General features: G+C 48.7%; 82 protein-coding genes and 4 pseudogenes. 40 read left to right on the top strand and 46 right to left on the bottom strand.

Annotation, left to right across the window (positions count from 1 at the left end):
* Positions 1 to 116: 116 nt before the first annotated feature.
* The 6 genes from C2M34_RS10000 to C2M34_RS09975 form a co-directional block, all read right to left on the bottom strand.
* Entirely contained in the window at positions 117 to 3,608 is a 3,492-nt protein-coding gene (locus C2M34_RS10000; RefSeq protein WP_105258683.1) for a S8 family serine peptidase, read from the bottom strand.
* An 865-nt stretch (positions 3,609 to 4,473) separates the two neighbouring features.
* Entirely contained in the window at positions 4,474 to 6,288 is a 1,815-nt protein-coding gene (locus tag C2M34_RS09995; RefSeq protein WP_105201357.1) for a S8 family serine peptidase, read from the bottom strand.
* 1,081 nt (positions 6,289 to 7,369) lie between these two features.
* Complete coding sequence (locus C2M34_RS09990) at positions 7,370 to 9,622, bottom strand: tetratricopeptide repeat protein (protein ID WP_105201356.1); 2,253 nt, start codon at positions 9,620 to 9,622, stop codon at positions 7,370 to 7,372.
* A gap of 4 nt (positions 9,623 to 9,626) precedes the next feature.
* Positions 9,627 to 10,391 (bottom strand): response regulator transcription factor, encoded by a 765-nt coding sequence (locus tag C2M34_RS09985; RefSeq protein WP_105201355.1) that lies wholly within the window; start codon positions 10,389 to 10,391, stop codon positions 9,627 to 9,629.
* A gap of 140 nt (positions 10,392 to 10,531) precedes the next feature.
* Positions 10,532 to 10,849, bottom strand: a complete 318-nt coding sequence (locus C2M34_RS09980; protein ID WP_105258682.1) for a hypothetical protein — start codon at positions 10,847 to 10,849, stop codon at positions 10,532 to 10,534.
* Between the two features lie 117 nt (positions 10,850 to 10,966).
* On the bottom strand, positions 10,967 to 11,800 hold the full coding sequence (locus C2M34_RS09975) for a mechanosensitive ion channel family protein (protein WP_105258681.1): 834 nt from the start codon (positions 11,798 to 11,800) through the stop codon (positions 10,967 to 10,969).
* A gap of 176 nt (positions 11,801 to 11,976) precedes the next feature.
* Here C2M34_RS09975 and C2M34_RS09970 point away from each other — a divergent pair, with 176 nt between their 5' ends.
* From C2M34_RS09970 to C2M34_RS09960, 3 genes are all read left to right on the top strand, one after another.
* On the top strand, positions 11,977 to 12,351 hold the full coding sequence (locus tag C2M34_RS09970; RefSeq protein ID WP_105258680.1) for a hypothetical protein: 375 nt from the start codon (positions 11,977 to 11,979) through the stop codon (positions 12,349 to 12,351).
* 39 nt (positions 12,352 to 12,390) lie between these two features.
* Positions 12,391 to 13,110, top strand: a complete 720-nt coding sequence (locus C2M34_RS09965; protein WP_105258679.1) for a methyltransferase family protein — start codon at positions 12,391 to 12,393, stop codon at positions 13,108 to 13,110.
* Between the two features lie 131 nt (positions 13,111 to 13,241).
* Positions 13,242 to 14,360 carry a GGDEF domain-containing protein gene (locus tag C2M34_RS09960; RefSeq protein WP_105201350.1) on the top strand — a complete coding sequence of 373 codons (1,119 nt, stop codon included), beginning with the start codon at positions 13,242 to 13,244 and terminating at the stop codon, positions 14,358 to 14,360.
* Positions 14,361 to 14,362: 2 nt separating this feature from the next.
* Here the strand turns inward: C2M34_RS09960 and C2M34_RS09955 are convergent, their stop codons facing one another.
* The 6 genes from C2M34_RS09955 to C2M34_RS09930 form a co-directional block, all read right to left on the bottom strand.
* Entirely contained in the window at positions 14,363 to 15,511 is a 1,149-nt protein-coding gene (locus tag C2M34_RS09955; protein ID WP_105258678.1) for a catalase family protein, read from the bottom strand.
* A gap of 9 nt (positions 15,512 to 15,520) precedes the next feature.
* Positions 15,521 to 17,749 carry a di-heme-cytochrome C peroxidase gene (locus tag C2M34_RS09950; protein ID WP_105258677.1) on the bottom strand — a complete coding sequence of 743 codons (2,229 nt, stop codon included), beginning with the start codon at positions 17,747 to 17,749 and terminating at the stop codon, positions 15,521 to 15,523.
* A 58-nt stretch (positions 17,750 to 17,807) separates the two neighbouring features.
* The gene (locus C2M34_RS09945) at positions 17,808 to 18,851 is read right to left on the bottom strand and encodes an SMP-30/gluconolactonase/LRE family protein (protein WP_105258676.1); all 1,044 of its coding nucleotides are present in this window, start codon (positions 18,849 to 18,851) and stop codon (positions 17,808 to 17,810) included.
* Positions 18,851 to 19,819: a hypothetical protein gene (locus tag C2M34_RS09940; RefSeq protein WP_105258675.1), complete on the bottom strand. Its 969-nt coding sequence runs from the start codon at positions 19,817 to 19,819 to the stop codon at positions 18,851 to 18,853. The genes C2M34_RS09945 and C2M34_RS09940 overlap by 1 nt, the downstream gene beginning before the upstream one ends.
* An 11-nt stretch (positions 19,820 to 19,830) precedes the next feature.
* On the bottom strand, positions 19,831 to 20,865 hold the full coding sequence (locus C2M34_RS09935) for a patatin-like phospholipase family protein (RefSeq protein WP_105258674.1): 1,035 nt from the start codon (positions 20,863 to 20,865) through the stop codon (positions 19,831 to 19,833).
* A 232-nt stretch (positions 20,866 to 21,097) separates the two neighbouring features.
* Positions 21,098 to 21,391, bottom strand: a complete 294-nt coding sequence (locus tag C2M34_RS09930) for a hypothetical protein (protein ID WP_105188907.1) — start codon at positions 21,389 to 21,391, stop codon at positions 21,098 to 21,100.
* A 239-nt stretch (positions 21,392 to 21,630) separates the two neighbouring features.
* Between C2M34_RS09930 and C2M34_RS09925 the strand changes: the two genes are divergently transcribed.
* Positions 21,631 to 21,993, top strand: coding sequence for a hypothetical protein (locus C2M34_RS09925; RefSeq protein WP_105258673.1), 363 nt, complete (start codon positions 21,631 to 21,633; stop codon positions 21,991 to 21,993).
* Positions 21,994 to 22,154: 161 nt separating this feature from the next.
* Here the strand turns inward: C2M34_RS09925 and C2M34_RS09920 are convergent, their stop codons facing one another.
* Positions 22,155 to 23,108, bottom strand: a complete 954-nt coding sequence (locus C2M34_RS09920) for a hypothetical protein (protein ID WP_105258672.1) — start codon at positions 23,106 to 23,108, stop codon at positions 22,155 to 22,157.
* Between the two features lie 1,025 nt (positions 23,109 to 24,133).
* Entirely contained in the window at positions 24,134 to 24,709 is a 576-nt protein-coding gene (locus C2M34_RS09910) for a YSC84-related protein (protein ID WP_105201342.1), read from the bottom strand.
* Between the two features lie 86 nt (positions 24,710 to 24,795).
* On the opposite strand from C2M34_RS09910, the gene C2M34_RS09905 reads away from it, so the two are divergent.
* Both C2M34_RS09905 and C2M34_RS09900 read left to right on the top strand, forming a co-directional pair.
* Positions 24,796 to 26,007, top strand: a complete 1,212-nt coding sequence (locus tag C2M34_RS09905) for a tyrosine-type recombinase/integrase (RefSeq protein ID WP_105258670.1) — start codon at positions 24,796 to 24,798, stop codon at positions 26,005 to 26,007.
* A 20-nt stretch (positions 26,008 to 26,027) separates the two neighbouring features.
* A complete protein-coding gene (locus C2M34_RS09900; protein WP_105258669.1) occupies positions 26,028 to 27,230 on the top strand; it encodes a cation:proton antiporter in 1,203 nt (400 codons plus the stop codon).
* Here the strand turns inward: C2M34_RS09900 and ydiJ are convergent.
* Positions 27,227 to 30,269 (bottom strand): annotated as a pseudogene (gene ydiJ / locus C2M34_RS09895) (D-2-hydroxyglutarate dehydrogenase YdiJ). The gene C2M34_RS09900 and the pseudogene ydiJ sit on opposite strands and share 4 nt — an antisense overlap.
* 357 nt (positions 30,270 to 30,626) lie before the next feature.
* On the opposite strand from ydiJ, the gene C2M34_RS09890 reads away from it, so the two are divergent.
* Entirely contained in the window at positions 30,627 to 30,839 is a 213-nt protein-coding gene (locus C2M34_RS09890; RefSeq protein ID WP_105201339.1) for a PGPGW domain-containing protein, read from the top strand.
* A gap of 48 nt (positions 30,840 to 30,887) precedes the next feature.
* On the opposite strand, the gene ppsA is transcribed toward C2M34_RS09890, so the two are convergent.
* The gene (gene ppsA, locus C2M34_RS09885; protein WP_105201680.1) at positions 30,888 to 33,266 is read right to left on the bottom strand and encodes a phosphoenolpyruvate synthase; all 2,379 of its coding nucleotides are present in this window, start codon (positions 33,264 to 33,266) and stop codon (positions 30,888 to 30,890) included.
* Between the two features lie 147 nt (positions 33,267 to 33,413).
* On the opposite strand from ppsA, the gene ppsR reads away from it, so the two are divergent.
* Positions 33,414 to 34,223, top strand: a complete 810-nt coding sequence (gene ppsR / locus C2M34_RS09880) for a posphoenolpyruvate synthetase regulatory kinase/phosphorylase PpsR (protein ID WP_105201338.1) — start codon at positions 33,414 to 33,416, stop codon at positions 34,221 to 34,223.
* A gap of 50 nt (positions 34,224 to 34,273) precedes the next feature.
* On the opposite strand, the gene C2M34_RS09875 is transcribed toward ppsR, so the two are convergent.
* Positions 34,274 to 35,623 (bottom strand): class II 3-deoxy-7-phosphoheptulonate synthase, encoded by a 1,350-nt coding sequence (locus C2M34_RS09875; protein ID WP_105201337.1) that lies wholly within the window; start codon positions 35,621 to 35,623, stop codon positions 34,274 to 34,276.
* Positions 35,624 to 35,804: 181 nt separating this feature from the next.
* A complete protein-coding gene (locus C2M34_RS09870; protein WP_105258668.1) occupies positions 35,805 to 36,266 on the bottom strand; it encodes a low molecular weight protein-tyrosine-phosphatase in 462 nt (153 codons plus the stop codon).
* A 196-nt stretch (positions 36,267 to 36,462) separates the two neighbouring features.
* On the opposite strand from C2M34_RS09870, the gene C2M34_RS09865 reads away from it, so the two are divergent.
* The gene (locus tag C2M34_RS09865; protein ID WP_105201335.1) at positions 36,463 to 37,335 is read left to right on the top strand and encodes a DNA replication terminus site-binding protein; all 873 of its coding nucleotides are present in this window, start codon (positions 36,463 to 36,465) and stop codon (positions 37,333 to 37,335) included.
* Positions 37,336 to 37,414: 79 nt separating this feature from the next.
* Here the strand turns inward: C2M34_RS09865 and C2M34_RS09860 are convergent, their stop codons facing one another.
* Positions 37,415 to 38,629 carry a replication protein A gene (locus tag C2M34_RS09860; protein WP_105201334.1) on the bottom strand — a complete coding sequence of 405 codons (1,215 nt, stop codon included), beginning with the start codon at positions 38,627 to 38,629 and terminating at the stop codon, positions 37,415 to 37,417.
* Positions 38,630 to 39,415: 786 nt separating this feature from the next.
* On the opposite strand from C2M34_RS09860, the gene C2M34_RS09855 reads away from it, so the two are divergent.
* The 6 genes from C2M34_RS09855 to C2M34_RS09830 all read left to right on the top strand — a co-directional run bounded on the left by C2M34_RS09855 (position 39,416) and on the right by C2M34_RS09830 (position 49,049).
* Positions 39,416 to 40,654 carry an AAA family ATPase gene (locus tag C2M34_RS09855; protein ID WP_105201333.1) on the top strand — a complete coding sequence of 413 codons (1,239 nt, stop codon included), beginning with the start codon at positions 39,416 to 39,418 and terminating at the stop codon, positions 40,652 to 40,654.
* Between the two features lie 9 nt (positions 40,655 to 40,663).
* Positions 40,664 to 41,629 carry a transcriptional regulator gene (locus C2M34_RS09850; RefSeq protein WP_105258667.1) on the top strand — a complete coding sequence of 322 codons (966 nt, stop codon included), beginning with the start codon at positions 40,664 to 40,666 and terminating at the stop codon, positions 41,627 to 41,629.
* A 142-nt stretch (positions 41,630 to 41,771) separates the two neighbouring features.
* Positions 41,772 to 44,813, top strand: a complete 3,042-nt coding sequence (locus C2M34_RS09845) for a DEAD/DEAH box helicase (RefSeq protein WP_105258666.1) — start codon at positions 41,772 to 41,774, stop codon at positions 44,811 to 44,813.
* A gap of 348 nt (positions 44,814 to 45,161) precedes the next feature.
* Positions 45,162 to 46,454, top strand: a complete 1,293-nt coding sequence (locus C2M34_RS09840; protein ID WP_442792787.1) for a DNA recombination protein RmuC — start codon at positions 45,162 to 45,164, stop codon at positions 46,452 to 46,454.
* Between the two features lie 261 nt (positions 46,455 to 46,715).
* On the top strand, positions 46,716 to 48,401 hold the full coding sequence (locus tag C2M34_RS09835) for a substrate-binding domain-containing protein (protein ID WP_105258664.1): 1,686 nt from the start codon (positions 46,716 to 46,718) through the stop codon (positions 48,399 to 48,401).
* 51 nt (positions 48,402 to 48,452) lie between these two features.
* Positions 48,453 to 49,049: a hypothetical protein gene (locus C2M34_RS09830; protein ID WP_105201328.1), complete on the top strand. Its 597-nt coding sequence runs from the start codon at positions 48,453 to 48,455 to the stop codon at positions 49,047 to 49,049.
* Between the two features lie 304 nt (positions 49,050 to 49,353).
* On the opposite strand, the gene C2M34_RS09825 is transcribed toward C2M34_RS09830, so the two are convergent.
* Positions 49,354 to 50,958 (bottom strand): isocitrate lyase, encoded by a 1,605-nt coding sequence (locus C2M34_RS09825; RefSeq protein WP_105213943.1) that lies wholly within the window; start codon positions 50,956 to 50,958, stop codon positions 49,354 to 49,356.
* A gap of 212 nt (positions 50,959 to 51,170) precedes the next feature.
* Here C2M34_RS09825 and C2M34_RS09820 point away from each other — a divergent pair.
* Positions 51,171 to 53,344, top strand: a pseudogene (locus C2M34_RS09820) (malate synthase G).
* 72 nt (positions 53,345 to 53,416) lie between these two features.
* Here C2M34_RS09820 and C2M34_RS09815 read toward each other — a convergent pair.
* Both C2M34_RS09815 and C2M34_RS09810 read right to left on the bottom strand, forming a co-directional pair.
* Positions 53,417 to 54,142: a YebC/PmpR family DNA-binding transcriptional regulator gene (locus C2M34_RS09815; protein ID WP_105201325.1), complete on the bottom strand. Its 726-nt coding sequence runs from the start codon at positions 54,140 to 54,142 to the stop codon at positions 53,417 to 53,419.
* Between the two features lie 123 nt (positions 54,143 to 54,265).
* Positions 54,266 to 54,862 (bottom strand): HAD family hydrolase, encoded by a 597-nt coding sequence (locus C2M34_RS09810; RefSeq protein WP_105258663.1) that lies wholly within the window; start codon positions 54,860 to 54,862, stop codon positions 54,266 to 54,268.
* A gap of 399 nt (positions 54,863 to 55,261) precedes the next feature.
* On the opposite strand from C2M34_RS09810, the gene C2M34_RS09805 reads away from it, so the two are divergent.
* The 4 genes from C2M34_RS09805 to C2M34_RS09790 all read left to right on the top strand — a co-directional run bounded on the left by C2M34_RS09805 (position 55,262) and on the right by C2M34_RS09790 (position 61,245).
* A complete protein-coding gene (locus C2M34_RS09805) occupies positions 55,262 to 55,501 on the top strand; it encodes a hypothetical protein (RefSeq protein ID WP_105201323.1) in 240 nt (79 codons plus the stop codon).
* 172 nt (positions 55,502 to 55,673) lie between these two features.
* Positions 55,674 to 56,891: an exonuclease SbcCD subunit D C-terminal domain-containing protein gene (locus C2M34_RS09800; RefSeq protein WP_105258662.1), complete on the top strand. Its 1,218-nt coding sequence runs from the start codon at positions 55,674 to 55,676 to the stop codon at positions 56,889 to 56,891.
* The gene (locus C2M34_RS09795) at positions 56,881 to 60,543 is read left to right on the top strand and encodes an AAA family ATPase (protein WP_105258661.1); all 3,663 of its coding nucleotides are present in this window, start codon (positions 56,881 to 56,883) and stop codon (positions 60,541 to 60,543) included. Before C2M34_RS09800 ends, C2M34_RS09795 begins: the two co-directional genes overlap by 11 nt.
* Positions 60,544 to 60,579: 36 nt before the next feature.
* Positions 60,580 to 61,245: a class I SAM-dependent methyltransferase gene (locus C2M34_RS09790; RefSeq protein ID WP_105201319.1), complete on the top strand. Its 666-nt coding sequence runs from the start codon at positions 60,580 to 60,582 to the stop codon at positions 61,243 to 61,245.
* A gap of 6 nt (positions 61,246 to 61,251) precedes the next feature.
* Here the strand turns inward: C2M34_RS09790 and C2M34_RS09785 are convergent, their stop codons facing one another.
* Positions 61,252 to 61,782, bottom strand: a complete 531-nt coding sequence (locus tag C2M34_RS09785; protein WP_105258660.1) for a DUF6942 family protein — start codon at positions 61,780 to 61,782, stop codon at positions 61,252 to 61,254.
* Positions 61,783 to 61,881: 99 nt separating this feature from the next.
* Here C2M34_RS09785 and C2M34_RS09780 point away from each other — a divergent pair, with 99 nt between their 5' ends.
* Together C2M34_RS09780 and C2M34_RS09775 are read left to right on the top strand one after the other, a co-directional pair.
* On the top strand, positions 61,882 to 62,406 hold the full coding sequence (locus tag C2M34_RS09780) for a lipocalin family protein (protein ID WP_105258659.1): 525 nt from the start codon (positions 61,882 to 61,884) through the stop codon (positions 62,404 to 62,406).
* A gap of 443 nt (positions 62,407 to 62,849) precedes the next feature.
* Entirely contained in the window at positions 62,850 to 63,419 is a 570-nt protein-coding gene (locus tag C2M34_RS09775) for a uracil-DNA glycosylase family protein (RefSeq protein WP_105201316.1), read from the top strand.
* A 39-nt stretch (positions 63,420 to 63,458) separates the two neighbouring features.
* On the opposite strand, the gene C2M34_RS09770 is transcribed toward C2M34_RS09775, so the two are convergent.
* The gene (locus C2M34_RS09770) at positions 63,459 to 64,010 is read right to left on the bottom strand and encodes a TetR/AcrR family transcriptional regulator (protein WP_105258658.1); all 552 of its coding nucleotides are present in this window, start codon (positions 64,008 to 64,010) and stop codon (positions 63,459 to 63,461) included.
* A gap of 131 nt (positions 64,011 to 64,141) precedes the next feature.
* Here C2M34_RS09770 and C2M34_RS09765 point away from each other — a divergent pair, with 131 nt between their 5' ends.
* A complete protein-coding gene (locus C2M34_RS09765; RefSeq protein ID WP_105258657.1) occupies positions 64,142 to 64,594 on the top strand; it encodes an HPP family protein in 453 nt (150 codons plus the stop codon).
* A 46-nt stretch (positions 64,595 to 64,640) separates the two neighbouring features.
* Here the strand turns inward: C2M34_RS09765 and C2M34_RS09760 are convergent, their stop codons facing one another.
* Complete coding sequence (locus tag C2M34_RS09760; protein WP_105258656.1) at positions 64,641 to 65,495, bottom strand: DMT family transporter; 855 nt, start codon at positions 65,493 to 65,495, stop codon at positions 64,641 to 64,643.
* Positions 65,496 to 65,630: 135 nt separating this feature from the next.
* Positions 65,631 to 66,209, bottom strand: a complete 579-nt coding sequence (locus tag C2M34_RS09755) for a short-chain dehydrogenase (RefSeq protein WP_105258655.1) — start codon at positions 66,207 to 66,209, stop codon at positions 65,631 to 65,633.
* A gap of 185 nt (positions 66,210 to 66,394) precedes the next feature.
* Here C2M34_RS09755 and arfB point away from each other — a divergent pair, with 185 nt between their 5' ends.
* Positions 66,395 to 66,808 carry an alternative ribosome rescue aminoacyl-tRNA hydrolase ArfB gene (gene arfB / locus C2M34_RS09750; protein ID WP_105258654.1) on the top strand — a complete coding sequence of 138 codons (414 nt, stop codon included), beginning with the start codon at positions 66,395 to 66,397 and terminating at the stop codon, positions 66,806 to 66,808.
* A 14-nt stretch (positions 66,809 to 66,822) separates the two neighbouring features.
* Here arfB and C2M34_RS09745 read toward each other — a convergent pair whose 3' ends face one another.
* The 6 genes from C2M34_RS09745 to C2M34_RS09720 form a co-directional block, all read right to left on the bottom strand.
* Positions 66,823 to 67,326, bottom strand: coding sequence for a hypothetical protein (locus C2M34_RS09745; RefSeq protein ID WP_158681420.1), 504 nt, complete (start codon positions 67,324 to 67,326; stop codon positions 66,823 to 66,825).
* The gene (locus C2M34_RS09740) at positions 67,298 to 68,323 is read right to left on the bottom strand and encodes a DUF2955 domain-containing protein (protein ID WP_105258652.1); all 1,026 of its coding nucleotides are present in this window, start codon (positions 68,321 to 68,323) and stop codon (positions 67,298 to 67,300) included. The genes C2M34_RS09745 and C2M34_RS09740 overlap by 29 nt, the downstream gene beginning before the upstream one ends.
* A 16-nt stretch (positions 68,324 to 68,339) precedes the next feature.
* The gene (locus C2M34_RS09735) at positions 68,340 to 69,419 is read right to left on the bottom strand and encodes an HlyD family secretion protein (protein WP_234398792.1); all 1,080 of its coding nucleotides are present in this window, start codon (positions 69,417 to 69,419) and stop codon (positions 68,340 to 68,342) included.
* Positions 69,416 to 69,883, bottom strand: coding sequence for a MarR family winged helix-turn-helix transcriptional regulator (locus C2M34_RS09730; protein ID WP_105201308.1), 468 nt, complete (start codon positions 69,881 to 69,883; stop codon positions 69,416 to 69,418). Before C2M34_RS09730 ends, C2M34_RS09735 begins: the two co-directional genes overlap by 4 nt.
* Before the next feature lie 173 nt (positions 69,884 to 70,056).
* Positions 70,057 to 70,896: a DUF4198 domain-containing protein gene (locus C2M34_RS09725; RefSeq protein WP_234398791.1), complete on the bottom strand. Its 840-nt coding sequence runs from the start codon at positions 70,894 to 70,896 to the stop codon at positions 70,057 to 70,059.
* Complete coding sequence (locus C2M34_RS09720; RefSeq protein WP_234398790.1) at positions 70,893 to 71,960, bottom strand: PepSY-associated TM helix domain-containing protein; 1,068 nt, start codon at positions 71,958 to 71,960, stop codon at positions 70,893 to 70,895. Before C2M34_RS09720 ends, C2M34_RS09725 begins: the two co-directional genes overlap by 4 nt.
* Before the next feature lie 136 nt (positions 71,961 to 72,096).
* On the opposite strand from C2M34_RS09720, the gene C2M34_RS09715 reads away from it, so the two are divergent.
* A complete protein-coding gene (locus tag C2M34_RS09715) occupies positions 72,097 to 73,023 on the top strand; it encodes a LysR family transcriptional regulator (protein WP_105258651.1) in 927 nt (308 codons plus the stop codon).
* A gap of 18 nt (positions 73,024 to 73,041) precedes the next feature.
* On the opposite strand, the gene C2M34_RS09710 is transcribed toward C2M34_RS09715, so the two are convergent.
* Positions 73,042 to 73,965, bottom strand: a complete 924-nt coding sequence (locus C2M34_RS09710; RefSeq protein WP_105258650.1) for an NAD-dependent epimerase/dehydratase family protein — start codon at positions 73,963 to 73,965, stop codon at positions 73,042 to 73,044.
* Positions 73,966 to 74,519: 554 nt separating this feature from the next.
* On the opposite strand from C2M34_RS09710, the gene C2M34_RS09705 reads away from it, so the two are divergent.
* From C2M34_RS09705 to C2M34_RS09690, 4 genes and pseudogenes are all read left to right on the top strand, one after another.
* Positions 74,520 to 75,374 (top strand): hypothetical protein, encoded by an 855-nt coding sequence (locus C2M34_RS09705; protein ID WP_158681419.1) that lies wholly within the window; start codon positions 74,520 to 74,522, stop codon positions 75,372 to 75,374.
* A 55-nt stretch (positions 75,375 to 75,429) separates the two neighbouring features.
* Positions 75,430 to 75,864 (top strand): hypothetical protein, encoded by a 435-nt coding sequence (locus C2M34_RS09700; protein WP_105258648.1) that lies wholly within the window; start codon positions 75,430 to 75,432, stop codon positions 75,862 to 75,864.
* A gap of 54 nt (positions 75,865 to 75,918) precedes the next feature.
* Positions 75,919 to 76,305, top strand: a pseudogene (locus C2M34_RS09695) (MerR family DNA-binding protein); the annotation flags it as partial.
* 122 nt (positions 76,306 to 76,427) lie between these two features.
* The gene (locus C2M34_RS09690; RefSeq protein ID WP_105258646.1) at positions 76,428 to 77,456 is read left to right on the top strand and encodes an energy transducer TonB; all 1,029 of its coding nucleotides are present in this window, start codon (positions 76,428 to 76,430) and stop codon (positions 77,454 to 77,456) included.
* Between the two features lie 200 nt (positions 77,457 to 77,656).
* Here the strand turns inward: C2M34_RS09690 and C2M34_RS09685 are convergent, their stop codons facing one another.
* Positions 77,657 to 78,064, bottom strand: a complete 408-nt coding sequence (locus tag C2M34_RS09685; RefSeq protein ID WP_105258645.1) for a hypothetical protein — start codon at positions 78,062 to 78,064, stop codon at positions 77,657 to 77,659.
* A gap of 356 nt (positions 78,065 to 78,420) precedes the next feature.
* Between C2M34_RS09685 and C2M34_RS09680 the strand changes: the two genes are divergently transcribed.
* Together C2M34_RS09680 and C2M34_RS09675 are read left to right on the top strand one after the other, a co-directional pair.
* Positions 78,421 to 79,539 (top strand): serine hydrolase domain-containing protein, encoded by a 1,119-nt coding sequence (locus C2M34_RS09680; RefSeq protein WP_105258644.1) that lies wholly within the window; start codon positions 78,421 to 78,423, stop codon positions 79,537 to 79,539.
* 241 nt (positions 79,540 to 79,780) lie between these two features.
* Positions 79,781 to 81,235, top strand: a complete 1,455-nt coding sequence (locus C2M34_RS09675; RefSeq protein ID WP_105258864.1) for a DEAD/DEAH box helicase — start codon at positions 79,781 to 79,783, stop codon at positions 81,233 to 81,235.
* Positions 81,236 to 81,365: 130 nt separating this feature from the next.
* On the opposite strand, the gene C2M34_RS09670 is transcribed toward C2M34_RS09675, so the two are convergent.
* The 5 genes and pseudogenes from C2M34_RS09670 to C2M34_RS09650 form a co-directional block, all read right to left on the bottom strand.
* Positions 81,366 to 83,408, bottom strand: a complete 2,043-nt coding sequence (locus C2M34_RS09670; RefSeq protein ID WP_105258643.1) for a S9 family peptidase — start codon at positions 83,406 to 83,408, stop codon at positions 81,366 to 81,368.
* Positions 83,409 to 83,604: 196 nt separating this feature from the next.
* Positions 83,605 to 85,670, bottom strand: a pseudogene (locus C2M34_RS09665) (TonB-dependent receptor).
* A 135-nt stretch (positions 85,671 to 85,805) separates the two neighbouring features.
* Positions 85,806 to 86,261, bottom strand: coding sequence for an activity regulator of membrane protease YbbK (locus tag C2M34_RS09660; RefSeq protein ID WP_105213866.1), 456 nt, complete (start codon positions 86,259 to 86,261; stop codon positions 85,806 to 85,808).
* Between the two features lie 16 nt (positions 86,262 to 86,277).
* The gene (locus C2M34_RS09655; RefSeq protein WP_105201296.1) at positions 86,278 to 87,234 is read right to left on the bottom strand and encodes an SPFH domain-containing protein; all 957 of its coding nucleotides are present in this window, start codon (positions 87,232 to 87,234) and stop codon (positions 86,278 to 86,280) included.
* Between the two features lie 201 nt (positions 87,235 to 87,435).
* Positions 87,436 to 88,695 carry a glycerophosphodiester phosphodiesterase family protein gene (locus tag C2M34_RS09650; RefSeq protein ID WP_105258642.1) on the bottom strand — a complete coding sequence of 420 codons (1,260 nt, stop codon included), beginning with the start codon at positions 88,693 to 88,695 and terminating at the stop codon, positions 87,436 to 87,438.
* Between the two features lie 218 nt (positions 88,696 to 88,913).
* Between C2M34_RS09650 and C2M34_RS09645 the strand changes: the two genes are divergently transcribed.
* Positions 88,914 to 89,900, top strand: a complete 987-nt coding sequence (locus C2M34_RS09645) for an LLM class flavin-dependent oxidoreductase (RefSeq protein WP_234398788.1) — start codon at positions 88,914 to 88,916, stop codon at positions 89,898 to 89,900.
* Between the two features lie 90 nt (positions 89,901 to 89,990).
* Here the strand turns inward: C2M34_RS09645 and C2M34_RS09640 are convergent, their stop codons facing one another.
* From C2M34_RS09640 to C2M34_RS09620, 5 genes are all read right to left on the bottom strand, one after another.
* Positions 89,991 to 90,188 (bottom strand): helix-turn-helix transcriptional regulator, encoded by a 198-nt coding sequence (locus tag C2M34_RS09640; protein WP_105201294.1) that lies wholly within the window; start codon positions 90,186 to 90,188, stop codon positions 89,991 to 89,993.
* Complete coding sequence (locus tag C2M34_RS09635) at positions 90,185 to 90,598, bottom strand: hypothetical protein (protein ID WP_105201293.1); 414 nt, start codon at positions 90,596 to 90,598, stop codon at positions 90,185 to 90,187. The genes C2M34_RS09640 and C2M34_RS09635 overlap by 4 nt, the downstream gene beginning before the upstream one ends.
* A gap of 183 nt (positions 90,599 to 90,781) precedes the next feature.
* Positions 90,782 to 91,411 (bottom strand): glutathione S-transferase family protein, encoded by a 630-nt coding sequence (locus tag C2M34_RS09630; protein ID WP_105258641.1) that lies wholly within the window; start codon positions 91,409 to 91,411, stop codon positions 90,782 to 90,784.
* Positions 91,412 to 91,434: 23 nt separating this feature from the next.
* Entirely contained in the window at positions 91,435 to 92,469 is a 1,035-nt protein-coding gene (locus C2M34_RS09625) for an NADP-dependent oxidoreductase (RefSeq protein ID WP_105258640.1), read from the bottom strand.
* 97 nt (positions 92,470 to 92,566) lie between these two features.
* Positions 92,567 to 93,154, bottom strand: a complete 588-nt coding sequence (locus C2M34_RS09620) for a TetR/AcrR family transcriptional regulator (protein WP_105254704.1) — start codon at positions 93,152 to 93,154, stop codon at positions 92,567 to 92,569.
* 176 nt (positions 93,155 to 93,330) lie between these two features.
* On the opposite strand from C2M34_RS09620, the gene C2M34_RS09615 reads away from it, so the two are divergent.
* Positions 93,331 to 95,397 carry a bifunctional 2',3'-cyclic-nucleotide 2'-phosphodiesterase/3'-nucleotidase gene (locus tag C2M34_RS09615; protein ID WP_105258639.1) on the top strand — a complete coding sequence of 689 codons (2,067 nt, stop codon included), beginning with the start codon at positions 93,331 to 93,333 and terminating at the stop codon, positions 95,395 to 95,397.
* Positions 95,398 to 96,060: 663 nt separating this feature from the next.
* Positions 96,061 to 96,327, top strand: coding sequence for a hypothetical protein (locus tag C2M34_RS09610; RefSeq protein ID WP_105254340.1), 267 nt, complete (start codon positions 96,061 to 96,063; stop codon positions 96,325 to 96,327).
* A 200-nt stretch (positions 96,328 to 96,527) separates the two neighbouring features.
* On the opposite strand, the gene C2M34_RS09605 is transcribed toward C2M34_RS09610, so the two are convergent.
* Positions 96,528 to 98,480: a spermidine synthase gene (locus C2M34_RS09605; RefSeq protein ID WP_158681418.1), complete on the bottom strand. Its 1,953-nt coding sequence runs from the start codon at positions 98,478 to 98,480 to the stop codon at positions 96,528 to 96,530.
* 291 nt (positions 98,481 to 98,771) lie between these two features.
* Between C2M34_RS09605 and C2M34_RS09600 the strand changes: the two genes are divergently transcribed.
* Complete coding sequence (locus tag C2M34_RS09600) at positions 98,772 to 100,211, top strand: coniferyl aldehyde dehydrogenase (protein WP_105258637.1); 1,440 nt, start codon at positions 98,772 to 98,774, stop codon at positions 100,209 to 100,211.
* A 1,063-nt stretch (positions 100,212 to 101,274) separates the two neighbouring features.
* Here C2M34_RS09600 and C2M34_RS09585 read toward each other — a convergent pair.
* On the bottom strand, positions 101,275 to 101,466 hold the full coding sequence (locus C2M34_RS09585) for a DUF3185 family protein (RefSeq protein WP_105188797.1): 192 nt from the start codon (positions 101,464 to 101,466) through the stop codon (positions 101,275 to 101,277).
* A gap of 271 nt (positions 101,467 to 101,737) precedes the next feature.
* Between C2M34_RS09585 and C2M34_RS09580 the strand changes: the two genes are divergently transcribed.
* The 5 genes from C2M34_RS09580 to C2M34_RS09560 all read left to right on the top strand — a co-directional run bounded on the left by C2M34_RS09580 (position 101,738) and on the right by C2M34_RS09560 (position 108,995).
* Positions 101,738 to 103,318, top strand: a complete 1,581-nt coding sequence (locus tag C2M34_RS09580; protein ID WP_105214546.1) for an ABC-F family ATPase — start codon at positions 101,738 to 101,740, stop codon at positions 103,316 to 103,318.
* 142 nt (positions 103,319 to 103,460) lie between these two features.
* Complete coding sequence (locus C2M34_RS09575; RefSeq protein WP_105201281.1) at positions 103,461 to 103,733, top strand: DUF4242 domain-containing protein; 273 nt, start codon at positions 103,461 to 103,463, stop codon at positions 103,731 to 103,733.
* A gap of 160 nt (positions 103,734 to 103,893) precedes the next feature.
* Positions 103,894 to 106,110, top strand: a complete 2,217-nt coding sequence (gene katG, locus C2M34_RS09570) for a catalase/peroxidase HPI (protein ID WP_105258634.1) — start codon at positions 103,894 to 103,896, stop codon at positions 106,108 to 106,110.
* Positions 106,111 to 106,244: 134 nt separating this feature from the next.
* The gene (locus C2M34_RS09565; RefSeq protein ID WP_105201279.1) at positions 106,245 to 106,589 is read left to right on the top strand and encodes a hypothetical protein; all 345 of its coding nucleotides are present in this window, start codon (positions 106,245 to 106,247) and stop codon (positions 106,587 to 106,589) included.
* Positions 106,590 to 106,808: 219 nt separating this feature from the next.
* Entirely contained in the window at positions 106,809 to 108,995 is a 2,187-nt protein-coding gene (locus tag C2M34_RS09560; protein ID WP_105201278.1) for an OsmC domain/YcaO domain-containing protein, read from the top strand.
* Positions 108,996 to 109,124 lie beyond the last annotated feature (129 nt).

Here is a 109,124-nt window from a genome sequence, read left to right as displayed (position 1 = left end):
CGGGTTTTCGAACATTAATACAATCCCTATTTTCTCTTGTTGATTTACGCTCTAGAGATAAACGTAAATTAAGAAGAAAAAGGAAGGCTCGAGAGAGCCTTCCCAGGGGTTACAACTTACTTGCGTTTACCTTTAGTCTTAGGAGTAGCCGCAATGGTTTCCTCTAAAGAACAGTTGGCAGTGCCAGTTTCACATACTTGGTAAGTGAAGCTAGTCGCAGTAGAGTTAAAGCGGTCTGTGTAGCTTGTTTTGCTCACACCTGAGTCAATTAGAGCTCCGTCACGGTATACATCAAACTCAGTTGCAGTTTGTGCAGTCCAAGATAGGCTTGCTACTACACGGCCGTTAGAGGCTTCAGCAGTACCTTGTACAAAGATAGTTGGCTCTGGTACAGGCTCAGTCACAGTTACTTCTTTAGTGATTGAGTGCTCGGCACCGTCATCATCGCTTACAGTCAGGGTTACAGTGTAAGTACCCGCAGCTGTGTAGCTGTGTGAAGGGTTAGCTAGAGTTGAGCTAGCGCCGTCACCGAAGTCCCAAGAGTGAGTTGTTACCGCACCGTCAGTGTCACCAGATAGGTCAGTGAACTGAACGTTAAGGTCAGTAGCGGCGAAGCTGAAGTCAGCTACAGGCGCTTCGTTTGCAGGTGCATCTACAACAGTCAGAGTTACTTGCTTCGAGTCGAATGCTTCATCATTATCCCACGCTACCGCAGTTACTGTGTGGTCGCCTGCAACTAGTGAGTTAGTGCTGAATAGACCGCCAGTACCAATCTTACCGTTGAAGTTTGAGTACCAATCGATACGTGAACTGATGTCACCTTCTTCTGCGTCGATAGCTGTTGCTTCGAAGGTTACGCTGTCGCCTAGGTTGAAGCTAGTGCCACCAGTAGGTGCAGTGATAGTCACTACAGGTGCAGTGTTTTCAGCCGGTGGTGGTAGTATCGCGTCACCGTTAGATGCTGAGATGCTCCAGCTGTTAAGTACGCCGTTCATGGTGTAGCTTGACGTATCTTCAGCGTATAGGCGCCATTTACCCTTGCTTGACTCACCTGCGAATTCTACTGGAGTAAAGGTATGGATAAGGTCTTTATTCCAGAAGTCACGCCAAGTTACTAGTTTCACTAGAGTACCAGCAGGAGACTGTAACCAAACGTTCAAGTATTGAACTGAATCGTAAGAGATGTTTACAGACACTTCTAGGGCATCGATAGCAACACCGGTAGGTAGGTCGATTTCAGTGAATACACGGCCGCCCCACTCAGGAAGTGCAATGGCTGTGTTGTTAGAACCACTTACCGTAGTGTTAGCAGCTGCTACAGAGAACTCGATGCTCTGGTTAGTCGTTTGACCCGCTGAGTCGGTAACAGAAGCCGTTACTACGTGGTCGCCAGCAGATAGGTCAGACTTAGTGAAGCTTGCACCGTTGCCGATAACACCATCAACACTTGACGTCCATACAACAGTTGAAGTTAGGTCGCCATCTTCAGTGTCGCTTGCATTTGCAGAGAAACTTACAGTTTCGCCAACAAGGAAGGCACTGTTGTTTTCAGGAGTTGCGATAGACACGTTAGGAGCGAAGTCAGTAGCACCTAGAGGTGCGCCGCTTAGCTTCAACGTCCAGTTGTTTAGAATACCGGCGTTGTTGTTGTTGTGGTCTTCTACTTGTAGCGTCCAGTTACCTAGAGCGTTATCAAGCTCGTGGTCGTAGTTTACAAAGTCCATCTCAAGACGGTTACCCGCTTGGCCTTCGAAGCTGCGAAGTACAGACTCTTTACCGTTAGGTGCTACTAGCTTGATCACTAGGTCAGCGATGTTGTCGTGAGTGATGTCAACGTGACCTGCAACCTCAGTGATGATCATTTCGTGAGGTACATTGATTACGCTCTCAGCTGGTGCTTCTGGTGCATCATCGGCAATCAATACCGCTTCGTTATTGCTGAAGCTGGTAGAGGTGCTGCCTTCAGGCCATACACGCAGAGTTAGAGGTAATGTCTTAGTGATATCACCGTCTACCGCTGTAACCGTCATTTGGTATGTACCAGGAGCAGTTGCAGTTGTGGTGTTGATAGTCATAGTTGTGGCTGTGTCAGCAGCAACTGGGTTTTGACTAAATAGCACTTGTGCATCTAAAGCTGGAACAGTAGACAGGCTTAGAGTTGCATCGCCTGTGAAACCACCGGCAGCGGTAAGGTCGATAACGAAGTCTTGGCTTTCGCTTTGGTTAACCGTTGCAGACGAAGGCGTGGCATTCATAAAGAATGAAGGACCTGTACCGCCTGAATCAGCCAAGGCATTGAACACGTTCATGCGCTTGCCGTTGATGGTTTTGCCTTGCAATGAGGCTAAGTCATCACCCGTGCCCATTAGGACTTGTTTAAGCTGCGCAGTAGTTAGGTCTGGGTTACCAGATAATAGAAGCGCTGCAGCACCGGCTACGTGAGGTGTGGCCATTGAGGTACCGCTTAGTGTGTCATAGCCACCACCAGGAACGGTTGAAACAATGAAGTGACCAGGAGCGGCGATGTGTACTAGTTCGTCACCGAAGTTTGAGAAACCAGAAAGGTTGTCTTGGCTGTCGGTAGAAGCAACGGCCATTACGTTTGGTACGTCATAACCTGCAGGGTAGAAACCGCCTGGATCGATATCAGATGAATCGTTACCTGCTGCCGCTACGAATAGCATATCGGCGTTGTTAGCTGCTGTGATTGCATCTTTAAGAGTTTGCGTGAAACCACCGCCACCCCAGCTGTTGTTAAGAACGCGAACGTTGTTACCAGCATTTTTAAGACCGATCATATAGTCGATACATTGTACGCCATCGGCTAGGGTACCGCCGCCTGAGCCTAGGAAGCTACAACCTACCATGCTAGTACGCCAGTTTACACCAACAACACCTAGGTTGTTGTCACCTTGAGCACCGATAGTACCGGCTACGTGAGTACCGTGAAGACCAGTGTCTTGAGGGTTACCATTGTCTAGGATGGCAGAGATACCGTGGATGTCGTCGATATAACCGTTACCGTCGTCATCGATACCGTTTCCAGGGATCTCGTTCGGGTTGCGCCAGATGTTGTTTACAAGGTCAGGGTGTTGGAAATCGAAACCTGTGTCGATAACACCCACGATTACTGATGCATCACCGATGGTGTAATCCCATGCCGCTTCGGCAGAGATTTTTTGCATGCCGTAAAGGTTTGCATAGCTAGGGTCGTTAGGAGTCGCTTGATGCTTAACGATGAAGTTAGGCTCTGCATACTCTACAAGTGGGTGGTTTTTAAGGCCAGCCAATACCGCATCAACTTTACGGCCTTGGCCAAGATCTAGTACCGCAAGGCGACCGTTAGCAATGTTGCGTAGGCGGTCATCAACACCGTCATTGTTTTTATCTTTGAAAGATACGCCAAGGTTGCGAGCAAGCTCTTTACGCTCTTTCTTTGCTACTTTTTGTTTGAACTTAACGATAACAGTTTGTTGATCGTATTCTGGTGCTGCTTTGTGTGGCGCTTGCGCTACTGCTAAAGCAACAGGACTGATACCAGCTAATAGTGTAGTACCTACTAGTGTTTTGATTAGTTTGGAAGATGACTTCTTGGGCGTTTTCATCATCTGATCTCCTGTTGTATGTAAATTTAACTTATGGTTGGTTCACTTGTACGTACCCACTTCATTCTCCCTGTAAGTCGCACGCTCGCACTTCTTGTATGCGAATGTATATAGTTATATACCTTCATTTGTATATGATCAATAAAAATGACGCAAAAAATTCACATTTATTTATAAAAAACGTATAGAAAGTATGCAGTAGATTGATTTAAAAGGGGTTTTTATTACAGGAAAATGACAAAATATTTTTTCTTCATCGGAAGAATTTCGTGTTTTTGTCTATTGATGTGTAAATTGCAATAGAATTGTTAGCAGGACAAATGTCCTATAAAGCCAGTATTTATGCACTATTGCGCGTTATTTATGCAGAGATGTGCAGGGCCATTCCCAGGCCGGAGAAAAACCCAGAGAGCATGTAAATGTATATGAGTTTGTATCACAACCTGCTGATTTCAAACCGTGGCGAGAACATGTATACACTGTATACAAACGAACTCCGAGTGCTGGCCGATAGGCGCTCAGCCTTGCTGGAAAGCGGAGCAGGGGACTGGTGTCAAAAGAGCAGAGTCTTGCACTAAAGCTGCTTGTGGGGCTTTAACTAGGGGTTTTATAAGCCTAGAGAGGTTGACCTTAGATGCCTGTGTTAATACCAGGGGCAAGGGGGCTCAAGGTTGCAGGTGTTCCTCGTTGGCAAGCTGTTGGCAGCGCCTGATGCATTGGCCAGGTTAAAGCCTATCGCTTATATGGGGGCTTGGTACGCGCAGTGGCGTTAAAGAATTTGGGTCGGGTATATAAAGAAAAAAAGCAGAGGCCCAATGGGGATGGGCGCACTGCTTTGGTTAAGGTCCAACTAGAAATTAGTTTCTGCTTAGAAAGAGATCACTTGCTCAGCAGTACAGTCTGTGGTGTTTTGATCACAGGCTTTATAGGTGTAGGTACCGCTAGCCTTACGTGAGAAGGCATCGTTGTACTGAGTACCATTGGCAACAGTGGCGATTTTGGCACCATCACGGTAGATATCTGCACTACCAGACGACGCACCTAGGGCTACAAGCTCTACCTGGTTTTTGCCTTTGGCAAAGGTATGTGTGGCGCTCAGTGATAGCTCACCCGGAGTTGGGGTGTTGCCACAACCGTTTTGCGTTAGGTAATCGTGCGCGGCCTTGGCCTTAACGATACCGTAACCGAAGTATACGTCGTGACCCGCTGCACCTTGGTCTTCGGCAGTCATCTTCAATGCGTCACGGATTTGCTCACCCGTACATTCGGTGTGGTTTGACCATACCAGGGCTGCAACACCGGCTACCGCAGGTGAAGCCATAGAGGTACCGCTCATGTAACCATAATCTGATGCGGTCACGCTGACGTTGATTGATGCAGCGTTAACTAGGGCATCGCGGTCAGCCAAGTCTGCGCCTACAGCAGGAATTGAGGTGCTGTTGAAATCACCTAGGGTGCCATAAAGTACGCCATCAACGTTGTTGACGATAACCGCACCGACGCCGCCTGAGGCTTCACAGTTAGCAACTTTATCGTGGAAGCTGATATTACCGCGGTCGATAACACAAACACGACCGTTAGCGCCGCTGTCAACAGACTCTGCTGTGCCCATGAAATAAGCTGCAGCCGTAACATCACCGCCGTTTTCCATGCCCGCCGTGCTATAGAAAGTACCATCGGCATTTAGCGCTGCAATGCCCGCCATGCCCGCAGGGTAGGTAGAAAGCGTTTGAACGCCACCGGCTGTTGCTTCAACGCAGATGGTTTCATCGAAGTTGGCGCGCTTGCCGCGGCCGGTTGTACAGCTTGGAAACTGAGAAAAAGATGCAATCTTGTTGTCAGCGTCGTTGGCACCAACCATCATTACTGCAGGGTAGGCTGCAGGATAAGAAGCAGCTGAGTTACCATCGTTACCGGCTGCCGCTACGATCAGACCACCATTGGCACTGAATTCAGCAAAGGCATTACCTTCAATGCTGTTGCTGCCGCCGCCACCTAGGCTCATGTTGATGATGTTGGCACCGGCCTGGCTACATAGGTTAGTTGCATGGGCAAGATCTGAAGAGTAAGCCCAGCCGCGCTCGGTGAATACCTTAACAATGTGCATTTCAACGCCTGGGGCCATGCCCACTACGCCGTATTCATTATCGCTGGCGCCAATGGTACCGGCTACGTGCGTGCCGTGTGGACCACCGTTTACATTCCAATCGCCTGTGCCTGGGTCATAATCACCCGTGATGCCAGCCCAGTTGAAATCAGGGTTTGATTTATCAAGACCAGAGTCGATAACACATACTTTCATGCCTGCGCCGGCGATGAAAGGTACTTGGTTAGCCTGTGACTGATACACAGCATACGGTGTAAGCTGACCGGTCATAGGGTTGCCTGCATCGTCGTTGTATAGAGCGAATGGCTTACGGATTTGGTCTTTTTCAATTAGTTTTACATGTGGGTTATTAAGAACACCCTTAACCTGAGAAAGGTCCATGCCAGGGAAGCTAGCGGCAAAGAAACCTTCGCCATCTACTTTAATTTCTGCGCCAGACTGAATGGCTAGTGCTTTGATAACGCCTTTACTGTTGTTATCAACCTGGATTACAAAACGAGAATCGTCTGCTTGAGCGCTTGCTGCTGCGCTAAGTGTTAATGCCGCTAAGGCGCTCGCTATTTTTGTTACCTTCATAACTTTGCTCCAATGTGTGTAGGGGTTGGCGTTACCTTGGTGTTGTCCGTACACCGCGAAAACGCGTATGACCTACTAGTTGGTGTTCAATGCTATTTATCTTTGCGGCTTCTGGTGCTCAGGCATAAATATTTGAACTTGCTAAAAAATATAACGTGATCCCTTAACTCTGAGAGGAGTGAGGAATCAATTTCAATGACTCAACATATACATTTATATACATATGGACACTAAAGATCAAATAAATTTAACCTTTTGTACACAGTAATGACAAAAAACTTTCAAAAAAATCCTAAATAAGTATGGTAAGTATCGGAAAAATAGAAGAATTATTCGATAAGTTGCAGTTATCAAATTAACTGATAATTTCTAGGCAATTTGCGTATAGGTCGGTCACTTTATTCCAAAAGTGGGTCTTTATGTTGTTTTTTTGTTGGGATAGAAGCGACCTAATGTGGGTCGGTGTTGTGGGCGATGCTTTTTTTGTCGCCGACAAAGGAAGAATGTTGCTTAATCGTCGCTCTGAAAGCCCGACCTACAACCTTGGCGGCAAAGGCCGGGCTACAGCGTGAATTATGTGCATATTTGTCGGCCTGAAGGCCGACCTACCACGAGATGGTGCCTATATGTAGCTCGGTGCTTTGCGCCGACAAAGGAAGAATGATGCTTAATCGTCGCTCTGAAAGCCCGACCTACAACCTTGGCGGCTAAAGGCTGAGCTACAGCGTGAATTATGTGCATATTTGTCGGCCTGAAGGCCGACCTGCAACGAGATGGTGCCTATTTGTAGGTCGGTGCTTTGCGCTGACAAAGGAAGAACTATGCTTAATCGTCGCTCTGAAAATCCGACCTACAACCTTGGCGGCAAGGGCCGATCTACAGCGTGAGTCATGTGCATATTTGTCGGCCTGAAGGCCGACCTACCACGAGATGGTGCCATTTGTAGGTCGGTGCTTTGCGCCGACAAAGGAAGAATGTTGCTTAAGCGTCGCTCTGAAAGCCCGACCTACAACCTTGGCGGCAAATGCCGAGCTACAGCGTGAATCATGTGCATATTTGTCGGCCTGAAGGCCGACCTACATTAGGCGTTATTGATGGTGGGTGGTTTTTTCGGACAGCGAATGGTGAGTTTGGCGCCGCCTAGGCTCGATGAACCTACGATCAACTTACCACCATGGGCTTCGCTTATCTTTTTCGCCAACGCCAGACCCAGGCCCACACCGCCGGAATCGCGACAACGACTTAAGTCGAGGCGCACAAAGGGTTCGATTACCCGTTGGCGCTCGGCTACAGGAATACCGGGACCGTCGTCTTCAATACAGATCTCATAATGGTGCGCTAGGTTATTTAAAGTGACATGCACCTGTGTTTCGGCAAAACGGGCGGCGTTGCGAATAATATTGGAAACAGCGCGGTTCAATTGATGACTGTCGGCTTGCACCACACAAGGCTGGGGGCCCTTCTCGGTGAGCTCGAAATGAATATCGGCGTAGAGGTCGACATGGGACTCGAGTTGTCGCGACAGTAGATTGCCGAGCTTAATTTCACTGGTGTGTAGCGCCCGAGATTTATTCTCTAATTGGATAAAATCCAACGCTTCTTTGACCAGCTTTTCGAGCTCGGTAAGGCCATTATTTATCTTGGTGGTTAAGAGCTTGCCGTTGTCGCCATTAAGTGAGTCCTCAAGCATATCGAAGGCCAGTTGCACCCGTGCCAAGGGCGCCCTAAATTCATGGGCAACCGCTTGAATCAGCTCGCGTTGCGATTTGATGTTTTCATTTAATGAGCGGTTTATCTTATTTTGATGCATCCGCTTTACGAAAAGCAGGATAAAGGCAAAGCTGGCGCACAGGGAGGCGATCCACACATTACGTGTGTATCTTTGCTGTTCAATCTCGCTGCGTTTTAGGCTTTGATCCGCCTGCAAGAGTTTGATCTGCTGTTCTCTTTTTTCTGCTTCAAAGTGGCTTAATAAGAAGGCAACGCGCTGATCGCTCTCTGAGTTAAACATTTCATCGTTGACCTGCTTGAACAGCTCCAGGTAGTGAAGCGCTTCGGCCAGTTCATTCTTGTCCTTATAGATCTGATAGAGATACTGATAGGCATCGCGCACCATGCGCTTATCTTCAACATCCGTTGCCACCTCTATGGAGCGATTAGTTAAATGTATGGCTTGGGTTATCTCGCCTTTGAGTCTGGCCGTTTTGGCGCTGACCAACAAGGCATTGGCCTGCAGGGGGATAATTTTTAAATCAATGATTTTTTGCAATGCTGGCTCGGCGTATTCCTGAGCCAAGCCCGCATCACCCAACTCTATATAGGCGCTGGCAATATCAATTTTTATACGTGCCATCATGGCAACATCATCCAATTCCTGGGCAAGTTCCAAGGCGGATTGATATTGATGCAGTGCCGCATCAAATTGGTGTTTACGTTGGTGCACGGCTCCCAGGTTGGTCAGCATTTCGGCAATGCCAAGCTTGTCCTGCAGGGTTTCGTAATAACCCAGTGCCCGCTGCAGGTAAGACAAGGCCATATCATAGTCTTCAAGATAGAAGTAGGTTAGGCCTATGTTGCCAAGCACCTGCGCCAGGCCGGGAACATCGTTAATACGCTCGCGTATGGTCAGGGACTTTAGTTGGTAATCCAGGGCTAAACTGTAGTTGCCGCTGGTGCCGTGTATATTGGCCAGGTTATTGAGAGATACGGCGATGCTTTTCTCTTCGCCAATTTGCTGTTGCAGTTCAAAGGCGCTTTGAAAATACTCCAGCGCTTTTTTTGGCTCGCCCAAGGTCTGGTGAATAATGGCAATATAATTGGTGGTGTTGGCGATGCCGCGGGTGTCTTTTTGCTCCTCGGCTATCTCAAGTGCCTGCTCAAAGTTTTTCAGTGCGGACTGGTAATTGGCGGTACGCCAATAGATGATCCCCTGCATGGTAACAGATACATACAGGCCGCGTTTATAGTCGGCTTCTTTAGACAAAGCCTGGCTTTGATCGGTACGGGCCTGTGCCTGCTCGTATTGGCCCAGGGTGATATGGGCCCAGGCCATGTTATTAAGTACCGTGATCTGACGCTTAGCATTAGGATACTTGGCAAAGATGGCCAAGGCCTGCTCGGCATAGTCTAAACTGCGCGGCGGATTGTTATCACGATAGGCTTCAACCAGCTCGGTTAAAATCAGACTTTTGTCTGCGCCCTTGGCCTGCGGCAGTTGTGCCTCAAGCTGTGCCACCGAGTTTTGTTCTGTACCGTCATTACCCTGCACCGAGGTACTGAGCCAAAGCCCGGTACCTAGGAGTAAAAATAAGAGTAATACCAGTTTAAAGCGCATCGTGTTATCTATCCCCTACAAACAGATAGCCTTTACCGTGGATAGTTCTAATTCTAGTCGAAGGATGGTTATCATCGCCAAGCTTTTTACGAATACGTGATACGCGCAAGTCTATGGTTCTATTGGAGCTTTCATAGCCAAGCTTGGCAAAATGCTCGGATATAAACTCCCTGTCGCAGATCACCCCAGGATTGCTGGCAAGCAGCGCCAGTAATTCAAATTCCGCTGTGGTCAAATCTACGGCCTTGCCGTTTTGCTCGGCGCTTTGATACTTCTTATCTATTACCAGATCATCGAACTTTATTAAGGCCTCATCTTCAACCGGCTCTTGTTCCTGTACTTCTGTACTAGGTAAAGGCGCCACTTCATGAGGGTTGCGGCGCAACAGAGCACGTACCCGGGCTAGCAGAACCCGCGAGCGCACCGGCTTGGCTAAGTAATCGTCGGCACCGGTTTCGAGGCCGGCTACTTCATCAATGTCATTGTCCAAGGCGGTAAGCATAAGGATAGGGCCGTCGTAGGTGCCCTCTAACCCCGGGTACCCATAGCGAGCCTGGCGACATACAGACAGTCCGTCCATATCCGGCAGCATGACATCAAGCACCACCAGAGTAGGCTGCTCGGTGATTATGGTTTGCAGCGCTTTCAAGCCGTTGTGCTCAATTTTGGTTTTATAGCCGTTGGTTTCAAGAAACCCTGACACTAGTTGCGCTAACTCGATGTCGTCATCGACGACTAAAATCCAGTTATTATCTTTCCCATTCATCATATTGCCCAGATAGTAACATTTTATTCATAACTCGGTCATCATACATGAGATTGTATTGAGTTGTATATCAATGTTTTGCACTCGGGTAAGGGAGTAAAAGTGGCTCCCGGCGGCATTTCTTACAGGTGATGGCCCGGTTGCTAATTGAAATTACGACATACCTGCCGCGCGACTTCTTCATTGTGCTGGCTAGGCTCTTGCTTATAGATAAGGTAATACTTTTCGCAGTGACTGCCCTTGGTGGCGATAAAGTCGGGACTGAGTAGATCCGGGGTCTCATTTAACCGCGCCTGCGAGGGCGTGAGTGGGGGACTAATCTCGGCGCTGGCTACGGGTTCAGCATCCGCGGGTTCATCTGCAAGCATTATTCCTATCAGTGCGATAGCAATAAGAATCAGCATGGCTTCGGCGAGCGGAACTTTATTGCGGATATTTGCCGACATTAAACCAAAGAACATATTTACGCCCTGTTTTTAAACACTTTTTATTTGCTATGAGTATAGCCTATTGGCGCGGGCTAGGGTGGCAGGGTCTAAGCGTGCAGGCACGCCGGAGCGTGCCCTAGATTAAGAAGGTTAAGAATGGGCTTCTTGCTTAAGTGTAACCACACGCTGAGGAAAGGGGATCTCTATATGCGCCTGTTGTAAGGCCTGAAATACTGCCTTGTTGATTTCAAGCCGGGTGGCGACCTTGGCCTTGGTGGGCGCCCAATAGCGATATAAGATCACCACACTGCTGTCGGCAAATTCGTTAATCCCTACCTGAGGTTTGGGTGTTTGCGCGATACCCGTTTGCGACTCTAATACTGCAGAAATCAAGGCTTCCGCCTGCTCATAATCGGCATCGTAGGCAATGCCGATGGTACCTTCTTCTAGAGAGTAATCGAATGAATTATGGATGATTTCACCGACAATATGCTTGTTGGGAATGGTGATCTCCACTTCGTCTTCATCGCGCAAATGCGTCATTCCCAGCTCAATGGCGCTGACCTGACCTGTGACGCCCTTAACCGTAATGGTGTCGCCGACCACAAAGGGGCGGGTGGCAATGATGGCCAGACCCGCGCCATAGTTTGACAACATGCCTTGCAATGCCAGACCAGCACCTAGGGAAGCAGCACCTATGGCGGCGACGAAAGGCGTGACGCTTATTCCCACCTTACCTAGGGCGATGACCACAAAGGTGACAATAAGTAAGACGCGTACCAGGTTACTGGTAAAGGTCGTCAGGGTAATGTCTATGTTACGGCCCTGCATTAGGGTGAATATCCAGCGGCTAATGCGTTGTGCCAACCAGAGGCCGAAAACCAGTAGTATCAGAGCCAATACCAGCTGAGCACTGTAAGTTACTAGGAAATCAATCGCCATCTGGTAGTAGCGCTCTACCTGGGCTATTTCTTGTTCGATCATCTAAGGTTTTTTCTCGAATAATGTGTTTGCTAAATAGTAACGACTTAGCACCTGTAATTCGAGTGACAATTAGTATTTGAATCTATAATTAGCAAAGGTTCGCCAAATAATTGCGTCTGGGTTTTAACGCTTACACACAGAGCCCGACGCCACAGTGATAATTACACGTTGGAATTATGAAATACTGGAAACTCATTATTGCCTTATTATTTTCGTCTGGCTTGTTTGCCGCAAACGAGAATCCGGACGTTGCCTTGCAACAAATGAGGGCAGATGCCCTAGCGCGCATTGATGTGATCGCCTGCCTTGATAAGGGCGGGGTGATAAAAACTGTGTGTATGAATGCCATCCCCGCTTGTATATACAAGTATCCCGATGCCGGAAAACAATGTCGCAGTGGTTCTGAATGCGAGGGAGATTGTCTTGTTGTCGGCGATTTTGTGGCCGAAGGCAGTGAAGTCATTGGCCAGTGCAAGGTCGATAATGATCCCTGCGGCTGCTACCAAAGAATTTTCGATGGCGTCGCCGAATACGCCATGTGCACGGATTAACCAGCAAGTCTCGCTGTTAACCCTTATTTTGGTACTGAAATGCCAGCCAATTCACACTTAAAAACCGCCCCGCAAAGCATGACCACACGTCAATGGCTTGACCTTATCCTGCTGTATCTTTCATTTCCGGTGATCTTATTTATTTGTAGCTCGGATATTTATTGGTGGCAGGCCTGGGTTTATTCGGCACAGGTGTTTGTCTTTGGTGTTGGCGGGCATATGTTGGCAGAGCGACATAATCCTGGGCTGATAGCCGAGCGGCATAATATTGAAAGCATTAAAAAAGCCAAACCCTGGGATAAGGTACTGGCTCCTTTAATGGCCATCAGCATAGGTTTTCCCATGATCATAGTGGCCGCGCTGGACCATAGGTATTCATGGTCTGATGCTTTTCCCCTGTGGCTTAATTGTCTGGGTTTTATCTTGGTCGCCCTTGGCTATTGGTTGGCTACCTGGGCATTGGTGGAAAACCGCTTTTTCGCCAGTGTGGTGCGCATTCAAACGGAGCGGGGCCATGTGGTGTGTGATACCGGCCCGTATCGATTAATTCGCCATCCCGGGTATGCGGGAAGTATTCTGGCCTTGTTTGGCATAGTGCTGGCGCTGGACTCTTTCTGGACTCTGATCCCAACCGCTTTCGCTATCCTTATTACCCTGATAAGAACTCGATTAGAAGATAAAACCTTGCAAAACGAGTTAGTGGGTTACAGGGATTATACCAAGCGGGTGCGCTATCGCTTGATTCCAGGCGTATTCTGATTTAATCAATAAAGTTACCATAAGGTTAAAAATTCACATTGATTAAGTAACATATAAACAAAGGCTGTGGCAGAATAAGGTCACAATAATAAAGTGTGCGGCCACAGCGCCGTCGGTAAAAATCGCTCCCTATGATAAGAAAACTTGTTCACCTGGGTTTTATAAATATAGGCACGGATCGCCTTGAACACGTTGAAGCAACAAAGGTGCAAACCACTAACCTGGTCAGTGTGGTGACCTGTGTGGTTGCCTTGTTGTACGCTCTGTATTTTCTTCTTTCTTTAAACCAGACCTCAGTCGCGGCTATTAACTTGGTCTTTGTTGCCTGTTATGGCGTGGGTTTGTTGTTCTCCCATAAACGCTTCTACCGAGGGGCCAAGGTATGGTTTTTTACCGTACTGATGGCACACGTTTACCTCTTTAGTGTGCATACCTTTGGCGTCGGTGCTGGATTTCATTTTTATTATCTCATTATCACCCCTGGGGTTTTTCTGCTCTTTAACGAAAATGATCGAGTTGAAAAATTTGTCTTTAGTTTAGCCGGCGGCATCCTCTTTTATTTATGCTCCGAGGCAGGGGGCACCACACCCATTATCTCGCTCGATGGCCAATCTGAACGCCAGTTATTTTATTCGGTTATTTACGTGACCATGATAGAAACCTATTTCATCATGGCTTTACTCAGCCACAACATAGATCTCTACCAAAAAGAGCTAAAGGCCCTCGCTGCCACCGATGCGCTGACGGGGATCAACAACCGTCGCATGTTTATGTCGATAGGCGAAGAGCTGTTTGAAAATGCCAAGCGTTATCAGCACCCCATGTCATTACTGCTGCTGGATATCGATTACTTCAAAAAGATCAATGACGTGCACGGTCACCTGGTCGGCGACGAGGCATTAAAGCAAGTGGCCGCAACTCTCAAGGCCAACCTAAGGGCCAGCGATTCACTGGCGCGTTATGGCGGCGAAGAGTTTGTGGTGGTGCTGCCCGAAACCGATATTGCCAGTGCCCTGGCGGTGGCTGAAAACCTGCGCCACGCCATTAGCACGATTCAAATCGAGCTTCCCGGCGAGGCGGCGCTGACCTTTACCGTGAGTATCGGCGCCGCGGAAAAAACACCCGACACACCTTGTCTGATGGGCTTGCTTACCTGTGCCGATAACGCCCTGTATCGCGCCAAAGAAACGGGACGCAATAAGGTCATAAACCATAGCCAGGACGAAGAAGCCGCTCTAGCGTTTAGCTAGCATTACTCGGCTTCGCACTCACTGCCGTCGAGCTTCAGGCACCAGCCCTTTGGCTCGAACATCTCTTGGCCGTTTTTATCATGGCGATAACGGGAGACGCCGTTGTACACAGCTTTGCGTAAGCGGTTGATCCCGCCCACAGGCTCCAGCGCCTTTACGGCATGCCAAGGGGTAAAGGACAGGTTTTCACAAAACTGATTTTGCTCCTGGGTATCAAAGTGCTGCTCGGGTATCTCAACCCGGGCGACCTTGATAAAAGGCGAGTCCTCGCTTTGCCATTTTACCCTTGTGTCTTCCACCGGCATGTATTTATCCCTATTTTGCAGTTGCACCATAAAGTCGAAGCAGGCACCGGTTTGACCTAGGTTCTCACTCAGCTCCTGGCGTAAAAAGTTGGGCTTATCTCGGTTAACGGCGATGGCGGTGTTGCTCGAACAGGCCTTGGCGCTGTATTTCATAAACTGCTTTTGGCCTAGACGATAGGCCGAGAGACTGTGATATTGCTCGGTTAGCAGGCTGTCCGGCGCCGTCTTGAGGGTTTTAGCGCCGAGGTAGAGCGACCTCAGGTGCCACTTAAAGATGTTCCAGTTAAAGTCATTGAAAAAGTAACCAAACTTGCTGCCTTGTGCCTGGTATTGCATAAACTTGGCATATTCGGCGACGTCCTTAATAAAAAACACATCGCTGTTGATCATCACAAAGTCCTGGGTTTGCGCATCCTGCTCCAGCGACAGCAGCTTTTTACCGTCAACGCCCATGACTTTAATGGCCATGCCCCTGGCATCTTTGATGCCATCCGCTTGGGGTCGGGTATCGCCGCTGGAAAAACGAACCCAGGCCTGATATTGATCCGGCTTGGCAAATATCCCGTGCTTTAAGCGCGAGTCACTGAGCGCCGGTACGCTAAAAGTAGCCTTAACACAGCCATGGGCCTTGGCATGGACATCCCTGCGGTATGGGGCAGGCGCCGTGGCTGCCTGGCTGCGATCCACCATTTGCACCGCCGATGAAATAATATCGGCGATATGGGTTTGTTCATCGGCTGGAATAATAATCCCCAGGCTACTTTGCTTTTTGTCCTGGTTGATGACAAATAACACCGCGACCAACGCAATGACGCCGGTTAGGCAAAAGACTATCAGTTTTTTCATCTTGTTCCTCTACAGGCCTTCGCATTGAGTCGATGGGCTCAATCCCGAAGCGTGCGCATTCACGTTAGCGTGCGCGGGCTCAGGCGAGTCTTTATGTATTTTTAAATACTCGATAATGGCCAGGCGCTGCGCCGGCGCTAATGCCGGGCCGATGACACCATATTGGGGCGGATTACCCGGTTGGTAGGGAATGTAGCCATCCCTGAATTCATGGCCGATATTTTTATTGCCGTCTTTTTGGGTATCAAACAAGAAGGCATGACCCGGTTCTTTTTCGGTCACATAACCCAGATGCACGGGATCGTACTCCCTTTGCCCAACCCAAAACTGGCTGTCGCGCTCGGAGACTGGCGAGAGCAGCTGGTAGATATTGGGCACAGAACCATTATGTAAAAACGGCGGTGTGGCCCAAATGCCTTCTAACGGTCTTGCCTTGTAGATCATTTTTTGTTGCGGTAAATCCAAGGCGCCAAAGCCGTCCATACAGGCTTGCTTTTCTGGCGAGAAGTTTTTGTCTTGATAGTACTTCTCTCTTAAATAGATGCCGGTAATGTTGAGGGCTTCACCCAGACTGAGCGTCTCTACACTGAGCTTGGCTAACGCATCGTCCAAGGAGCGCAGTTGCTGCTGAATTAGGGCGGTTTTGATGTCTTGCTGAACATCATTATCGCCTTGCTCAGCAATGAGCTGGTCCAAATCCGCTAACTTGGCATATTTGTTTTGCCAGTTGTTAAAGCGCTGCTCTATATCCTGGTATTGCTGCGGATGGTCGCTTATCCAGTTGGTAGTTAAGGTTAACGCCTCGGCGTTTGGCTGAGGTTGTTGCAAAAACTGCTCTAGGCGCGGCGAGTTAAGAAGCACCTTGGCCAGTCGTTGTAACTGCCTGATATTCATAGCGCGGACTTTTTGCACTATTTCGCTGTTACTCAAGCCTGTTTTACTGAGATCAAAGCGGTAGTTTAGAAAGTTGTAGGCGGCATTGGGGTCTGTGCCGACCTCATTGACGGCCAGCTCGCTCATTATCCACAGTGGTTGGTCTTTGCCTTTTAACGGCGTTTCGATTTGTTTCACCAAGTCGCTGGCAGGGTGTGGACCATGACAGCCGGCGCAATGGCGCTGAAAAAGATGTTGTCCCTCGGCCGCTTTGACTCTATCGACCGGGCCAAAAATATCTTCCGGCCACTGCGGTGGCGTGAGTTTTTGCAAGGTGGTTTCTATGGTGAAGATTTGCTCGGGCAACACCGAGGAATCGAAGCGCTGCTCAGGAGGTAATGGATTACCATAGCTGTCGATCAATGCAATGTGCGCGCCGACCCCAAGCGCTTCACCCATATTGCGCGCCATGGGCTGTTTTACCGAGGCGCCATATTGCACCCAGTTAAATTTCCAGATATTCCAAAGCGGCGGGTAGTTAACCGGGCCGGTGGCCTTATGATAATTCTCTGCCGACAGATTATCGCCAAAAACGGTATTGCCGATACGGGCCAGGGCATCGGTGCGGCCAAAGCCCTCGGTCACCGGATACAGGCCTTTACTGGTATCGTTAAAGCCCTGGGTTAAAAAGCGCATTAACACCTTGCCGAATTTTTTCCTGAGGACGGCCTTGTTGTGGTCGTTATATTGCTCGCCCAGTACCTGGGTAGCAAAGCGATCAAATTTAAGTGGGTTGAGATAGGTACTGGTCATAGATGCCACCAGGGTTGGCACAAAGTGACCCAGTTTCATGGTGGTAAAGGCATGCATGGCCTGGCCGCCATCGATGCGCAGTGCATAATGTTTGCCGTCTTTTTTGTAGTTGAGCTGACCGTTATGACAGGCAGCGCAGCTTAAATCCAGCAGTTCGCTGGCCGATGCCTGGTCGAAGTGCTTGGTAAAGCCCAAGGGGTATTGATAGGGGTTTTCAGGACTTGGGGTGTCATCGACGATAAAGCCGTAGGCCTTTAAATGTCCTGGCTCGGCAAATCGCGTCTCCCCCCAGGGCATTTCCAGGTGCGCCAGCCAGTCATATTCCATGCCCTTTAAGCCGGTGCCCTGTGGTGTGTAATAGTAGGTTTGACGCTCGGGCGAATGTGCCTCGAGCCCCCAGCCCTGATCCAGATAGCGGGTTTCTTCTGTCGGCACATAGTCCGGGATTTGCGAGGCGGGATAATGCACCAAGGCAAATACACCAAGGCCAGCCAGTACGATTACACCCGTCACATAGACCAGGATACGTTTTGTTATTTTTATGAATGTCATTGTATTAACCAAGGTTAAGAGGAAGAGGGGAGAGCCTCTCCACCGAGTTATTCCCGAACTAGCCGTTAAACGCCAATGTTAAGCCGGCATTTTTCATTTGTGCTTTTACCAGCATGCCGCTGGCACCCAAGGTGATATAAGCGGTTTTATTGTCTTCGCCACCAAAGCAGATATTCGAGGGCAAGGGCGCATACAAACCCTCGCCCAGATTGATCTCGATATATTCCAGTACCTCTCCTTCAGGAGATACGACGGTAATACCGCCATTGCTAAAGGGGTTATTGCCTTGCGGTAACATGGTGGCCAGATACAGGTTACCCAGCTCATCGACCGCCATGGAGTCATAAATAGCCTGGCCTTCAAAGCCTGTGAGCAGGTAAGTGCCATCGAGCGAGTTGGGGTTTGGGGCAATTTCACCGGGGGCCGACAGCTCCCAGTAGAGCAGTCGTCGTGTATAGGTCTCCACCGTGTACAGGCGCTTGCCATCGGGCGACAGGCCGATGCCGTTTGGTGCATTGAGCGGGAAGACCATTTGCTTGATGCTGGTGCCGTCGGCTGCGGCATAGTAAATGCCCGTGATATCGCGGGCACGGCCATCGTCTTTGCCCCAATCGGTAAACCACAGGCCGCCTTTGCTATCAAAAACCAGATCGTCCGGCCCACGCAGCGTAAACTCAGGGGTAAGGGGCTGATCCTGCCACTGCATCTTGGCCATATCTAACCGCCGGCCGGTATTGCAACTTGTATAAAGAGTTTCAACGTTCGCCGTAGCCAGGTTGACCTTATCTATGCTGCCACCTTTATATTCGGGTGACTTTCCTGTGCCGATAAACAAGGTTTGTTTCGGCAGAGGGACCGGCAGCCATTCAAAACCACCACTGTTACACACATAGACCTGGCCATCCGGGCCGATGGCGGCACCGTTTGGGCCACCGGCTATTTTAGCAACTAGGGTTTTATCGCCCTGGGGCGAAACCCGGGTTAGTTGCTGGTTTTTGATTTCAACCAGCAGCACGCTACCGTCTTGCATATAGACAGGACCTTCCGGATAGCCGAGTTGATCACAAACGATTTCAAAGTTGGAACATAAAAGACTCGACATTATTGCTCTCCGCTGGTGGCCGTGGTCGCTAAATCAACCGACTTAAGCATTTGATGGGTAAGTTCGAAGCCCAACTCCCGGTAGGCTTCAAACTGCATTTCATCAAAAAATTGATTACTGGTGCTCTGATGTGGGAAATCAGGGTTTATGCGTTTATAACTTTTCAGCTCTTCATTCACATGTTGGATCATGCTGGCCTTCACATAGATAAAGCGGCCATAGCTGCCATCGTCGTAGGAAATTTTGCCTTCGGTCCAGGCAATATTAGATGTGGCCGCTTTTTGATTAATGGCACTGACATCGATGGCTAGCTTGGCACCAAAATCAACCCGAGCCAGCTTAATGAGTCTGGCCAGATCCTGGAATTGGTAGTTGGGATCGGCACCGGCATCGCAACACACTATCAGCTTGCATTTACGGCGTATTAATTCGTAGCAGGCCAGGTTTTCAAAGTGGCCGCCATCGGAGAGATGAATGTAGGACTGGTGTTCATTCAAACCCTGGCCGAACATATCCTTGAACATATACATGTACCACCAGGGTTTATTGAAAAAGTTTGCCGGTTTGGTGGGTTTATTCGGGTTTTTCAGCCAGCAGCCCAAACGCAGATTCAGCAGTGACATGATAAAGTTCAGCTGCTTAGAACGGGTCATGGGCGTATTGGTGGCGATGGCTGCGCCGGAAATAGCACAGGCGCTGGCCAGGTCTAACTTACCGCCCATGTAATCCTTGGTCGCCCTATATCCCGTGCTGTCGGAGCCCGAATATAAGGGCGTTAGGGTGAAGCAGTCGCCGCCGCGGTTCTTATATTTAGCATTGGTTGATCCCAGCAATTCAATGTTGCAATTAATGATGGGAAAGGGCGCGTCTGTGGCTTTAAGCTCGCCCAACAATAGCTGCTTATCATAGCTGAGCGTTTGTTCGCACTGCTCGTCATTAGTATCGCGTTTAGATAAATGACAGGGCATAAAGGCGTCTCTTAATCTGTCTCTGTAGTAGCCGTGCATAGACAAGCATTGATATTACAGCCCAATACCAGGAACACAGATAAAATCAGCAAGGGATAAAATAGGGTGGGGAGCAATTCCCACTGCACTGCAAAGTGATAACTGATCATCACAAAACCAAAGCAGGTAAGCAGTAGGCCTAAGTCTATCAATATGCTGGTCAGCGAATATTTAATATCGGCACTGCCGTTTCTGTGCGCCGCATACCGGGTGATCAGCATACCCAGTAAAGAAATACTAAAGCTGGTGTGCACCAGCCACTCGGCAAAACGCTCAAAAAACTTATGGAAAATAGGTATATAACCAAAGGCTAACATGGCCAAACCCAAGGGAAAGAGGTTACTTAAGTAATATCTGAGCGTTTCTGTGCGGTGGTTCGCCCGCGCAGACTCGAAGCCCGTGCTGATGGCGGTCAATAACATCAACCCAAAGCTGGCAATGAGTGTTATAAAGCCGGCGCCCCGTAACAAGGAAAAGCCATTAAAGGGAGCGTGGATGGCTATGGCCCAGAGATCCGTAGAAAATTCATAACTTAATAGAAAGAGCAGCAGCAGGAGCACGGGCACCATAATCAACATATTGATCAGGGTCCCGGTTAAGATGGCCGTTAATAGCGAACTTTTATCGACGCCAAACCCGGGCGTTAAAAAGCTACTGTGCGCTCTGAGCCAACCAAGAATGTCGCTTGCGCGCTTATCATGGCGATTGGTGCTAAAGGGGAACTGACCGGGAAAACGGGATTTAAACCAGGTATAGGAGGTGGCAATGTAACTGCCGCCGCTAACAGAAGACAGGTAATCAAACTGCGTGAGTTGGTCGTTTTTCGCCAATGCCTGCAACACCCCGAGGTTGAAGGTCGCCGAGCGGATACCGCCGCCGGAAAACGCCAGTGCCTTGGTATCTTTGTCGCCGTCACAGCCTAGGTTGCAGGCGGCTCGTCGATCGCTCAGCCATTGCTGTTCCTGATTTTCAATATCCGGATTAAATGTTTCTTGGAAGGAACTCATTGTTAAGTTGTTGTTATTATTTTGGTTGTATTATCTATGTTTCCACAATTAACTCAAACGATACCTGTGTTTATTGTTATTAGTAGCGGGGAAAGGGCTGGAGTAGGGAAGGCCTGCCTTGCAATTTAGCCACCAGAACTCAGAAGGCTGGTGGCTATTTACTTATGATTCGGCCGTATGTGAGCGGTTAAGGACTCTTCTATCGCTTGAGCTGCAGAACAATGTAACCTAGCTAGTCCATACAAGCGTCGATGGAAAGACCCAGTTCATCGGCGACGAATTGGCCTAGTGCCTCCATGGTGTCATCATCGATAATTCCGGCTTCATATAATAACCGCGCTAAATTACGTAAGCCCATTCTCGGTGTGGGTTGCTCACTGCTGTGCTCGCCCATAGCCCCGGTTTGTGCAAAGACCTTGGTTGCCTGTCCCCAGCATGCCTGTTGCGGATTTTTTGCCTCCGCAGCGACAGCAAACGACGACGCTAAAAGTACTGCTGATACCATGGTGTAAGAAATTATCTTCATTGAATTGATCCTTATGATGGGGGAAGTATCTGTACGTACTGCGCGTGTACGAATAAAAGAATAGACCATCACAGGAAGTCTGTTGAACCTGTAGAGTAGGCCGGGTGCTTGTGAGGTAAGTGTTTTTCCATTACTTTATGATTTAGTGAGATTTTTATTTAATAGCGCGTTTATATGGCTCTTACCGTACTGAAAGTTTCATATAAAAAACGGATAAATACGTTGGGCAAATTATATCAATGAAGATATTTAGTGATATTTTACTTTTCATATTAGCTGCGGCTGTGCTTTATGGTATGTACCTCAGCAGCGACTATGCTCGAAGTAATGATATTGAAGAATATGATGTAATTGCCGGCACCCTTCACGATAAAGGCGAAAGAAAATATGACAGATCGGAGAAGGCGTTCTACGTGAAAATCCGCAACGCAAATGGTGACTATACCTTGGTCCTTCCAAAATCGCGCGCAGATTGTGATTTCCTTAGGAAAGTTCGTTTTTCCGAAAATACAGAAGCCCGCGTTCTTCGCACATTTAAAGGGATACATTTAATCGAGCTTAAGATAGATGGGCGTTATGTGCTAAGGCAATCAAGCAATTAGCATTATTTTAAAGTTGCTTGAAATGCCGACGACGTACTTTACTCTTCTGATTACTTAAGCCCTCTATAGCTTTCCCGATGGAAATGGTTGAACATCGTCATTTACTATCTATATAGAGCGTTGCGATAAAATTATGCTCTCAAAATGATAAAAACGTTGTGTTAACTGCACTTATCAAATTTGTCTAGGCTCTGGTAAGATAAAGAGGCACATAGCATTTGGTGAACTTCATTCACCCACTTTCTGTAATCCTCAATTTTTGGGTGGCCTTTGTAAAATGGCGAAAAGCTATAGGAAAAATATGTTACGGCTTGCATGTTTGATGGCTCACTCTGGCGTTGATTTAAAGGGATCCTCAAATCATCTATTAATTTAAATTTTTTTCCTGCATGGGATATCCTGCCTAAATATTTATTGTAGTCTACTTCAAATTCTATTTTTATTTCAACAAAAGGGTTGGTTACTTTTATTGATTCTTCGTCTATTGATATTTTTGTTTTAGGTGGAAGTATAAGCCCTTTCTTTATTGTGTTTTTACTTAGCGTCAAATTGGGGCTTTTAAAATCTAATAGCTTATCTATCTCACTATTGGGAATAAACGTATCATTCGAGTTATCAGCGTTGTTACGAAAATTAATTACATTAGTGAAGTGGAAATCTGTTTTTTTCTTTTCCCAATCCGAGTTCCTTTGCAGCCAGTCAGACATGATAACTATGATCAAATAATATTTTATTTTTTGTTGTCTCAACTCTAACTCTTCAATTGTGAGGGACTTATTTATTTTTTTGTCAAGATTAACTTTCTTAAATATTTCATTGCTATTTTCTAATGCGAAGAAGTTGCTATTATCGAAACTTTCTTCTTTTTTATATAATCTAAAATAGTCTTCTCCAATTAATATGTGTGAGTTTATCTTTGAGGTGAATCTTTCCTCTTTAAGGTTGAAAAAAGAGTTTAAAGTGAACATGAAAAATGCGGCAGAAAGAGCAACAAAAGAAAATGTTAACTCCTTGATAAATATGTTTTTTGTAAATATAGAATAACCAAGCCAAATCAAAGAAATAATAATTAGAAAAAAGGGTATAGCTAAATGACTTGTAAAAAATGTTTTCATTTTATGTCCTTTAAGGGCTTTTATCCACTACCACAAAACCTAGTTAAATAGCGGAACTCCTATGGGCTCCGACCCAGGATTTAGACTGTCTGTTAGTTCATGGTGGTCTTTAATGATCACCAATATGCGGGTAATCCTCGTTGAAGAGAGATCCACATGTCAATGATTTCCAATGCTTTATTTCATTTTCGTTTTTAACGGCGGCAGGGCGTTTAAAGCAGATTAACAGATGAGTACAAATAGTGAATACGAAGCGCGCAAAAAATTTGGTTTTTCAGTAAGTAACAGTCTAAAGAGCATAAGTGGTTGCTTAGGAATGTTAGCTAACGGTTTGGCGTAACTAAAGTTACATCACTTTTTTAAGAGGTTAGATTTGTCTAAAGGCTTTTCATAATCGCAATAACGGAAGGCATTCCGAATACGTTGTTCGATTGACTCATTGGGTGAGCGGGTAAATACAATTCTTAATCGACCTGAATCTTTCAACAAATGAAATTCAATTTTATAGTTACGCGGTAAGCCTTTTCTAAAAGCGTTCGAGTTAAAAAGTTCTAACAGCTGATTCTTGTTTAGCTCGGTAATAGGGCCATAACATTTTAGCTCTGACTTGAAACCATCCTTAATGAACTTTACAGTCAGCAAACTTGTTAAACGATAATATAGAAATTTCACAGTTGATCCTTCAAATTTCCGCTATTTCTCATAACACCTTCTATCTTACTTCATTTTCAAAATAAAAGATGTCTAGTTGTTTGAGGGAAGATCAGATGATACTCGCAATGAGTAGCGAAGAACAATCAGCCAAGCAGGATTCTTCTTTAGAAGCCAAAAATATCCTGAACAGTACCTCCTTAATTAAATATCCCATAAATTAGATTATGTTAAATGCTATGTGATTCTATAGAATGCGGGTAAAGTATCTGAACGGGAAGCGCTAAGGCGCTGAATGGAAAAGGATAACACAAAAAAAAGCGGCCTATTTAATCTAAAATAGACCACTTTCCAACCATAAGACTTTAAAAATGTTAGTTTAGCTCATTATCTACCCAGAATTTAGTCCCTTTTAACACTGCTTGCAAGGCTAAACCTGTTTCGGTGAGAGAATAAACTGTCACATCATCAACAATGGCTTCGGCGGTAACCGCACCACCATTGTCTTTATGTTTGGCCGCGGCATCGGCATTACCGCCAAACGCCCAACCATGATCAATAAATCGGTTTAATGCCGCTTCGGTGTGAAACACCATCACCACATTAAAATCTTTAACACCCAGGCCTAAGCCTAAACCCGCCTCGCCCATGTTCATATAGGTCCATTTTCCGGTGCGGTTATTTTTTACCACACCATAGCCGCCGCCGAAACTGGCAAACAGAACATTGACGTTGGCATTATCGAATACCGCATAACCGGCACTGGTGGCAATTTGGTTTTGCACATCGGGTTTGCGCACATACAAGGTTTTCAATGTTTCGCTGCGCATACTTTGTACCATCTCTCTTTTTGCTTGCGGACTGGCATTGCTGGAGGTGGCACAGCCGTTTAAGGTAAGCACGGCAACCGCTAATAGCATGATGTGAACAAATGAAGCTCTAATTTTCATGGAGTACCCCTTCTTTAATGTCCAATACTAGACAGTATCGGACTTTGTGATAAGCTAAGACCATAAATTTTTTAGTTATTTATCTTATGCTTACCCCTTTAGTTGATACGTTCAAGCAATTGCGCTATCAAATCGCCCATCTTGAAGATGGCACCTTGAACAGCGAATATCCCGAACTAGCTTTATTTATAGACCAACAAAGCTTAAACCTTGCTGAAATTTCGAAAGATTTATCATTTATTTACCAATATTTGTATGTTTATGGCCGTAAATCCGATGCCACCTTTACCCGTTTTCGCAATGAAATAGAACGTTTTGCCCTTTGGTCCTGGCTGATCAAGGGGGCCTCTGTGCTGGCGCTAAAGCGAGAAGATATTGAGCACTACATAGATTTTGTTGTTGAACCCAGTGATGACTGGTGCTCGGACTCGGTGCAGTGGCGCTTTAAACAAAAACTGGGTCAGCGTATCGCAAATCCCAAATGGCGCCCTTTTATGGCCAAAGAAACCAAGCCGAGCCAGCAAACTCTCAATTCAACCTTCACGGCGTTGAATGTGTTTTATAAATTTGCGATTTTAGAGGAACGCTCCTTCACAAATTTTGTTCCCGTGGTTAAAAAGAACTGCCCTTACCTGGTTGTTCAATCCCAGATAAATCAACCAGATACGCTAAGCGATCTGCAATGGGAATATGTATTGCGGGTGACCGAAGAACGTTGCGAACAAGACCCGCAACTTGAGCGCAATCTTTTTACCCTGGCCTGTTTAAAGGGTTTGTACTTACGCATTTCCGAATTATCGGAGCGCCCCAACTGGTCACCGGTTATGTCGCACTTTTGGCAAGACGCCGATGGCTTTTGGTTTTTGCGGGTCATGGGCAAGGGCAATAAGTTACGGGACGTGACGCTAAGTGAAAGTTTTACTGCCTACTTAAAACGCTACCGTTTATATCGAGGCCTCAGTGCCCTGCCCCGCGTCGATGAGCCCTACCCGCTCATTCATAAATTGCGCGGCAAAGGCGGTATGACGGTTAGACAAATTCGTCGTTTGGTACAGCAAAGTTTTGATTTGGCCACCGCCGCACTTCATCACGATGGTTTTACCGAAGAGGCTGAAAAACTCATGGCGGCAACCGCGCACTGGCTGCGCCATACCGGTGCTACCCATGATGCGCAAACCCGGCCATTAAAACATTTATCTGAAGATTTGGGTCATGCTAAGTTAGCAACCACAGATCAAATTTATATTCAGACTAATATAAAAGAACGAGCTAAGTCAGGCGTTAAACGTAAGCTTTAAGCGAACTGTGAGGATAAGCCATGGAATATTACATCGCAATCTTGTTGGCGCTGGCATTTTTTATCTACTCCATTTCATTTCGTCAGTTGGCGCGGGCCGAACTCACCGGTCCCATGTACTTTGTGCTGACCGGCATGGTGGTCGCGGCAATCTTTTTGGCGGAATTTAAAATCGGCCAACCCTTAGAACAACTCTTACCTTTGGTGGAGTTGACCTTGGCTGTAGTGTTATTTTCAGATGCGGCGAAAACCCGACTGGCCATTTTAAAACGCGCCTATAAATATCCCGTGCTGCTTTTGTTTGTTGCCCTGCCACTTACCTTCTGCGCCACCGTGCTAACCGGATACCTGCTTTTTCCAGAGATGAGTGTATTGGCCTTGGCGTTATTGGCAATTATTTTAACGCCAACCGATGCCGCCTTAAGTAAAGGGATCTTAGAAGCCAAAGCGGTGCCGTTAAAACTCCGTGAAGCCATTAATGTTGAAAGCGGATTGAACGATGGCCTGTGCGTGCCGATTTTTCTATTTCTGTTCTTGTCCTGGCAACTGGGCAGTTGGCAACCGCCAATGAAGATGCTGGAGTTTATGTTTCGTGAAGTTGGGATAGCGCTTGTGGTTGCAACGTTTATCACCTGGTCAGCAACTTACTTAATACGATACAGCGCCAGACGCCATTTTTTTGAAAAGGCCTCCAGTCCATTTTTAATTTTGTCATTGGCGATTGTCAATTACAGTGTGGCTGAAGCCTTGGGCGGCAGCGGATTTGTGGCCGCCTTTGTTGCCGGTTTGCTGTTTGATTATTTGTATCGGCCGAGTAAGGATATGCAGCTGATCGAGGAAAGCGAGCACATTGCCGAGTTTTTTTCGTATTTGATTTGGTGTTTGTTCGGCGCCTACAGTTATTCGCAGTTGCAGAGCATGGATCTAAGCTGGAGCAAGTTGGCCTTTGCCCTGATAGCCGCAACCCTGGTGCGGGTTATCCCCGTTCTATTTAGTTTAATTGTATTTAACGGGTTAAATTTTAAAGAGAAATTCACCTTGGCCTGGTTTGGTCCGCGGGGCTTGGCATCCATCGTCTTTACCTTGATGGTGTTGGACTCCGCCGACGGTTTACTCAGTGAGTTGGCGACGCTGACCATATTGACCAGCGTCTTTATTCACGGTATTACCACTCGCCCCATCGCTAATTCTTTCAGAAAAAATGGCGTAGCGAAACGAAGCTAGTGCAACACCTTGGCCAGTACTTCGATGGGATGCTGCGGTTTATATTGGGCAAAACGTTTCACCTGGCTGCGGCATGAAAAACCCGTGGCCAACAACTGAGCAGGCGCTGTGCTTTCTACCTTTGCCTTCCAACTAAGATCATACAAGGCCCTGCTGTTTTCCTGGTTTTGCAGTTCGTGGCCATAGGTGCCGGCCATACCACAACAGCCGGTTGCTTGTGGATCCAGTTGTAATCCCAAGGCCGAGAAAATACTTTGCCACACCTTGGCGCTGTGCGGTAAGGCGGTGGTTTCACTGCAGTGGCTCAGCAATACATAGCTTGCTTGCGGCTCAAAAACCTGTTGTTTAAAGGTCTGCTCGCCAAGCCATTCATGGGCCAGCAAGACATTGAAGTCCCCTCTTTGCTCGCCCAAAACCGTATTGTATTCATCGCGATAACACAAAACCAATGAGGCATCGAGGCCCACCATGGGAATGTCCAACTCACTGACCTTCTCTAAAAATGCAGCACTGGTTTTAGCGGTGCGGGCAAATTTATCTAAGAAGCCTTTGACATGTTGTGGCTTGCCATTGGGTTTAAAGGGTAAGATGATCGGCTTTTTGCCAAGCGCCTGAACCACCTTGGCAAAGCTTTCAACCAGTTCGGCTTCATAAAAACTGGTGAAGGGATCTTGCACGATAAGCACATAATCTCGGCGCTGCTCTTCGCTTAGCCCCTCAAGTTTATTAAGGTCGAATTTCTCTAAAGTCGCGGTGCGCGTAGCCAGGTTTGGATGACTTGGGGTCGGCGTATCCACATAACCCAAAGTCTTTTTAATGGCCCATTGTACAGGGGATGATTTAACCACTGGATTGGTAATGGCCGAGAACTTAGCCAGCAATGGTGCCGTCTGTTCTATGCCGGCAACCAGATAATCTTTTAACGGGCGGTTGTATTGGCTGTAGTAAAAATTCAAAAAGCGGGCACGGAATGTCGGCACATCCACCTTAATCGGGCAGGCCGTGGTGCAGGCTTTACAGGCCAAACACTCATCCATGGACTCTTTCACTTCGTGCGAAAAGTCATACTGACCCTTGCGCTTATTCTGAGTATTAAGGAAGCGCTCCCACCAGGTTGGGCCATCTTTTTTGCTGATCACCTTTTCTTCTTCAAGCAGGTCAACGCCCTGCTCCGCCTGCAGTCGCAGCCATTCGCGCATTAATCCGGCGCGCCCTTTTGGCGAGTAACGGCGATCGCCGGTGGCCTTGTATGAAGGACACATGGGCGAGCTCACATCATAGTTAAAGCACAGGCCGTTACCATTACAGTTCATGCTGTTGGCAAAACTATCCCGTACCTGGACATCAATTTGACGGTCGAACCAGCCGCGCTTTTTATCATCAACGCTGACCAAGCTGTCGTTACTTTCAAGTGGTGTACAGATCTTGCCTGGGTTGAGCTTATTGTTTGGATCGAAGGCCGATTTAATGCGGCGCAATTCCTGAAACAGCTCGTCGCCGAAAAACGCCGGGCCGTACTCGCTACGATAACCCTTACCGTGTTCACCCCACATCAGGCCACCATACTTGGCGGTCAATGCCACCACCTGATCGGAAATCTGGCGCAGGGTTTTTTCCTGCTCCGGATCGCACATATCCAGTGCCGGGCGAACATGTAATACACCGGCGTCGACATGGCCGAACATGCCATAGTCAAGTTGGTGACCATCAAGTAACTCACGGAATTCACTGATAAAGTCGGCGAGATTTTCCGGCGGAACTGCCGTGTCTTCGGCAAAAGCTATCGGCTTTTTAGCACCCTTGGTATTACCAAGCAAGCCAACGGACTTTTTGCGCATGGCATAGATTTTTTGAATATCGGCCACATTATTGGTGAGCTGATAGCCAATCACCCCTGCTTCTTTATTGGCAATGAGGTTATCAAGCTTGGCACACAGGGCGTCAATCTTGTCCTTCATATCCCCTTCTTGCTCGGCATTAAACTCAACCATGTTTAAGCCTTGCATTTCTTGCCCGGGTACATCCGTAATTAAGTCCGATACTGAGTGCCACACTATGTCTTCGCGGGCCAGGTTCAATACCTTGCTATCAACGGTTTCTACCGAAGTCGCCTCGGCTGCCACTAAAAATGGTGAATTACGCAGGGCAGAGTCGAAACTGTCGTACTTAATATTGATCAAGGTTTTAAATTTAGCGATGGGCGTAATATTGAGCTTGGCTTCTGTCACTATGGCCAAGGAGCCTTCGGAGCCGGTCAGTACTCGGCCAATATCAAACTCGGTCATGGTCTCATTAAAGACATGCTCTAAGTCATAACCGGTTAAAAAGCGATTCAGTCGTGGGAATTTTTCTAAAATTAAATCGCGCTTACTGCTGGCCACATCCAATACAGTTTTGTAAACCTTGCCAACAGCGGTGTCTTGCTCGGCAATTAATTTGGCTTTTTCGACACTCACCCCTTGGGTATTGAGTTCGCTGCCATCGGCTAGAAAGGCCTTGAGTGCCAAGGGTGTGATCGGATGTTTTACCATAAACCAGACTGCCCTGACCTGAGGCATCGGTATTGATCATTCCGCCAACTGTGGCGCGGTTACTGGTGGATAAGTCAGGTGCAAAAAAGTAGCCATAGGGGCGCAAAAAGTCGTTCAGCTGGTCTTTGATCACCCCGGCTTGAACCCGCACCCAACCTTCTTGCTCGTTAATTTCCAGAATTTCGCGCATATAGCGGGAAAGATCGATAACAATACCCGGTGTCAACGATTGGCCATTGGTGCCGGTACCGCCACCGCGTGGGCCAAAGGTTAAAGACAGAAAAGGGTCGCGTGAAGCTATGTTCAGTGCCAGTTGCACGTCTTTATCGGTTTTTGGAAATACCACGCCCTGAGGAATAGTTTGATACACACTGTTGTCGGTGGCCGCTAACAGTCGCGTGCCATAGCTGGCATCGACATCGCCACTAAAGCCTTCAGCTTTGATTGTTTTTAGGTAATGTAATACCAGCTCAGAACTGACTTGCTCAACACTTAACTTTGCTATCATGGCCTTAAACCTCAGGAACGAACGGCGCTATTATAGCATGCTGAGCCCGCTTAGAAATTGAAGAATATACAGATTGTTACAATTTGAAATCACTTTGTAGCCGGCAATGCGCTATGGTCAGTTAATGAGTAACCATACCAATTCTGTTAAGTATGTGATCAGAGATAGCGCTGGATAAATGATGTGGTAACAAGACGGAATTTTTCGTATGTAGTAATTCTCGGCTTTGGCTCCTGCGCCGCTCTACCGCCTACATCCGTGTAGGCGTACATAGATAAATTCCAACGTAGTTAGCACGATATTTAGCCCGCTAGAATGATTAGCTATTTAAGTGAATTGGTATTATTTAGGTGATGTATGAAAAAGTGGTTAATGAATGCTGCAGCGGCACTGTGTTTTTTACTGGGATTGATATTTGCCGTCGTCCCCGGGCCCTCGGTGATCTTCTTTTTAATCGGGCTGACCCTACTGGCCGTGCACTATCCCCTTGCCCGTAAATATGTGCGGGTTTGCCAAACTACCCTAACGCGAGGGTGTCGATTGCTCGACAGCAAATTGGCGAAAAAATAAAAGGGCGAAGATTTCGCCCTTTTTCTTTGTCTTACTCAGTTACCGAACTTAGTTCGATTTAAGCTTTTCAGCCAGGTATAGCCAGGTTTCCAATACCGTATCTGGGTTCAATGACACAGAATCGATACCTTCTTGTACTAACCAGGCAGCAAAGTCTTCGTGATCCGAAGGACCTTGACCACAGATACCTACGTACTTGCCTTTTGCCTTGGCTGTTTTAATAGCCATAGACAATAGCTTCTTGATCGCTGGGTTACGCTCGTCGAACAGGTGAGCGATAAGACCCGAGTCACGGTCAAGACCAAGCGTAAGCTGGGTTAAATCGTTTGAACCGATTGAGAAACCATCGAAGTACTCAAGGAATTCATCGGCAAGTAGCGCGTTTGAAGGCAGCTCACACATCATGATCACTTTCAAACCGTTTTCGCCACGCTTAAGGCCTTGCTCTTCAAGAAGCTCAATAACCTTTTTACCTTCTTCAAGGGTACGTACGAACGGGATCATGATCTCAACATTGGTCAAGTCCATGTCGTTGCGAACACGCTTGATGGCTTCACACTCAAGGGCGAAACACTCGCGGAAGTCTTCACTGATATAACGAGAAGCACCACGGAAACCAATCATTGGGTTTTCTTCTTCCGGCTCGTATTGCTGACCGCCAACCAGGTTGGCATATTCATTCGATTTGAAGTCAGACATACGGACGATCACACGCTCTGGAGCGAACGCACAACCTAGCGTGGCGATACCTTCAACCAGTTTGGCGATGTAGAATTCACGCGGCGACTCGTAACCGGCGATGATCTCTTTAATTTCTGCCTGAAGTTCAGGAGATTGAGCATCAAAGTTAAGAAGCGCTTTAGGGTGAACACCGATCATACGGTTGATGATGAACTCAAGACGAGCCAGACCAACACCGGCGTGAGGTAAACGCGCGAAATCGAATGCACGATCTGGGTTACCCACGTTCATCATGATCTTAAGTGGTAGAGCAGGCATTTCATCAACGCGTGAAGTTAGTACTTCATACTCAAGCTGACCTTCATAGATGAAACCTGTGTCACCTTCGGCACAGGAAACAGTCACTTCCTGGTCCGCTTTGATAAGGTCGGTGGCGTTACCGCAACCTACTACCGCAGGAATACCTAGCTCACGGGCGATGATGGCCGCGTGACAAGTACGACCGCCACGGTTGGTAACGATGGCAGCGGCGCGCTTCATGATAGGTTCCCAATCAGGGTCGGTCATGTCGGTTACCAGGATATCGCCGTGTTGTACCTTGTCCATCTCGTCGATAGAGTTAAGTACACGCACCACGCCAGAACCGATTTTGTGACCGATGGCACGGCCTTCGGCTACAACGCTTGACGTTTGCTTAAGCTGGAAACGCTCCATTACGTTCGCATCTTCGTTTGAACGTACGGTTTCTGGGCGAGCCTGTACTATGTAAAGCTTGCCGTCGTTACCGTCTTTTGCCCACTCGATGTCCATTGGACGACCGTAATGCTTTTCGATGATAACTGCTTGCTTAGCAAGGTCCATTACTTCTTCATCTGTGATAGAGAAGCTGTTGGCTTGCTCAGGGGCTACGTCAACAATTTCAACCTGCTTGCCGTGTTCCTGGTCTTGTGAGTAAACCATTTGAATCGCTTTAGAACCGATGTTACGACGAACAACGGCTGGTTTACCTTTGGCTAGAGTACCTTTGTGAACATAGAATTCATCCGGGTTTACCGCGCCTTGTACAACCATTTCACCAAGACCGAAGCTTGATGTTACAAATACTACGTCTTCGAAACCTGACTCGGTGTCGATGCTGAACATTACGCCTGAAGAAGCCATGTCAGAACGAACCATGCGCTGTATACCGGCAGATAGTGCTACACCTTTATGGTCGTAACCCTGGTGTACGCGGTAAGAGATGGCGCGGTCATTAAATAGAGAGGCAAAAACGTGTTTGATAGCAACCATTACGGCATCGATGCCGCGCACGTTTAAGAAGGTTTCTTGTTGTCCGGCGAATGATGCGTCTGGCATGTCTTCGGCGGTGGCAGAGGAACGTACTGCAAAGGATACGTCATGTGCTGGGTCAGCGTGTAGTTGGCCGTAGGCCTCGCGGATAGCCTGGTCCAATGAAGCTTGGAATGGCGTGTCGATGATCCACTGACGGATTTCGGCACCAACTTTGGCCAATTCATTGACATCTTCAACGTCTAGTTTGTCTAACACGTCGTAGATGCGAGCATTCAATCCAGATTGCTCAAGAAACTCGTTAAATGCGTATGATGTCGTTGCAAAACCACCCGGTACTTGGACACCGGCGTTGGCTAGGTTTGAAATCATTTCACCGAGAGAGGCGTTTTTGCCTCCAACTCTCGGCACATCTTGCATACCAAGCTCTTGATACCAGAGAACGTATTCTTGCACGGAACTTTCTCCAAAAAACATATTGTAAGTTTGGTCATCAAAACAATGACCTTTTAAATGAGGCGCTAACATTCTACACTGGCAAACACTGATGCGTAAACCGTAGCCTTACGGTTTATCAGGTTATTACATAAAAAAAGGACGCTTATGCGCAACGCATTTTATATTTCTGACGGCACCGCAATTACCGCTGAGGTCTTTGGTAATGCGACTTTGTCCCTCTTTCCAATGGAATTTGAACACACCACAATTCCCTTTGTTGAAACCAGAGAAAAAGCCTTAGAAGTTAAGGCGCAAATTGAGCAGGCAGCGGCCAAAAGCAATGAAAAACCGATTGTTTTCTTCACTTTTGTGAATCCAGAGCTCAGCGAAATCATTCTTGCGAGCAATGCCGTGTGCTATGACTTTATCAGCACCTTCAGCAGCCAATTGCAAAACGAATTGGGCGTTGAACCCGTGCCTAAGGTGCATCGTACTCACAGTATTCACGAGCAAAGTTACGACTTCCGTATCGCCGCAGTAAACTATGCCCTGGCCAACGACGATGGCGCCAATATCAAGGACTACCAGCAGGCGGATGTCATCCTGGTGGGGGTGAGCCGAAGCGGTAAAACACCGACCAGTTTATATTTGGCCCTGCAATACGGCATTAAGGCGGCCAACTATCCTTTAACGCCGGATGATCTGGACTCAGGCGAGTTGCCAAAATCTTTACAGCCATACAAAAACAAATTGTTTGGTTTAACCATTTCACCCGAACGCCTTGCGGCTATACGTAATGAGCGCATGGCCAATTCAAGATATGCATCTTTGCGCCAGTGTCGTATCGAAATCCGTGAAGTGGAAATGCTGTATAAGCGTTTTCGTATCCCCCACTACAATTCCACGCATCATTCGGTGGAGGAAATGTCAGCCAAGATTATGGCTGAGACCGGATTGCAGCGCAGGAAATATTAAAAACTATCGAATAAAAAAAAGCGCCCTTGGGCGCTTTTTTTTTACTCGTCTTATTTGCGGGCGTCTTTTAGTAAGTCTGCAACCAGGAAGCCGAGCTCAAGTACCTGATCGGCATTCAGGCGTGGGTCGCACTGGGTGCGGTAACGCTGAGCCAAATCCTCATCGGAAAGACCATAAGCGCCGCCTGTGCATTCGGTCACGTGCTGGCCGGTCATTTCTAAATGTACACCGCCGGCGTGTGAACCTTCGGCCTTATGGACGGCGAAAAACTGGCTGATCTCACGCAGAATATTATCGAAGCTGCGAGTTTTATAACCCGAGCTGGCCTTTTCGGTATTGCCGTGCATGGGGTCAGAACTCCAGATCACCTTACGGCCTTCTTGCTGCACGCGACGTACCAGTGCTGGAAGTTTCTGTGGCAGCACATCGGCACCCATGCGGGTGATAAGGGTTAAGCGCCCTGGAATATTGTCCGGGTTTACCGCATCAATCAGTTCAATCAGCTCATCCGGGCTCATGCCTGGGCCAACCTTAACACCTATGGGGTTTTTAATGCCGCGGAAGAACTCGATATGGGCGTGATCAAGCTGACGTGTACGTTCGCCAATCCACACAAAGTGCGCCGAGCAGTCGTACCAGTCGCCAGATAGGTGATCACGGCGTGTCAGCGCCTGCTCATAACCCAACAAGAGTGCTTCATGAGAGGTATATAAAGAGGTTTCCGTTAACGATGGCGCATTGGTGGAGTTAATGCCACAGACTTCCATAAATTCGAGCGCGTCCTGAATGCGATCGGCAACCTCTTGATATTTATCTTTTAAGGGGTTGGCAGCAACGAAGCTCATATTCCAGCGGTTTACCTGATGTAAGTCGGCAAGACCACCTTGGGCAAAGGCACGCAACAGGTTAAGCGTTGACGCACTGTGGTGATAGGCCTTCATTAACCTTTGCGGATCGGGCACGCGCGCCTGCTCGGTAAATTCAGAGCTATTGATAATGTCGCCGCGATACGAAGGCAGGCTGACGCCGTCGAAGGTTTCAAAATCACTGGAACGCGGCTTGGCAAACTGCCCCGCCATACGTGCGATTTTTACTACCGGGCATTTACCACCATAGGTTAGTACCACCGCCATTTGCAGCAGGGTTTTAAAGGTATCGCGGATATTAGCGGCACTAAAGTCAGCAAATGACTCGGCACAATCGCCACCTTGCAATAAAAAGGCGCGGCCTTCGCACACATCCTCAAGTTGCTTAAACAGGCTACGTGTTTCTTCGGCAAACACCAAAGGCGGTGCACTGTTTAGCTCACTTTCAACATTGGCTAAGACACTTTGATCCGGGTATGTGGGTTGCTGGACTATGGGGAAATCCCTCCAGCTATTTGGACTCCAAGGTTTCACTTTACAATTTTCCTCATTCCTAATTGTACCTCACTCACGAAAGTACCGAATGGCGGGCGCTAGCGCAAGGGTAAAAGGGGGCGATGGGGGAAATAAAGTATCCTACTTTTGTCGCGGTAGACCTTTATGCAAATTGAACACATCATACTTATTGTGATAAACAGGCGACCTCAGCAATATCTTATCTATTGTCCAATTCATTAAACAGGGTATCAATGGCCGTTTCGCACATGGTGATTACAGTGTCGAAACCTGCATGGCCACCATAATATGGGTCAGGAACCTGGGTTAATTCAGGGTCGGGATGGTAATCGAGCAGACGCTTGATCATTGCTGTTGCATCGACGGGTTGCATGGCCAGCACATCCCGGTAATTTTGTTCATCCATGGTGAGAATTAAATCTTGTTCATAGAAATCATCTTGGCTAAGTCTTTGTGCGGTTAGTCGTGATAGATCATATCCATGTCGCGCTCCATGTGAAATTGCCCGCTCGTCCGGATGCTCACCAACATGATAGCCAGAAGTGCCAGAGCTGCTGAATTCGATATAAGTTAAGCCCTGCTCCACTGCGCGCTTTATGGCAATTGCATGAGCAGTTGGTGAGCGGCAAATATTGCCTAAACAGACGAACATGATCTTCATAGGTTTTTCATCCTGCTTTTATGAACTCACTTAACTTTAGTGCCAGTTGGGTAAGAGTAAAGCAACAATAATGAACACATCATACTATAATAAAAGTTACAATAACCTCAGCGTCTTTATATCTTTCAATATCTTGTTATGCAGGGAAGTGCCGAGCTAAACTAGCAAGATATTGTATGATGTGTTCTTTATTACTATGAGCAGTGTAAAACTACAGCTTCGCAGCATTTACGACCTGACGCAGGAGTATCTGCAGGATTTTACTCAGTTATTGGCACAGACCCAGTATCGCCAAGCGAGCTATTTTCAATTGCCCTTGCCAACACCTGAGCAAGAGCGAAACCCTTTAGCCGCAATTTCTGTGCAAGGCCATCGAGGTGATACGGCGCTGACACAAATTAAAAACAGCTTTTTAGATTTTCACAAAGACGGTGAACTCAGCGGGAAATTAGCTAAACGTCATCCGGGTATCGTCTTATTACCGCGAGCTTCTTTCGCTACTTTTGAGCCTTATCTTTTAAAAATCAACGAGCTTAAAACTGAGTTTAAGCAAAAGGTGCTGACCTTAGATAATAATGATGCCCGCTTCGATGCGGTTCACAGTGCCGTTCCCGGATTAATGACACTGGCATTTTATCGCCATATCCATTTTGAAGCTCACTCTCCCTACTCGGTGCGTTTTACCTGGATGCAAAAACATTCCACCAAATCTCTTACCCGTAAGTTAGCACTTACTATGTTAGAGCGAAGCAGTGCTTATTCTAATCCACGCATGATAGATCAACAGCAGTGGCAAATCTTAGTTGAGCAGGAAAAACGTAAGGTTGCGAGTTTAGCTGAAAACGAAAAGTTACGTATTCGTCGGCCTATAAGGGTCACGCCCGAAGTAAATGTGCGCTTCGCTGATAACCGCCGTTATCATGTTAGCGGTGCTTTGCCCTTTATCGTGTTTGACGACAATCCGGAGATAAAACTTGGGGAACTCAAAGATTACCAACCTAAGGAAGATCCGCGAAAACGTGACTATGAATACCTGGTTGAGCGACTGTACTTAGCAAAAAGTGAGTAAGTACTCACATTAAATTCCCCCGTATTCGTTATGTTAAAAAGCCCACAAATGTGGGCTTTTCTATTAGAGCAGACAAGGATTACTTTTCGACTATTTCTTCAAGCCTTTCTTCATCTATGATCTCTGCATTTTCGACAATGCGTTTGCCACCTTGTATTTCGATACGTTTGTTTTGCTTATTCAAAGTAAGAATTTCTTCGCAAAACTCATCGGACGGATGCATTTCGTAAACATAATCGATAATTTTCCCGGTTGATTCCTCTTTCACATTGGAAATGCTGTAATCGGAAATGGCACCCTTGTCGATTAGGTCTTTCATGGTTGTAGTCATATCACGGCGCAGGGCTTTTAATTTATTGTCGGTGATCTTGTCATCGGCATAGATTGAGCCATATTTTTCCATAATAGACAGCAGACGGAAGTGGTAGGTCTTGCCCGGCGCTGCGTAGCGCCATAAGTGATACAGGCGCAACATCATCCAGCGCGATAATCCGCGTTTCAGTTCTTGCGCACGGTTAAAGTAATAACCTTTATATTCCAGGTTATCTATCATGTTGTGAACAAAAGCGTTTAAACAGGCCACACATTTTACATTGCCGCCCTGCCCTTTCTTACCACTGAAATGTAATGAGGATAAGAAGTTCATATTCGACTCATAAAATGAATCGTCAATATTGGAATTCTTGGTATCGGTCGCCGTGTACTTAAAGGACAACTTGGAACCTTGCAGGGCTTCCAACGATTCTTTAATTTGCGGGTACGGCATCGACTGACCTACGGCCTTGAGCTCCTGGGCCAGTTCATTCATCGAAAAGATAACCGCGTATTGGATACCCGATTTAAAGTTGATCTTGACTATCTTGCCTTTGGACGCCAAACGAATTAAGGCGCGCTCAACTTTTTCTTCTCTGTCAGATGGCCATACCAGGCATTCAACTTCTTCGCCTTCTTGACGAGTACTGACCACCGCTGGGGTAATTTTAATTTCCCCCTCATACAGTATGCCATCTACTTTTTCCGAGATTCGGCGAGTAATAATGGTTTTCTTCGGTGCATCTTCTAGCGGCAATTTTTTATGACCGGAACGGACGAAGCGCCCCCAAAGATCATAATGATTGAAGGTATTAGAGTAGGCTCTTAATCCATGTACAGAACTTTCGATTGAAATGCGCACATCTTTATTGTCGGTGAACAATGCCAGATTTTCGTTATCCGTTGCACTTTCAACGCCATTGATCTGGCCTCGCAAAGAGTCTGGTAAGTTTTCTACCGAGATATTAACCTTGCGGTTCATTGTTATTTTCCATTGCTATCGATGCCAAAGGTAATATCAACACATAATACGAAAAAAGTTAATCATCTATGTTAGTAAAAAACTGATCCAAGTTCGAGTTTCATGGTTTGGATCACTTTTTTACTAACCTTAGGCGATTAAACGTTCAGTTTGAAACTTTTGGGATCAGATTTTTATTAACTCACGGGTTATAGATCATCTTTTTACCAAGTGCGGCATCAGATTTTTTGTATTTTTGTTCTTTCATTTAAAAAATCGCTGTTTTTTTGGCCATTATTGGTCTTGTAAACGCCAGCCTTGTGTATAACTGGGCGAGCGCTTGGTAGAGATCTGATCTATAGCTGGTAAAGATCAGATCTTTACCTAGATATCAGTGCTTTAGTTACCTGATTATGTGTATAACTAGGAGCAAATGGTTAGTAAAAAAATGATCTAACCCGGTGTTTTTGTGAGTAACCTTGTACGTAAGCTGTGCATAACTTAAAGCGAAGATTTTCACTTACTATAATGCTGATCCATGACTTGGTAGGAATCAGATCTATACCAAGTAAAATGATGATCTAAGAAAAGTAGCAATATCATTAAAAAACAATTAGTTATAATAGATATTTCCTGCCTTAGCCTTTATATACCTATATATTTAAACGAATCTAATCTAGTTATTACCTTATAGGAAGTTTTCAATCAAAATGTCTTTCTTGTTTTTAATGCAATGTCGCCTAAAATATATGTTTACAGCTAAAGAAGTGGACATTATACTCATGGCTTAAACTTAGGGATGCAAGTATGACAATAAAACAAAGTGCGCTAAGAACCTACCAGTTACTTAAGGCTACGGCCGATGTTGCTGAAAAGTCACTCGAAGGACGTATTCAACATTATCGAGCCCATCTCAAAGCAGAAGAGAAAGAGCTTCGAACCTATACCCAAAAGGCCGCCGCCGATCTATTAGGTTGTAATAACCGTACCTTAAAACGACGTCATGATCAGGGTGATTTCGATCACATTGAAATTCGCCGTGGTGCCAATGGTCATTATGCCTACACATTAGCGAACATCTATCGCATGGCCGAAGTAATGGGCATTGATGCCGATCATCGTCAAGTTGATGATAAACTTCAGGTTATTGTTATTAACTCACTGAAAGGTGGATGTGGTAAAACCACCAGTATGGTTAACATCGCCGCCGCACTTGCAACCACGAATATTAAACGTTACCGCATTGGCATTATCGATTTAGATCCGCAAGGATCCTCATCAAGCTTTTTCCCACCGGGTGAACCCGATCCTATAACTGTGGGTGACCTGATGCGTGATTGTATCGAGCTTGACGAAAACGAAACCTGGGAAGGGATTGTCAGCGATGCATTTTTGAAAACCCATATCCCTAATATTCGCATCTTGCCATCGGGCATGGATGATTTTTACTTCGAGCATGAGACAGCAACGGCACTGCGTGAAAGTGGTGATTATGGGCAAACGCGCCATTACCATAAGTTATTGGAAAAGGTCATTGAGCCGGTACAGGATCAATTCGATATTATTTTGATCGACACGGCACCATCACTTAACTTTATGTTTTACAACGCATTAATGGCCTCAACTGCGATGCTTATCCCGGTGCACCCGGAAGCGGTCGACTTTGATGCGAACAATAAATACCTTAAGCGCCTGGGTGAGATTTATCACACCGTGGCCGCCCTAGGTCATGATGGTTGGGACTTTATGCAGTTCCTGGTTACCAACTATGTTAAAGGCAACCATTCCCAACGCGACATAGTTAAAGATGTGCGCTCTGCGTTCGGTCGTCAGGTAATGAGCTATCCGATAAACCATAGCAGTGCAATTACCGCAAGCTCTTCGTCGTTCAACACCATTTTCGATCAGAAAACCTCTGACAGTTTGGCTAGCCGAGAGTCCTTGGTTAAGGCTCAGGAAAACGTGAAAGACGTGGTTGATGAATTAGAAATGCTTATTCGTTCCAACTGGGCATCGACACAATCACAACTTAAGGCAGCACAGTAAGGCATTATCATGGCAAAGAAACGTAAGAACGACACTCGCATAGACCCGTTTGCAACCGCAGTAGAAAGTAGCAGCCTGGATCAATTACTGGCCCAAGCTCAGGCCGGGGATGTGATCAGTATGCCGGCGCCGAGCGATCCTAAGCGCACCATTCGCCTCACTTGCCAGGTGATTGCCCATAAAGATATTGAACAACGCACCAAGGTCTACGGCAAGAACCGCCGTGTCCAGGCGCTCCTGACAGAAAAGTCGGTGGCCGATATTCTTCCTGCCATTCGCGATGATGGCCGTAACCAGCACCCAGCACTGGCTTGGGAGCAGAATGGTGAGCTTTTGGTTTTGGCCGGCTCGCGTCGTCGTAAGGCTTGTATGCTGGCACCGGCGGATTATCTGGTATTAAGCTCCAGCGATTTTAACGATGAAGATGCGAAGATCCTCGCGGTTTCTTCGGATCAATATATAGCTCCTAGTTTATGGGAGCTGGGCCAGGCCTATGCATCGACGCGTGAAGAGTTGAAGGAGCAGGGTAAAAAGGGCTCGTATCGCGAAATCGCTCAGTTAGAAGGTGTTTCACATACAGCCATTGCCGATGCCATTAAAGCCTTTGAATGCCTTCCTAAGGATGTGTTGGCGCTCTACCCTACTGCCAACCATGTTGGCCGTGAAGTGGCTAAGAAGCTTATCCAGGCGCAAGATAAAGACGGCAGTGCCTTTAACGAACGTGTTGCCGATTGCCGTGCCCAATTTGCACAAACCGGCTTCGATAGCGACGACAAGGCTGCGCTTGCGGTAACCAAATACCTGTGTGAAGCGCCGCAAGGGACAAAGCGCAACGAGGACATTAAACTCGCCAATGACTTTGTGCGGATCCAAAAACACAGTAAAAATGGTGATCTAACGATCAGGATCGACAATAAGATAATGACAGAGAAGCGCTTTATGCAACTGGCTAAAATGCTGGAAAGTTTTAATTAAGCTACTTTGCCTTGTTGTTTTTAAGCCTGGGCTTTGAACCGGGCTTTTTTATGCCCTCAATTCGCCTGAGTTCCACGCTCTGGGGCTTTTTCACCATGTCGAAAAGCGATATACTGGCCTATTTCAGTAGTTGGGTTGGACCATGGCCGCATCGTTTACTAAAGAGGATTTGCTCGCAGTCTTTGCCGAGATCAATGCCGAGCCAGCTCCTTTGCCATTGTCCGAGCAGGCGCTGAAGCAGCTATTTAGCAAGGGGGTTTACAGTCGCGCCCAGCAAATGCTGCGTGATGAGCAAGTGCTTTGGGTAAAAAGCAACGAGGACTACAGCCGTATCGAGGCTCAGGTGCTTGACGATGACGGTACCACCTATGATCAGCATATCCAGCTTCAGTTTGGCGAGCACACTCAGATAGAAGCCCATTGTAGCTGTCAGGCCAAGGTGCGCTGTAAGCATGTGGCCAGCGCCTTACTGCAACTCAAACTCCAAAGTCAGGGCGAATTTGCTCACCAATATCAAATAGATGATTGGTTTTGTGTTTTGGCTCAGCATGACAGCGAGCCAGCCGAAGGCCAGCAACAGGTTTTGTTATTCGAGCTGCACCCACATCAGAACGAACTTCAACTTCAGGCCAAGATGGCACCCAATACCGAAGCGGGTTTGCAGTCTCAGGGCCGAGCGCTGAGCGAGCAGCAAAGCCATACTCAGGTTACCCCAAAAGGGCTTGATGAAGGCGATTTTCGTCTGTTTAGCTGGATACGCTCGCAAAACCTCCCCGGACAAGCCCTGCTTTATGGGCACTGGGGCGCCCGTGCCTTGGTGCAATTACTTGCCCGCGCCCGTCTGTTTTTTGAAAAGCAGCGCCAGCCTCTGCTTTTGGGTAAGCCGCAGCAGCTGCAATATCAGTGGATACGCCATGAGGGCAAGGCGAAATTAACCTGCAATATCGCCGACTTTGATGCCGACAGAGTATTTAATACCGCCCCGCCCTACTACCTTGATAGCAGCAAGAATCAGATAGTGGCCTTGCATACCCATCTGTCTGGCTCGCAGATCAAACAGTTGGCACACTTTCCTGAGGTGAATGAGGAAGATGTTAGTGCCTTGTCACAGCGTCTTGACGATGAGCTCGCCCTTTCGTTGAGCAAAGGCGAAAAAAAAAAGCCTAAGCTAGGCTTTACCCTGCGCTTTATGCGCACATCTGCGCCTTATCTTATTGCCGTTGAAGGACAAGCACCAACTCAGGCCAGCCTGGCCAATTTAGGTCTTGAGCCATGTAAAGGGCCTTTACAGCAAGAGTATCAAGTAATTATTGCCGACACCTTGCAAGAGCAGCAATGGCTCTTTGAGCTTGAGCAAGAGGTTCAGAACTTGGGAGGAAAGGTGATTTCCTTGCCACGTCAGCGCCAGCAAACCAGCGCTGTGCTGACACCCCATCTGGTTATCGATAAGCTTCAGGGACATCGTTTCCTAGTGCGCTTTGAGTTGCACCACAAGCAAAAGGTCTTTATTTTAAGCGCCGAACAACTGGCTAATAATGCCAACTACAGTGCTCATTATTGTTATTTAGAATGTGACGGCCAGTTATGTGTCATAACTAGTGAGGCCGCAAAACTGATGCTCAGTTATCTGCAACGTTTTGCCAGCGCTAAAGAGAAAAGTATTTGTTCCATTCCGCGCAGCCTGTATCCCCAGTTAACCGAGCAAGCTCACTGGCAGTTATCGGTTGCAACCTCTTTGGCACCCTTATTACAAAAGCCTACTTTGAGTTCATTGCAGCCGGTTAAACTGGCGCCCAATGTACAATTGCGAGAGTATCAGCAAGCCGGAGTCAACTGGCTGCAACTGCTTTCCTTGCAGGGGCTAGGCGCCGTGCTCGCCGATGATATGGGCCTGGGTAAAACCCTGCAGGTCATTGCCTATCTCAGTACCCTGAAACCCCGTGCCGGTCGACCACATCTGATCCTCTGCCCTACCAGTTTGATTGGTAACTGGTGTAACGAGATTAAGCGCTTTTGCCCACAATTGTCGGTACAGGTGGTAGCTGGCAATAACAGAACCATCATGTTGCAGCAGTTGGCCAAGTATGAGGTGCTCATCACTACTTATACCCTGTTTAAACGCGACTTTGCCTTTTATCATGGGGTTGAATATCACACCCTGGTCTTGGACGAAGCGCAGGCCATTAAAAACGCTCAGTCTCAGCTTAGTCAAAAGGTTAAGCAACTAAGGGGACAATTTCGTCTTGCCTTGAGCGGCACCCCCTTTGAAAACAACCTGCTAGAGCTTAAATCCGTATTCGATTTTGCCATGCCTAGCTTGCTTGGCTCTGATAACCAGTTTAAGGCGAACTTTTTAGACCTTGAACAAACGGGTAAAAATGCCCTTAAAGAAGCGGTACGCCCCTATTTACTGCGCCGTGCCAAGGCAGATGTGCTGAGCGAACTGCCGAGCAAAACCGAGTTGGTTAAACAGCTCGATATGCTTGAAGATCAAGCCCATGTGTATCAGGGCTATCACAGCGCCCTGCACCAAAAGCTCAGTCATCTGGTTTCCACTCAGGGCATTGGCAAAAGCAAGTTGCAGTTTCTCGATGCGCTGCTAAAACTAAGGCAAATTTGCTGTCACCCGGGGCTGGTTGACCCTAGTTATCAAGGCGGCAGTGCCAAGTTGCAATGGTTGCAAACCCATTTACCCCAGATGCTGGAGCAAGAGCATCATGTGATTATTTTCAGCCAGTTTACTTCCATGCTCAGCCTTATTGGCGCGCAGTTACAGGATATGGGCATAGACTATGCGTTACTGACCGGGCAAACCCGAGACCGCCAGCGTCAGGTTGATGACTTCCAACAAGCACGTAAGCGGGTGTTTTTGATCAGTTTAAAGGCCGGTGGCAGCGGTTTAAACCTGACTCAGGCGGATACCGTGATCCACTTCGACCCCTGGTGGAACCCGGCGGTGGAGCACCAGGCTACAGACCGAGCCTATCGCATGGGGCAAGACCGCTCGGTATTCGTTTATAAGCTGATCTTGGCGGATTCTGTAGAGCAACAGGTACAGGCCCTGGCCGAGAAGAAACGCCACCTGGTGGATGAGTTCCTCAATGGTAGTTTATTATCAGATAAAAAAATTGATGATAATCAACTGCTTGAAATGCTGAATCTAGAAAAAGAAGAAAAAGTTTAAATTTTCCTGAACTTTCTCCCGCACCGGGACTCTACTATTATGCTTGCGATGCAAGCACCCTATGTTGATTTCCCTGATTATTATGATTTTAAGGCCAGCTTGATTTAGCTGGCTTTTTTTTGCCTGAAATTGCCGAAAAGCCGTTGTAGGTCGGGATTTATCCCGATAAAAGTATGATTTTGTTGAGGTGTCGGCGCAGAGCACCGACCTAGATACTTACTTTCCTGATAAAATTGGTATTATCACTCTATACATAACAATAATTAATGCGGGATCAATATGCTTTCCTTGTTTTCCCAAAGCTCACCTGTGTTGCTTGGCGCCCTTGCTGCGCTGGCTTTATCTTCGATGACCTTGGCCTTTGTATTGTTGCGCGTTCAAGGGCGTTTACGCGCCGCGTTGACTCATAACAATGAACTGCAACAGCAAGCGCACGGCGCCGAAGCGCGTACCTCTGAGCTGAGCCGTCAGGCGGCAAGCGAACGTGAAAAGGGCGAGCAATTGCAGCAAAAAGTGATCTTGTTACACGGTCGCTATGAATCCCTCAAGGCAACCCTGGAGCAAAAGGAAACGCACTTTGCGCAGCAACTCAGCTTGTTGCAAGATTCCAAAGAAACCCTGAAAAAGGAATTTGCCCTACTCGCTAATCAGGTCTTTGAAGATAAGTCGCAACAGTTTAAGCACCTTAACCAGGAAAATATGGAACAGCTGCTTAAGCCGGTGCAGGGGGAGCTCAAAGGCTTTCGCGACAAGATGGAGCATATCCACGCCCAGGAATTGCAGCAAAGAGCCGCATTGAAAACCGAGCTGCAACATCTGCAAAAGCTCAATCAATCGATCACAGAGCAGGCGCAGAGGCTCTCTACGGCGCTACAGGGGCAAAAGAAGACACAGGGTAACTGGGGCGAACTTATGCTGGAGAACGTGCTCGACAGCGCCGGTTTGCGCCTTAATCAGGATTATCGCCGTGAGGTAAGCTTCGACTCACCCCTTGGCCGATTGCGTCCAGATGTGGTGGTGTATTTGCCGCAACAGCGCCATATAGTTATCGATGCGAAAACATCCCTTAACGCCTACACCCGTTATGTGAATGCCCAAACTGAGCTTGAAGCGCAGCAGGCCTTGGGTGAGCATGTGCAGGCGGTGAGCGAGCGCATTAATGAGCTCGCGAGCAAGGACTACCACCGCCTTGAGCAATTAAATTCGCCTGAGGTGGTGATCATGTTTATGCCCATCGAAAGCGCCTTTGTCGAAGCCCTTAAGTTTCAACCCGACCTATATCAGCGCGCCATTGAAAAGAATATTCTGGTGGCCACCCCGACTACCTTGCTCACCAGCTTGAACATAGTAAAACAGTTATGGCGTTTTGAAGATCAATCCAAGCACACTCAGGAGCTGGCGAAACGCGCGGAGCGTTTCTATAGCAAGCTCAATTCCTTCTTAGTGTCTATGGAAGGAGTGGGGAAACAGCTTGATAAAGCGCGGGAAACCTATGATAAGGCGTTTTCTCAGCTCTACAGCGGTAAGGGCAATCTGATCAAGCAAGCCAATGAATTTAAGGAGCTGGGTGTGGCGGTGCAAAAAGAGTTGCCCGAGTCCTTGCGCGAAAAAGCCGAGCTTGAGCTAACACATAGCGACTAATGTATTTGTATGCCTGCCCTGCCTGTTTTGGTCAGGGTAGGTCATTGTGTGTGACGGAGGATAAAAAGCACCGCCAAATTTGGCGATACCCAAAGCAAACTCATCAATTTAGATAGTAAGCTCCATCCTTTAAATGTACATATTTTAGGTAATTTATTGATTTTCAATAAAAAGAGATAAACGTAAACCCCCTTTACGTTTCATAAAACTGTCATTTTTCTGTTTTATTCTTAGCCCCAAAATTGAACATGGGCTTAACACATGACATCAGCACATCAACAGAACTTCATCGCACAGCTAAAACAACTACAAAGCTTGGCGCAAAATAAATTTGGCATTGATATCGCTACGGAAAAGTTTATCAATGATGATAACTACCGTGATTTGGTACTTAACGAGCTGGGTTTGCTCGGCGACAGTGAACTTAATACGGTTATTAATGCACTAAAACAACCCGCCGCTGCGGCTACCCAGGCTGAGCCAAAGGCGGAAAGCAAGAAGCCACTGGCTCTAATCTTTACTTCCATTACAGCAGCAATAGCCCTTGGCGTGGCCAGTTACACCATGTTTGCGGGCAAGCCAGAGGTTGTGGTGACACAGGCTCCAGTGCAAAGCACAGAGCAAGCACCTGTACAAACTCAAACCACCGCTACGGTAACCGCAGCCCCTGCGGCGCAGGTGCCGGCAGAGCCGCAAGCACAATTGGCATTTCGTATTCACGGCTCTAACACCATAGGTGAAAAACTGGCGCCGGCGTTAATCGAAGGCTACTTAACAGAGCAAGGTGCCAGTGATTTCACTTGGCAACAAGGTGATGTGGCGGTAGAGCGTGAGCTTCACTATCGCTTAGCCGATAAACCTTACTATATTGAACTGCATGCGCACGGCTCAAGCACCGGCTTTGCCGATGTGCAGGCGGCCAAAGCTGATGTGGCTATGGCATCGCGCAAGGTAAAAGATAAAGAAGTGGCCAGTCTAAAAGATCAATATGGTGACTTCAGCCAGGTGGGTAATGAGCACATTATCGGCCTTGATGGTCTGGCGGTGATTGTGAATCAAAACAACCCTATCAGCCACTTGACCACACAGCAACTGGCGGACGTTTTTTCCGGCAAGATCACTAACTGGCGTGAGCTAGGCGGTGCTTCGGCGGCCATTAATTTGTATGCCCGTGATGCTAAATCTGGTACCTGGGATACCTTTAAAAACCTGGTTTTGAAAAAGCACAGCGCTAAACTAAGCAATAACGCCCAGCGTTTTGAGTCCAGCTCTGAGCTATCGCAACTGGTGTCGCAGGATGAGCACAGTATCGGTTTTATCGGCCTTAACTACATAGTGCACAACAAAGCGGTAGCCATCTCTGAGGGTGAGCAAACTGCGCCTATCTACCCTACCCGCTTTACCATAGGTACTGAGGACTATGCCTTGTCACGTCGTTTGTATCTGTATACACCGACCACGGCTAACATGTTCGTTAAGAACTTTGCTCATTACGCTATCTCATACCCGGGTCAGGAAATTGTGGCCGAGACAGGTCTAATTTCACAGAACATCCATGTTGAGCGGGTACAGGCACCGCTTACAGCTCCTGCGGTTTATAAGCAATATGCCAGCCAGGGCCAACGTCTGTCTCTTACCTTCCGTTTCGAGTTCGGCAGCGGCCAGCTTGATAACAAGGGTAAGCGCGACTTACAACGTCTGCTTGGCTTCTTAGAAGAGCACCCGGAAAAGCGTGTGGTACTAATGGGCTTCTCGGATAATTCCGGTGACGACGTGAAGAATAAAACACTGTCAACACAACGTGCTCGTTCGGTAGCCACCGAGCTTAGCGCCCGCGGTATTGGCGTATTTGACACCCAGGGCTTTGGTGAAGCTCTGCCGGTTGCCAACAACAGCACGGTACAGGGGCGTGAGCGCAACCGCCGAGTTGAAGTTTGGGTTTTGTAATAAAAGTTTAACAGTCGTCTGCTAGACTGACGACTCTCAACAGGAGGGCTTATGTTTGCAATATTAACGGATCATCATAATCTTACTCGTGCCTTTGCGCGCTTAAGCATGCTTGAAGCTATTCGCGTCAAGCGCAATGTGGATCAGGTTTTTACCGACCTTAACATGCCCTCCGCAGCACTGATTGAAAAAATGCGTGAAGAAGGCTTGCTGGGCTCGCTGAGTACATCTATGTCGAAGCCGGACCACCTGACCTCACAGTCGGTCTTGCAAAACCATCTTAGCCAGCTGTTTTTGGATTACAGCAAGCTTAAGCAAACACTTGAACAGTTAAGCTTAGCCGAGAAGATCTGTTGTAAAGAAACTGTGGATATTGCCATGCTGGCGCTTAATCTGCCCTCGGACTCTTTAGCCGATATGATGGCGCAAGAAGGCGTGTCGGTAGATCATATTGCCCCGCAAGATCCACATCAGCAACAGCTTGATTCTGTGCGCGCTCGTTTAAACCAAGCGGCACAAAAAACCGCATCGCAGGACGCTCAGAGTGTGCGTGAGCGCCTTAACGCGCTTGCCCAAGGTGACAACCCAAAGCCTAGCACCGCCGAAGAAGATAATTCTGTGGTGCCTCTGCGTCGCCATCAAGCCTAATTTAAACACTTGCACTGGACCAAAAGGCCGTCATTAGTACGGCCTTTTTTAATGTCACCAGGATTGCTTTAGTAAAAAAACAGGTTAGTAAAAAAATGTTCCGGGATCCCCTGAGCAGTTAGTAAAATCTTGGTTTGTTCCTAAAAGTTATATCAAGACACTTGGTAAAATTTTGCTTTATGCTCATTTGCAGGGCCAATCAGCTTCTGTAGCGCCCCTTTGCTTTGGGCATTGCTCGACCTGGTTAAAAGCTGATCTCAATAAAAAAGGGCCATTCGGCCCTTTTGCTTGCAACACACAGTGGTTAGAACTGATTCATGGTATTGGCTTCACCGCCCGCTTTAAGCGCATTTTCACCGGAGAAGTACTCTTTATGGGTATCACCGATATTAGAACCTGCCAGGTCTTGGTGCTTAACCGAGGCCTGCTCGCGGCGGATTTCCTGACGTTGAACGTCGCGTACATAGGCCAGCATGCCCAAGTCACCGAAGTAACCTTCAGCAAGAATATCTGTGCTTAGTGCCGCCGTATGGTAAGTCGGCAAGGTGATCAGGTGGTGGAAGATACCAGCTTCACGGGCACCATCGCGCTGGAAGTTACGTACAAGTTCGTCGGCAGCAACCGCAAGCTCTGAGCTATCCAGGCTCGCATCCATCAACACCTTGGCATCCGCTGTTGGATCTGGGTAGGCGCTTAGATCGCGGCCTTCAGCCTGCCATTGTGCGAAAACCTGCTCACGGAACTTCAATGTCCAGTTGAATGACGGCGAGTTGTTATACACCAGCTTGGCATTGGGTACCTGCTCGCGAACGCGATTTACCAGTTCGGCAATTTGCTGCACATTTGGCTTTTCGGTTTCGATCCACAGCAGGTCGGCGCCATGCTGCAGGCTGGTTACACAGTCTAGTACCACGCGGTCTTTCTCTGTGCCGGCGCGGAATTGGTAGAGGCCATTGTCCAAACGTACCGGCTTGCATAGTTGGCCGTTCAGTTTAATCGCCATTTCGTTGTCTTCCAGGTCATCTGCACCACTGATAGGTTGAGCATCAAGGAAGTCGATGTACTGGCTGGCCAAGTCGCCCGGCTCTTTGCTTACTGGGATTTTCTGCGTCAGGCTGGCACCCAATGAGTCGGTACGGGCCACGATAATGCCGTCTTCCACGCCAAGCTCTAAGAAGGCATAACGCACGGCGTTGATTTTCGCCAGGAAGTCCTCGTGCGGTACGGTTACTTTACCGGCCTGGTGACCACATTGCTTGGCATCGGATACCTGGTTTTCGATTTGAATGGCACAGGCACCCGCTTCAATCATTTTCTTGGCCAACAAATAGGTGGCTTCTTCGTTACCAAAACCGGCATCGATATCGGCGATAATAGGTACCACATGCGTTTCAAAATTATCGATTTGCGCTTCGATGGCCGAAGTGTCCGCACCGCTTTGCTGCGCCGCATCCAGGGCTTTATAGAGGTGATCCAGCTCACGGGCATCCGCTTGTTTTAAGAAGGTGTAGATCTCTTCAATCAGTGCTGGAACCGAGGTTTTCTCATGCATACTTTGGTCTGGAAGTGGACCAAACTCAGAGCGCAGCGCCGCTACCATCCAGCCGCTCAGATACACATAACTGCGCTTGGTGGTCTTTTGGTGACGTTTAATCGCCATCATCATTTGCTGCGCCGTGAAACCATGCCAGCAACCTAAAGACTGAGTATATTGGCTTGAGTCGGCATCGTAAGCGGCCATGTCCTCACGCATGATTTTGGCAGTGTACTTGGCGATATCCAAACCTGTTTTAAAGCGGTTTTGCAGCTGCATACGCGCCGCATAAACAGGGCTGATGCTGTTCCAGCGTTGACCATTTTGTTGGCATAGGGTAGCCAGGCTGTCTATCTGTGCGTTGTACTGTTTCATAGTCGGTATCCTTTGAACGTGTAATGGTTATGTTTTGCAACACCCTGTGTATGAGGTGGTCGCCTTGTACTTTTACCCTAGGCCGTTTTTCAAAGATTTATTAAATTTATAGTTGTTATTACCGCTATATTTTTAGTGAATAGGTTTTGTGTTCACATTCACATATTTTCGTTTACAGTGAAATAACACTTGTTCGATTAAAGGAATTGCTCATGACTCAGCGCATCTCGCACAGCGGCCTGTCTATTGACGCCACGCTCTATGAGTTTATTACTCAAGAGGTACTGCCCCAGACCGATATAGACGGTGATACCTTGTTCGCCGGTGTTGCCGATATTATCAAGCGACTTACTCCCATCAACAAAGCCTTACTGGCAAAGCGTGAGACGCTGCAGCAGCAGATAGATGCCTACTATCAGGGCAATACCGAGCATAATCTTGATGAATATACGGCGTTTTTGCGCGAGATAGGTTATCTGGTTGATAGCCCGGAGTCGGTGAGCATAGAAACCACCAACGTCGATGCGGAAATTGCCACCATGGCCGGCCCGCAACTTGTGGTGCCGGTGAGCAATGCTCGCTTCGCCCTCAATGCCGCCAATGCCCGCTGGGGCTCTTTATACGATGCCCTATACGGCAGCGATGTGATCGCCGAGGAAGAAGGCGCCGAGCAAGGCGGTGGCTATAACCCGGTGCGTGGCTTTAAGGTGATGGCTTATGCCCGTCAATTCCTCGACCAAGCCCTGCCGCTTAGCAGCGGCTCACATATCGAAAGTACTGAATACGCCATCAACAATGGTGAACTGGTTGTGACCCTGGGAGATTCTCAGCAGGTAAGCTTGCAAAACCCGGCTCAGTTGCTCGGTTTCCAGGGCCAGCCACAGCGTCCTTCCGCCTTGCTGTTCTGCCATCATGGCCTGCATTTTATTATTGCCATCGACCCGCATCATCGCATTGGTCGTGATGATAAAGCCGGTATTAAAGACATTATTATGGAAGCGGCGCTGACCACCATTATGGACTGTGAGGATTCGGTCGCGGCGGTGGACGGTGAAGATAAAACCAATGTGTATCGCAATTGGTTTGGTCTTATGATGGGTCAGCTGAGCTGCAGCTTTAACAAAGGCGGCGAGCAGCTTGAGCGTACATTGAACCCGGATCAGCAATTTACCAAGCTCGATGGCTCGCAACTCACCCTGCACGGGCGCAGCCTGATGTTTGTTCGTAATGTCGGTCATCTGATGACCAACCCGGCGATACTCGATAGTGAAGGCAATGAGGTGTTTGAAGGCATCATGGATGCCATCTTTACCAGCTTGTGTGCCCTGCCCGAGTATTACGGTCGTAGCAAGCTGGCGAACTCGCGCACCAAGAGCATCTACATTGTTAAGCCCAAGATGCATGGCCCGGAAGAAGTGGCCTTTACCGAGCAGCTTTTTAGCGAGGTAGAGCGTCTACTTGGACTTGAACAATACAGCATCAAAATGGGCATTATGGATGAAGAGCGCCGCACCTCGGTTAACTTAAAAGCCTGTATCGCCAGTGCCAAACAGCGCGTGGTGTTTATCAATACCGGCTTCCTAGACCGTACCGGCGATGAAATTCACACCGCAATGGAAGGCGGCATCGTCTTGCCTAAGGCGAAAATAAAAGAGCAGCCTTGGTTGACGCTTATGAAAAGCGCAACGTCAGCATAGGCCTAGAATGTGGCCTTAGCGGCAAGGCGCAAATTGGTAAGGGCATGTGGCCCATTCCAGATAAAATGGCCCTGATGATGGAGCAAAAGGTGGCGCATGTGCAATCCGGTGCTAATACCGCCTGGGTGCCCTCCCCTACTGCGGCGACCTTACATGCTCTGCACTATCATAAGCTCGATGTATTTGCGGTGCAAAAATCCCTGCCGCCACTCGGTGAGGATTCGTTGGCGGCCTTGTTGACGCCGCCCATAGACAACGGCCAGCAATTGAGCCCGGAGGATATTCAACTGGAGCTCGACAACAATGCTCAGGGTATTCTCGGCTATGTAGTGCGCTGGGTCGAGCAAGGCATAGGCTGCTCTAAGGTGCCGGACATTAATAACGTCGGCTTGATGGAAGACAGAGCGACCCTGCGGATCTCCAGCCAGCATATTGCCAACTGGTTGCGTCACGGCGTGTGCTCCAAGGAGCAGGTGCACAACACCATGGCCCGTATGGCCAAGGTGGTGGATGAGCAAAATGCCGGCGACCCCAGCTATATTGCCATGGCCGCTGATGAGCAGTCGCTTAATGCCAGCTTTGCCTTCCAGGCAGCCTTGGATCTGGTGTTTAAAGGCTGTGAGCAACCCAGCGGCTACACCGAGCCCCTATTGCATCATTATCGTCGCCTGTTTAAGGAAGAGTCGTAAGAAGTGTAAACCCCCTTTACACAAAAAAGCCGGATTAAAATCCGGCTTTTCTTTTTTGCGTGTTTGACGCTATTAGTTGTTCACAATGGCATTGTGATAGATGTTTTGCACGTCGTCGCAATCTTCAAGCATGTTCATAAACTTCTCAAAGTTGGCGATATCGTCTTCATCGGTGATCTCGATATGTGTTTGTGGCACAAAGGTGATCTCGTCGATTTCAAAGTTAATGCCATCGAATGCTTCGGTAAGTGCGGTTTTCGCCTTAAAGTATTCGGTGTGCGGCGCAAATACTGAAACCTTGCCGTCTTCTACTTCTATGTCGGTCACGTCTACATCGGCCATCATCAGCGCTTCTAGCACAGCTTCGTCGTCATCGCCTTCAAAACCAAAGATCGCCAGGTGATCGAACATGTGTGCTACACAGCCCGGGCTGCCAATCTTTGAATCGGTTTTGGTAAAAGGAAGACGTACGTCCTTGATGGTACGGTTCGGGTTGTCGGTTAAACAGTCAACGATAACCATGCAGTTACCCGGGCCATAGCCTTCGTAACGAGCTGTTGAATAGTCTTCGCCAGCGCCGCCAGCGGCTTTTTCAATGGCTTTATCGATTACGTGTGCTGGTACCTGATCTTTTTTCGCTTTATCCATCAAGCGACGAAGAGAAAGGTTGGTCTCTGGGTCAGCACCGCCGTTTTTTGCTACGACGTAGATTTCTTTACCGTATTTTGAGTTTACTTTTGTTTTTGCCGCAGCGGTTTTCGCCATGGCGTTTTTACGAACTTCAAACGCTCTGCCCATTTTCAATCTCTCAAGTTTGAATTTAATGCTTTGCACGATTTTAACAACTCAAGGCAAATTGGGCTAGTGTCATGTTTTTATAAAAGCGATTAGCTAGTAGCAAAACCTAGAAAATTACGTTATTTAACATAACTCAACGAGTGCGGGTAATTCACTAAAGCAACGGATCACATAATCCGCCTGGGCCGCATAGTCGGGAATGCTGTGCGGCGCGTACAAGCAAGCGCGCATATTTGCATTATGGGCGGCCTGAATATCGTATTTATAGTCGCCTACGTAAAGCAGCTGTTGCACCGGCATCTGCCAACGTTCGGCAATATGCAATAAAGCACTGGGGTTGGGTTTAGCGGGGGCATCATCCCGGGTCAGTACCAGATCTATGGGAATGGGATTTCGGCTCATCTTTATACCCGTGGCCTGCTCCGAGTTGCGTGTGACTATGGCCATGGGGATCTGTGCCTTATGCAGGCTGGCAAGGGACTGGGCGACCTGGGGTAGTAGCACGGCTTGTTCGGCGTCTGCCAGCTCATGGTCGAGTATTACCTGCTCGGCGTGGCGCTGACCATCGCTGTCCAGGCGGGTGATAAATTCGAGTATATCCTCGCCATGGGCGCAGTTTATTTGCTCCCGAATAAGGGCAAAATCTAATTGTGAGCTAAATAAGGTGCCATCCATATCAAAAATAACGCCTCTTAATGGCACATTGTGGTATTTGCTCATAAAGATCCCCTAATACTAACTTCTGATAAATGTTTAGCCGATACAGGCAATGTAGCAGTAACGGCTCTATATAGCGACCTTGGTTTTCATCCTTGCCCACCCTTCCCTTCTAAATCCTGTAACCGACAATAAAACTATATAAAACAGATGGTTAGTTTTTAACTATTTACCTTATTCCTAATTTAGTTACGACAAGTGTAAAGGGGGTTGCCAGTGAATTAAGAAAATAATTTCTGCAAAGGTTGCAATTGGTATTTAATTAATTTTAGAATCCCCCACTTTTTTAATTCGTGAACAATAAAAATGGACCTCGGCCAGCAAAATAATGCCAGGCGAGATATAAAAAAGCGATGGAATGTTCACTTGATTCGCACATAGCAAAGTGTATGTGGTGGTGCTATGGATTTTTATGTCCTTAAAAAGAAAAACGAGTTAATTGCTATTCCCGCCGATGAACAGCATTGTAAGCAGTACCTGGACAATGGCTACTTTTATATAGATAAGGTAGCTGCCTGTGACGAGCGCACGGCGATAAGTCATCTGCAAAGCAAATACCAACGTAGCATACGTATTCCCATGCTGGTTCTGGCCATTGCCATACCGATTTTGGTGATCACCTGGTGGCAATTTACCCATTAATACCAATTCACTTAAATAGCTCACCATTCTAGCGGGCTAAATATCGTGGTCACGGCGTTTATCCAGCGCCATCTCTGAGCACATGCTTACCAGAATTGGTATAAAGCAATCGCCGCGATAACAAGTTTTCCATGATATAGTGAGGACATTATAAGTCTAATCACTTTATTTCATGCGCTTACTTCATACCTCTGATTGGCACCTTGGGCAGCTTTTCTACGAACATGAACGCATTGATGAGCATCAAGCGTTTTTAGCCTGGCTGTTGACGCAACTGCGTGAGCAGGCTATCGATGTGCTGCTTATCAGCGGCGATATTTACCACACAGCGACACCTCCTAGTCGCGCCGAAAAGCAGTTTTATCAGTTTATCGAAGCGGCAAAATCCGCTTGTCCTGAGCTGCAAATAGTAGTGATTGCCGGCAACCACGATTCCGCCAAACGGATCACCACGGCTGAATCCTTGCTGGCCCAGTTCGATACCCAGGTAATAGGTCATTATCAGCATCAGGCGCCGGAACTTAGTACGGTTAACATTACCAAGGGCGATCAGCAGTGCCTGATTTTAGCGCTTCCCTATTTGCGAGCCTGCGATATCCCCAGCGCCAGCCTAAGCTATAGCACAGCTGTGCAGCAAGCCTACAGCAGTATGCTGGACAACAGCGAGTTTGATGGCCAAACCAATGTGATTGCCATGGGCCACTTGCATGCTCGTGGTGCTGCGGTCAGTGAAGACTCCGAACGCGCTCTGGTGATTGGCGGTGAAGATGCCATAGGCGCGGATGTATTTCCGGCTGAGGCCAGCTATGTTGCCCTTGGTCACCTGCATAAGGCGCAGACGGTAAATGGTCAGGAACGTATTCGCTACAGTGGTACGCCCTTCGCTATGTCTTTTAGCGAGCGTCATTACCGTCATCAATGCCTGTTGGTTGAAGTCACCGATGGTGCCCTGCAAAGTGTCAACCCCCTTTACATTCCGACATTCAGAAAGCTGCATCTGCTTCCCGAGGGTGAGATAGTGCCGCTTACAGAGCTGTGTCAGCAGCTGAGCGCCCTGCCCGATGATAATGCGCAACCAGGTTATATCCGCGTGCGTCTGTCGAGCAAAGAGCTGAGCACGGATTTTCGTGAGCAAATAGATGCAGCCCTTGCCGGGAAAAACCTGCTGTTTTGCGGCATAGAAAGGGTACGAACGCAGCAGCAATCAAAGCAGGATGAAGTGGAATTTCAGGATCTCTCGCAACTTGAACGACTCGATGCGGATCATCTGCTATCCGTTGCCCTTGAGGAGCACAGCGAGCTGAGTGAACAGGATCTCAATGATGAAATTAAGACCTTGTTTTCCCAGCTGGTTGCCGACGTTGAGCAGGAGCTAAACCATGAAGATTAATCGCCTGCAAATTCATAATCTGGCTTCCTTAGTGGATGCGGATATCGACTTTACCAAGGCCCCCCTGAGTGACACCGGCTTGTTTGCCATTACCGGCGATACAGGCGCAGGTAAAAGTACCCTGCTTGATGCCCTGTGTCTGGCCCTGTACGACAAAACCGCGCGACTTAGCAATGAGAATACTCAGAAGGTTGATTTCAATGGCGATAATGTGCGTCTGAACGACCCGCGGCATTTGCTTAGGCGCGGTACGGGTGTTGGCTGGGTTAAGGTCGACTTTAATGCCATAGACGGGCAGCAATATCGGGCCTTATGGCAGGTAACGCGCGCGCGTAAAAAAGCCCAAGGGCGGCTGCAAACACCAACCCATGTGCTTTATCAATTGCCCAGTGAGCAGCTGGTAAGCGATGCCAAGTCGGAAACAAAAAAGCTGATCGAGCGCTTAGTCGGCCTTAATTTTGATCAGTTTTCTCGCGCCGTGATGCTGGCGCAAAACGAATTTGCCGCCTTTTTACGGGCACAAGGCGACGAGCGCGCGGCGCTGTTAGAGCGCTTAAGTGGCACACAAAAGTACTCCCTCGTTGGTCAGCGGGTTTTTGAGGGCTACAAGGCTAAACTCAATGAAGTAACCTTGTTCCAGAGCAATATGAATGCCGTGCATTTGCTCAGCGACGAGGAACTTGCCGCTTTGCAGCAACAGCAGCGAGAACAGAATGCACTCCAGCAAAGCCTTAAACAACAAAGCGGTGCTTACCAGATGCAATTGCAGTGGTTTGCCAACGAACAAAGCATCACCGCCGAGCTGCAGAATTTGCAGACGCAACTGACTCAGGCCACCGAGGAGTTACACCTAGCCCAAGGTGCTTTTAAACAGGCTGAGCTCAGCGCCCGTTGTCGACAAATTAGCGACAATATAAATAATACCGAGCGCTTGAGACAGCGCTTACATCAAGATGAGCAGCGAATTGTTGCTTTGCAAGGCTCAGACGCTCAGGCTCAATGCGAGCAGGCGCAGCAGATACAGCAACAGGCCGCATCCATCTATAGTCAGGCTCAGGCTCGCCTGAGTGAGCAAAAGCCGGCGCTGCAGCAGGCCATTACCCTGGACGCTCAGGTACAGCAATTGCGCCAGGGATTAGCACAGCAGCAAGAGCAAATAGTCGCTCAAAACCGCGAGCAGCATGAGCTACAAGGACAAGGTGCCAAGTTGCAACTTAGTGTCGAGCAATGCCAGGCGCAGTTACAACAAAAATTGACGCAGGCGAGCGCTCAACCCTGGCTTGTGGAGTTAGTAAAAAATCGCTCTCACTATCAGCATCTATGGCAGCCAATCACCTTGCATTCACAGCTCAGGGAACAAAAAAATACCCAGTTACAAGGGCATCAATCCGAGCTGACGAAACTTAACACTCGCATTGCGGAACTTACTGAGACGCTCACACGCATTCAGGAAAAAAACCTTGGCCAGGAGCAACGCATTGTGCAACTGGAACAAGAGCTACAACACCAGTCTCCTGGGGCATTGCAGCAAAATATAGGCAGGTGGCAACAGGGTCTGCAGCATTATCGTCGCTGGCACGACTTGGGGCTTAAAATTGCCCAGTGGCGCCAGCAACAAGCGCATAATCAAGGGCAATTGGCGCAGTATCAGCAGCAGTTGAACGAGCGTCAAACCCAGCTGCCACTCTTGCAGCAAGAGGTAGCCAATGCTGAGCAGGCCTATAATCAGGTGCAGTTGCGTGCCAGTGAAAAGATCAGTGTTTTACGTACTCAGTTAAATGCCGGCGAACCCTGCATGGTGTGTGGCTCCTGTGACCATCCTTTTGCAGTGGAAGCGGGCGAAAGCAGCCCCTTCGATGCCCTACTGGCGGACTTTGCCGCCCAGCTTAAGTTGGCTAAAGATAATTTGGATCAGTATTTAACCCACTGCCATGAGCTACAAACCTCGGCCCGATTAGCCGAGCAAGAGCTTAGCACTCTAGCCGCAAGCCTTATTCAAGCCCAGCAAGAGCAAGACCAGTTAGGTGCGCAGTTGGCACACTTTTGCCCTGAGCAGGGGCTGGATAAGTTGGCCGAGCGATACTTTAGCGACCAATTGCAAAGCTTGAATGATCAGTACCAGGGCGCCACCGCACTTGAACAGGAGTTAGTAAAATTGCGATCTGCGTTGCAGCAAGGGCGAACGCTTGCCGAGCAACAACAGCAGCAACAGCGCCTGTGTGAGCAGCAAAGCCAGCACTTACAGCTACAGTATCAACGCCTTAGTGATGAACTTGAAGCTGAGCAGGAGCGCAGCCAGGACAGTATTGCGCAATTAAAAGCGGTATTTTGCGAGGCGCCTTGGTGGCGTGATGAGCCAGCGTACCTCGCCTCCTGCTGGCCACAGTTGCAATTGCAGCTGCAAGAGTATGATCAGGAACAGCTTAAAATATCGCAACTAGAACAACAGGTTAGTGATACTAAACTGGAGCTGGATCAGATTTTTACCAAGTTGTCTGCCTGCACCGCTCAACTGCAGCAATTAACGCGGCAAGAGCAACACAGTGGCGAGGAGATCAGGAATTTACTAACTCGTCGTCATGCCCTGCTCGCTCCCCAATTGCAGCCCCAGCAATTACTGCTTCAGCTTGAACAGGCCCTCGAACAAGGCGCTACTGGTCTGCAAGGGGCGCAGCAAGAATTGCAGCAGGCGCAAAGCAGGCTTGAGCGCGAACGCAATGAATATGAGCACTTGGTAAAAAATTGTTCTCAGTTACAGCAGGACTTAAGCGAACTGGAAATGGCCTTTAGTCATTGGTGCCGCGCCAATTTTGCTCCCGAAGACGAAATTGGCCGCGAGCAGATCCGAGTTTTACTAAGTCGCGATAGTGCTGAGGTTGATGCCCTGCTCGCTCAGCAGCAGACGTTGCAACAACAGCAGGTGCGCCTTGAAGCGCAATTGACACAAACGCAGCAGCGCCATAGTGCGCATCAGCAAGTGCGTCCAGAGCAAGCACAGAGTGATATAGAGGCACGCAAAGCGGCGCTTGATAATGACTATGAGCAGACTCAGCAAACACTGACTCTGATCGCCGCCAAGCTTGAGAATCACCGCCAGAATCTTGCCCAGCTGGCCGATCAGGCCGAGCAACTGCAGCAGTTACAAGCCCAGCTGAAGACCTGGGCCACCCTTAACAGCGCCCTGGGTGATGCGCAGGGTAAGCGTTTGCGTAATCTGGTACAAAGCCAGACTCTGACTATTTTGCTCGCCTATGCAAACCAACATCTGCACTCCTTGTCGAAACGCTATCGTCTTACCCGTATCCCTAATACCCTGGATATTGCCATAATTGATCAGGATATGGCGGATGAGCAGCGCAGCGTTAATACTCTCTCCGGCGGCGAATCCTTTTTGGTATCGTTGGCGCTGGCTCTGGGGCTCGCGTCCTTATCTTCGAACAAGGTGAAAATAGAGTCCTTGTTTATTGATGAAGGCTTTGGCACATTGGATGCTCAGACCCTGAGCGTTGCCATTGATGCGCTCGACAACCTGCAGGCGCAGGGGCGCAAGGTGGGGGTGATCTCCCACGTTGCCGAGCTAACGGAGCGGGTGGCCACGCAAATCAAGGTGGTAAAACGCCCAGGCGGATATTCGCAGATACGCTGTGAATGAGCTATAAGCTAAAAATAGCCAAACTAAGGAACCATTATGCCCAGTTTTTTAGGTGACGAAGCCACTCACTACGACCAACGAATTCATCGCTTGGTGCCTGGCTACGATCTATTACAGCAGTTGACTCAGGCTCAGTGCCAGGCGGCGCTTAGCGAGGACGCTGAAGTGCTTGTGGTCGGCGTCGGTACCGGCTCTGAGATTCTGGCTCTAGCCAAGGCCAAACCTAAGATGCGTTTTGTCGTCCAGGATATTTCTGCCGATATGCTCAGCCTGGCGCAAAAGAGCTTCGAGCAGGCGGGGATCAGCGACAGGGTGCAGTGCCATTGTGGTAGCGTGGCGGAAATCGAAGGTAACTTCGATGCGGCCTTGTGTTTGCTGGTGCTGCACTTTGTCGCCGACAATGGCGATAAGGCCGACTTATTGAGCGCCGTACGCCAAAGGTTAAAGCCAAGTGCCTGGCTGTGGTTGGCGGATTTAATGAAGCCGCAAACGCCCTTCGAGCTAGACGCTCAGTTTGTTGTTTGCCAACAGTTGGGACTGACCGATATAGGTGTAAAGCGCACCCGGCATAGCTTTGAACATGAGTTTTATCCGCTTGATCGTATTCGCCTTGCTGAGTTGTTGGATCAGACCGGCTTTGGTACTGCTCAGTGTTACTTTAAGGCCTTGGGCTTTACCGGCTATGCGATACGTTGCCAATAGCCTGATTTAGATGTAACCCGGAACCAGTTCCCGGATCAGCTGGCAGAGCTTATCGATTTTTACATTGCTAAGCTGACGATAGTCGAAATAAGGGCAGACCAAAACTCGGTTTGCCTGATCCACTGCAAACTCTTTGTCCAGCCAGATCAGATTTATACCAAGTGAGGGCTGCGCCGCCAGCTCCTGAGCATAGGTGCGACCGGCGATCACATGCAGGGCAGGGCTCTTTAACTCGGGCGTACTGAACAATAAAGCCGTATTGCTGTGCTGGCGCAGTAGCAATTGATCCCGCAGTTGTTGCCAGCTTTGAAATTCTCCCAATCCCCCTTGCTCACCGTGCAAGGCAAACAGCCATTTTGCGTAGACATTAAACACCTTACGCCAGCCATTGCCCGCTTCGGCATTGATCTTCTCTATGGCCTCTTTGTCTAAAGGCAACAAGGTGTGCAGTTGTTGAAACTCGACAAGGGGAGGGCGATTTTTCACATAAACGCGGATGGCAGCATCGGCGGCGCCAAATCCTATAGCCTGCGGCATTATTTTCGCCTTGTTGTTAGTAAAATAGCGATCCAATTATACCCCTGACTGCGTACTCATCTAAAGTGATTACTAAGACTTATAAGCAAAGGAAAAACAATGAAAATCACCATAACTAATAAGATCATTATTTTACTAACCCTGTTACTGAGCGCCTGTACTTCCATGCCTGAGCAGGTAACGCCAGTGACTCCATTTGAGCTCTCCCGCTATAGCGGAACCTGGTATGAAATTGCCAGAATGCCGCATTCCTTTGAAGAAGGCTTGTCCAAGGTGACGGCTACATACAGCATAAATGACGATGGCTCGGTAAAGGTCTTAAACAAGGGTTTTAATGCCGAAACGGGGCAGTGGGCCAGTGCCCAAGGTAAGGCTAAATTTGTCGATGCGAGCGATGTTGGGCACTTAAAGGTATCGTTTTTTGGTCCCTTCTACTCCTCGTATGTGGTATTTAAGCTCGATCAAGATGCATATCAATATGCTTATATCAGCGGCTATAACACAGACTATGCCTGGCTTTTGGCGAGAACACCAAACGTTGATCCGGCCCGTGTTGAAGACTTCAAAAGAGAATTAGCTGCGCGAGGCTTTGCTGTTGAAAAGCTGATTTTGGTGTCGCAGTAAGTAGTTGAGGGGATCGGTATAAAGTTGTAAAGGGGGTTTACAGATCATTATTTTACCAAGTGAGGCTTGTTGAGTTAGTAAAATATTGATCTTCACCCTGGGCATAAGCAGGATAAGGGCAGTTGCTTAGATAAATTCGGTTAAAGAGATCCAAGAGGTGCAGTCGCTTTCTATAAGCGAAGGGGGTTATACGCAGGCAACTACCCGTAAAACAGGTTTTATAGCCATTTTTGCTATCTATTTAGCTGCCGATCAGCGGCTTTGCCCCTGATCAGTTGGTAAAAATCTGATCTGTGTTGAGATCAATATTTTACTAACTAGGTCATCAAGTTAGTAAAACTATGATCCCAATAATAACAATACCTTGTATTGCCAGCCTATTTTGCTTGTCGCTGTCCCGCGCTATCAGCTAGGCTGTAATAAAGCCTTTGATCAGCCTACGCATGGATTTACTCGATAAAATACGCGCCTGCACCTTGTGCAAGGCGTATCTGCCCTTGCCGCCCAAACCCGTGTTGCAACTTCACTGTGATGCAAAAATACTGATCGCCGGACAGGCGCCGGGGATCCATGCCCACAATGCCGGACGGCCTTTTGACGATGCCAGTGGTGTGCGGCTGAGACAATGGTTGGGGGTAACGGAGGAGGACTTCTACGATGCGCACAAGTTTGCCATTGTGCCCATGGGATTTTGCTATCCTGGCACAGGTAAACAAGGCGATCTGCCGCCGCGTCCTGAATGTGCTGCAACCTGGCGTGAGCAGGTGCTTGAGGCCTTACCACAAAGGCAACTGACCCTAGTGTTAGGCCAGTATGCCATGCGTTATCATTTGCAAAAACGCTATAAAACCGTCACAGCTGCGGTACAGGACTGGCGTAGCCAATGGCCGGATACGCTGGCGCTTCCCCATCCTAGCCCGCGTAATAATATCTGGCTTAAGCGCAACCCCTGGTTTGAACAAGAGCTCTTACCGGAGCTGAAAACCCGCGTTGCTACAGTCCTGGCGCAATAGTTTCCTTAAATCACTAGATCTTTAGCATTCGCTCCAGGGCTAGGCTTGTTGCAACAAACCTAGTGCGGCTTGCTTGCCATTGGCAGCGATGCGTTCGCCTTCGCCATAGGTCGCTTTTACTATGGCTCCTTCAACGAGCAGGGCGATTAATGGGGCTTTGATTACTAACTCTGGGGTAAGCAACGTCGCGATAAAGGCTTCCACTTCGGCTTTATGCGCTGCGCAATGGCGCAAAATCTCGGTATGGCTGGCATCAAACTCGCCTTGGCTATTAATAAAAAAACAGCCTCGGTAGGCGCCTAACGCCTGCACTTCACCGCGAAACCATAGCGCTAAGGCGTCGAATAGGGCGGCGATTTTCTGCTCTGGCTCCTGGCCTTGAATGGCGCCGCTAAGCCAGTGCATAAAATTGTGATGGCGCACGTCTAGGGTGGCAAGGATCAGCTCATCCTTACTATTAAAGTGATGATAGAGGGTCTTTTTTGCTACACCGGATTCGGCTAATACCTGATTAATGCCGACGGCGCGTATGCCGTGGCGATAAAAAAGCGTCAACGCCGTGTCTATCAGCACCTGCCTTTTGTCTTGCATGATTCAGCTCCTACAGCTTGCGGCGCTGATATCTGGCGCCGAATGAAAATAGCTTGACACAGGTAGACCGTATTGTCTACCTTAAAAAGTAGAACGAGTTGTCTACTTAAAGGGAAAAGGAAGTGAATACAATGATAAAGCACGTTATCGCTGGCTTTGGTGCGGCCATAGCAATCGGGCTATTGGCCTATTTGGATAGTTTAAACACGCAAATGCTGTGGTTGATGGCGCCCTTTGGCGCCACGACAGTGCTGGTATTTGGTGTGCCTAATAGCCCATTAGCCCGGGCAAAAAATGTTATTTTGGGGCATCTTGTCACCGCATTTATTGGCGTGGTATTTAGTTTGTATGCGCCTATCACGCCCCTAAGCATGGCCATAGCGACGGGACTGGCGGTGAGCTTGATGTTGGTGAGCGATACCACCCATCCTCCTGCCGGTGCTAATCCCGTGCTGATCATGCTGGCGCAACAAGGCTGGATGTATTTGTTGTCGCCGGTTTTGATCGGCGCCGTGTTAATCGTGCTCCTGGCCTCAATTCAGCGCCGGGTAGTGGCGCGTTTTGAGGCCTTACCCCAGCATTAGGGTGTGAGCGGCCAATAAAAAGGGGGTGTAAACCCCCTTGCCAAATTCAGCTTTGCTTGTTGAAGTACTTTTCGTTAAGTACCAGCGCCGCCATAATGATGCCGCCGCCCAAGGTGAGGCGCCAGATATCGGCGTCGCGGTTCCATATCAATACATTAACCAGGATCCCCGCTGGGATAAGCAGATTGTTCATCACCGCCAGGGTACCGACATTGACCAGGGTCGCGCCCTTATTCCAGGCAAAATACCCGAGCCCGGAGGCGACCAAACCGAGATAAACCAAAACCGTCCATTGCGTCGTCGTTTGCGGCAGCGCTGTGGTATCGCCAAACAGGGCATAACAGCTTAAGGCCACCACCAAAGCGCCAATATAAAAACAGGCAAATATTTGATGCTGAGCCAGGCCTGGGTTTTGAGCCATAAGGCGTTTATACAGGACCTGACCGCTGGCAAAACACAGGTTTGCCGCCTGGACTATGGCAAAACCAAGGATAAAGCCCTGATTAATGCCATCGAAGCGAATAGCCACGGCGCCGACTATAGCTAGCAGCGCCGCCATAAAAAAGCCTGGGTTAAAACGTCCGTCCAAGGCATCGTTGAGCAAGGTCACATACAAGGGCGTCATTACAGTAAATAGCAGCACTTCCGGCACGGTTAAGTACAAAAAGGAGTGATAGTAAAACGCGTACATCAGGCCTAATTGCACCGCACCTATGGCCATCAGCTTGCACGTCATAGCAAGTGTCAGCTGTGGCAGGCGTAAAAAGGGTAGAAATACCAAGGTCGCCAGGGCGATACGTGTCAGCACGGAAAACCAGGGATCAACCTGACCGGCCAGATACACGCCAATCAGGCTAAATGAAAATGCCCACAGCAAGGTGGTGGCGAGAAGATAGGTCATAAGGAGTTATTATTGCCATTGTCATGGCGCTATTATGACGCGGAAGACGGAGACTGCGAAGAGGGGAGGGAGTTTTGTTTAAAAGGGTGCTGAAAATAGGGCGTAGACAGGCGCCTACGCCTTTTTTTGCGGGTACTATTGTACGTAGGCGCTAAAAAGCTGCTGCAGCTGTGGCATATATTCGCTGACAATAGCGAGGTTGTTATCGCTGATCTCTTCCTTGCTCGCCTCATTTGCCTTGCCCAGGGCGCATAGGAGCGAATTGCTGTCGCTGCTCTTGCTGCCGGAGAGGCTTTGCAGACCACCCATTACCTGGTCTACACGCTGCTGGTTTTCGGCAGAAAGGCTGCCTTTCATATTGGCCAGGTAGGCGCTGCTGATCTCACTGCCCACGCTGATAAGCTGCTCTGGAGTAAAGCCATAAGCGCTTAGCATGGTGGCAAACTCCTGATACATGCCGTTGTCTTTTAACATGGTGATAGCGCTGTTCATCATGGCATTATTCGTTGTGCTCGCATCGCCTTCTTGTTCCTGTTGGGCGCCAAGCAGGGCACCAGCGTCAATACCGCCCTGGTAATCCGCCCAATCGGTCACCGTAGGAGCGGCTTTAAGAAATTTTTCTACGTCCGCAGTGGTAAGCTCCAGTGCCCAGGCCTGAGCCGAGCTAAGCGCCGCAGATGCGGCCAGGGTAAGTGCGATAAATATCTTTTTCATTGTTATCTCCATTAATAAATCTTGATTTGCGTCGCGCTCGTCACCATTTTAGAGTGGAAGCCTATTTGGATTACACTGATTGGGTCACATTGATTGGGTCACATTGACTCTATGATAGACTCTGAAAGGCGATGATAATAGGCTAGAGCCTTTAAGCTAAGATGAACAGCTAAGTTGAACAAGTAATGCTACAAATTTCCAACTCCGTAACCATAGATGAATGGGAAGTCGAACTCAGTGCGATCCGCTCACAAGGAGCCGGAGGCCAGAACGTCAATAAGGTGGCGACAGCCATTCATTTGCGTTTCGATATCAAGCGCTCAAAACTACCCGACTTCTATAAAGAGCGGCTCTTGGCGTATCGCGACAGCCGTATCACCAAGGACGGCGTCATAGTGATCAAGTCGCAAAGTCACCGCACCCAGGAGCAAAACCGCGAAGAAGCCTTGCAGCGCTTAAAGGAGCTTATTTTGGCCGCTACCAAGGTGGAAAAAAAGCGCCATGCTACCAAGCCTACCCGCAGCTCTCAGCGCAAGCGGGTCGACGAAAAAGTACAGCGTGGCCGCACCAAAGAATTACGGAAAATGCCCAAACCCTAAGGCCCTCAGCGGCCTTAACTCACAATCTCAACGTGTGGCATGTTTTGTTGAATATAGGCTTTTAAGTCGTCCAAATAACTGCCATCGAACACCAGCTGCACCTGGCCGCCACCATTGTAGGCAAGCTGGAACAGTCCCTTATCTTCGCAGCGCTCAATCACCACCTTATGCACTTCATAAATTGGCAAAGCGACCTTACCTACTTTGAGAAGCTGCCCTTCAACTTTTATTTTTGCCAAAGGGTTAGTGGCATTTATCTGAGGTGAAGAAAAATTGAGGCGCAAAATTAGCGCCAAGTTGGCGAGCATGGCTAGAGCGAACAGCAGATTACTCCCACTGATAAAGCTTCCAATCAAAGCGCATACGGCCACTGCAGCAATAGCGTATACCCACCAAGATTTCTGTTCCTGTTTTAAAGAGACCCTGTGCATCATCATCCTTGTTGTCCCTGTTTTAGCGTAATTGTAACCTCGAATTCCTAAAATAACCTTAAAAATAAGTATGATGGCGCGTCGCACTAAAGCGGTTGAGAAAATGATGTATTAAATAGACCAGGCATAGGCTGACGGCTATGGCCACGCAGACCGAGCTAAAGCGATACAGGGCGCTGTAGATTAAATCCTGATCCGGTGCCAAAGATTGGCCGAACAAAATACCGAAGGTGGTGATCACACCAAAGCCAATTCCCGGCAGCCCACCGCCAAGCACATGGTAGCGACTGAACACAAAGGTTAAGATCCATAGCACCAAGATTGGAAACAATAGAATCTGGCTGTAGTTAAACAGCAGAATTTGCGCCCCCAATGCCAGGTTACAGCCTATCAAGGTGCCAATGATGCGCTGCCAGCCCGCCATGCCCGCCGCCTTCCAACACAGCGGCAGGAGGATCAGGATAGAGGCGGCCTGAGCCGATACCGAGTCTTGTAAGTCCAAAACCTGAAAAGTAATAAAAGACATTGTGGTGACGCTGGCACACAAAAGCACTTCATGGCGTACGCTGGCATTGTCTTTCGCTGGGCGCTGAGGCTGGGTGCGTGGCGCTACGTCCGGGAACAACCAGTGCATCAAATAGGCGCTGCCCAAACTGACACTTACGGCCAGGACATTGCTAAAAATAAGCTCATACAGGTCCATGCCCGCAGGGCTATAACTGGCGAAATGCCACTGAATCGACAACCCCACCACGCTGAGCGCACCGAATAAGAAATTCACGCCACGACTCATCTGGTAAAACAAAAAGGCAAAGACCAAAAATGCCGCCAGCGACATGAGCACAGGGTGAAACCCCAGCAGACCTTGCACCATGAGAACTGCAAAGGCACAAAAGAGCGCGCTGGCGACAAACTGGCGGGCAATATGGGCATTGATCACAGGTACCATTCCCAGCAGCAGCATGGGGTAAACGGTAAAAAAGATGCCCATAGGCCAGTTGAACAGCTTACTTAGGGTAAAACCTAGGGTCGCACCACTGGCGATACGCAGCATTTGTCGAACATCGTTGGCAGTAAGCGTCATAATTCCACCTCTTCCATCAATAGATGTAGTGCATCAGGCTGACGAATTTAATTTGCACCTTGGCGAGGGCGGCGCGAATACCGCCGTCGGGAATAATCTGCACCGTAGCGCGGGAGCCGCTTGGTAAGTAGGTTAATTTAGCGCTCGATTGCGGCTCAAGTTGCAAATGGATGCGCTGGCGCTGTGCGTCGCGTACCCAGCGATTTGACGTTTCTACCTGAGCTAAGGCGCCGTTAGCATTAAGCTGACCATCGCTGGAGCCGGCGGCAAATTCGCTGACATGGGCGCTAAAAACCTGACCGGGCAGGGCGTCGAAGCTCACCAGGGCAGTTTTGCCAACACGCACATGGTAGAGCGACTTTTCGCGAAAATCTGCGGCCAGATCCAGGCTGTTGGCAACCAAGCCTGTCATGGCCATGCCAGCCTTGGCATAGGTGCCTGTGGTCACCTGCAGGTTGCTGATCACGCCATCATGGGGCGCCAGTACCTGGGTATAGCTTAGGTTCAATTGGGCCTGGGCCAGAGCATTTTTGGCCTGTTGCAAGGCAACATTGTTGTCGCCGTGGTCGCCACGCTTGATTTTGGCAGCCTGGATTTTCGCTTTAATGGCACTGACCTGGGCCTTGGCGGTGGCCAGGCTGGCGGTGATTTCATCGCTTTGCTGCTCGGAAATCGCTTTGCTTACGAGTAGTGCGGCACTGCGCTTGTGTAAACGTTGCTGTTCATTGAGCCTGGCCTCAGCGGCGCTTAAATCGGCGTTGAGGGCGCTGATGTCGGCATCGAGCTGCTGATTCTGCAATTGTACCTGTGCCAGAGCTAACTCGGCCTGCTGCACCGCCAACTCAAACGGGCGGGGATTAATGCGCATCAGTAACTGGCCGGCTTTTACCGGCTCGTTATTACTGACTTCCACCGCCACAATATCGCCGTTTACCTGGGGTGTGATCTGGGTTACCTGATGGTACACCCGCGCTTGGGGAGTCATCGGCATATAAAGGTCGGCGACGATAAAATAGCCAAAACACAGGATAAAAAAGCCGATGGCGATTTTTACGTATCGGGCAAATTGTTGATCTGGGGTGCGGGGCTGGCTCACAACTGCTCCTCCTGTATTAAATTAAGGGCATTTTCTTCAAGTTGGATCAGGCCTTGGGCAAGGCCGTTGAGTTGCTCGTCGCTGAGGTTCCTATAGAGCTGAGTTTTAATCTCGGCAATACGGGCGCGCAACAGCACCATTTGCTGGTGTCCTTGCTCGGTAAAATACAGGCGTCGACAACGTTTATCCTGACTATCGACCCGGCGTTCGATAATCTCACTTTGCTCCAACTGCTTAAGGGTGCGCGTCAGGCTTGGCATTTCGAGCCCCAAATTAGTCGCTAACTCATGCTGAGTACAGCCCTCACCGAGGTGCTGCATATACATCATGGCCGTCCACCTTGGTTGGGTAAAACCCAAAGGCTCTACCGCCACCGAAATAGCCTGACGACAAATACGATGAACGCGACCCAGTTGCCCACACAGGCTTAGATCCAAGGTTTCATGAAAAGGGGTATCGGACATGAGCAACAATTTCAAATTAGTTAGCGTGCTAATTAGTTTAGTTTAGTTAGCATGCTAAGTAAATATTGTTTACTGCTTAAATCTATGTGCTAAGGCTAGCTTCTTGATAGGAAAATAAAAAAAGGGCTCTCAGGAACGCTGTAAAGCCCGTTTACATAGCCAGTTATTGTTGCTTAAAGGGGAAGAACCTCGAATACCACCACATAGCTGCCGCGGCGCATGGTCGCCGGTGCCTTGCCTTGGTGGTCTTGATATTCGGCTTCAAGCCAGTACATGCCCGGCTCGGAGAATTCCAGGGTGAATTTACCGTTCTTGTCGGCGCTGAGTTCGGTAGCCACCTGTTGATCGCGATAGCGCTCATCCTGACGTACCAGGGTTATGGTCGTGCCCGGTGCGGCTTCACCATCCATTAGAAACTGCATGTCAGCGGCTTCCCCTACGTATAAATCGTTGGGGTGGGTGAGGGCATTGAGTTCCAGACCTTGCCCCGTAGGCTCAAGGGCCACTGCATTCGGCGCTCCTAAGGTGACAAAGGATTCCAGTCGACGCGCTACCTCACTGACTTGCAAATCCTTGGCGTTTTTCGGCACCTGCTCGGCGAATTGCTCCACCGTGCCCGTTTTTCCGCGTCCAGGCCAGAGCTGGCGTTTTCCCTGCTCGTCTACCCAACGCGCCACGATAGAGCGGCTGGCGTTGAATACCCGATACGTACCGGGCTCTGTGAGGTGCAGGTCGAACACGCTGCGATAACGCAGTTCGGCGCTGTTTTGCATGGCCACCGCTTTGCCATCGGGTCCCACGGCCAGGAGGCGTTGCAGTGGATAGGCATGATGATCCGGATTGAAAATGCTATTGGCTATGGCCGCATCGAAGGTGATCCAGGCCTCATCGCCGGATACTACTGTGGTGTTGGGTTTTAGCCAGGCGCGGTGGGCGTGGGCGTTGTTTCCGAATAAAACGCTGGCACTTAGGCTGGCGCAGATAATAAGGGATGATAATTTAACTAGCTTCACAGCTTGGGCTCCATGGTTAGGGTAATAGTGCCGAGCTCGTGCTTTCCTTGCTCGGTGAGAGTGATCGATTCGCCGCTGGGCAGGGCGATGGGTATTTGCACTAATTCGCGACCACCCAGTTCACGCGCTGCTTCAATATTCAGGCTGTAATTGCCATTCGGCAGGGCTTTTATGTCCGTCATAAAAGGGCTTAAATCCAGTGTTACCGTGCCCGGTCGGCGAGTGGCGCCGGTTACACCATCTACCGGTAGGTTTAAGCTGCGGCCGCCGCGGCGCCACCATAGGCGTAAATCTTTAAGCCATTTTTCGCCTTCGCGATCGGCCATCTTGGTGTCGTACCAATGCGCCAGGTTTATCACCGCCTTGCCTTGCTCGTCGGCCAGCCAAATGGCGACATAGGGCGGGTGATACTCGGCCACCGTCAGTCTGGGGATCTCCACCTCTAGCTGGCTTTTTTGCGCCGCGTGGGCGGGTATGGCCAGTACCAAAGCGGGAATGCCAAGCCCCGCCAGTACCAGGGGCCAGGTTGACTTGCGGCCCTTGGCATAGCGTTTAAGCAGCAAGAGGCCGGTCAGCGAAAAGACGATACAGGCAATGGAGAAGAGATCGAGAAACAGACTCCACCAGATACCGGTGTTGCGGCCCTTATGCAGGTCGTTGAAATAGGCCACCACGCCCCGATCAGTCGCTTCCTGGTAAAACTCGCCCGTGTCCAGGGCCACGGTAAACCAGCGGTCACTGCCCGCATTCGGCATGGCGACGTAGAGCTCAAAGTCGCTCCATTGCACCTGGGCATTGGCCGCTAATGCCTGCTTAGTTTGCTGTGTATACCAGGAGGAAAAACCGTGCGGCAGCTGTTCGCGCTGATTGGTATTTACAAGCTGGGTTAAAATTGCATCGGGTACCTGGGCTTCGACTTGCGTTACCTGCGCCTGGCTTTCAATGCTGCCGGCGTGATTGAGGGTGATACCTGTGATGGCGAACAACAACATGCCGATAAGGCATACCGCCGAGCTTATCCAATGCCAGGCTTTGAGATCCCAAAGCTTACTGCGTTTAGTCACTTGCAAACTCCAACTAGACGATGCGATGGGCATCGAAATAAAAGAAATGATATTCATTATCATTTAATGTTATGATGTCGCCATCTTAGGAGCAATTGGCTTTTACTTAAAGCTGATATAAGTAACGCTTAACATTATGAATTCTAAAATAACGCGCGCGCTACAGGTGTTTGTGAAAACGGTTGATGCGGGCAATATGAGTCACGCGGCGGCACAGCTGAATATGACGGCTTCGGCGGTGAGTCAGCAGATCACCAAGTTAGAGCAGGACATAGATTTAAGCCTGTTTAATCGTAATACCCGTAAACTGACGCTGACCGAGGCGGGGGAAATTTATTACGCCTCGGCGCAGCAGCTGTTGGCTACCGCCGAACGAGCGCAGCAGCAGCTGGAGCAGTTGCAGCACACCCCGTCGGGACGGTTGAAAATAGTCGCCCCCATAGGCTTTGGTGGCGGCCTGTTAAGCCAGCCTATTAAGCAACTTACGGAGCGTTTTCCCAAAGTTGAGCTGCAATTAACGCTTACCGATGAACCCTTCGACATTATCGCCGCAGGGGTTGATCTTGCTATCTGTATAGGCCCTTTACACGACTCAACATTAATTGCCCGCCACCTGGCCGATTGGCAGCTGATCCCCTGTGTCAGCAGTGCACATCCGCTGGCGCAAACAGGCTCAGAGAACCCGCAAGCTCTGACTGCGCACACCCTCATTGGCCATGTCAACTCTAAGCGTTTGGCCCTGGCGTTAACCCATGAGCACAGCGGGGAAAGCTGCTCTTTGGATGAGCCCAGATTGATGGTCAATAACATGCAGACGGTGATCCAGCTAACCTTGGATGGCATAGGTTATGGCATGCTGCCAGAGCCGGAGGTGCGCCATCTAATCGCCGCAGGCAAGCTCAAGCGCCTATGCCCGCAGTGGCATTTACCCCATTACAGCGTGTACGCGGTCACCCCTCACCGCGATGCGGTGGCGGCCAAAACCCGCGCCGCCATCGACAGTCTGCGCAGCTGGTTTGAACAGGTCTCGGCAGATCCCCACTTGTGTGTGGGTGAAAGCTAAAGTGATAACAAGGCGCCATTACTCTTGTAGTAGGGTGTTACGAATGCCCTGCTCATAGGGAGTCACCTTAAAATCTGGAAAGCGTGCCTTAAACTTGTCTGAGACAAAAATATTGTCTGTGGTGTAGCGGGGCAGCAGCTCTTTGGTTTCCCTGAGCTGTTTGTTAAACAGGCTGACAAGTGCATGTTGCCAGCCTTTGAGCACCTTGTAGCGGCACGGTTTGCCAAGCACCCGCTCGGCGGTGGCGATGAGTTGTTTATAGGTCAGGCGATTATCATCGCAGGGCAGGTGCCAGGTTTGGCCATAGGCATCCTCGGTATTTCCTAACAGCGCCATGGCACGGCTGGCGTCGGGCGTGTAAATTAGGGTACGCAAGGTATCATCACGTAAGAATACCAAGGCCTGTTGGTTGGCGCGTAACTTATCTAAGACGGTCGCATTGGTAATACTTTGCGTTTTCCCCGGCCCATAGAACTCAGGCGCTCGACAGATCATGGCCTTAACTTCACCTTTTTGCATCGCTTCTAACAGCATGGTGGTGATCTGCGCCCGCACGCGGCCTTTGGCTCCATAAGGTTTAAACGGCGCGTCTTCCGTTTGTGGCACATTGTTTTGCTCATACATATAGGTGTTGTCGAAATACACCAGCTTAGCGCTGTGAGTCGCACAGGCCTTGATGACATTGGCCATCATAATCGGCCATTGTTGCACCCAAATAGCAGAGTCGATGGGCAGCCCCGCAGTGAAATACACTATGCTCGAGCCCGCAATCGCGTCATGCGTTTGCTGGGCGTCTAACAAGTCGGCACTGAGCAGCTCATCCGTCGGGTTTATCTTGCGTGGGTTGCGGCTAACAAGGCGTAGAGCAGGGGTATGCTCTTGGTATAAGGCCTTTGCCAGTTCAGTACCAATTTGCCCGCTCTCTCCGAGTATGGTTTGCATAAGATGCTCCGCGATTGTGTGAATATGACCTTCACTCTAACCTTAAAGTTAACTTTAATATCAAACGTAAATATCAAAAAGGTATGGAAGGGGGAGCAAAGGTTAACTGGGACGCCGAGAAAGGAGAGATTAGTAATGGTGAATATGATTTTGTCTCTCGGGCCGTTTTGAGCGATAAACGGACGTTAAACCTCTTCTATTAAAGCTGATTGTATATCCAGCAGAAGAACTTTTCCCCCATATTCAGGAAAATGAGCAATTTGCGCATTTTTATCTGGCTCAAAAGTTAACAACATATATTTTTTATAACGCTGGCAAGTAGTTATCAACTTTGTTAAAACTAACCCATTCAGAAAGTGCGCGATTTACGCACTATTAAATTGTTATGTTTTCAAGATGTTTTACTCACGTATTCTGTTGCAGGTCTGAGTATCACTGGAAGCCACATATAGCAACCTTCTTTGAGGAATGTCATGTTCAAAAACCTATGCTTACTAAACGTCTTTCTTGTTTTGATTGTTTTTTCGAGTAGATTACATTCCTTTGAGTTCAGTGTGGAAGAGCAAAGCTTCAGTAAGCAGTATTTGTCGAGCGCGAAGGAAAGCAGTAGCTCAAACAAAGTTTTGGTTGCCATCTTAATTGCAAGTCAATTATCTCAATCAGAAGCACTTGATAAATTTTATACCCAAGGACGCACGTTAGCATTCGACAATATTCTCTGGTTTGACCAAGCGACTAAAAGGTGTTTATTCTCAGAGAAAAGAATGATTTGTAATCCTACTGAGTCAATTGAAGAGTTGAAAAAAATGGACCAAGATAACGGTCTTCCTCACATCTACTCAGCAATCTACCATGTCCGTAAGAATGATTTGTTAACTGCATATGAAGAGCTAAATAGCGCAGCGAAAAAGAAGAAGTATGACGATTTTTACTGGAAAAGATTTTCAATATTACTAGAAACGCTAAAAGAAGCTGGCTATCCGAAAACGCATTTACATACAGCGGCGATAATATATTCCCATAATATGGTAGTTCAACCATATCAAGAACTGATGCATTTATGTAACGAACAATCCAAATCAAGCTTAGATTGGAGGAACAGTTGCGTCAAAATAGGCAAATTATTGGAAAATAAAGGAACTATCTTTTTTGCCAACATGGTTGGATTTGCATTACAACGTGAAGCGCTAAAAAATGATACTAATGATGTTGCGAGACTAAAGAAAGTGATGGAGGAAAGAGAAGCCCTTAATCAGTGGCGAATTAATGCAGTAAAAACTTTGGACTTCATAGAAGCACAAAAGAAAGGGCCCGACTCATATTACAGCGACTTAGTTGAATTTGGAGAGCGTAAAGCAATTGAAAATGCACTTATGCTTAATAATGAACATAACAAACCAAAGCAGTAGATAAACTACTGTTTGGGGCGTTATATTTCACCACAGGTTTAAGAGGTAGATTTAATTGAAAAATTTCAAGAAAAAGTATGTAACTGTTACTTTTTCTTTTTTATTTCAATCCGATAGATTCGCAAGAGGTGGTTTTAGATACATACATCAGAGAAATAACCCTTCTGAATGTTATATGAAGGAAGTGGAAAATGGAAAGGTTGTACTTCAGGTTACTAGGCTTGTTCGTAATAAAGATGAGGATATCTTTCAAGAGAGAGCAGAACTAGAAAGTGACATGAAGTATTACGGAGGTAAGTTTTTAAATCAAAAGTACCGCTTTATTTCATCCAATGGAAACTTGAGTAATAAAAAAATATCTAAAACATCCAAGCTTTTAACAATGCTAACACCTCCAGGAGATGCGCGGAATTATATTAAGCAAAAAGTACCCTTTTATTCTTTGGTTCTTGTATTTGCTCTTTATATTTTTGTACTTTGGGTGAAGTGAAATATAACAAGCACCTAAACAAAAAGAACGCAAAACGCTTGGCTTGCAAAACGCACTGGCTTGGCCGCATCCAAGATTCGCTTTTATGAGGACATCGGCCTGTTGCAGTTGGTTGAGCGTAAGGCCAATGGGTATCGCAGCTATCCTCCCGAAGCGGAAGTGGTGCTCAAGCTGATTGTTGATGGCCAAAAGGCCGGCTTTAGTCTGGACGAGCTGCGTCAGTTGCTGCCCGCTGATATGGAAAACTGGCAACACGACTCCTTGCTTGGGGCAATTAGGCAAAAACTAGCGGACATAGAGGCCTTACAGGTAACTTTGGCCGAAAATAAAAAGCGGTTAATGCACATCCTTTCTGAAATCGAATCCAAACCCGAGGACATGGACTGTGCAGACAACGCCAAGCGGGTGCTGGCACAACTGGGGTTGGTGGAACGGAAATGAGAGAAACATTTGGAGTCATGGGAAATAGGCCTAAGTACTTGTTAAGTAGTTAAATTGACGGGAACGCTATTAAGGGGTAGCTTAGGCAAAGTATAAAAATCAAACTAATCACAGGGAATAGTATGAAAAAGTTATCTAGCATCTTTTGCATGGCATGTGCGATGAACAGCAGTTGGTTGTTAGCGAACCAATGGGAACTTGAACAACGAGTAGAGCCAAGATACCCCATTGAAGCTGCAAAGAGTTCACAGGAAGGCTGTGTGAACGTGCAGTTTTTCGTCAACAGTGACGGTGTGCCCACTTATCTGGAAGTGCTAAAAAGCTTACCTAAAGGAACGTTCGACAAAGCGGCAATAAAAGCGCTGGAACAGTGGCGCTATAGTCCGACTGAAACAAACACAGATCGCGCTCCTGAACGTATGAAGGTTTCATTATCCTTTGCCTTGTCACCCAATCCTGATTTCGTTTATGAATGTGATGCGGTATTAACTGCCGAGTCAGACAATATGGCCTCGTTCAGAAAAAGTCGACTTTCAACACCCATAGTTGCAAGTGACTCTGTAGTTAAAAAGCAATCACTTGAAAGGATTTTCACGGTATTAACTGACACCGAGAAAGAACACTTTGTGAAAAGCTATTCTCAGTTGGAGTTAAAAAAGGCTGGCTCGAATAAAGGTGACTCACCCACCTCCGCGATTGATGGTCTCACTTATCATCAAATTATCCGACTTGCCGGTGAGCAGAGTTCAGAAATTGATTCGCTGAGCGCCAAAGGTAATGACAAGTCCATGCAGCCAAGCACTGAGCAACTGCCAATCATGAGTTTTCCTGAGTTTTTGGCCACATGGAATATTGAAGATTTGTCGATGGGGATGGAATCTGAACTGTTCAAACAAATATCGTATCGTCAATTGAAGACCGAGGTATTGATAAATAGTGATGGCTCTGCCCAATTACTTAGTACATGTAGAGACGTGAGTAAGGAGATGCAAGCCGCGCTAGAATCACAGATAGCGGATTGGGAGATATCAAGCAAAGTACAATCACCCGAGGCGGGAAGGTTTATTTATTTGGTCCCTTCGCCAAAAGAGCCCGGTGCTTATGTCGATTGTGATGATGCGTGGAATGATAAGCATCAGCAATCTATGTAGATTCTTCTTGTTATAGAAAGGTCATTGCCAAAAAAAGCAGCCTATTCCTATTAGTGAAAAGGCTGCGTTAAAACCTGATAAGTACATTACTAAGCCCCAGTCTGAGAGGGGCAGACACCTAATTTAGCACATAGATGGCCTCTTGTGCCGACATAACCCGTCATCCCATCTTGAGAATTTCACATTCGGTCAGAGCTAGTCTAATTACTTACCTTTAAAATCGGGAACTTACTAAAGCCGAAGTTGAGCGTCAGGGTGACAATTTCTTTGCCGTTAAACTTGCGTTCGAACTTCATCGGGTTGATATGCTCGCAGTTACCAAGAATGGCCACAAAATGCGTGTGATTAAGAGAGCGGCCGCCGCTTGAGCTGTTTTCTACGGTAACGATAACCTGGCGCTCGCCCTCGTCCGAGCTCATTGAGTAATAATCTAAGAGTTCAAACTCGTTTTGAAACGGGTGCAATTCCTTGTCGTTATCGCAATAGATTTCGCTGTTTTTAAATGGCGTATTATCCAGCCTTAGGGTCTTATCGGCGTCCTCGGTTTGCCCATAAGTTGATGCCATAAGCAGCGACACAGCAAAAACTTTTGTCGTTATATTCGTCATAGATTCTTCCTTTTATTTAGCGTCTGTGAGTGACTGGGCTCGCGTTCGCTCTTTGCCGTTGCTGTGAATCACATATTGAAGTGACCTGCTCTTGTCTTGGGGCATCTTCACTCTTTTATTACCTGTATTGATAACAAAGCATACGCACTTTTGCCAGCTTGGATTTTTATCGCAACACAGCTTCCTATTTGCACGCCCGGTGAGCTCTTTTCGTTTGCGCACAGTTACTTCCGATTAAAAATGCCTTTACAATTCAACTGGCTAGATTCAGGATTCATGGTATGAACATAAGGTTGAAACAAGATATCAGCCTGACTAGGTTACATCATTATCGCTAATTGGGTTAAGGACAAGGTATGGGTCTTCGTATCACCACCACAATTCTGAGCAGCGCTTTGTTTTTGCTTAGTCCTAGCGGCTATAGCTTGGCCGACACAACACACAGTAAAGCCCCTTTACAGCCCGCCCAGGCGAGTGTGAAGTCACAAGACCTAAGTGCCCTAAGTGCCGCCATCAAAGCGCTGATTGATGAGGCATCACAGCCATTTAGCGGCAGCGTGATTTTGCTTGAAGATGGTAAGGCGCAATTAGCACTGCAAAAAGGCGAGGGGATTGACCAAAATTCCAGTTTCGTTGTGGCGTCCCTTTCCAAACAGATCACTGCCACCTTGGTATTGCGGGCGGTTGATGCCGGTAAGCTGGATTTAACGCGCTCACTCAATAGTTATCTTTTTGCAGATGAAACCAACGAGGGCGCTAAGCAAAATGCCAACAGATATGACGAGCGAATTACCCTGCATCATCTGCTCAGCCACACATCAGGCGTTGATGCTTTGGGTAAAGCCAATCGCTTTGCACCTGGGAGCCAGTTTCAATATTCCAACCATGGTTATGCCCTTTTAGGTCAACTACTTGAAAAGGTAAACAAGCAAGCATTCGCTGAGCAGGTGGCGCAATTCGCCAAGGACAATCAGCTCAATGCGCTTTACGCCCAAACAGGGAGTATTGAGCATATTCGTCGCAACCTGACGACACTTGCCGTTGGCTTCGATGAAGCCGATACCCTGATTGCCGCGAACATAGATATCGACGAGTCATTACTCCCGGGTGGAGGCTTGATAGCCTCGGCACCGACTTTTGCCTCGTTTGCGCATAAATTACATTCCGGCGAATTGCTCAGCCCTAAGAGCTATGAACTGATGACGCGCGCTCATACCAAGATGGATTTTTTCTGGCCGAACATGAGCTATGGCTATGGCCTTAGGCTCAACAGTGACGACGGCCTTAGAGAATATAGCCATACCGGGTATTTACCCGGGTATATGTCTATGTCGCTTCACTACCCGGAATTTAATTTAGATCTTGTGATGCTGGAAAACATCTCCCTTAATCTCAATGATATGGAGCGAGTGTTCGAGCTGCATAATCAAATACGCCAAGCCGTTCGCGCTCATTTACTGCATAAAAAAAGCTAATTTTGGCCATCAGTTTGGAAGGGGGTGCACATTGAATTTGGCAGCAATAGTGCCTATTGGGTGTGAAATAAGTGAAAAAGTGCGGGTTATCTTTGTAATTGTGGCCAGAGTCCTTTAATCTTCGCATCCGAAACCTTTTCTGGTGAAATAACCGCCAGCCGTATTTTGCCACCCATACCGAGTTTATATGACCAACAAACAATCAGCGCCAGTGACCACTTCTATTCAATCCGACGATAATATCCAGTTCAGCGACCTAGGCCTGCAGCCGAAGCTATTACAAGCGGTCGAACAGCAGGGCTATAAGCACCCATCGCCTATCCAGGCCAAAGGCATACCCGCAGTATTATCCGGTAAAGATGTGATGGCGGCAGCGCAAACCGGCACGGGTAAAACGGCTGGATTCACCTTACCCATGCTGGAAATACTCAGTAAAGGTCAGCGTGCGCAAAATAATAATGTTCGCGCCCTGGTGCTAACACCGACAAGAGAGCTCGCGGCGCAGGTCGGCGAGAGCGTTGCAACCTATGGTCAGCAACTAGCACTGAGTTATTCCGTGGTCTTCGGTGGTGTGAAGATTAACCCGCAGATGATGCAGTTGCGCCGCGGCGCAGATATCTTGGTTGCTACACCAGGACGATTACTCGATTTGTATCAGCAGAACGCCATCAAGTTTAATCAGCTCGAAATGCTGGTGCTGGATGAAGCCGATCGCATGCTGGACATGGGCTTTATTCACGATATTCGTAAAATAATTAAATTATTACCGGCAAAGCGTCAGAACTTACTCTACTCGGCGACCTTTTCCGATGAAATTCGTGATTTAGCCAAGACCATAGTGACAGATCCGCTCGAGATTTCGGTGGTGCCACCTAACACGACGGCGAAAACCGTTGAGCAGTGGGTGTATCCGGTTGATAAATCCCGTAAAACGGCCTTGCTGAGCCATCTGATCAAAGAAAATGATTGGCAGCAGGTGCTGATATTTAGCCGCACCAAGCACGGTGCCAACCGTATCGCCCGTAATTTAGAAACCCGTGGCATCCCATCGACGGCAATTCACGGCAATAAGAGCCAGGGCACCCGAACCAAGGCCTTGGCCGGGTTTAAAGACGGCAGCATACAAGCACTCGTTGCCACGGATATCGCCGCGCGCGGCATAGATATAGATCAATTGCCCTGTGTGATTAACTACGATCTTCCCAATATTGCAGAAGACTATGTGCACCGTATTGGCCGAACCGGCAGAGCAGGGGCTTCCGGCTTAGCGATTTCTTTTGTGATTGCCGATGATGCGAAAGATCTAAACGACATCGAAAACCTAATCCAGCAATTGTTACCAAGAAAAGTAATTGCCGGATTTGAGCCAACGAATGAGTTGCCTGAAAGTACCCTCAAACCGCTTAAGCCAAAGAAACCAAAGAAGCCGAAAAAACCTAAAGTGAGTGTTGACGGTCAAGCTCAGGCTTCAGAAAGTAACGCACAAAATGCGCCGGCTAAAAGCAAAGAACAAACCGATAGACGTGGTCATTCCCACCACGCTAACAAAGCGCGTCGTCGTCCTGCCAACTCGAATAACCAGCGTAAGCAAAGCGGCGCAGGGAAGGGGCAAGGCCAAGGGAAGGGACAAGGTCAGGGTGAAGGACAAGGCAGAAGAAGTAATCAGTCTCGAAATAGACGCCCTGCTGGCAGGTAATGACTTAATTGATTGACGTGTTTATCGGAGGGCATTTCAGATCATATTTTTACTAACTCAACACAGCCGATAATGTAAAAAAAAGCGTGGTCACTTTGGTGAGCCACGCTTTTTTTATGCCGATGTCAGATTATTCGGCGTCTTTCTCGCCATGCTTTTCGAACCACCACAGGATATAGGCAACCTTGGCCATCAGGTTAGACGGCCGCGCGGTGATGCCGTGAGAGGCATCGGGAATACGCACCATGGCGGTGTCCACCCCTTGCAGCTTCAGGGCCTGATAAAACTGCTCGGTTTCCGATATCGGCGTGCGGTAGTCGGCTTCGCCGGTAAGCAGCATGGTCGGGGTTTTTACCTTACCCACATAGCTGATGGGTGAACGCTCCATATAATGCTGCATATGATCCCAAGGTTTTCCCGGGAACCAATAATCGGTAAAGAAGGGATAGAAGTCAGCGGTGAGTACAAAGCTAAACCAGTTGATCACCGGCTTGGCAACCACGGCCGCGGCGAAGCGATCGGTATGGCCCACGGTCCAGGCCGTTAACACCCCACCGCCGGAGCCGCCGGTGACAAAGAGTTTATCTGTGTCGATAAAGCCCTTGTCTATCAGGGCATCCACTCCTGTCATCAGGTCGTCGAAATCATTGCTGGGGTAGTTGTGGTGTATGGTTTGCGCAAATTGCTTACCGTAGGAGTCGCTGCCTCGTGGGTTCATATACAGCACCACATTGCCTTTGGCGGCAAAGAGCTGGGCTTCGGCGCTAAAATGCGGGCCATAGTTGGCCACCGGGCCGCCGTGGATTTCCAAAATAAGCGGGTAGCGCTTTTCGGCATCAAATTCCGGCGGGTAGACCACCCAGCCCTGAATGCCCAGACCATCGTGTTTGGATTTTACCCACAGCTCTTCTACCTTACCCAAGGTTTTAGCGCCCAAGGCATCCTCGTTTAAATGTGTCAGGCGGCGGGTATTGCCGCGCTTATTAACGGCCACATCCGCAGGGCGTTGGGTGTCGGCCAGGGTAAAGGCCACATCACCGCTGACGCTGATGTCAAAGTCGCCGCCGGAGTAGGGGCGGCCAAAGGAGACACTGCCGATTTGCTCTGTGATCACCTTACGTTTGCCGCGCAATGGCTGATAGACCAGGGTGGTTTGGCCCTGATCGTCATAGCTAAAGTACAGGCCGCGACCATTGTCCGCCCATTGGATCTGCTCTACCGAGCGGTCCAGATCGGCGGTGAGGCTTTGGGTATCGGCGTTGCTTAAATCGCGAATATAGAGCTGGGCGTTTTCGTAGTTGGTGCCCTTATCGTCGTAACCCACGTAGGCAAGATAGCGACCGCTGGGAGACACGCTGGGGCTTCTATCCGGGCCATTACGGTCGGTTATTGCGTTGATCTCCTTGCTCTTTAAATCAAGGCTGTAGATTTCCGTGTTAATGGGTTTCAGGTCGTGTTCGTGGTGGCGGTTGGCGGAAAAATACAAGGTGTTGCCATCCTCGCTAAAGCTGAGGGCACCCCCGTGGTCAAAATCCCCCGAGCTTAACTGAGTGGCATTACCACCGTCGGCGGGAATGCTAAACAGGTGGTTGTAGCCCGCCTTGCTGTAACCGGCGCCGTCGGCGCGGTAGTACACATCATCGATAAACACAGCTGGATCTGCCCACTTGGCGCCCTCGGGTTTACCCAGCAAGTTGACCGGATTTTTGGCTGTGGCGGGCACGAACATGCTGAACACCAGGGACTTACCATCCGGCGTCCAGGTCGGTTGCGATGGACTTTGGGTGAGGTTGCTGATTTTGCTTAGCGCACCCGTGCTTAACCATTTCACATAGAGCTGCGGGCTACCGTCGCGGGTCGAGATAAAGGCCAGGCGATCCCCGCTCGGTGAAAGCACCGGAGCGAAGTCCTGATGCACGCCGCTGGTCACGGGCTGAAGCTGCTTAGTGCCGCTATCAACCTGCCAAATATTGCTGAACTTGCGGTCGGTTTTTATATCCATGCGGTTACGCACAAAGTAGACAGTCTCGCCGTCATCGCTGATGTCTATTTGATTGGCGTATTCGAGGTTAAATACGTCCTCAAGTTTGAGGGTGTGCGCGTCATTGGCAAACGCGCTCGGAGCCAGTGTCAGGGCAAGGCCTAGGGCAGAGGCCAGATGGGTGAGCTTCATAATCGAACCTTAATGAAAGACTAGTCTATTACTTGTAGAGCGGCAGAGGTGGATTTGCAACTTAATACGTTGAACTTTATAGGCTTTAATGAAAAGTATTGGCAATAACAGAGCCTGGCGGCGAGGTTCAATTCCGGGCTCAGCCGCCAGAATTATAGAGCTTGGTATATCCAAGAGCAAAGGAATGGGTGCGTTATCACCACAGGTAGCTCAGGGTAAACAGCGCCGTTCTGGGTCTGCCCGGAAAATACCGGTCGCCACTGAAAGTGGTGTAGTCGGCGCGCTGTGCATAGGCAACATCGGTCAGGTTCTCTATGCGGGCTATGGCTTGCCAGCCTTTAGCAAGCTGCCAGCTGGCCCGCAGGCTAAGTAGATCATGGCCGTCATAGCTGTGTTGATTTTCGGCATCGGTAAAGTAGTCGCTAAGATGGTGCCACTGCAGCGACACTAACAGGTCATCGCTTGGCCGCCAATTGAGGCGGCTGTCGGCGATAAGGCGTGGCGCCGTATCAATAATATTACCGCGAATATCCACCTCGCCCAGCGGTTGATTATGGCGATAGGTGTGCAGGGCATTGGCCACGGCCAATTGCAGGCTCCAGGCATTGTTAAAGCGGTAATCAAGCTCAAGCTCAATGCCCCTATGCTTGGTTTTACCCTGACTGACGTTAAAGAAATCACTGTTGCGATAAATCACATTATCCTTGTACATCAGGTAACCGGACAGGGTAAATTGCCAGTGCCCGTAATCCCCCTTTACACCCAGCTCCAGGCTGTCCAAGGTTTCACTTTCGAGCTCGGCAAGGTCTTGCTGACGCTGGAGCTGATAGAGCTCGGCGGTATGAGGGGCACGATAGCCCTTGGCCAGGTTGGCATAGGTGAGTAGCTCGGCGTTAAAGCGATAGCTCAGTGCCAGCTTGGGCGAGAGATCATCAAAATAGCTGATGTCACTGCTGGGGCGAGAATATCGGCAACCACCCATGGCGCACGGCGTGCCGTCGTCCTTGGTGCGGCCATCTAACATGCGGTTGCGGTAATCGTAGCGTAGCCATTCATAGCGAGCACCCAGGTTGGCCTGCCAGCCGTTGTGGCGATATTGTAAGGCCATAAAGGGGGCATAGCCGGTGGCATAGACGTCGTAATCGTATTGTTTCCCCTGGGGTATGGTGGCTTGTAAAAAAGCCGAGCCATCAGTTGGACTTTCCTGGAACTGCCACATCTTGCCCTGAGTGTATTCGGCATCGAGCCCCCCCTGCAGGCGCCAGCGCTCATTGATCTGGTGCTGCATTAGGGTTTGCACGCCGACACCGTGCTGGGCATTGTGCTCAAGGGGCTTGCCGGGCAAGAAATGCTTGCGAAAGGTCATGCGCTGATCGCGGGCGTAGGGAGTGATAGCTATCTGTGTTTGCTCACTGTATTGCCACTTCAACTTAGACCATAAACGCATGGCGCGATTGTCGCGAAAGGCCTCGGGGTTAAGGTTTTGCTTTACCAACTCCTCGTCTTTATAGCTTTCAAAACCTTCGATATACCCCGCAGTTTGTTGTCTCAGGTTGGTGTAGCTAAAGCCGTTTTGCAGCGTCAGGCTATCGCCATCATAGCGGTGGCGCAGGTTAAACTTTTCCTGATCGACGCTTTCGTCATCGCGATAGCCCGAGTCGCGAGTGACGCTGGCGTTAAAGCCGACGCCTTGCGTTCCATAATCCTGGCCGGCACGCAGTTTTGCCCGCTTATAGCCGTAGGAGCCCAAATCAACGGCGCCGTAACCGCCACCCAGGGTTGGGTCCTGGGTGATCACATTAATCACCCCATGCACGGCATTGCTGCCATACAAAACTGAGCCTGGGCCTTTAAGTACTTCAATACGTTGCGCCATTTCGCTATGGGCTTCGAACAGTTCGTTGACGTTACAAAAGCCGGGCGCGCGCAGCGCTATGCCGTCCTCCAGAGTTAAAATGGCGGCACAAGCACCGCGCCGGTATACACGGGTGAGCGCAGAGCCGGCAAGTATTCCTGGCCATTACCATGTTGCAAGTTGGCACCGGCCACTCCCTGTAAGGCTTTTTCTATATGACTGGCGGCAATGAGTGCCAGTTCTTGCTCACTTACCGCACTGATTGCCAAAGTGGTGGCATCGTCATTGATATCGAGGCGCGAGGCCGTGGTGATTATGCGTTCGATGGACGACAGCGAAGGTTCTTCGCTGGCATACAAACAGAGAGGGCTGGCAAATAAGCAGGGAATAAGCGCGCGTTTTAACATAGTTTGGTAGACGGTTTTTCTTGCATGTTACTGAGTTACCTGAGGTGGTTTCAAGCGGATACGGTCAAGCGGGCATAAAAAAGCGCCTGCCGGTAGCCTACAAGCGCTTTCAATTTGGGGGAGTTTAGCTGGGGCCTACTCGCAGGCGGCTACCCACATCACACCCACTTCTTTTTTTACCACCTTAACCAGGGTGCCAGCGCTAAGCGGCTGCTCACTCTTCAGTTTCCAACTAATGCCGGAATAAGCGTAATGAGCCAGACCCTGATCGTTTACGTCTTCCGTCAGAGTAAAGGTCAGCTCGGCAAAGTCAGAGTGTACTTGGGCGTTGTCACGTTGCTCCTGCATGCGCTTGAGCGGCTTCCACAGCAAGGCAGCCAAGGCGAGAGTGATCAGGGTGTTGCTCCACAATGCCATGGTTAATGAGCTCTCCAATAAGGAAAAGTTCATCATTATCCCTGTAGCCAACAGCGACAGACCCAATAACAACAGGATTATGGTCGACATACCCAGCACCGCGACCTCTAGGATAAGGGCGAGTACGCCCAAAATCATCAGGGCTTCGGCAAGGTTGTTGGTGATCAGCTCCATGGCTTACTCCTCAAAGTTAACTGATTTTTTGTTTGTTATTCAGGGAGTTGATAATAGACATCCCTTGCGCCACCAATGAGCTAGCATCTGTGCCGCTCTCCGGGAGTAATACCACGGAAGACTCGCGGGCGATGGCTTCTTTGGCGGCAATGGCCTTGGTGGCAAGATCAAGCTGAATGGCTTTTTGACCTTGCTCGGTATCGGCAGCAGCACCAACTTTAAGCAGAGCATCCGCCTGGGCTTCGGCCACGGCGATAATGGCCTGGGCCTCACCCTCGGCTCTTAGAATTTGCTCGGCCTTCTCCGCTTCAGCGGCCAGTACCTGTGATTGTTTTTTACCTTCGGCCACGTTGATAGCGGCTTGACGGTCACCTTCAGACTCAAGGATTTGCGCACGTTTTACACGCTCGGCCTTCATCTGGGCTTCCATCGCTTCCATTACCGAGTTAGGCGGCACTATGTCTTTAATTTCATAGCGTAGTACCTGAATACCCCAAGGCTCGGAAGCCTGGTTAATTGCCGCGACGATATTGGTATTAAGCAAATCACGCTCTTCAAAGGTTTTATCCAGCTCCATTTTACCCAGCTCGGAACGCATGGTGGTTTGCGCCAATTGGGTTACGGCAAATACATAGTCATCAACACCATAGGTTGCCTTGTATGGATCTAGCACGCGGAAGTACAACACGCCGTCAACAATCAACGAGATATTGTCTTTGGTGATTGCCGACTGCGACGGTACGTCCTGAGCCTGTTCTTTTAGGCTGCGATCAGCGGCGATACGGTCGATAAAAGGCACGATAAAGTTAAGACCGGCTTCTTTGGTTGATTGATATTTACCAAAACGCTCAATCAGCCAGGCGCGGTTTTGTGGAACGAACTTCACGCTGCTTTTTAGTAGCACAATCACGAAGATCAGTAGAAATGCCTCAACCGTGAATAGCATGTTGAGGATCTGCGAAACGGGGTCCATATTACTCTCCTTAGAAAAGACCGAAATTAGGGCGCTTGCTTGTTATTGCTTAATAATACGCCGTATCTAGCCTACCACCGCGTCCCTATTTGCGCCATAAAAATATGAACTTCACGTGAATAATGAAAGGCTTAAGTCAGTTCTATAGCTGGCGCTGAAGTTGCTTTGTACGGTCTTTGCAAGAGGTGTGTTGGTGTGTACTTACTTTTGTTTTATTTCTTTCTTATCCGGCGCCAGTAAACAATTAGCGTAATAGGTGGTGGTCGCCGGCCAGTCACTAAAGACGGCTATCACGCCCACCTCTTGTGCCAGCACATCCAATACTTGCATCAGCACGCCGTCATGCTTGACCGCCTCAGTAATTGACTGATAGTACCAACCGCCGCCATTTTCCAATGGGCCGGAGCGCTCCAGCGACCAAGCAATGATCTTTAACCCTGCAGCCTTGGCGGCCTTGGCATAGGCCGAGGGCACTATCTTCTTGTCTTGGTCTAAATCAAGCAGCATCCAGATTGGTGGGGCAATCACTTCTATGCCCTGATCCGCTAAGGCTTTCATGCTGGGTGACCAGGTGCGTGGGCTGCGGTGATCGAATAATAGGTCACTATCTCGGTCATCCAGGTACACAGTTTGTGCGGCAAACTCAGGGTGGCTGTCAAGCCAATACTGTACATCATCGCGGTTAAAAGACTGCGGCCACACTAGGCTTGGGGGCACCTGAGCCTGACGATATTCTTCGATCATCTTGGCGGCGTAATCCGTTTGCGACATGCCTTTAAATGGCATTTTAACCTCGGGAGCCTTGAGTTCAGGCGTCATTTGCACACCGAGCTCTTTAAACAGCGCAATACTCTGTGCATGGGTCATCAGCGTACCTTGGTGTGCATAGAGGTCGGTGCGCCAGTCGGCGGTGCCACGCAGATAGTCTGCCACTGTTTTAGCATTCTCGTTGGCGCCATCCATTTTCCCCTTTAAGGTTTTAAATTCCGCCAGGGTGATATCACTGGTACAGCATTTGGCGCTTGCCGGTTTGCCATGTGCGGCCGGTGTAAATGGTTCGGAGCACTTGGCTGCCAGCTCGGTTTGCAAAATATTGGTGGTGGTATGCAGATCGCATTGAGAATGCCGACACACCAGCTCCTTGTCAGCGGTAAAAGTGACATCACACTCGAGCACGCCAGCGCCCATGCGCGCTGCAGCCAGGTAGCTCTCGCGGGTATGCTCGGGAAATTGCAGCGGGGCGCCGCGATGGCCGATGGAAAAAGAATGAGCCTTAACTTCCTTGTCACCACAGGCGAGCAGGGTGTCTTTCAGGGCGCTTGGCGTCATGGCATCAATAAGCGCATAGGGCCGTGGGCCTAGCTGCACCTGCGTATGGGCACTTGTTATTGTCGCTGTACTTTCCGCGGCGTAGGCTTGGGGTAGTGATGCGAGAAAAATGATGGTGAGGGCAAAGCGCATAGGCAGGTCTTATCTTAAATAGTCCCGGGCATATTCTTAAGCATAGTGCTCAAGCGTGTTAATTTGATGACATTTTTATCTTGGCTTAAGCATAAATAGGTTTTGAGTAAGGCCAATTGATGCCGTTTAGGCCACAAAGATGTGTTTTTAGTTGTCTCTATCCGAGCGAATAAAACTGCTACTCTAGCGCCCTGACAATTTTTAACCTTGGTGAATGTATGATGGCAAAATTACCTCCTTTAAGTGTGCTTGACCTGGCACCCGTGGTGCAGGGGAGCTCAACGCGGGATGCATTAATGCGCGCAAAAGAGTTGGCACAGCATGTTGAGCGCCTGGGCTATCAGCGTTTTTGGATGGCTGAGCATCATAATATGCCCGATATCGCCAGCGCCGCTACTTCCACCCTGCTGGCCTATATCGGTGCGCATACCGATAAGATACGTATTGGCTCAGGCGGTGTGATGCTGCCAAACCATGCGCCCATGGTGGTGGCGGAGCAGTTTGGTACCCTGGCGACCTTGTTCCCGGATCGCGTTGATCTCGGCATAGGTCGCGCTCCAGGTAGCGATGGGGCTACCACCCATGCGCTACGTCGCGACCCAAGTGCGGCGGAAGATTTAGAGCCGCAAGTCGATGAACTGGCTTATTTCCTCGCCGATGCCAAGCCTGGACAAAGGGTACGCGCCTATCCCGGAGCCGGTACTCAGGTGCCGCTATGGTTATTAGGCTCGAGCACTTACAGCGCCATGTTGGCGGCGAAAAAGGGGCTGCCCTTTGCATTCGCCTCACATTTTGCCCCCGATTTTATGATGCGTGCTATTGAGTTGTACCGCCAGCAGTTTCAGCCCAGCCAGCAACTGGCCGAGCCTTACGTTATGGTGGCGGTGAATGTGATAGCCGCCGATAGTAATGAAGAAGCGGAATACCTGGCCACCACAGGACAGCAAAAATTTGTCAGCATGCTGCGTGGGCAGGAGGGGCTAATTCCACCGCCAACCGAGAATATGGATATGATTTGGACCGCAGCGGAGCGCCAGCAGGTCACTCATATGTTGCGCGAGTCCATCGTTGGTAATCGGGACAAGGTACAAGCCGGGTTACGTGGGTTGCAGGCGCGCACCGGCGCCGATGAGATCATGGTTAATGCCATTATTCATGATCAACAGGCTCGATTGCGCTCCTACGAATTAATCGCCAAGGGTTAATGCCAATCATTTTAGGTCGGCCTTTGCCGCTAAGGTTGTAGGTCGGCCTTCAGGCCGACAATAATGCTAGAAGTATCTTTGCCGGACTTCTTAGTGGTTCTCGTCCTCAAAAATTTCCTCAATGGCGAGGTTAAACAGCCTCGCGCATTTAAAGGCCAGGGGGAGGCTTGGGTCAAACTTGCCTTTTTCTATGGCGTTTACCGTTTGCCGCGAGACTCCCAGGGCGTTTGCTAAATCGGCTTGAGTCCAATCGCGCTCGGCACGCAGTACCTTTAAGCGATTTTTCATCTGTATCTCCACATGCCGATAATTATGGCGGCTATGTAGGCCAGGGCCATAATAACTATGAGTACGGCAATATTGGCCTCTTGCTGGATCACCCCAAAATTCGATAAATAGCTGTAACTGCTGCCCGCCACTATGCCAGTGCCGGCGGTGATCGCCGCTGCCTCAATCTGTACCTTTTGTTGCAGTTCGTCGAGGGCCTTAATGTGCTTGATATAAGCACGGATCATTTGCATTCCCAGCAAGAGGTTAATTGCGATCGCAATAAGCGACAGGCTGATGTTATTTGTCCATAACAATTGATGGCCCAGAGTCGCTAGCGCTGCCGAGCCAACCCAGGCTCCCGTCCATAGCGCCAGCTGCTTGGTGGTGTTGATCACCGCGGGTCTCGAATCAAGTTGCTCACAGGTCATAAGTCTAACTCCTTTGTCTAAAAGTTATGTTTACTTTACATTTAAGTTAGGCTTGGATTGTTTTTATGTCAAGGGTGTTTTACATAAAGTCATCAATAGATGTCTTTGGAAGGGACCATATTGGCGATAAAAAAAGGGTAATTGTTGCCAATTACCCCTTGGGTGTCGTTGCACTAATCTGCGCTAACTTACCGAGGTATCAAGCTCGGCCTCAACCGCATCGGCCTTATGAAAGGCGGGGTGTGTGGCCAGTTGCTCGCTATAGCGTTGAAGGTTGGTGTATTGCTCTATTAGGCCAAACTTGTGCAGTATCTCAACGATAAAGGACATCATGATATCGGCGCCGGTCAATCGCTCTTCCACCAGGTAGGTTTTGCCTGCCAGGCTGGCGTCAAAGTAACTCATTACCTTATGAGTTTCGATATCGGCATAGCCGTCGAGAAAATTCATCTTGGCGCCGTCTTTATTGACAAACATCTTAAGCAACAGGGGTAAAATCGCCGAGCTTTCGGCGAAATGCAGCCACTGCTGGTATTGGGTGTACGCCACAGTGCCGCGCTCGGGTGCCAGCTGTTGGGCGCCATATTTGTCAATCAGGTAATCGGTGATGGCACCGGATTCGGTGATCACCTGGTTATCATCTTCAAGCACCGGGGATTTGCCCAGCGGATGGATGCTCTTTAGCTCCGGTGGGGCCAAAAATGTCACGCTATCGCGCTGATAGGGCACAACCTCATACGCCAGCCCAAGTTCTTCCAGCAACCAGATAATGCGCTTAGAGCGAGACTGGTTAAGGTGATGTAGTTTAATCATATTTTCTTCCTTATTGCGCAATATTAAAGAGGATCGTTCACTTTAATGACCAGCTTGCCGAAGTTTTTCCCTTCAAGTAAGCCCATAAAAGCCTCGGGTGCATTATCCAGTCCGGCCACGATCTGCTCCTTATACTGGATGTGGCCTTGCGCCAGCCATTGGCTCATATCATTCGCAAATTCATCGTAGCGATGGCCGTAGTCATCAAAGATAATAAAGCCCTGCATCTTGATGCGTTTGATCAGCAGTTGCCCCATCAATAATGACAGGCGATCCTGGCCTTGTGGCAGCTCGGTGGCATTGTATTGAGAGACCAAACCGCACAGTGGCACGCGGGCGCCGGTGTTCAGCAGCGGCATTACCGCATCGAATACCTTGCCGCCAACGTTTTCGAAGTAGATGTCGATGCCCTGGTCGCAGGTTGCTGCCAGTTGCTCGGCAAAATCGTCGGCATAGTGATCGAGACATTTATCAAAACCCAATACCTCTTCGGCATAACGGCATTTTTCCGCGCCGCCGGCTACGCCGATAACGCGACAACCCTTTAGCTTGCCGATTTGCCCTACGGTGGCGCCCACCGGGCCGGTTGCTGCGGCCACGACTAAGGTGTCACCGGCTTTAGGTTGACCTATATCCAACAGCCCCATATAAGCGGTAAAGCCGGGCATGCCCATAACGCCTAAGGCGTAAGAAGGGTGAGTGGGGTTTTTACCCAATTTGATCAGATCCTTGCCATCGGAGATGCCATAGTCCTGCCAGCCGGTGTAGGCCAGCACCCATTCACCCGGTTCAAAGTCGCTGTTGTTTGATTGCTCAATCTGACAGACGGTACCGCCGACCATAACGTCATTGATGGCCACCGGCTCGGCGTAAGATTTGGCATCGCTCATGCGCCCACGCATATAAGGGTCGAGTGATAAATACACGCTGCGCAGCAGAATTTCGCCTGCTTGCGGCTCGGGTTTAGCACTGGTTTCTAAGCGAAAGTTAGCAGCCGTCGGGGCGCCATGAGGGCGTGATGCCAATACGATGCGGCGGTTTTGGGTTGAAGCTGACATAGGTATTCTCCTAAATACAATTTTTGATTAGACCGGTCGTCTAGTATTCGTTGCAAAAAAACCGCCAAACACATGGCGGTGTAATTTCATTGCAGGGCTAGTTACCCTGCAATAGCTGTTTGGTGTTTTCCAGGCACTGTTTTAGCCCGGCTTGGTCCTGATATAGCTTGTTCAACAAGCTGGCACCAATCCATAGAAAATAGATTTGCTGTGCACTTTGCTTGGCATTGGTGGCCTTAATTGAGCCATCGGCCACGCCGCGTTCAATGCATTGGGCTATGGTATCAACGATTCTATCGGCACCGTTTTTCAAGGCTACACGCATGGGTTCGGACAGATCCGATACCTCCGCACCTAGTTTAACGATCAGGCATTTATTGGCATTGCAACTGCCCTTATCCTGAGCCAGCCACAGCTCAAAATACTGGATCAGTGCCTGATAGCCGCTGAGCGCCGGGTTGCCAAGCAGCGCGGTGATGGCTTCGAGGTATTGGCTAAAATAATCCTGGATCAGCGCCTCGCCAAAATGCTCCTTCGACTTAAAGTAGTGATAGAAAGAGCCCTTGGGCACATTGGCGGTTTTTAACAGCTCTGAAAGGCCAACGGACGTAAAGCCCTTGCTGACGATTAGCTCGTAGCCGACCTTTAAAATATGCTGGCGTGTGTCATTGGTTTTTGCGTTCATGGCGTCCATTCTAAACCTGATTAGACCAGTCGTCTAGTTTTCATTGAGGTGCGTATTTAAGGAGGTCTGGAGCGAAGCCTCGATTACATTTTGATACTACTTTTTCATCATAAATTCATAAAACCTTTTTAGGGTGATGGGGCAATCTTCATTTTCAAAAAAACTATGGAATAAGTATGAAAACCCCATTCAATAACAAGCACTTATTAAAGTCTACTTTGGCATTAGCCGTTGCTCTAAGCCTCAGCGGTTGCAGCTCAAGTAACGACAATGACGATGACCAAGGCATTGGCGTGAGCCCCTCAGCCACGGTGAGTTTGCGGGTCATGGAAACCACAGACATTCACATGTATTTGTCGAACTATGATTATTTTGCTCAGGCGCCATCGGAAACCCTGGGGCTGGTTAATACCGCCACCTTGATCAAGGAAGCCCGCGCCGAGGTGCCTAACAGTGTTTTGGTGGATAACGGCGACCTAATTCAAAACAGCCCGCTGGGCGACTATGAAGCCCTGGTGCGCAAGGACGATATTCTCAATGGCGCGACTCACGTGGCCTATAAGGCCATGAACCTATTGGACTATGACGTGGCTAACCTGGGCAATCACGAATTTAACTTTGGCCTGGAGTTTTTAGATGCCACCTTGGCGGGAGCCGATTTTCCTTATGTAAATGCCAATGTGTACGTGGATGACGGTGATAATGATGAGAGTAACGATCAAAACCGCTACACGCCTTATTATATTCAAGACAAAATCGTCTTCGACAGCGATGGCAACGAGCAAACCGTTAAAATCGGCTACCTGGGGCTGACACCGCCGCAAATTATGCAGTGGGACAACGCCCATTTGCAGGATAAGGTGATCGCCAAGGATATCGTCGCCACCGCCGAGAAGTTTGTGCCGCAAATGAAAGAAGAGGGGGCCGATATTGTTATTGCCATTCCTCACTCAGGGTTAACCGCCAGCGCCTATGAAAGCATGGCCGAAAACACCGCCCTCTACCTTTCTCAGGTAGAGGGAATAGACGCCATCTTATTTGGTCATAACCACCGCGTTTTCCCCGGCGATGCCGCCTATGATGGCTTTGAAGAAGCGGGCATAGATAATGTCAATGGCACTCTCAATGGCGTGCCCGCGGTGATGCCGGGCTTTTTCGGTAATCATCTGGGTATTATCGACCTGGAGCTGGAGCCCACAGAAAACGGTGGCTGGCAGGTTGCAAGTTCGGCGGTGAGCAACCGCGCCATCAGCACCAAGGATGCAGAAGGCAACTTTGTCGACCTGGCCGAGGCCGATGGGGAAATTGCCGCGGCCATCGAGCTTGAACATAAGGCCACCATCGACTGGGTGAGTGAGCCGTTTGCGAAGATCTCTGCACCCATCTTTAGTTTCTTCGCCCTGGTACAGGACGACCCGTCCATTCAAATCGTTGCCGATGCGCAAATCGCCTGGGGTAGCGCCTTTATTCAGGGCACCGAATTAGATGGTTTGCCGGTACTTTCGGCGGCAGCGCCGTTTCGTGCCGGGCGCAATGGCGTGGAGGATTACACCCATGTGAAGGCGGGCGACATTGCAATGCTCGATACCGTCAGCCTGTACGTCTTCCCCAACACCATTCGCATGGTGAAGGTATCAGGCGGTGACGTAAAGGAATGGCTAGAGCGCTCCGCCGGTCAGTTTAACCAAATCGACATGAGCACCAGTGCCGAGCAAAACCTGCTCGATACCAGCTACCCTACCTTTAACTTCGATATCATCGACGGCGTCACCTTTGAAATTGACGTAACCCAGCCTAAGCGTTATGACAACGAAGGCGTGCTTATTAACCCAGAGAGCTCGCGCATCGTTAACCTGCAGTATCAAGGCCAGGCTATCGATCCTGAGGCGGATTTTTTGGTTGTGACCAATAACTATCGCGCCAGTGGTGGCGGCAACTTCCCGGCCATAGATGGCAGCAGCCGTGAAACCTTTGAAGGCCCGGATGAAAACCGCGGTGTGCTGCGCAGCTATATCATCAGCGAAGCGGCTAAATCGCCAGAGACGGGGTTAGATCCTTCCGCGGACAACAACTGGCGCTTTGCCAAGGTCAGCACAGACACGCCACTGAATGTGGTGTTTAGAACCTCACCTTTGGATGATGTGGCCGCCATCGCCGAAACTTTGCCGGCCGTCACACCGACCTCACCGCTTAAACTCGATGAAAACGGCTTTGCCCTCTATCGCATCGACTTACAGCAATAAGATGTTATAACCTGCCAAGGCCAGTGCTTATGCTGGCCTTGAATATACATTTGCTTAATTCTTCCAATCTAACCACCGCTCATAAACTTTATTGCTTGTAGCTACTTGCTGCAGTCTCGCACCACAAGAATATGTTTAGATGGGTGTCCAGGTTGTTTCAGTTTGGGTGGGGGGATGATTACCTATGGGTATGCGTATCAGAATCCGATTAGTTATTTTGATTCGTTGGGTCTAATTTTTTTTCAGCTAATATGATTGATGGTATTTCAGGTGCTGCTGGAGCATTTACAGCTTCTATTATAGAAACGAGAGACTGGCGAGTGGCTCTTGCCTTTGCTGGGGTGAATGGAGTGATTGGGTATCATACAGGCCCGACTATGGCCTACGTATCTATCGGTGCGATAGCAGCTGGAGCGGAAAAGTCAAAACCGAATTGATGTGCTGCAGTTGTAGGCTTTGGCGCAGGCGCCCTAGCTGGTGCGCAAGATGACTTTTTGTCTAGCACCGCAGGAGGTTTAACAGGAGGAATTACAGCTCCATATGTAGACTTTGAATCAACGTAGTATAGTAGGAAATGGGCTCAATAATTTTATTAAGTCAGGCTTTGTGGGTTTAGTTGGGGCTTAGTGTCTGATTTTACGAGATGGGGATTGGAGAAATATAATGAAGAGTCTGGTCGTTGTAAGTGCGAAGTGGATTAAGAAATTATTGATTTATTTTATGCTCATGGCTTTGGCATATTTTTTTATAAAGACATTCAAGTATATGGAGGTTGTTTCTTGTGATTACTTCCCGAGTCAATGTGATTTTTTTGGAAAAATTTCATTTGTACTTTTAGGTGTTTGCCTTGTTGTTTTTGTGCTGATACCTACGGGGAGGTTGTTTGGCTCAGAAAGGGAACGAAATGATAAACAAGAAAATGGTAAATAATAAAATCTTAATTTTTAAAAGTTAATGTGGAAAAAGGGGTCAGGTCTTGCATTGTGCATCTATTTAAAGGCTGGCTATATTTAGAAAACTGAATCGCCACTCATTTCCTTGACATCTTTTTTCTGAAAATAAAGTAAAAGCGATAAATAAAACAATGACGCAGTCTTTGTTAGCCCTGCGCCATTAAACATCAAACAAGCCTACTCACCCATAAACTTCATGGCCTGCAGCAGGTTGCTGTAGTCGTCGCGCCATACAAAGGGTGCTGTACTGCTGGGCCAGGGGGACTCGCTGGCACGGTAGGGCTCGAGTTGGCCCTTATCTCGGCTTAGTAGCACCCAGCGTACATCATGACCATGGCTTTGTTCGGCCTTGGCCTCGCCATAGAGGATGGTTAAATCGAATTGTTGCGCCAAGCCTCGCATCAGGGGGGTGAGATCCAAATGGGTATTGGAGATATGCACCGCCAGAATGCCGTCTTCTTTAAGCTGGGTTAAGTATAAGGCCATGGCTTCTTGAGTCAGCAAATGCATAGGGATGGCGTCGCCGCTAAAGGCATCGAGCACCAGGGCATCAAACACCTGTTCCTGCCCCTGCGCTTGTTGTGCGCTTAACGTGATGCGGCCATCTCCTAGCACATAATCCAACTTGGCCTGGGAGTTATCAAGGTAGCTAAATTGCGCCTGGGCCGTGGCCAGCACATTGGGGTTAAGCTCATAGAAGGTATAGGTATCTTTGCTTTTACCGTAGGCCGCCAAGGTGCCGGCACCCAGGCCAATAAAGCCTACATGGGAGCCATTCGGTAGGTCTTGCAGTAACTGCCCTACCAGGGTTTGGTAGCGGTAATAGCTTTGTGGCTCGCCTTGGCCTTCACCTTTGAGTACCTCCACGCCATGGGTGGTGGTGCCGTCGATCAGGCGGCGCTCGGTGCGCCCTTCAATGTTTACTTCGGTAACGGTTAGTAGGCCATAGAAGTTACGCAGTCGCTCAATGTCGTTACTTTTAAACTGGCCATCGAGCCAAAAGAACAAGAGTCCAGCCAGAGCCACTGTGCCCAGTGCGCTGCCACCTAGCAAGGGGGCTCTGTGGATGCCTTTATCACTGACAACTCCCCAGGCAAACAATACCAAGGCGGCGCCTATGGCCAAGGGGTATTCGTAATACAGGGTAAATACCTGCGGTGCGACAAAAGTGATAAGCGCCGTGCCCAGCGCGCCACCTAGGGCCATCACCAGATAAAACTGGGTCAGGTATTCGGTGCTGGGTTTGGCATGCACCAGCTCGCCATGACAGATCATACAGGCGGCAAACAGCACCAAGGAGTAGAGAATCACCTGGCTGACGATATCGAACTGGCTGCCGATAAAGAATAAGAAGCAGGAGATAAAGGCACAGACCGCCAGCGCCGCCAGCCAGAAAATACGATGATAGGCTTTGGGCGAGTGGAAGCACAGCACAAAGGTCAGCAGATACAGTGCCAGCGGTAACAACCATAAGAAGGGCACAGGCGCCACGTTTTGGGTCATGGCATTGGTGCTAGCTGTGAGCACCATCACGCCGCAGCCGCTAAGCAGCAACCACAACAGCCATTTACCGTGAATACCGCCGCGAAAGGCGCTCTGTTCTGTGCTGCCAAGGCGCTTGGCCTGATTATAAAAGCGTGCCATATAGGCATAGAAGGTGGCGGCAAAGGCCACAAATAAACCGCTCCACAGCCAGGACTGATCCCCTAACCCGAGCCAGGGCTCCACCGCGAATGGATACGAGAGCAGGGCCAAAAAGGAGCCAATATTGGAATAACTATAGAGCTTGTAGGCATGCTCATAATCCACCTTGGCCTGCCAGCTTTGCATCAAGGGCGCCGTGGCAGCCAGGGCAAAATAAGGCAAACCCACGGCCATCGCCAACTGGGCTAACACGCCCAAGGCGGGGGCGTCGCTCGGGGCGCCGAGCGCCTGCGTGCCTATGGGCAGGGCAATGGCTCCGGCTAGTAAAACGCCACCATGGACGAAAAACTGCTTTTTCAACGCCAAGCGGCTTGAGATAAGGTGCGCATAACCATAGCTTGCGAGCAAAAAGGTTTGGAAAAACAACAAGCACGCCGTCCAAACCTGAGTGCCGCCGCCAAAGCTGGGGAGTAACATTTTGGCCATGATAGGCTGGACTTGGAAAAGTAAAAATGCGCTTAAAAATACAAGAATAATCGCAAGCATGGCGATAGCCGCCTCAATAGGGTGGAAAACGCGGCAAATGTAGCACAAATCACGCTTCTGGCGCATAGGTTTACAATGCTGCAGTACAATTAAACCTTAAAAACAAAGGCCTGATCGTTATTTTCAATTACTTGATGTATAACAAGGGGTACGACACCCAAGAATTAGTCAAAGCCTTTACCTTAAAAACCAGGTAAAGCAAGCGACTAGTCAATCCATGCGTGAGTCTTTATGAATATTGAAAACAATCGTCTGCACCAGCACACTCAGGTTGCTCAGCTTCAACCCCTGTTTGAAGCGCAGTTGAGGGCCTTTAACAAGAATAAATACCCGGCTGTAGACGAGCGAAAAGCTCAGTTACAGGCGCTCAAAAAAGCCATGCTGGCCAGGCAGGATGAGCTGGTTACGGCCATTAGCAAAGACTTTGGTCATCGCTGCGAAGATGAAACCCGCCTGTGCGAGGTGCTGACCCTGGTTGAGGCTATCGACTCCACCATTAAACACCTTGCTCGCTGGTGTAAACCTTCGGCTCGTTCAACCGCATTGATTTTCCAGCCGGCAAGCAACAAGGTGGTGTATCAACCCCTTGGGGTGGTGGGCATTATGGTGCCGTGGAATTACCCTCTATATTTAAGTTTAAGCCCGTTAATTACCGCCATCGCCGCGGGAAATCGCGTGATGCTTAAGCTTTCCGAGCATACTCCTTATTTTAACCATTGCTTAGTGCAGCTGTTGGCCGAGGTCTTTAGCGAGGAGCAGGTGGCGGTGACTACCGGCGTTGCCGATGTGTCTACGGCGTTCTCGCAATTGCCCTTTAATCATTTGTTTTTTACCGGCTCAACCGCCGTGGGCAGGTTGGTGATGCGCGCCGCGGCGGCCAACCTGACTCCGGTGACGCTGGAACTCGGCGGTAAATCCCCGGTGATTATCGGCGATACCATCGACCTGGAGATGGCCGCCGAGCGCATTTGTTTTGGTAAATCCCTGAATGCCGGCCAGACCTGCGTGGCACCGGATTATATTCTTTGCCCCGAGCATAAAAAGCAGGCTTTTATCGCCGCTTATCAAAACGCCTTTGCTCGCATGTACCCCAGCATTAAAGACAATCCGGATTACACCGCCATTATCAATGACGGCCAATACCAAAGATTGCAGGCACTGCTGGAAGAGGCCAAAGCTGCGGGGGCGAGCTGCACCACAATTAACCCAGCCAAGGAGGACTTTAACGGCAGCAGGAAAATGCCGCCGGTGCTGATTGACAACGCCGGGCAGGATACCCGGGTGATGACCGAAGAGATTTTTGGTCCCTTGCTGCCAATTGTGAGCTATGAGTCCTTGCATCAGGCAGTGGACTATATCAACGCGCGTCCGCGACCTTTGGCGCTGTATCTATTTAGCCTGGATAAGAATGAACACGCGCGGGTTATTCATGAGACTCACTCCGGCGGAGTCTGTATCAACAACACCATGACCCATTTGGCTCAGGTGGATTTGCCCTTTGGCGGCATCGGTGAGTCGGGTATGGGTCATTATCATGGTTTTGAGGGCTTTCAGACCTTTTCCAAGGCCAAGGCGGTACACATTCTGGGCAAGTTCAATGGCGGTAAGCTGCTATACCCACCTTATGGCCGCAGCATTCACCGACTGTTTTACAAGCTCTTTGTTAAATAGGCGCTCAGGCCAGAGCGTGAATTTGTGCCGGAGTAAAGGTCAGCAAAGAGGCTCAGACCCAGCCCCTTACTCCCCCTTAGTTAAAGTGGGTGTCTTAGTTAGTGTAAGTTCAAAAGCCCTGGGCTGGCCATTTATGGTGCAGGTTTGCTTTTTGTGGGAGGCATAACTAAGTTTTACTTGTTTGTGACTGCGTTTAGGGCGGTTCAAATAAGTTCGTATCTGTGTTGTTGCTAATAGGGAATGCGGGTCTGAGATAATTTATTTTTATTTAAATAATCAGAGGCTGTTAAGTGAAATGTTAAAACTAAGGAAGGTTAAGCACTTACTTATTGCTTTATATATCTTGGTGTACAACGTATCCGCGTCTATCAACTCAGGTATGAGAGCGGAGTTTTTCGAAGCTAGACCAGATGTTTTTTCAACTATAGTGCTGATTTCCGCACTTGCAGCAGGCTCCGCTGTTTCACATAGCTTAGCTAAGCGCTCCGGAGCAACCATCTATATTTTTGGGATAGAGTTTGACTATTCTCCCACACCTATAGCCGCTAAGCTTTCACTGCTAACTCTAATTTCAGAGACAATACATAGTTTCATATACCGCCATGATTTTGGTCTGGTTATATTTCTTTCTTTTGTGACTCTTGGACTCTACTTAGGGTGGAGTTTGTCAGGAAGAAATAACGAGTGAAAATTGTCAATTTTATTCTTAATGAAATGGCTTGGGAGTCTTTATGGTTTCCAGTTACTTATTAAGATCACACTTATTATCATCGCCTTTACCACGCTAAAACTCTTTGCTGCGGACATTACAAGGGTCATGCCTGGTTGGCTCCAGTTCCCTGTAATTGTAATAGGGTTTGCTCTTGGCATCATATGGTTGTGCCGACTTCTAAAAAAGCTGTGACTGAATTTAAGTTTGTCTGGATGCTATCGCTGTTTGGCTGATAAGAGCATTTTGGAGTGAGGGGAAGTAGGTGAGTGACCGTGTGCTTGATACTCTTAGAGTTTGTTCCTTGCCAGCTTAAATGGCGAGCCACTGGCGAACCAATGACTCGCTTTGCGTTTACTTCAGCTTAAACACACCCACGGCGACACAGATGGCACCGCCGACCATGCCCAGCCAGGCTTCAATGGGTGTTTCACCGTTAAGCGAGCGGGTTAGCTGTGCTTCTACCGCGTCGTACACGTTGTAACCCCAGGCCACCAAGGCCACGCCGATCACAATAAGAATAATACCGATAATTTTACCATTCATAATAGATGCCTCATTTTTTGTTATTTTCAAGTATAGACTTTTCTACCTTACACACTTAATTACTTGATTGCATGTATTTTGTGCCTATAAATAGCGCAAGATGAGCACCTTTGTTATCGGTAATTATGAGTGCATTGGGCTGCTACTGAACTGCCACTACTTGGGTAAACAGCAGGCTTTTGTTAAGAGTTGCCTTAATGTGGTTTCTAAAAGAGGCATATTCCGTTACACTGCGCGTCCTTTTTTTGAGCAAACATGGATATCACTTCCCTTGATCGCAACAGCAAATATCGCCATGCAGTTTGGCGCTAAGCCTCTTTTTGAAAACGTTTCCGTTAAGTTCAACAATGGCAACCGTTATGGCCTGATCGGTGCCAACGGCTGTGGTAAATCGACCTTTATGAAAATTCTGGGCGGCGACCTTGAGCCCTCGGCTGGAAACGTGATGCTAGGTGAGAGCGTGCGTCTGGGTAAGTTGCGTCAGGATCAGTTTGCCTTCGAAGAATATTCTGTGATGGACACGGTATTAATGGGTAATACCGAGCTGTGGGCGGTGAAAGAGCGACGCGACTTCATTTACAGCCAGGCCGAGATGAGTGAAGAAGAAGGCATGGAAGTGGCCGATCTGGAAGTGCGCTTTGCGGAAATGGACGGTTACACCGCAGAAAGCCGCGCCGGCGAACTTTTGCTGGGCTTGGAAATTCCCATTGAGCAGCACTTTGGCCCCATGAGCGAAGTAGCACCGGGCTGGAAGCTGCGAGTATTACTGGCGCAAGCCCTGTTCTCCGATCCGGATGTACTGCTACTTGACGAACCGACCAACAACCTGGATATCAACACCATTCGCTGGTTAGAGCAGGTGCTGGTTGAGCGCAAGTCGACCATGGTGATCATCTCTCACGACCGTCACTTCTTAAATACCGTGTGTACCCATATGGCCGATTTGGATTATGGTGAAGTGCGCCTATTCCCGGGTAACTACGACGAGTACATGACAGCAGCCACTCAGGCTCGTGAGAAAATGCTCAACGAAAACGCCAAGAAGAAGGCACAGATTGCCGAGCTACAAAGCTTTGTTAGCCGCTTCTCTGCCAACGCTTCTAAGGCCAAGCAGGCCACCTCACGTGCCAAGCAAATCGATAAAATTCAGCTTGAAGAAGTAAAGCCATCAAGCCGCGTCAGCCCCTATATTCGCTTTGAGCAAGATAAGAAGCTGCACCGTCAGGCTATTACCATCGAAGGCTTGTCAAAAGCGTTTGAAACGCCCTTGTTCAGCAACTTTGATTTACAGGTTGAGGCCGGCCAGCGCGTTGCCATTATCGGCCAAAACGGCGCCGGTAAAACCACCTTGTTACGCTGTTTATTAGGTGAAATCGAGGCCGATCAGGGCTCGGTAAAATGGGCCGAACAAGCGAAAATTGGTTACATCGCCCAGGATCATGCCGCCGACTTCGTTGAAGACGATAACCTGTTCGACTGGATGAAACAGTGGACCACGGGTGATGATCAGGTGGTGCGCGGTGCCCTAGGACGCATGTTGTTTTCTAATGATGATGTGAAAAAACGGGTTAAAGTGCTTTCCGGTGGTGAAAAGGGTCGCATGCTGTTTGGCAAAATGAGCCTGATTAACCCTAACGTGTTGGTACTGGATGAGCCGACCAACCACCTGGATATGGAATCTATCGAGGCTCTGAACCTGGCCTTGGAAAACTATGAAGGCACCTTGTTCTTTGTCAGCCATGACCGTGAGTTTGTGTCATCACTGGCTACGCAAATTATTGATATTCGCCCAGAGGGCATAGTGCACTTCCAGGGTTCATATGAAGAGTACCTAAAAAGTCAGGGAATTTAATGCCCTAGGTTTCCCGACTGGCGCTTTCGCCGGTCGGGGATCATGCCAACCGCAGCCCTGCCCCCGTCATTTTTGGCTATGCCTCTTCACTCCAGCGCTCCTTGACTATACTTATTGCTCTTACTCTTAACGGAGGTGAGTAATGCCAAAGTACGTAATTGAAAGAGAAATAGAGGGTGCGGGCGGGCTATCCGCCGATGAACTGCAAGGGATTTCACAGCGCTCCTGTGATGTACTCGAGCAACTCGGCCCGCAGATTCAGTGGGTGGAGAGCTATGTAACCGGCAATAAGATTTTTTGTGTGTATATTGCCCCGAATGAAAGCCTGATCAAGCAGCACGCCAGTATGGGTGAGTTTCCAATCAGTGCCATTCATGAAGTGAAAACCATTATTGATCCCACCACCGCCGAATAACGGTCACTCGGGCTTGGCATTGATTGTTGTAGCCAAGCCTAATAAATCAATTATCTAAATAATCGATTAACCCAATCTATTTTTATCGCTGCAATAGATTAAAACCATGAACTATATTTAATCCCGTTAATCACTTAACTCCAAACGGGGAGAGAGTTTCATGGGTAAGAAATCACGTCCTTTTATCAGTGCAGCGGCACTGGCGGTTACCTCGGTACTTACGCTGGGTGCGCAGGCCACCTCTGTTGAGCCGAAATCAAATCAATTCTGGTGGCCAGAGCAGCTTGACCTAAGTCCGTTACGCGCACACGGGGTAGAGTCACATCCTTATGGTGAAGAGTTTGACTACGCCAAGGGCTTTGAAAGCCTAGATCTGCAAGCCGTTAAAGAAGATATTCGTGCCGTTTTGACCGAGTCGCAGGACTGGTGGCCGGCAGACTATGGTCATTACGGTCCATTCTTCATACGTATGGCATGGCACGCAGCCGGTACATATCGCGTATTCGACGGCCGCGGCGGTGCGGGTGGTGGTCAGCAACGTTTTGACCCACTCAACAGCTGGCCTGATAACGGTAATTTAGACAAAGCACGTCGCCTACTTTGGCCGGTAAAACAGAAGTATGGTCGCAACATTTCCTGGGCCGACTTAATGGCGTTAACAGGTAACGTAGCCTTAGAGGATATGGGCTTCAAAACCTTCGGTTATGCCGGTGGTCGTGAAGATGACTGGGAGCCGGATTTGGTGTACTGGGGCCCGGAAGGCAAGATGCTGACCGATGAGCGTCGCGACAAAAAAGGCAAATTAAAAGGCCCTCTAGCAGCGGTTGAAATGGGTCTAATCTATGTAAACCCCCAAGGTCCTCACGGTAAACCGGATCCTTTATTGGCGGCCAACGATATCCGTATGTCATTCGGTCGTATGGCAATGAACGACGAAGAAATTGTGGCACTAATCGCAGGTGGCCACACATTTGGTAAAGCACACGGTGCTAAAAAGCCAGACTGTGTAGGCAAAGAGCCGGCAGCAGCGCCGATTGAAGACCAGGGATTTGGTTGGCAGAACAAATGTGGCAAAGGCCTGGCTGAAGACACTGTGACCAGTGGCTTTGAAGGTGCGTGGACGGTTACGCCAACACAGTGGACCACCAACTACCTGGACAACCTCTTCAACTTTGATTGGAAACAAACCACGAGCCCCGCCGGAGCAATCCAGTGGATCCCTACCGATGAGGCGGCGAAAAACCTGGTTCCCGATGCGCACGTTAAAGGTAAGCGTCACGCGCCTATCATGTTCACAACAGATATCGCGATGAAGGAAGATCCAGAGTTTCGCAAGATTGCCGAGAGCTTCCGTGCCGACCCTGCAAAATTCGAGCTCGCGTTCGCCAAGGCCTGGTTTAAGCTAAATCACCGTGACCTGGGCCCACGTGCTCGTTACCTTGGCAGTGAAGTACCAAGCGAAGTATTGATTTGGCAAGACTACATTCCAGAAGTGAACCACACTCTGGTGAATGATAAGCAAGTCGCTGATTTGAAAGAGCAAATTCTTGATTCTAAGTTGACAGTTTCTGAGCTTGTGCGTGTTGCTTGGGCCTCGGCGTCTAGCTACCGTGACAGCGATATGCGTGGTGGTGCAAACGGTGCACGCCTGCGTCTAGCGCCGCAAAAAGACTGGCCGGTAAACAACCCTGAAGAAGTAGCAAAAGTACTGAAAGTACTTGAGAAAATTCAGAAGAAATTCAACAAAAAAGCAGGTAAAACGCAAATTTCACTTGCTGACATGATTGTTCTTGGCGGTGCAGCAGCCATCGAGAAAGGTGCCAAGGATGCAGGTTACAGTATCACTGTACCATTCAAGCCGGGTCGTATGGATACATCACTTGAGTACACAGATGTTGAATCATTTGAAGTACTTGAACCAACGGCTGACGCGTTCCGTAACTACTATAGCAGCGCGTGGAAATCACCAACGGGCATGCTGGTAGAACGTGCCAACCTGCTTGGTTTGAGCGTTCCGGAAATGACAGCACTGCTAGGTGGTATGCGTACGCTTGATGCCAACTACAAAGGTTCGGAGCACGGTGTGTTAACGAACAAACCGGGTACGCTGAGCAATGACTTCTTTGTTAACTTACTTGATATGTCGACCAAGTGGAGCAAATCAAGCAAGGAAGAAGGAGTGTATGAAGGCTTTGACCGCACCAGCGGCGACAAAAAATGGACGGCGACTTCGGTTGACCTGATCTTTGGTTCAAACTCTGAATTACGCGCTATTGCTGAAGTATATGCTTCACAGGATGCGAAAGAGAAGTTCGTTAACGACTTCGTTGATGCTTGGACAAAAGTAATGACAGCAGATCGTTTCGATCTAAAATAAACAGACGTTGTGATGTTACTAAAAGGGCCGCAAAAGCGGCCCTTTTTTTACGTATTGGTATCGCATCCGAGATGATGTAAAATTAACCGCCCCCTTAGCGGGGACATTGTGTTTTACAAAATCGAGCGACAGATATGCAGTACTTCAAATATACCCTCATTGTTTTAACCTCATTATTTATGCTTGGCTGTGGTGGCCATGGGTATGAAGGGCACTATGTCAGTACTTCTGACAACAAGGTATTTAACGCGCTGTCAGAGCTTGCTGGCGCCAAAAAAATCTATATCGGCGAGAACTTTATCGAAGCGGATGGCCAGCGCACCGAGTTTGATGAAATCTTTGTGCGCGAACTCAAATCCGGTGACTATCTGGTATTTAAATCGGGTAATGAAGAACAAACCTGGCTGATTGAAGACGGCGACGTCCTGGTACGCGATTTAGGCTTGATGTCTTTACGCTTTGAGCCGGTAGAAAAGTAACCCCCACTTTTATTGTTGGTGAGTGACCACTTGCTAACATCGAATCCAAGGTCTCTTTTTAGTTTTGATTTATATAATTCCAAAATAAACCAAGACGATTGCACGCAAAAAGACGATAATTGGAACATTAAATTCATTAGATTGACCGACATTGCCACCTAGTCTGCCCAGCAGCGTTGGTAAGCTCGGTCATTGCGATTTTTAGGGTAGCGATAACTCATGGAAATTAAAGTCAATTTTCTCGACAACCTCAGACTAGAAGCCAAGTTTGATGACTTCACCGTGATAGCCGATCAGCCGATCCGCTACAAAGGTGATGGCTCGGCGCCAAGCCCGTTTGACTACTTCCTGGCATCATCTGCTTTGTGCGCAGCTTACTTTGTGAAGGTGTATTGCAACAGTCGAGAGATTTCGACCGACGGTATCCGCATTTCGCAAAACAACATTATCGACCCGGAAGACCGCTACAATCAGATTTTCAAAATTCAGGTTGAGTTACCAGAGAGCATTTCTGATAAAGACCGCCTGGGTATTTTGCGCTCAATCGAGCGTTGCACGGTTAAACGCGTGGTGCAAACCGGGCCCGAGTTCCAAATCGACCCTGTAGATAATATCGACAAAGATGCCCAGGCCATGTTGATGGTTGAGGCCGACCTTGATCACAGCACCTACATCTTGGGTAAAGACCTGCCGTTAGAGCAAACAATTCAGAACATGACCGCCATGCTGGCCGAGTTGGGTATGAAGATTGAAGTGGCCTCGTGGCGCAATATCGTTCCCCATGTATGGTCTTTGCATATCCGTGATGCGGCTTCACCTGCGTGTTTCACTAACGGTAAGGGTGCGACTAAAGAAAGTGCACTTTGCTCTGCACTGGGTGAATTTATCGAGCGCCTAAGCTGCAACTTCTTCTATAACGATCAGTACCTGGGTGAAGAAATCGCGTACAGCGACTTTGTCCATTACCCCAATGAAAAATGGTTTCAAGCGGGTGCAGACGATGCCCTGCCGCAAGGCATCTTAGACGACTACTGCTTAGAGATTTACAACCCGGACGGTGAACTGCAAGCGTCGCATTTAATCGACACCAACTCCGGCCGTGTGGACCGTGGTGTGTGCTCAATTCCGTACACTCGTCATTCGGACGGAGAAACGGTTTACTTCCCGCAAAACCTGATTGAGAACCTGTTCCTAAGCAATGGTATGAGTGCGGGGAATAACCTCAATGAGGCCAAGGTGCAGTGTTTGTCTGAGATCTTTGAGCGTGCCATTAAACGCCAGATCATTGAGCAGGAAATTGTGCTGCCGGACGTACCGCAAGAGGTGCTGGCCAAGTACCCGGACATAGTTGAGGGCATCGAAAAGCTTGAAGAGCAGGGCTTCCCGATTGTTATTAAAGACGCCTCACTGGGTGGTCAATTCCCGGTTATGTGTGTGACCCTGATGAACCCAAGAACCGGTGGTGTATTTGCCTCATTCGGTGCGCACCCAAGCCTGGAAGTTGCGTTAGAGCGCAGCCTGACCGAGTTACTGCAAGGTCGAAGCTTTGAAGGTTTGAACGATGTACAGAAGCCAACATTTAACTCCATGGCGGTGTCTGAGCCGGAAAACTTCGTCGAGCACTTTATCGACTCAAGCGGTGTGATCTCTTGGCGTTTCTTCAGCGCCAAAGCGGATTACGACTTTGTCGAATGGGATTTCTCGGGTACTAATGAAGAAGAAAGCGAAGCCTTGTTCGGTATTTTAAAGGCGCTTGGTAAAGAAGCATATATTGCTGAATTTACAGAAATCGGCAGTGCGTGTCGTATTCTTGTGCCGGACTTTTCAGAAGTGTACCCGGTGGAGGACCTGATTTGGGATAACACCAACAAGGCACTGCAATACCGTGAAGATATCTTGAATCTGCACTCGCTCTCGGACGATGCACTGGCCGCCTTGGTAGAGCGTTTGGAAGAAAGCCAGCTTGATAACTACATCGACATCATCACCCTTATCGGTGTTGAGTTTGATGAAAACACTGTATGGGGTCAGTTAACCATCCTTGAGCTTAAGATCTTGATTTACTTAGCACTTGGTGAATTGGAAGAAGCCATGGAGTTGGTCGGTGACTTCTTGCAATATAACGACAACACGGTTGAGCGTGGCTTGTTCTATCAAGCCGTGAGCGCGGTGCTGGAAGTAACCCTGGATGAAGAGCTGGAATTGGATGATTTTATCCATAACTTCTCACGCATGTTTGGTAAAGAGACCATGGAAAATGCCGTGGGCTTGGTCACCGGTGAGGTGCGTTTCCACGGCCTAACGCCGACCAATATGAAGCTCGAAGGCTTGGACAAGCACCTGCGTTTACTCGAGAGCTATAAAAAGATCCACAAAGCCCGTGCTGACCTGTTCAACAAAGGCTAGCGTGAATAAGTTTAATGCCCATTAGTAAGGCGTTGAATTAAAGCTAAAAAGCGAACCCCAGTGGTTCGCTTTTTTGTTGGCTGTTTTAGTAAAGGTTAGAGATGGGTGTCTAAGTAAAAGTGGGTGTCC

Source organism: Pseudoalteromonas sp. T1lg88 (assembly GCF_002964765.1).
Lineage (GTDB): Bacteria > Pseudomonadota > Gammaproteobacteria > Enterobacterales > Alteromonadaceae > Pseudoalteromonas.
The sequence above is the reverse complement of the archived record's forward strand: the minus strand, read 5'-3'. Positions and strand labels throughout refer to the sequence as shown.

What these genes read in the sequence shown, in the direction of transcription:
- C2M34_RS10000 (WP_105258683.1), bottom strand. Translation starts at nt 3,608, where the DNA reads ATGATGAAAACGCCCAAGAAGTCATCTTCCAAACTAATCAAAACACTA.
- C2M34_RS09995 (WP_105201357.1), bottom strand. Translation starts at nt 6,288, where the DNA reads ATGAAGGTAACAAAAATAGCGAGCGCCTTAGCGGCATTAACACTTAGC.
- C2M34_RS09990 (WP_105201356.1), bottom strand. Translation starts at nt 9,622, where the DNA reads ATGCGCTTTAAACTGGTATTACTCTTATTTTTACTCCTAGGTACCGGG.
- C2M34_RS09985 (WP_105201355.1), bottom strand. Translation starts at nt 10,391, where the DNA reads ATGATGAATGGGAAAGATAATAACTGGATTTTAGTCGTCGATGACGAC.
- C2M34_RS09980 (WP_105258682.1), bottom strand. Translation starts at nt 10,849, where the DNA reads ATGTTCTTTGGTTTAATGTCGGCAAATATCCGCAATAAAGTTCCGCTC.
- C2M34_RS09975 (WP_105258681.1), bottom strand. Translation starts at nt 11,800, where the DNA reads ATGATCGAACAAGAAATAGCCCAGGTAGAGCGCTACTACCAGATGGCG.
- C2M34_RS09970 (WP_105258680.1), top strand. Translation starts at nt 11,977, where the DNA reads ATGAAATACTGGAAACTCATTATTGCCTTATTATTTTCGTCTGGCTTG.
- C2M34_RS09965 (WP_105258679.1), top strand. Translation starts at nt 12,391, where the DNA reads ATGCCAGCCAATTCACACTTAAAAACCGCCCCGCAAAGCATGACCACA.
- C2M34_RS09960 (WP_105201350.1), top strand. Translation starts at nt 13,242, where the DNA reads ATGATAAGAAAACTTGTTCACCTGGGTTTTATAAATATAGGCACGGAT.
- C2M34_RS09955 (WP_105258678.1), bottom strand. Translation starts at nt 15,511, where the DNA reads ATGAAAAAACTGATAGTCTTTTGCCTAACCGGCGTCATTGCGTTGGTC.
- C2M34_RS09950 (WP_105258677.1), bottom strand. Translation starts at nt 17,749, where the DNA reads ATGACATTCATAAAAATAACAAAACGTATCCTGGTCTATGTGACGGGT.
- C2M34_RS09945 (WP_105258676.1), bottom strand. Translation starts at nt 18,851, where the DNA reads ATGTCGAGTCTTTTATGTTCCAACTTTGAAATCGTTTGTGATCAACTC.
- C2M34_RS09940 (WP_105258675.1), bottom strand. Translation starts at nt 19,819, where the DNA reads ATGCCCTGTCATTTATCTAAACGCGATACTAATGACGAGCAGTGCGAA.
- C2M34_RS09935 (WP_105258674.1), bottom strand. Translation starts at nt 20,865, where the DNA reads ATGAGTTCCTTCCAAGAAACATTTAATCCGGATATTGAAAATCAGGAA.
- C2M34_RS09930 (WP_105188907.1), bottom strand. Translation starts at nt 21,391, where the DNA reads ATGAAGATAATTTCTTACACCATGGTATCAGCAGTACTTTTAGCGTCG.
- C2M34_RS09925 (WP_105258673.1), top strand. Translation starts at nt 21,631, where the DNA reads ATGAAGATATTTAGTGATATTTTACTTTTCATATTAGCTGCGGCTGTG.
- C2M34_RS09920 (WP_105258672.1), bottom strand. Translation starts at nt 23,108, where the DNA reads ATGAAAACATTTTTTACAAGTCATTTAGCTATACCCTTTTTTCTAATT.
- C2M34_RS09910 (WP_105201342.1), bottom strand. Translation starts at nt 24,709, where the DNA reads ATGAAAATTAGAGCTTCATTTGTTCACATCATGCTATTAGCGGTTGCC.
- C2M34_RS09905 (WP_105258670.1), top strand. Translation starts at nt 24,796, where the DNA reads ATGCTTACCCCTTTAGTTGATACGTTCAAGCAATTGCGCTATCAAATC.
- C2M34_RS09900 (WP_105258669.1), top strand. Translation starts at nt 26,028, where the DNA reads ATGGAATATTACATCGCAATCTTGTTGGCGCTGGCATTTTTTATCTAC.
- C2M34_RS09890 (WP_105201339.1), top strand. Translation starts at nt 30,627, where the DNA reads ATGAAAAAGTGGTTAATGAATGCTGCAGCGGCACTGTGTTTTTTACTG.
- ppsR (WP_105201338.1), top strand. Translation starts at nt 33,414, where the DNA reads ATGCGCAACGCATTTTATATTTCTGACGGCACCGCAATTACCGCTGAG.
- C2M34_RS09870 (WP_105258668.1), bottom strand. Translation starts at nt 36,266, where the DNA reads ATGAAGATCATGTTCGTCTGTTTAGGCAATATTTGCCGCTCACCAACT.
- C2M34_RS09865 (WP_105201335.1), top strand. Translation starts at nt 36,463, where the DNA reads ATGAGCAGTGTAAAACTACAGCTTCGCAGCATTTACGACCTGACGCAG.
- C2M34_RS09860 (WP_105201334.1), bottom strand. Translation starts at nt 38,629, where the DNA reads ATGAACCGCAAGGTTAATATCTCGGTAGAAAACTTACCAGACTCTTTG.
- C2M34_RS09855 (WP_105201333.1), top strand. Translation starts at nt 39,416, where the DNA reads ATGACAATAAAACAAAGTGCGCTAAGAACCTACCAGTTACTTAAGGCT.
- C2M34_RS09850 (WP_105258667.1), top strand. Translation starts at nt 40,664, where the DNA reads ATGGCAAAGAAACGTAAGAACGACACTCGCATAGACCCGTTTGCAACC.
- C2M34_RS09845 (WP_105258666.1), top strand. Translation starts at nt 41,772, where the DNA reads ATGGCCGCATCGTTTACTAAAGAGGATTTGCTCGCAGTCTTTGCCGAG.
- C2M34_RS09840 (WP_442792787.1), top strand. Translation starts at nt 45,162, where the DNA reads ATGACCTTGGCCTTTGTATTGTTGCGCGTTCAAGGGCGTTTACGCGCC.
- C2M34_RS09835 (WP_105258664.1), top strand. Translation starts at nt 46,716, where the DNA reads ATGACATCAGCACATCAACAGAACTTCATCGCACAGCTAAAACAACTA.
- C2M34_RS09830 (WP_105201328.1), top strand. Translation starts at nt 48,453, where the DNA reads ATGTTTGCAATATTAACGGATCATCATAATCTTACTCGTGCCTTTGCG.
- C2M34_RS09825 (WP_105213943.1), bottom strand. Translation starts at nt 50,958, where the DNA reads ATGAAACAGTACAACGCACAGATAGACAGCCTGGCTACCCTATGCCAA.
- C2M34_RS09815 (WP_105201325.1), bottom strand. Translation starts at nt 54,142, where the DNA reads ATGGGCAGAGCGTTTGAAGTTCGTAAAAACGCCATGGCGAAAACCGCT.
- C2M34_RS09810 (WP_105258663.1), bottom strand. Translation starts at nt 54,862, where the DNA reads ATGAGCAAATACCACAATGTGCCATTAAGAGGCGTTATTTTTGATATG.
- C2M34_RS09805 (WP_105201323.1), top strand. Translation starts at nt 55,262, where the DNA reads ATGGATTTTTATGTCCTTAAAAAGAAAAACGAGTTAATTGCTATTCCC.
- C2M34_RS09800 (WP_105258662.1), top strand. Translation starts at nt 55,674, where the DNA reads ATGCGCTTACTTCATACCTCTGATTGGCACCTTGGGCAGCTTTTCTAC.
- C2M34_RS09795 (WP_105258661.1), top strand. Translation starts at nt 56,881, where the DNA reads ATGAAGATTAATCGCCTGCAAATTCATAATCTGGCTTCCTTAGTGGAT.
- C2M34_RS09790 (WP_105201319.1), top strand. Translation starts at nt 60,580, where the DNA reads ATGCCCAGTTTTTTAGGTGACGAAGCCACTCACTACGACCAACGAATT.
- C2M34_RS09785 (WP_105258660.1), bottom strand. Translation starts at nt 61,782, where the DNA reads ATGCCGCAGGCTATAGGATTTGGCGCCGCCGATGCTGCCATCCGCGTT.
- C2M34_RS09780 (WP_105258659.1), top strand. Translation starts at nt 61,882, where the DNA reads ATGAAAATCACCATAACTAATAAGATCATTATTTTACTAACCCTGTTA.
- C2M34_RS09775 (WP_105201316.1), top strand. Translation starts at nt 62,850, where the DNA reads ATGGATTTACTCGATAAAATACGCGCCTGCACCTTGTGCAAGGCGTAT.
- C2M34_RS09770 (WP_105258658.1), bottom strand. Translation starts at nt 64,010, where the DNA reads ATGCAAGACAAAAGGCAGGTGCTGATAGACACGGCGTTGACGCTTTTT.
- C2M34_RS09765 (WP_105258657.1), top strand. Translation starts at nt 64,142, where the DNA reads ATGATAAAGCACGTTATCGCTGGCTTTGGTGCGGCCATAGCAATCGGG.
- C2M34_RS09760 (WP_105258656.1), bottom strand. Translation starts at nt 65,495, where the DNA reads ATGACCTATCTTCTCGCCACCACCTTGCTGTGGGCATTTTCATTTAGC.
- C2M34_RS09755 (WP_105258655.1), bottom strand. Translation starts at nt 66,209, where the DNA reads ATGAAAAAGATATTTATCGCACTTACCCTGGCCGCATCTGCGGCGCTT.
- arfB (WP_105258654.1), top strand. Translation starts at nt 66,395, where the DNA reads ATGCTACAAATTTCCAACTCCGTAACCATAGATGAATGGGAAGTCGAA.
- C2M34_RS09740 (WP_105258652.1), bottom strand. Translation starts at nt 68,323, where the DNA reads ATGACGCTTACTGCCAACGATGTTCGACAAATGCTGCGTATCGCCAGT.
- C2M34_RS09730 (WP_105201308.1), bottom strand. Translation starts at nt 69,883, where the DNA reads ATGTCCGATACCCCTTTTCATGAAACCTTGGATCTAAGCCTGTGTGGG.
- C2M34_RS09715 (WP_105258651.1), top strand. Translation starts at nt 72,097, where the DNA reads ATGAATTCTAAAATAACGCGCGCGCTACAGGTGTTTGTGAAAACGGTT.
- C2M34_RS09710 (WP_105258650.1), bottom strand. Translation starts at nt 73,965, where the DNA reads ATGCAAACCATACTCGGAGAGAGCGGGCAAATTGGTACTGAACTGGCA.
- C2M34_RS09690 (WP_105258646.1), top strand. Translation starts at nt 76,428, where the DNA reads ATGAAAAAGTTATCTAGCATCTTTTGCATGGCATGTGCGATGAACAGC.
- C2M34_RS09685 (WP_105258645.1), bottom strand. Translation starts at nt 78,064, where the DNA reads ATGACGAATATAACGACAAAAGTTTTTGCTGTGTCGCTGCTTATGGCA.
- C2M34_RS09680 (WP_105258644.1), top strand. Translation starts at nt 78,421, where the DNA reads ATGGGTCTTCGTATCACCACCACAATTCTGAGCAGCGCTTTGTTTTTG.
- C2M34_RS09670 (WP_105258643.1), bottom strand. Translation starts at nt 83,408, where the DNA reads ATGAAGCTCACCCATCTGGCCTCTGCCCTAGGCCTTGCCCTGACACTG.
- C2M34_RS09660 (WP_105213866.1), bottom strand. Translation starts at nt 86,261, where the DNA reads ATGGAGCTGATCACCAACAACCTTGCCGAAGCCCTGATGATTTTGGGC.
- C2M34_RS09655 (WP_105201296.1), bottom strand. Translation starts at nt 87,234, where the DNA reads ATGGACCCCGTTTCGCAGATCCTCAACATGCTATTCACGGTTGAGGCA.
- C2M34_RS09650 (WP_105258642.1), bottom strand. Translation starts at nt 88,695, where the DNA reads ATGCGCTTTGCCCTCACCATCATTTTTCTCGCATCACTACCCCAAGCC.
- C2M34_RS09645 (WP_234398788.1), top strand. Translation starts at nt 88,914, where the DNA reads ATGATGGCAAAATTACCTCCTTTAAGTGTGCTTGACCTGGCACCCGTG.
- C2M34_RS09640 (WP_105201294.1), bottom strand. Translation starts at nt 90,188, where the DNA reads ATGAAAAATCGCTTAAAGGTACTGCGTGCCGAGCGCGATTGGACTCAA.
- C2M34_RS09635 (WP_105201293.1), bottom strand. Translation starts at nt 90,598, where the DNA reads ATGACCTGTGAGCAACTTGATTCGAGACCCGCGGTGATCAACACCACC.
- C2M34_RS09630 (WP_105258641.1), bottom strand. Translation starts at nt 91,411, where the DNA reads ATGATTAAACTACATCACCTTAACCAGTCTCGCTCTAAGCGCATTATC.
- C2M34_RS09625 (WP_105258640.1), bottom strand. Translation starts at nt 92,469, where the DNA reads ATGTCAGCTTCAACCCAAAACCGCCGCATCGTATTGGCATCACGCCCT.
- C2M34_RS09620 (WP_105254704.1), bottom strand. Translation starts at nt 93,154, where the DNA reads ATGAACGCAAAAACCAATGACACACGCCAGCATATTTTAAAGGTCGGC.
- C2M34_RS09615 (WP_105258639.1), top strand. Translation starts at nt 93,331, where the DNA reads ATGAAAACCCCATTCAATAACAAGCACTTATTAAAGTCTACTTTGGCA.
- C2M34_RS09610 (WP_105254340.1), top strand. Translation starts at nt 96,061, where the DNA reads ATGAAGAGTCTGGTCGTTGTAAGTGCGAAGTGGATTAAGAAATTATTG.
- C2M34_RS09605 (WP_158681418.1), bottom strand. Translation starts at nt 98,480, where the DNA reads ATGGCCAAAATGTTACTCCCCAGCTTTGGCGGCGGCACTCAGGTTTGG.
- C2M34_RS09600 (WP_105258637.1), top strand. Translation starts at nt 98,772, where the DNA reads ATGAATATTGAAAACAATCGTCTGCACCAGCACACTCAGGTTGCTCAG.
- C2M34_RS09585 (WP_105188797.1), bottom strand. Translation starts at nt 101,466, where the DNA reads ATGAATGGTAAAATTATCGGTATTATTCTTATTGTGATCGGCGTGGCC.
- C2M34_RS09575 (WP_105201281.1), top strand. Translation starts at nt 103,461, where the DNA reads ATGCCAAAGTACGTAATTGAAAGAGAAATAGAGGGTGCGGGCGGGCTA.
- katG (WP_105258634.1), top strand. Translation starts at nt 103,894, where the DNA reads ATGGGTAAGAAATCACGTCCTTTTATCAGTGCAGCGGCACTGGCGGTT.
- C2M34_RS09565 (WP_105201279.1), top strand. Translation starts at nt 106,245, where the DNA reads ATGCAGTACTTCAAATATACCCTCATTGTTTTAACCTCATTATTTATG.
- C2M34_RS09560 (WP_105201278.1), top strand. Translation starts at nt 106,809, where the DNA reads ATGGAAATTAAAGTCAATTTTCTCGACAACCTCAGACTAGAAGCCAAG.